The sequence below is a fragment of the Mammaliicoccus sp. O-M54 genome (genome assembly GCF_022386035.1).
Taxonomy (GTDB): Bacteria; Bacillota; Bacilli; order Staphylococcales; family Staphylococcaceae; genus Mammaliicoccus; species Mammaliicoccus sciuri_A.
The window spans coordinates 57,672-173,014 of record NZ_JAJNJE010000006.1 but is presented as its reverse complement, the minus strand read 5'-3'; the positions used below and the strand labels follow the sequence as shown (position 1 = coordinate 173,014).

The 115,343-nt window shown below is 31.8% G+C and carries 143 protein-coding genes (1 of these 143 only partly in view); 102 read left to right on the top strand and 41 right to left on the bottom strand.

Annotated elements, in window-relative coordinates; all coding sequences use genetic code 11:
* A protein-coding gene (locus tag LQ673_RS11590; RefSeq protein ID WP_037589607.1) for a VOC family protein crosses the window boundary here: on the top strand, window positions 1-276 show its 3' portion. 153 nt of this gene lie to the left of the window's left edge; 276 of the gene's 429 nt are visible here — the last part of the coding sequence; the start codon falls outside the window, past its left edge; its stop codon occupies window positions 274-276.
* A gap of 35 nt (window positions 277-311) precedes the next feature.
* On the opposite strand, the gene LQ673_RS11585 is transcribed toward LQ673_RS11590, so the two are convergent.
* Together LQ673_RS11585 and LQ673_RS11580 are read right to left on the bottom strand one after the other, a co-directional pair.
* Window positions 312-455: a hypothetical protein gene (locus LQ673_RS11585; protein WP_164961626.1), complete on the bottom strand. Its 144-nt coding sequence runs from the start codon at window positions 453-455 to the stop codon at window positions 312-314.
* Window positions 456-774: 319 nt separating this feature from the next.
* Window positions 775-1,956 carry a tyrosine-type recombinase/integrase gene (locus tag LQ673_RS11580; RefSeq protein WP_239705733.1) on the bottom strand — a complete coding sequence of 394 codons (1,182 nt, stop codon included), beginning with the start codon at window positions 1,954-1,956 and terminating at the stop codon, window positions 775-777.
* Between the two features lie 204 nt (window positions 1,957-2,160).
* Here LQ673_RS11580 and LQ673_RS11575 point away from each other — a divergent pair, with 204 nt between their 5' ends.
* On the top strand, window positions 2,161-2,742 hold the full coding sequence (locus LQ673_RS11575) for a hypothetical protein (protein ID WP_239722863.1): 582 nt from the start codon (window positions 2,161-2,163) through the stop codon (window positions 2,740-2,742).
* Here LQ673_RS11575 and LQ673_RS11570 read toward each other — a convergent pair.
* Genes LQ673_RS11570 through LQ673_RS11550 form a run of 5 tightly spaced genes read right to left on the bottom strand, consistent with a single transcriptional unit; the run spans window position 2,739 to window position 4,596 of the window.
* A complete protein-coding gene (locus tag LQ673_RS11570) occupies window positions 2,739-2,933 on the bottom strand; it encodes a hypothetical protein (RefSeq protein ID WP_239705735.1) in 195 nt (64 codons plus the stop codon). The genes LQ673_RS11575 and LQ673_RS11570 overlap by 4 nt on opposite strands.
* Window positions 2,934-2,964: 31 nt before the next feature.
* Window positions 2,965-3,135, bottom strand: coding sequence for a hypothetical protein (locus tag LQ673_RS11565; RefSeq protein WP_239705736.1), 171 nt, complete (start codon window positions 3,133-3,135; stop codon window positions 2,965-2,967).
* Window positions 3,136-3,182: 47 nt separating this feature from the next.
* A complete protein-coding gene (locus tag LQ673_RS11560) occupies window positions 3,183-3,767 on the bottom strand; it encodes a DUF4352 domain-containing protein (protein WP_239705737.1) in 585 nt (194 codons plus the stop codon).
* A 14-nt stretch (window positions 3,768-3,781) separates the two neighbouring features.
* Window positions 3,782-4,246 (bottom strand): ImmA/IrrE family metallo-endopeptidase, encoded by a 465-nt coding sequence (locus tag LQ673_RS11555; RefSeq protein ID WP_239705738.1) that lies wholly within the window; start codon window positions 4,244-4,246, stop codon window positions 3,782-3,784.
* A gap of 11 nt (window positions 4,247-4,257) precedes the next feature.
* Entirely contained in the window at window positions 4,258-4,596 is a 339-nt protein-coding gene (locus LQ673_RS11550; RefSeq protein WP_107610873.1) for a helix-turn-helix domain-containing protein, read from the bottom strand.
* Between the two features lie 193 nt (window positions 4,597-4,789).
* Here LQ673_RS11550 and LQ673_RS11545 point away from each other — a divergent pair, with 193 nt between their 5' ends.
* Genes LQ673_RS11545 through LQ673_RS11535 form a run of 3 tightly spaced genes read left to right on the top strand, consistent with a single transcriptional unit; the run spans window position 4,790 to window position 6,027 of the window.
* Window positions 4,790-5,041, top strand: a complete 252-nt coding sequence (locus tag LQ673_RS11545; RefSeq protein WP_239705739.1) for a helix-turn-helix domain-containing protein — start codon at window positions 4,790-4,792, stop codon at window positions 5,039-5,041.
* Complete coding sequence (locus tag LQ673_RS11540) at window positions 5,038-5,814, top strand: phage antirepressor (RefSeq protein WP_239705740.1); 777 nt, start codon at window positions 5,038-5,040, stop codon at window positions 5,812-5,814. The genes LQ673_RS11545 and LQ673_RS11540 overlap by 4 nt, the downstream gene beginning before the upstream one ends.
* 12 nt (window positions 5,815-5,826) lie before the next feature.
* The gene (locus LQ673_RS11535; protein WP_239705741.1) at window positions 5,827-6,027 is read left to right on the top strand and encodes a hypothetical protein; all 201 of its coding nucleotides are present in this window, start codon (window positions 5,827-5,829) and stop codon (window positions 6,025-6,027) included.
* Here LQ673_RS11535 and LQ673_RS11530 read toward each other — a convergent pair.
* Window positions 6,024-6,398 (bottom strand): hypothetical protein, encoded by a 375-nt coding sequence (locus LQ673_RS11530; protein ID WP_239705742.1) that lies wholly within the window; start codon window positions 6,396-6,398, stop codon window positions 6,024-6,026. The genes LQ673_RS11535 and LQ673_RS11530 overlap by 4 nt on opposite strands.
* 72 nt (window positions 6,399-6,470) lie before the next feature.
* On the opposite strand from LQ673_RS11530, the gene LQ673_RS11525 reads away from it, so the two are divergent.
* From LQ673_RS11525 to LQ673_RS11505, 5 genes are all read left to right on the top strand, one after another.
* A complete protein-coding gene (locus LQ673_RS11525) occupies window positions 6,471-6,671 on the top strand; it encodes a hypothetical protein (RefSeq protein ID WP_070369236.1) in 201 nt (66 codons plus the stop codon).
* A 47-nt stretch (window positions 6,672-6,718) separates the two neighbouring features.
* Window positions 6,719-6,898: a hypothetical protein gene (locus tag LQ673_RS11520; RefSeq protein ID WP_239705743.1), complete on the top strand. Its 180-nt coding sequence runs from the start codon at window positions 6,719-6,721 to the stop codon at window positions 6,896-6,898.
* A complete protein-coding gene (locus LQ673_RS11515) occupies window positions 6,899-7,204 on the top strand; it encodes a DUF1108 family protein (RefSeq protein ID WP_239705744.1) in 306 nt (101 codons plus the stop codon).
* An 87-nt stretch (window positions 7,205-7,291) separates the two neighbouring features.
* Window positions 7,292-9,244 (top strand): AAA family ATPase, encoded by a 1,953-nt coding sequence (locus LQ673_RS11510; RefSeq protein WP_239705745.1) that lies wholly within the window; start codon window positions 7,292-7,294, stop codon window positions 9,242-9,244.
* Window positions 9,241-9,576 (top strand): hypothetical protein, encoded by a 336-nt coding sequence (locus LQ673_RS11505; RefSeq protein ID WP_239705746.1) that lies wholly within the window; start codon window positions 9,241-9,243, stop codon window positions 9,574-9,576. Before LQ673_RS11510 ends, LQ673_RS11505 begins: the two co-directional genes overlap by 4 nt.
* A gap of 67 nt (window positions 9,577-9,643) precedes the next feature.
* Here LQ673_RS11505 and LQ673_RS11500 read toward each other — a convergent pair whose 3' ends face one another.
* Window positions 9,644-9,871 (bottom strand): hypothetical protein, encoded by a 228-nt coding sequence (locus tag LQ673_RS11500; RefSeq protein ID WP_239705747.1) that lies wholly within the window; start codon window positions 9,869-9,871, stop codon window positions 9,644-9,646.
* Window positions 9,872-9,933: 62 nt separating this feature from the next.
* Here LQ673_RS11500 and LQ673_RS11495 point away from each other — a divergent pair, with 62 nt between their 5' ends.
* The 46 genes from LQ673_RS11495 to LQ673_RS11270 all read left to right on the top strand — a co-directional run bounded on the left by LQ673_RS11495 (window position 9,934) and on the right by LQ673_RS11270 (window position 42,553).
* Entirely contained in the window at window positions 9,934-10,842 is a 909-nt protein-coding gene (locus tag LQ673_RS11495; RefSeq protein WP_239705748.1) for a recombinase RecT, read from the top strand.
* 95 nt (window positions 10,843-10,937) lie between these two features.
* Window positions 10,938-11,540 carry an MBL fold metallo-hydrolase gene (locus LQ673_RS11490; protein WP_481817031.1) on the top strand — a complete coding sequence of 201 codons (603 nt, stop codon included), beginning with the start codon at window positions 10,938-10,940 and terminating at the stop codon, window positions 11,538-11,540.
* Window positions 11,541-12,023 carry a single-stranded DNA-binding protein gene (gene ssb, locus LQ673_RS11485; RefSeq protein WP_239705749.1) on the top strand — a complete coding sequence of 161 codons (483 nt, stop codon included), beginning with the start codon at window positions 11,541-11,543 and terminating at the stop codon, window positions 12,021-12,023. It begins immediately after the preceding gene.
* A gap of 32 nt (window positions 12,024-12,055) precedes the next feature.
* On the top strand, window positions 12,056-12,976 hold the full coding sequence (locus tag LQ673_RS11480; RefSeq protein WP_239705750.1) for a DnaD domain-containing protein: 921 nt from the start codon (window positions 12,056-12,058) through the stop codon (window positions 12,974-12,976).
* Entirely contained in the window at window positions 12,960-13,667 is a 708-nt protein-coding gene (locus LQ673_RS11475; RefSeq protein WP_239705751.1) for a hypothetical protein, read from the top strand. Before LQ673_RS11480 ends, LQ673_RS11475 begins: the two co-directional genes overlap by 17 nt.
* The gene (locus tag LQ673_RS11470; protein ID WP_239705752.1) at window positions 13,664-14,086 is read left to right on the top strand and encodes a RusA family crossover junction endodeoxyribonuclease; all 423 of its coding nucleotides are present in this window, start codon (window positions 13,664-13,666) and stop codon (window positions 14,084-14,086) included. Before LQ673_RS11475 ends, LQ673_RS11470 begins: the two co-directional genes overlap by 4 nt.
* Complete coding sequence (locus tag LQ673_RS11465) at window positions 14,086-14,502, top strand: hypothetical protein (RefSeq protein ID WP_239705753.1); 417 nt, start codon at window positions 14,086-14,088, stop codon at window positions 14,500-14,502. Before LQ673_RS11470 ends, LQ673_RS11465 begins: the two co-directional genes overlap by 1 nt.
* A gap of 73 nt (window positions 14,503-14,575) precedes the next feature.
* Complete coding sequence (locus LQ673_RS11460) at window positions 14,576-14,776, top strand: hypothetical protein (protein WP_239705754.1); 201 nt, start codon at window positions 14,576-14,578, stop codon at window positions 14,774-14,776.
* A gap of 21 nt (window positions 14,777-14,797) precedes the next feature.
* Complete coding sequence (locus LQ673_RS11455; protein WP_239705755.1) at window positions 14,798-15,235, top strand: YopX family protein; 438 nt, start codon at window positions 14,798-14,800, stop codon at window positions 15,233-15,235.
* 3 nt (window positions 15,236-15,238) lie between these two features.
* Window positions 15,239-15,445 (top strand): hypothetical protein, encoded by a 207-nt coding sequence (locus LQ673_RS11450; RefSeq protein ID WP_239705756.1) that lies wholly within the window; start codon window positions 15,239-15,241, stop codon window positions 15,443-15,445.
* Between the two features lie 12 nt (window positions 15,446-15,457).
* Window positions 15,458-15,685 (top strand): hypothetical protein, encoded by a 228-nt coding sequence (locus LQ673_RS11445; protein ID WP_239705757.1) that lies wholly within the window; start codon window positions 15,458-15,460, stop codon window positions 15,683-15,685.
* Window positions 15,682-15,837, top strand: coding sequence for a hypothetical protein (locus LQ673_RS11440; RefSeq protein WP_239705758.1), 156 nt, complete (start codon window positions 15,682-15,684; stop codon window positions 15,835-15,837). The genes LQ673_RS11445 and LQ673_RS11440 overlap by 4 nt, the downstream gene beginning before the upstream one ends.
* A complete protein-coding gene (locus LQ673_RS11435; RefSeq protein WP_239705759.1) occupies window positions 15,834-16,073 on the top strand; it encodes a hypothetical protein in 240 nt (79 codons plus the stop codon). The genes LQ673_RS11440 and LQ673_RS11435 overlap by 4 nt, the downstream gene beginning before the upstream one ends.
* Window positions 16,074-16,143: 70 nt before the next feature.
* Window positions 16,144-16,344: a hypothetical protein gene (locus tag LQ673_RS11430; RefSeq protein ID WP_239705760.1), complete on the top strand. Its 201-nt coding sequence runs from the start codon at window positions 16,144-16,146 to the stop codon at window positions 16,342-16,344.
* 45 nt (window positions 16,345-16,389) lie between these two features.
* On the top strand, window positions 16,390-16,572 hold the full coding sequence (locus LQ673_RS11425; protein WP_239705761.1) for a hypothetical protein: 183 nt from the start codon (window positions 16,390-16,392) through the stop codon (window positions 16,570-16,572).
* A gap of 5 nt (window positions 16,573-16,577) precedes the next feature.
* Window positions 16,578-16,736, top strand: a complete 159-nt coding sequence (locus tag LQ673_RS11420; RefSeq protein ID WP_239705762.1) for a hypothetical protein — start codon at window positions 16,578-16,580, stop codon at window positions 16,734-16,736.
* Window positions 16,737-17,378, top strand: a complete 642-nt coding sequence (locus LQ673_RS11415) for a hypothetical protein (protein WP_239705763.1) — start codon at window positions 16,737-16,739, stop codon at window positions 17,376-17,378.
* 5 nt (window positions 17,379-17,383) lie between these two features.
* Window positions 17,384-17,842, top strand: a complete 459-nt coding sequence (locus LQ673_RS11410) for a nucleoside triphosphate pyrophosphohydrolase family protein (protein ID WP_239705764.1) — start codon at window positions 17,384-17,386, stop codon at window positions 17,840-17,842.
* Between the two features lie 226 nt (window positions 17,843-18,068).
* Window positions 18,069-18,278, top strand: coding sequence for a sigma factor-like helix-turn-helix DNA-binding protein (locus tag LQ673_RS11405; protein WP_229412506.1), 210 nt, complete (start codon window positions 18,069-18,071; stop codon window positions 18,276-18,278).
* 132 nt (window positions 18,279-18,410) lie between these two features.
* Entirely contained in the window at window positions 18,411-18,770 is a 360-nt protein-coding gene (locus tag LQ673_RS11400) for an HNH endonuclease (RefSeq protein ID WP_239745058.1), read from the top strand.
* Window positions 18,771-18,938: 168 nt separating this feature from the next.
* Window positions 18,939-19,421 carry a phage terminase small subunit P27 family gene (locus LQ673_RS11395; RefSeq protein ID WP_239705765.1) on the top strand — a complete coding sequence of 161 codons (483 nt, stop codon included), beginning with the start codon at window positions 18,939-18,941 and terminating at the stop codon, window positions 19,419-19,421.
* Window positions 19,405-21,132, top strand: a complete 1,728-nt coding sequence (locus tag LQ673_RS11390; RefSeq protein WP_239705766.1) for a terminase large subunit — start codon at window positions 19,405-19,407, stop codon at window positions 21,130-21,132. Before LQ673_RS11395 ends, LQ673_RS11390 begins: the two co-directional genes overlap by 17 nt.
* 11 nt (window positions 21,133-21,143) lie before the next feature.
* The gene (locus tag LQ673_RS11385; RefSeq protein WP_239705767.1) at window positions 21,144-21,344 is read left to right on the top strand and encodes a hypothetical protein; all 201 of its coding nucleotides are present in this window, start codon (window positions 21,144-21,146) and stop codon (window positions 21,342-21,344) included.
* Window positions 21,345-21,349: 5 nt separating this feature from the next.
* Window positions 21,350-22,591 (top strand): phage portal protein, encoded by a 1,242-nt coding sequence (locus LQ673_RS11380; RefSeq protein WP_239705768.1) that lies wholly within the window; start codon window positions 21,350-21,352, stop codon window positions 22,589-22,591.
* A gap of 5 nt (window positions 22,592-22,596) precedes the next feature.
* Window positions 22,597-23,166: an HK97 family phage prohead protease gene (locus LQ673_RS11375; RefSeq protein WP_239705769.1), complete on the top strand. Its 570-nt coding sequence runs from the start codon at window positions 22,597-22,599 to the stop codon at window positions 23,164-23,166.
* A 101-nt stretch (window positions 23,167-23,267) separates the two neighbouring features.
* Window positions 23,268-24,512 (top strand): phage major capsid protein, encoded by a 1,245-nt coding sequence (locus LQ673_RS11370; RefSeq protein ID WP_239705770.1) that lies wholly within the window; start codon window positions 23,268-23,270, stop codon window positions 24,510-24,512.
* Between the two features lie 38 nt (window positions 24,513-24,550).
* Window positions 24,551-24,712 carry a hypothetical protein gene (locus tag LQ673_RS11365; protein WP_239705771.1) on the top strand — a complete coding sequence of 54 codons (162 nt, stop codon included), beginning with the start codon at window positions 24,551-24,553 and terminating at the stop codon, window positions 24,710-24,712.
* A 13-nt stretch (window positions 24,713-24,725) separates the two neighbouring features.
* Entirely contained in the window at window positions 24,726-25,064 is a 339-nt protein-coding gene (locus LQ673_RS11360; RefSeq protein ID WP_239705772.1) for a head-tail connector protein, read from the top strand.
* Window positions 25,048-25,380, top strand: coding sequence for a phage head completion protein (locus LQ673_RS11355; protein ID WP_239705773.1), 333 nt, complete (start codon window positions 25,048-25,050; stop codon window positions 25,378-25,380). Before LQ673_RS11360 ends, LQ673_RS11355 begins: the two co-directional genes overlap by 17 nt.
* Complete coding sequence (locus LQ673_RS11350; RefSeq protein WP_239705774.1) at window positions 25,380-25,760, top strand: HK97-gp10 family putative phage morphogenesis protein; 381 nt, start codon at window positions 25,380-25,382, stop codon at window positions 25,758-25,760. Before LQ673_RS11355 ends, LQ673_RS11350 begins: the two co-directional genes overlap by 1 nt.
* Complete coding sequence (locus LQ673_RS11345) at window positions 25,757-26,131, top strand: DUF806 family protein (RefSeq protein WP_239705775.1); 375 nt, start codon at window positions 25,757-25,759, stop codon at window positions 26,129-26,131. Before LQ673_RS11350 ends, LQ673_RS11345 begins: the two co-directional genes overlap by 4 nt.
* Window positions 26,132-26,142: 11 nt before the next feature.
* Window positions 26,143-26,904 carry a major tail protein gene (locus LQ673_RS11340; protein ID WP_481817032.1) on the top strand — a complete coding sequence of 254 codons (762 nt, stop codon included), beginning with the start codon at window positions 26,143-26,145 and terminating at the stop codon, window positions 26,902-26,904.
* A 70-nt stretch (window positions 26,905-26,974) separates the two neighbouring features.
* The gene (gpG, locus tag LQ673_RS11335) at window positions 26,975-27,424 is read left to right on the top strand and encodes a phage tail assembly chaperone G (RefSeq protein ID WP_239705776.1); all 450 of its coding nucleotides are present in this window, start codon (window positions 26,975-26,977) and stop codon (window positions 27,422-27,424) included.
* Between the two features lie 41 nt (window positions 27,425-27,465).
* Window positions 27,466-27,606 carry a hypothetical protein gene (locus tag LQ673_RS11330; RefSeq protein WP_239705777.1) on the top strand — a complete coding sequence of 47 codons (141 nt, stop codon included), beginning with the start codon at window positions 27,466-27,468 and terminating at the stop codon, window positions 27,604-27,606.
* Between the two features lie 56 nt (window positions 27,607-27,662).
* Complete coding sequence (locus tag LQ673_RS11325) at window positions 27,663-32,660, top strand: phage tail tape measure protein (protein WP_239745056.1); 4,998 nt, start codon at window positions 27,663-27,665, stop codon at window positions 32,658-32,660.
* Window positions 32,661-32,674: 14 nt separating this feature from the next.
* On the top strand, window positions 32,675-34,162 hold the full coding sequence (locus LQ673_RS11320) for a phage distal tail protein (RefSeq protein ID WP_239745054.1): 1,488 nt from the start codon (window positions 32,675-32,677) through the stop codon (window positions 34,160-34,162).
* A 21-nt stretch (window positions 34,163-34,183) separates the two neighbouring features.
* Window positions 34,184-38,374 carry a phage tail spike protein gene (locus tag LQ673_RS11315; protein ID WP_239745053.1) on the top strand — a complete coding sequence of 1,397 codons (4,191 nt, stop codon included), beginning with the start codon at window positions 34,184-34,186 and terminating at the stop codon, window positions 38,372-38,374.
* Entirely contained in the window at window positions 38,371-38,544 is a 174-nt protein-coding gene (locus LQ673_RS11310) for a hypothetical protein (RefSeq protein ID WP_239705781.1), read from the top strand. The genes LQ673_RS11315 and LQ673_RS11310 overlap by 4 nt, the downstream gene beginning before the upstream one ends.
* 41 nt (window positions 38,545-38,585) lie before the next feature.
* Window positions 38,586-38,879, top strand: coding sequence for a hypothetical protein (locus tag LQ673_RS11305; RefSeq protein ID WP_191836046.1), 294 nt, complete (start codon window positions 38,586-38,588; stop codon window positions 38,877-38,879).
* A gap of 40 nt (window positions 38,880-38,919) precedes the next feature.
* Entirely contained in the window at window positions 38,920-39,366 is a 447-nt protein-coding gene (locus LQ673_RS11300) for a hypothetical protein (protein ID WP_239705782.1), read from the top strand.
* Between the two features lie 14 nt (window positions 39,367-39,380).
* Window positions 39,381-39,767, top strand: a complete 387-nt coding sequence (locus LQ673_RS11295) for a hypothetical protein (protein ID WP_239705783.1) — start codon at window positions 39,381-39,383, stop codon at window positions 39,765-39,767.
* A gap of 12 nt (window positions 39,768-39,779) precedes the next feature.
* Complete coding sequence (locus LQ673_RS11290) at window positions 39,780-40,028, top strand: phage holin (protein ID WP_239705784.1); 249 nt, start codon at window positions 39,780-39,782, stop codon at window positions 40,026-40,028.
* A 90-nt stretch (window positions 40,029-40,118) separates the two neighbouring features.
* A complete protein-coding gene (locus tag LQ673_RS11285) occupies window positions 40,119-40,988 on the top strand; it encodes a peptidoglycan recognition protein family protein (protein WP_239705785.1) in 870 nt (289 codons plus the stop codon).
* 179 nt (window positions 40,989-41,167) lie between these two features.
* Entirely contained in the window at window positions 41,168-41,344 is a 177-nt protein-coding gene (locus LQ673_RS11280; RefSeq protein ID WP_155403652.1) for a hypothetical protein, read from the top strand.
* A 530-nt stretch (window positions 41,345-41,874) separates the two neighbouring features.
* Window positions 41,875-42,174 (top strand): DUF3467 domain-containing protein, encoded by a 300-nt coding sequence (locus LQ673_RS11275; protein WP_239705786.1) that lies wholly within the window; start codon window positions 41,875-41,877, stop codon window positions 42,172-42,174.
* 130 nt (window positions 42,175-42,304) lie between these two features.
* On the top strand, window positions 42,305-42,553 hold the full coding sequence (locus LQ673_RS11270; protein WP_239705787.1) for a hypothetical protein: 249 nt from the start codon (window positions 42,305-42,307) through the stop codon (window positions 42,551-42,553).
* Window positions 42,554-42,582: 29 nt separating this feature from the next.
* Here the strand turns inward: LQ673_RS11270 and LQ673_RS11265 are convergent, their stop codons facing one another.
* Window positions 42,583-43,050, bottom strand: coding sequence for a hypothetical protein (locus LQ673_RS11265; RefSeq protein ID WP_239705788.1), 468 nt, complete (start codon window positions 43,048-43,050; stop codon window positions 42,583-42,585).
* Between the two features lie 755 nt (window positions 43,051-43,805).
* Entirely contained in the window at window positions 43,806-45,728 is a 1,923-nt protein-coding gene (gene abc-f, locus LQ673_RS11260) for a ribosomal protection-like ABC-F family protein (protein WP_126477689.1), read from the bottom strand.
* A gap of 161 nt (window positions 45,729-45,889) precedes the next feature.
* Between abc-f and LQ673_RS11255 the strand changes: the two genes are divergently transcribed.
* The 8 genes from LQ673_RS11255 (at window position 45,890) to LQ673_RS11220 (ending at window position 53,000) form a co-directional block, all read left to right on the top strand.
* On the top strand, window positions 45,890-46,522 hold the full coding sequence (locus LQ673_RS11255; protein ID WP_239705789.1) for a redox-sensing transcriptional repressor Rex: 633 nt from the start codon (window positions 45,890-45,892) through the stop codon (window positions 46,520-46,522).
* 11 nt (window positions 46,523-46,533) lie between these two features.
* The gene (tatA, locus tag LQ673_RS11250) at window positions 46,534-46,758 is read left to right on the top strand and encodes a twin-arginine translocase TatA/TatE family subunit (RefSeq protein WP_025905058.1); all 225 of its coding nucleotides are present in this window, start codon (window positions 46,534-46,536) and stop codon (window positions 46,756-46,758) included.
* 71 nt (window positions 46,759-46,829) lie between these two features.
* Complete coding sequence (gene tatC / locus LQ673_RS11245) at window positions 46,830-47,612, top strand: twin-arginine translocase subunit TatC (protein ID WP_126477688.1); 783 nt, start codon at window positions 46,830-46,832, stop codon at window positions 47,610-47,612.
* Window positions 47,613-47,737: 125 nt separating this feature from the next.
* Window positions 47,738-48,805 carry a YeeE/YedE family protein gene (locus tag LQ673_RS11240; RefSeq protein WP_196307913.1) on the top strand — a complete coding sequence of 356 codons (1,068 nt, stop codon included), beginning with the start codon at window positions 47,738-47,740 and terminating at the stop codon, window positions 48,803-48,805.
* An 18-nt stretch (window positions 48,806-48,823) separates the two neighbouring features.
* Entirely contained in the window at window positions 48,824-49,048 is a 225-nt protein-coding gene (locus tag LQ673_RS11235) for a sulfurtransferase TusA family protein (protein ID WP_025905061.1), read from the top strand.
* A 126-nt stretch (window positions 49,049-49,174) separates the two neighbouring features.
* Window positions 49,175-50,128, top strand: a complete 954-nt coding sequence (locus LQ673_RS11230) for a LacI family DNA-binding transcriptional regulator (RefSeq protein ID WP_126477687.1) — start codon at window positions 49,175-49,177, stop codon at window positions 50,126-50,128.
* Between the two features lie 67 nt (window positions 50,129-50,195).
* Entirely contained in the window at window positions 50,196-51,677 is a 1,482-nt protein-coding gene (locus LQ673_RS11225; protein ID WP_191836633.1) for a glycoside hydrolase family 32 protein, read from the top strand.
* Window positions 51,678-51,866: 189 nt separating this feature from the next.
* The gene (locus LQ673_RS11220; RefSeq protein ID WP_159315392.1) at window positions 51,867-53,000 is read left to right on the top strand and encodes an SdrH family protein; all 1,134 of its coding nucleotides are present in this window, start codon (window positions 51,867-51,869) and stop codon (window positions 52,998-53,000) included.
* Window positions 53,001-53,839: 839 nt separating this feature from the next.
* Here the strand turns inward: LQ673_RS11220 and LQ673_RS11215 are convergent.
* Entirely contained in the window at window positions 53,840-55,540 is a 1,701-nt protein-coding gene (locus LQ673_RS11215) for a M3 family oligoendopeptidase (protein WP_159315391.1), read from the bottom strand.
* Between the two features lie 113 nt (window positions 55,541-55,653).
* Here LQ673_RS11215 and LQ673_RS11210 point away from each other — a divergent pair, with 113 nt between their 5' ends.
* Window positions 55,654-57,081 (top strand): phosphate--AMP phosphotransferase, encoded by a 1,428-nt coding sequence (locus LQ673_RS11210; RefSeq protein ID WP_239705790.1) that lies wholly within the window; start codon window positions 55,654-55,656, stop codon window positions 57,079-57,081.
* A 396-nt stretch (window positions 57,082-57,477) separates the two neighbouring features.
* Here LQ673_RS11210 and mroQ read toward each other — a convergent pair whose 3' ends face one another.
* Entirely contained in the window at window positions 57,478-58,248 is a 771-nt protein-coding gene (gene mroQ, locus LQ673_RS11205) for an intramembrane glutamic endopeptidase MroQ (RefSeq protein ID WP_025905067.1), read from the bottom strand.
* Between the two features lie 173 nt (window positions 58,249-58,421).
* Between mroQ and groES the strand changes: the two genes are divergently transcribed.
* From groES to LQ673_RS11190, 3 genes are all read left to right on the top strand, one after another.
* A complete protein-coding gene (groES, locus tag LQ673_RS11200; protein ID WP_025905068.1) occupies window positions 58,422-58,706 on the top strand; it encodes a co-chaperone GroES in 285 nt (94 codons plus the stop codon).
* A 43-nt stretch (window positions 58,707-58,749) separates the two neighbouring features.
* On the top strand, window positions 58,750-60,375 hold the full coding sequence (gene groL / locus LQ673_RS11195) for a chaperonin GroEL (RefSeq protein WP_191836630.1): 1,626 nt from the start codon (window positions 58,750-58,752) through the stop codon (window positions 60,373-60,375).
* A 129-nt stretch (window positions 60,376-60,504) separates the two neighbouring features.
* Window positions 60,505-61,068, top strand: a complete 564-nt coding sequence (locus LQ673_RS11190) for a GNAT family N-acetyltransferase (RefSeq protein ID WP_191836629.1) — start codon at window positions 60,505-60,507, stop codon at window positions 61,066-61,068.
* Between the two features lie 31 nt (window positions 61,069-61,099).
* Here the strand turns inward: LQ673_RS11190 and LQ673_RS11185 are convergent, their stop codons facing one another.
* Window positions 61,100-61,618 (bottom strand): methylated-DNA--[protein]-cysteine S-methyltransferase, encoded by a 519-nt coding sequence (locus tag LQ673_RS11185; protein ID WP_107577514.1) that lies wholly within the window; start codon window positions 61,616-61,618, stop codon window positions 61,100-61,102.
* A gap of 194 nt (window positions 61,619-61,812) precedes the next feature.
* Here LQ673_RS11185 and rsgA point away from each other — a divergent pair, with 194 nt between their 5' ends.
* Both rsgA and LQ673_RS11175 read left to right on the top strand, forming a co-directional pair.
* Complete coding sequence (rsgA, locus tag LQ673_RS11180; protein ID WP_191836628.1) at window positions 61,813-62,856, top strand: ribosome small subunit-dependent GTPase A; 1,044 nt, start codon at window positions 61,813-61,815, stop codon at window positions 62,854-62,856.
* A gap of 225 nt (window positions 62,857-63,081) precedes the next feature.
* Complete coding sequence (locus LQ673_RS11175) at window positions 63,082-63,894, top strand: MetQ/NlpA family ABC transporter substrate-binding protein (RefSeq protein WP_107577452.1); 813 nt, start codon at window positions 63,082-63,084, stop codon at window positions 63,892-63,894.
* Between the two features lie 50 nt (window positions 63,895-63,944).
* On the opposite strand, the gene LQ673_RS11170 is transcribed toward LQ673_RS11175, so the two are convergent.
* Window positions 63,945-64,121, bottom strand: coding sequence for a hypothetical protein (locus LQ673_RS11170; protein ID WP_037589573.1), 177 nt, complete (start codon window positions 64,119-64,121; stop codon window positions 63,945-63,947).
* 164 nt (window positions 64,122-64,285) lie between these two features.
* Between LQ673_RS11170 and LQ673_RS11165 the strand changes: the two genes are divergently transcribed.
* From LQ673_RS11165 to LQ673_RS11110, 12 genes are all read left to right on the top strand, one after another.
* On the top strand, window positions 64,286-65,569 hold the full coding sequence (locus tag LQ673_RS11165) for an aminotransferase class I/II-fold pyridoxal phosphate-dependent enzyme (RefSeq protein ID WP_191836627.1): 1,284 nt from the start codon (window positions 64,286-64,288) through the stop codon (window positions 65,567-65,569).
* A 156-nt stretch (window positions 65,570-65,725) separates the two neighbouring features.
* Entirely contained in the window at window positions 65,726-66,103 is a 378-nt protein-coding gene (gene pmtR, locus LQ673_RS11160; protein WP_025905075.1) for a PSM export ABC transporter transcriptional regulator PmtR, read from the top strand.
* Window position 66,104: 1 nt separating this feature from the next.
* Window positions 66,105-66,980, top strand: a complete 876-nt coding sequence (gene pmtA / locus LQ673_RS11155) for a phenol-soluble modulin export ABC transporter ATP-binding protein PmtA (RefSeq protein WP_239705791.1) — start codon at window positions 66,105-66,107, stop codon at window positions 66,978-66,980.
* Entirely contained in the window at window positions 66,981-67,637 is a 657-nt protein-coding gene (locus LQ673_RS11150) for an ABC-2 transporter permease (protein WP_191836625.1), read from the top strand.
* Complete coding sequence (pmtB, locus tag LQ673_RS11145; RefSeq protein WP_191836624.1) at window positions 67,634-68,299, top strand: phenol-soluble modulin export ABC transporter permease subunit PmtB; 666 nt, start codon at window positions 67,634-67,636, stop codon at window positions 68,297-68,299. The genes LQ673_RS11150 and pmtB overlap by 4 nt, the downstream gene beginning before the upstream one ends.
* A 17-nt stretch (window positions 68,300-68,316) precedes the next feature.
* A complete protein-coding gene (gene pmtC / locus LQ673_RS11140; protein ID WP_191836623.1) occupies window positions 68,317-69,189 on the top strand; it encodes a phenol-soluble modulin export ABC transporter ATP-binding protein PmtC in 873 nt (290 codons plus the stop codon).
* Window positions 69,186-69,914, top strand: a complete 729-nt coding sequence (locus LQ673_RS11135) for an ABC transporter permease subunit (RefSeq protein WP_191836622.1) — start codon at window positions 69,186-69,188, stop codon at window positions 69,912-69,914. Before pmtC ends, LQ673_RS11135 begins: the two co-directional genes overlap by 4 nt.
* A 61-nt stretch (window positions 69,915-69,975) precedes the next feature.
* Entirely contained in the window at window positions 69,976-70,179 is a 204-nt protein-coding gene (locus tag LQ673_RS11130; RefSeq protein WP_037589565.1) for a hypothetical protein, read from the top strand.
* A gap of 50 nt (window positions 70,180-70,229) precedes the next feature.
* Window positions 70,230-71,420, top strand: a complete 1,191-nt coding sequence (locus LQ673_RS11125) for an amidohydrolase (RefSeq protein ID WP_191836621.1) — start codon at window positions 70,230-70,232, stop codon at window positions 71,418-71,420.
* Between the two features lie 143 nt (window positions 71,421-71,563).
* Window positions 71,564-72,271: a GntR family transcriptional regulator gene (locus LQ673_RS11120; protein WP_037589561.1), complete on the top strand. Its 708-nt coding sequence runs from the start codon at window positions 71,564-71,566 to the stop codon at window positions 72,269-72,271.
* Between the two features lie 9 nt (window positions 72,272-72,280).
* Window positions 72,281-73,816, top strand: coding sequence for a gluconokinase (gene gntK / locus LQ673_RS11115; protein ID WP_191836620.1), 1,536 nt, complete (start codon window positions 72,281-72,283; stop codon window positions 73,814-73,816).
* A 12-nt stretch (window positions 73,817-73,828) separates the two neighbouring features.
* The gene (locus tag LQ673_RS11110; protein WP_191836619.1) at window positions 73,829-75,187 is read left to right on the top strand and encodes a gluconate:H+ symporter; all 1,359 of its coding nucleotides are present in this window, start codon (window positions 73,829-73,831) and stop codon (window positions 75,185-75,187) included.
* Between the two features lie 82 nt (window positions 75,188-75,269).
* On the opposite strand, the gene LQ673_RS11105 is transcribed toward LQ673_RS11110, so the two are convergent.
* The 3 genes from LQ673_RS11105 to LQ673_RS11095 all read right to left on the bottom strand — a co-directional run bounded on the left by LQ673_RS11105 (window position 75,270) and on the right by LQ673_RS11095 (window position 78,855).
* Window positions 75,270-76,508, bottom strand: a complete 1,239-nt coding sequence (locus LQ673_RS11105) for an L-lactate MFS transporter (RefSeq protein ID WP_126477670.1) — start codon at window positions 76,506-76,508, stop codon at window positions 75,270-75,272.
* 676 nt (window positions 76,509-77,184) lie between these two features.
* Window positions 77,185-77,736: a thioredoxin family protein gene (locus tag LQ673_RS11100; protein WP_025905087.1), complete on the bottom strand. Its 552-nt coding sequence runs from the start codon at window positions 77,734-77,736 to the stop codon at window positions 77,185-77,187.
* 81 nt (window positions 77,737-77,817) lie between these two features.
* Complete coding sequence (locus tag LQ673_RS11095; protein ID WP_037589554.1) at window positions 77,818-78,855, bottom strand: S66 family peptidase; 1,038 nt, start codon at window positions 78,853-78,855, stop codon at window positions 77,818-77,820.
* A gap of 154 nt (window positions 78,856-79,009) precedes the next feature.
* Here LQ673_RS11095 and LQ673_RS11090 point away from each other — a divergent pair, with 154 nt between their 5' ends.
* Window positions 79,010-79,558 (top strand): HAAS signaling domain-containing protein, encoded by a 549-nt coding sequence (locus LQ673_RS11090; RefSeq protein ID WP_159315373.1) that lies wholly within the window; start codon window positions 79,010-79,012, stop codon window positions 79,556-79,558.
* Entirely contained in the window at window positions 79,555-80,394 is an 840-nt protein-coding gene (locus tag LQ673_RS11085; protein ID WP_159315372.1) for a DUF4097 family beta strand repeat-containing protein, read from the top strand. Before LQ673_RS11090 ends, LQ673_RS11085 begins: the two co-directional genes overlap by 4 nt.
* Window positions 80,395-80,437: 43 nt before the next feature.
* Here LQ673_RS11085 and LQ673_RS11080 read toward each other — a convergent pair whose 3' ends face one another.
* Together LQ673_RS11080 and LQ673_RS11075 are read right to left on the bottom strand one after the other, a co-directional pair.
* Window positions 80,438-81,475: a C45 family autoproteolytic acyltransferase/hydrolase gene (locus tag LQ673_RS11080; RefSeq protein WP_037589549.1), complete on the bottom strand. Its 1,038-nt coding sequence runs from the start codon at window positions 81,473-81,475 to the stop codon at window positions 80,438-80,440.
* 333 nt (window positions 81,476-81,808) lie between these two features.
* On the bottom strand, window positions 81,809-82,780 hold the full coding sequence (locus tag LQ673_RS11075; protein ID WP_191836618.1) for a bile acid:sodium symporter family protein: 972 nt from the start codon (window positions 82,778-82,780) through the stop codon (window positions 81,809-81,811).
* A 224-nt stretch (window positions 82,781-83,004) separates the two neighbouring features.
* On the opposite strand from LQ673_RS11075, the gene LQ673_RS11070 reads away from it, so the two are divergent.
* Entirely contained in the window at window positions 83,005-83,193 is a 189-nt protein-coding gene (locus LQ673_RS11070; protein WP_204171219.1) for a hypothetical protein, read from the top strand.
* A gap of 71 nt (window positions 83,194-83,264) precedes the next feature.
* Window positions 83,265-83,837 (top strand): hypothetical protein, encoded by a 573-nt coding sequence (locus LQ673_RS11065; protein ID WP_191836616.1) that lies wholly within the window; start codon window positions 83,265-83,267, stop codon window positions 83,835-83,837.
* Here LQ673_RS11065 and LQ673_RS11060 read toward each other — a convergent pair.
* Window positions 83,827-84,762, bottom strand: coding sequence for an LPXTG cell wall anchor domain-containing protein (locus LQ673_RS11060; protein ID WP_191836615.1), 936 nt, complete (start codon window positions 84,760-84,762; stop codon window positions 83,827-83,829). The two genes, LQ673_RS11065 and LQ673_RS11060, sit on opposite strands and share 11 nt — an antisense overlap.
* A gap of 242 nt (window positions 84,763-85,004) precedes the next feature.
* Here LQ673_RS11060 and LQ673_RS11055 point away from each other — a divergent pair, with 242 nt between their 5' ends.
* A complete protein-coding gene (locus LQ673_RS11055) occupies window positions 85,005-85,223 on the top strand; it encodes a hypothetical protein (RefSeq protein WP_025905095.1) in 219 nt (72 codons plus the stop codon).
* A 61-nt stretch (window positions 85,224-85,284) separates the two neighbouring features.
* On the opposite strand, the gene agrA is transcribed toward LQ673_RS11055, so the two are convergent.
* The 4 genes from agrA to LQ673_RS11035 are packed head-to-tail and all read right to left on the bottom strand — an operon-like array spanning window position 85,285 to window position 88,056.
* Entirely contained in the window at window positions 85,285-86,001 is a 717-nt protein-coding gene (agrA, locus tag LQ673_RS11050; RefSeq protein WP_103360855.1) for a quorum-sensing response regulator AgrA, read from the bottom strand.
* Window positions 85,998-87,314 carry a quorum-sensing sensor histidine kinase AgrC gene (gene agrC / locus LQ673_RS14880; protein WP_107596810.1) on the bottom strand — a complete coding sequence of 439 codons (1,317 nt, stop codon included), beginning with the start codon at window positions 87,312-87,314 and terminating at the stop codon, window positions 85,998-86,000. Before agrC ends, agrA begins: the two co-directional genes overlap by 4 nt.
* 29 nt (window positions 87,315-87,343) lie before the next feature.
* Window positions 87,344-87,484 carry a cyclic lactone autoinducer peptide AgrD gene (gene agrD, locus LQ673_RS11040; protein WP_107565491.1) on the bottom strand — a complete coding sequence of 47 codons (141 nt, stop codon included), beginning with the start codon at window positions 87,482-87,484 and terminating at the stop codon, window positions 87,344-87,346.
* A complete protein-coding gene (locus tag LQ673_RS11035) occupies window positions 87,481-88,056 on the bottom strand; it encodes an accessory gene regulator AgrB (RefSeq protein WP_048540629.1) in 576 nt (191 codons plus the stop codon). The genes agrD and LQ673_RS11035 overlap by 4 nt, the downstream gene beginning before the upstream one ends.
* Before the next feature lie 475 nt (window positions 88,057-88,531).
* Here LQ673_RS11035 and pglS point away from each other — a divergent pair, with 475 nt between their 5' ends.
* From pglS to LQ673_RS11015, 4 genes are all read left to right on the top strand, one after another.
* The gene (gene pglS / locus LQ673_RS11030; RefSeq protein WP_037589539.1) at window positions 88,532-89,566 is read left to right on the top strand and encodes a 6-phosphogluconolactonase; all 1,035 of its coding nucleotides are present in this window, start codon (window positions 88,532-88,534) and stop codon (window positions 89,564-89,566) included.
* Window positions 89,567-89,582: 16 nt separating this feature from the next.
* Window positions 89,583-90,359, top strand: coding sequence for a carbon-nitrogen family hydrolase (locus LQ673_RS11025; protein WP_037589538.1), 777 nt, complete (start codon window positions 89,583-89,585; stop codon window positions 90,357-90,359).
* A 138-nt stretch (window positions 90,360-90,497) separates the two neighbouring features.
* Window positions 90,498-91,223, top strand: a complete 726-nt coding sequence (locus LQ673_RS11020) for an ABC transporter ATP-binding protein (RefSeq protein WP_191836613.1) — start codon at window positions 90,498-90,500, stop codon at window positions 91,221-91,223.
* Window positions 91,220-91,978, top strand: coding sequence for an ABC transporter permease (locus tag LQ673_RS11015; RefSeq protein ID WP_037589536.1), 759 nt, complete (start codon window positions 91,220-91,222; stop codon window positions 91,976-91,978). The genes LQ673_RS11020 and LQ673_RS11015 overlap by 4 nt, the downstream gene beginning before the upstream one ends.
* 97 nt (window positions 91,979-92,075) lie before the next feature.
* Here LQ673_RS11015 and LQ673_RS11010 read toward each other — a convergent pair whose 3' ends face one another.
* Complete coding sequence (locus LQ673_RS11010) at window positions 92,076-93,455, bottom strand: aldehyde dehydrogenase (RefSeq protein WP_025905103.1); 1,380 nt, start codon at window positions 93,453-93,455, stop codon at window positions 92,076-92,078.
* Between the two features lie 114 nt (window positions 93,456-93,569).
* Between LQ673_RS11010 and LQ673_RS11005 the strand changes: the two genes are divergently transcribed.
* Together LQ673_RS11005 and LQ673_RS11000 are read left to right on the top strand one after the other, a co-directional pair.
* Window positions 93,570-94,544, top strand: a complete 975-nt coding sequence (locus LQ673_RS11005; protein WP_191836612.1) for a Gfo/Idh/MocA family protein — start codon at window positions 93,570-93,572, stop codon at window positions 94,542-94,544.
* The gene (locus tag LQ673_RS11000) at window positions 94,537-94,839 is read left to right on the top strand and encodes a hypothetical protein (RefSeq protein ID WP_126477122.1); all 303 of its coding nucleotides are present in this window, start codon (window positions 94,537-94,539) and stop codon (window positions 94,837-94,839) included. Before LQ673_RS11005 ends, LQ673_RS11000 begins: the two co-directional genes overlap by 8 nt.
* A gap of 42 nt (window positions 94,840-94,881) precedes the next feature.
* On the opposite strand, the gene LQ673_RS10995 is transcribed toward LQ673_RS11000, so the two are convergent.
* Genes LQ673_RS10995 through LQ673_RS10985 form a run of 3 tightly spaced genes read right to left on the bottom strand, consistent with a single transcriptional unit; the run spans window position 94,882 to window position 96,713 of the window.
* On the bottom strand, window positions 94,882-95,157 hold the full coding sequence (locus LQ673_RS10995; RefSeq protein ID WP_025905106.1) for a GNAT family N-acetyltransferase: 276 nt from the start codon (window positions 95,155-95,157) through the stop codon (window positions 94,882-94,884).
* Between the two features lie 21 nt (window positions 95,158-95,178).
* Window positions 95,179-96,105, bottom strand: a complete 927-nt coding sequence (locus tag LQ673_RS10990) for a manganese-dependent inorganic pyrophosphatase (protein WP_191836611.1) — start codon at window positions 96,103-96,105, stop codon at window positions 95,179-95,181.
* Window positions 96,106-96,164: 59 nt separating this feature from the next.
* Entirely contained in the window at window positions 96,165-96,713 is a 549-nt protein-coding gene (locus LQ673_RS10985) for a cysteine hydrolase family protein (protein WP_191836610.1), read from the bottom strand.
* Window positions 96,714-96,801: 88 nt separating this feature from the next.
* Here LQ673_RS10985 and LQ673_RS10980 point away from each other — a divergent pair, with 88 nt between their 5' ends.
* Both LQ673_RS10980 and LQ673_RS10975 read left to right on the top strand, forming a co-directional pair.
* A complete protein-coding gene (locus tag LQ673_RS10980; RefSeq protein WP_191836609.1) occupies window positions 96,802-97,908 on the top strand; it encodes a glycosyl hydrolase family 28-related protein in 1,107 nt (368 codons plus the stop codon).
* Window positions 97,909-97,925: 17 nt separating this feature from the next.
* Window positions 97,926-98,375, top strand: a complete 450-nt coding sequence (locus LQ673_RS10975) for an iron chaperone (protein ID WP_204171218.1) — start codon at window positions 97,926-97,928, stop codon at window positions 98,373-98,375.
* A 255-nt stretch (window positions 98,376-98,630) separates the two neighbouring features.
* Here the strand turns inward: LQ673_RS10975 and LQ673_RS10970 are convergent, their stop codons facing one another.
* From LQ673_RS10970 to LQ673_RS10915, 12 genes are all read right to left on the bottom strand, one after another.
* Window positions 98,631-99,443 carry a prephenate dehydratase gene (locus tag LQ673_RS10970; RefSeq protein ID WP_191836607.1) on the bottom strand — a complete coding sequence of 271 codons (813 nt, stop codon included), beginning with the start codon at window positions 99,441-99,443 and terminating at the stop codon, window positions 98,631-98,633.
* A gap of 14 nt (window positions 99,444-99,457) precedes the next feature.
* Entirely contained in the window at window positions 99,458-100,516 is a 1,059-nt protein-coding gene (locus LQ673_RS10965) for a nitric oxide synthase oxygenase (protein WP_196308094.1), read from the bottom strand.
* 65 nt (window positions 100,517-100,581) lie between these two features.
* Window positions 100,582-101,214: a bifunctional phosphoribosyl-AMP cyclohydrolase/phosphoribosyl-ATP diphosphatase HisIE gene (gene hisIE, locus LQ673_RS10960; RefSeq protein WP_191836605.1), complete on the bottom strand. Its 633-nt coding sequence runs from the start codon at window positions 101,212-101,214 to the stop codon at window positions 100,582-100,584.
* Window positions 101,211-101,969 (bottom strand): imidazole glycerol phosphate synthase subunit HisF, encoded by a 759-nt coding sequence (gene hisF, locus LQ673_RS10955; RefSeq protein ID WP_191836604.1) that lies wholly within the window; start codon window positions 101,967-101,969, stop codon window positions 101,211-101,213. The genes hisIE and hisF overlap by 4 nt, the downstream gene beginning before the upstream one ends.
* Window positions 101,966-102,670, bottom strand: a complete 705-nt coding sequence (gene hisA, locus LQ673_RS10950; RefSeq protein ID WP_191836603.1) for a 1-(5-phosphoribosyl)-5-((5-phosphoribosylamino)methylideneamino)imidazole-4-carboxamide isomerase — start codon at window positions 102,668-102,670, stop codon at window positions 101,966-101,968. Before hisA ends, hisF begins: the two co-directional genes overlap by 4 nt.
* Window positions 102,663-103,244 carry an imidazole glycerol phosphate synthase subunit HisH gene (gene hisH / locus LQ673_RS10945; RefSeq protein ID WP_126477114.1) on the bottom strand — a complete coding sequence of 194 codons (582 nt, stop codon included), beginning with the start codon at window positions 103,242-103,244 and terminating at the stop codon, window positions 102,663-102,665. The genes hisA and hisH overlap by 8 nt, the downstream gene beginning before the upstream one ends.
* Window positions 103,244-103,822: an imidazoleglycerol-phosphate dehydratase HisB gene (hisB, locus tag LQ673_RS10940; protein ID WP_037589517.1), complete on the bottom strand. Its 579-nt coding sequence runs from the start codon at window positions 103,820-103,822 to the stop codon at window positions 103,244-103,246. Before hisB ends, hisH begins: the two co-directional genes overlap by 1 nt.
* A complete protein-coding gene (locus LQ673_RS10935) occupies window positions 103,794-104,804 on the bottom strand; it encodes a pyridoxal phosphate-dependent aminotransferase (protein ID WP_191836602.1) in 1,011 nt (336 codons plus the stop codon). Before LQ673_RS10935 ends, hisB begins: the two co-directional genes overlap by 29 nt.
* Window positions 104,805-104,807: 3 nt before the next feature.
* On the bottom strand, window positions 104,808-106,064 hold the full coding sequence (hisD, locus tag LQ673_RS10930; RefSeq protein ID WP_191836601.1) for a histidinol dehydrogenase: 1,257 nt from the start codon (window positions 106,062-106,064) through the stop codon (window positions 104,808-104,810).
* Window positions 106,054-106,671 (bottom strand): ATP phosphoribosyltransferase, encoded by a 618-nt coding sequence (gene hisG, locus LQ673_RS10925; RefSeq protein ID WP_025905120.1) that lies wholly within the window; start codon window positions 106,669-106,671, stop codon window positions 106,054-106,056. The genes hisD and hisG overlap by 11 nt, the downstream gene beginning before the upstream one ends.
* A 9-nt stretch (window positions 106,672-106,680) precedes the next feature.
* The gene (locus tag LQ673_RS10920; RefSeq protein WP_037589512.1) at window positions 106,681-107,511 is read right to left on the bottom strand and encodes an ATP phosphoribosyltransferase regulatory subunit; all 831 of its coding nucleotides are present in this window, start codon (window positions 107,509-107,511) and stop codon (window positions 106,681-106,683) included.
* A gap of 221 nt (window positions 107,512-107,732) precedes the next feature.
* Window positions 107,733-108,902 (bottom strand): MFS transporter, encoded by a 1,170-nt coding sequence (locus LQ673_RS10915; RefSeq protein WP_191836600.1) that lies wholly within the window; start codon window positions 108,900-108,902, stop codon window positions 107,733-107,735.
* Window positions 108,903-109,046: 144 nt separating this feature from the next.
* Here LQ673_RS10915 and LQ673_RS10910 point away from each other — a divergent pair, with 144 nt between their 5' ends.
* The 7 genes from LQ673_RS10910 to LQ673_RS10880 all read left to right on the top strand — a co-directional run bounded on the left by LQ673_RS10910 (window position 109,047) and on the right by LQ673_RS10880 (window position 114,950).
* Window positions 109,047-110,522: a nicotinate phosphoribosyltransferase gene (locus LQ673_RS10910; RefSeq protein WP_037589510.1), complete on the top strand. Its 1,476-nt coding sequence runs from the start codon at window positions 109,047-109,049 to the stop codon at window positions 110,520-110,522.
* The gene (gene nadE / locus LQ673_RS10905) at window positions 110,519-111,340 is read left to right on the top strand and encodes an ammonia-dependent NAD(+) synthetase (protein ID WP_037589509.1); all 822 of its coding nucleotides are present in this window, start codon (window positions 110,519-110,521) and stop codon (window positions 111,338-111,340) included. Before LQ673_RS10910 ends, nadE begins: the two co-directional genes overlap by 4 nt.
* A 64-nt stretch (window positions 111,341-111,404) precedes the next feature.
* Window positions 111,405-111,974 carry a DUF2179 domain-containing protein gene (locus tag LQ673_RS10900; RefSeq protein WP_025905125.1) on the top strand — a complete coding sequence of 190 codons (570 nt, stop codon included), beginning with the start codon at window positions 111,405-111,407 and terminating at the stop codon, window positions 111,972-111,974.
* Window positions 111,964-112,140 carry an NETI motif-containing protein gene (locus tag LQ673_RS10895; RefSeq protein WP_049320405.1) on the top strand — a complete coding sequence of 59 codons (177 nt, stop codon included), beginning with the start codon at window positions 111,964-111,966 and terminating at the stop codon, window positions 112,138-112,140. Before LQ673_RS10900 ends, LQ673_RS10895 begins: the two co-directional genes overlap by 11 nt.
* 200 nt (window positions 112,141-112,340) lie before the next feature.
* On the top strand, window positions 112,341-113,636 hold the full coding sequence (purB, locus tag LQ673_RS10890) for an adenylosuccinate lyase (protein WP_239745051.1): 1,296 nt from the start codon (window positions 112,341-112,343) through the stop codon (window positions 113,634-113,636).
* Window positions 113,637-113,714: 78 nt separating this feature from the next.
* On the top strand, window positions 113,715-114,017 hold the full coding sequence (locus tag LQ673_RS10885) for a YerC/YecD family TrpR-related protein (protein WP_025905127.1): 303 nt from the start codon (window positions 113,715-113,717) through the stop codon (window positions 114,015-114,017).
* 234 nt (window positions 114,018-114,251) lie between these two features.
* On the top strand, window positions 114,252-114,950 hold the full coding sequence (locus tag LQ673_RS10880) for a M15 family metallopeptidase (RefSeq protein ID WP_191836599.1): 699 nt from the start codon (window positions 114,252-114,254) through the stop codon (window positions 114,948-114,950).
* The last annotated feature ends 393 nt before the right edge of the window (window positions 114,951-115,343 follow it).

The following is a 115,343-nucleotide window of genomic DNA, read 5'->3' as shown; positions in this document are numbered from 1 at the left end:
ACAATGAACGCGAGCTTTAACTTATTAGGGAAGACATTTTTATGTAGTGACACTTGGCAAAATAAAGATATTAATAACGAAGGCGCTCAAGCATGTTTTCAGTTTAATTATAACGATGAGCAGGATAGAGAAGCTGTCATCGAATTGTTTAAGAAAGCTGAAGAAGCGGGTTGTAAAATTGATATGCCTTTAAACGAGGTAGAGTGGTCACCACTCTTTGGTTCATTCCAAGATCCATTTGGTGTAACTTGGATGGTAAATGCATATACAGAATAATATAAGAGGACGTTCAAAATTTTGAACGTCCTTTTTTATTTGCGTGCGTATTTGCCTTCACTATTCGTATAGTCAGTATAATCTTTTATACGTTGATCATATTCTTCTTTAGTTATAATTTTATGTTTCAATAGTTCCTTAGCTTTCGTTGTATAATTTTCAATGTTAGATTGTTTCATAAATCATCATCCCTTCTGTAGCATACACAAGACCAATTAATCAATGAAATTTAACTCTAAGCACATCATTAACTTCAAAATAAAAGTAGAATTTATAACTAAAGTCTATAAACAAGAAAATTGGTTACATAAATTATAAGTCTTAATTGATATTAAATCTAGCCTAATTGATAAATATATTAATATTTTAGTCATTTCAACATTTAGAATTTAAAATATTTACAAAAAATACATGAAGGTCACGTATTCATCATAAAGTCAATACAGAACATTTGTACTTGTGCACAAAGTCAAGCATGTTCGCCCAAACCCCTTGGTATCAAAGGGATTGAGCGTCGAATGAAATGACTTCCGACACTTCTTCCGACAGTATTTTTGAAAAAGCATCTGAAACGTCACGTTTGGCACTATCTATAATATGGCCATAAGTAGACTCAATCATCTTAGGTGTATTACCTAAACGTTCAGCAACATAGAATATAGACTGATTACCTTTTAATAGTAATGTAGCATGAGAATGCCTAAAAGCATGTGCATGGATTTTTATATTTAAATCCTCAGACATCTGATTGAATGCTTGATAAATGATTGTTCTAGAAATAGGCTTTAATCCATAATTACCAACAAAAATTGCTGAATGGATATCGATAGGTGTATTGCGATAAAAAGATTTATTCTCGATGTATTTTTGATATTCTTTCAACATTTTTATCAATTCAGGATCTACGTGAATAGTTCTTTTTGAACGTTTCGTTTTTGTTTTTGTAAAATTGTCATGGTCATTTCTAGATTCTCTAATACTGATCGTATTATTTTTGAAATCAATATCTGTCCATCTCAAAGCTTGTAATTCACCGATTCTCATACCAGTATAGGTAAGTGTATAAACAATGGTTTTATAAACAGGCTCCATACTATCAGCATAATGTAATATGCATTTTAAGGTACTTTGATTATAAAAAATTGGTTGGGTATCTTCTTCTTTAAAATGCATTTTTCCTGATATTTTATTTCGTTTTAATTTTTCGTTATCGACCATGAAATCCAGTATGGCAATAAAAGTACAATAGATGTTATAAGTTGTCCTATAATTCACTCTATCTTGAAGCGGATTGATTAGACTAGTTTGTACCTCATATGGTGTTAATCTGGATAAATAGGTTTTACCTATTAAAGGGATAATGTGATTATTAATATAGTTTTTGTTATTTCTTAACGTTGAGTTTGCCCAGCTGGGGCTTTTAAACTCGAAATACATTTCAGCCGCCTGTTTAACAGTAATCTTGTCTGCTTCTATAACTGAATAATCTTGTTCTTCTATATCTGTTTTTAATAACAAAACTTCTCTATATGCAGCTTTTTCAGTTAAGAATCCACTTTTTTGTTTCTCTTTTCGTTTACCATCCAAATAGTATTTGAGCCTATAGCAATAACGTTTATCACCATTTGTGGTCTTATAACTATATACATTTTCATATTTTTTCGACTTAATATATTTCATAGAAACTACCTCCAGTTAAGTTTGGAGACTTGGGGAGGTCGTTAAGTCTTAGGTTATCACCGCCTTTCAATGTATAAAACTACATTTATTTTTATAAGTAAAAATCACCTGTTATATGATTTATGTATAACTTTTACTTATGAACAAATAATTAATCTATTATTTGTTCTTATGTTATAATAGGGTAAAAAGTAGGTGATTGTATTGGAAATTATCTTGTTATTATCAAGTTCAGGTGTAGCCGGACTTCTAACTTATATTTATTTAGATTATTTGTCATTTTTTGATACAGAAAAAAATGAAATAAAGAAAATGATTTCTATTATGTTTTCGCTTGTTAACGTATCTATTTTCTTTCTAGTTCAAAATTGTATAAACGTACTCGAATGGGGAACATTAACTAAATATCTGGTTACCATATTATTAGCAATATTTATAATTATATTATTAAATATCTATGTTTATCCTAAAATGTTTAAGATGTTTAGGAAATATATGAATAAGCAAAGAATAGCTGAAGGCTATGCACCTTTTGTTAAGTCATCTGCAATAGATAGTATTTTACAAAAAAATGCTAAGTTTTATATAGAGCGGTATAATAACATAAAAGATGATCCTATTTATCAAGGAATATTGAATAAGCATGAATTAACAGAAAATCTTGATTCAATATTCATTATTGAACCGACTCCTAAATTAAAAGATAAATCGCATATATCTATTTCTTATATTTATCAACCAAACAATTCTGATTATTATTTTAAAATTTATCAAATTAACGATTAATCTTTGTTTTTATAATCATCACCAAATAAAGATTCCATTGTGGATTCTGAAGGACGTTGAAAATCAGAAGTTCTATTTCTATAATTTTTTCTTACATTGTCATTGTTTCTTTTTTCTCCATTACTTGGACCACTACCTAAATGACCAGGCTTTTTGTTATTACTATTTTGGTTATTATTTCCTTTACGCACACATAACACCACCTTTCAACGTCTAACATAGTTAGACGTTTTTATTTTCGTCTTTCATCATTTTGTCATAATCAGATGCAACCATCTCTAACCATTTATTTGTTTCTTTTTTATTTTTATGGCCAGGATTTATTATCTTTAGTTGATGACCATCATTAGTCAAAATGTAAATGTGTGTATCTGTAAATTTTAATATTTTCATTGATATCCCCCTTATAAGAAAACCTCACGTAGTGTGAGGTTAGTTGGTTATTGAATATCTTCTTTTTTAATTTCCCATTTTGCTTTAATGTTTTTAAGTCCAGGAGTAGCGTCCATCTCAATCATATATTCGTCAGATTCAGGTACATCATAGTATACATATCCACTTGCAGTATTACCTTTATTTATTTGATGACTAAAATCAGCGTTAGTATCATCAGTACCAAACCATTCAGAATATGTTTCTCCACCAACATTTATAGTAAAATCAGCTGAGTCCATTAAAATTTGATCGTCATTATTATTTTTGAACTTATAATTAACTTTTAATGCTTTACCATTTTCAGGAGGTGTTCCTATTTCTCCAGTTTCTCCAGCTTCTTCTACACTTACCAACGTTACTTCTACTCCATCAGCTTTCACAGTGTCCCCAACTTTGTGAGTTTTACTTGCAGTGTTAGCTATTTCGTCTTTTTCTTCTTTGGTTCCATTCAATTCTTCGTCAACACTATTAAAGAATAAAGATACTATAACTATAATAGCGACTATGACGATTACTATACCACCTAAACATCCTAATAAGCCCCAAAGTAAACCTTTCTTTTTCTTAGGTTTTTGATTCATTTCTTCCATTACACATTTCTCCTTTATTCAAATTCTATATGTTTAAACACCTGCAAAGGGTCAAATTTAATGACATACCCCTTGTGATAGGTGGACAAACCGTACTTAGCTTTATAATGTCTTAATGTGTATTTTATATATTCTTCCGTAACTTCAAAGTACTCTGCCATTTCATAAAGATTATGTACTCCATGAAGATAAGCAGAAATAATTCCATCTAAAGAGATAATTAATTCCATGGAGTAACGTCTAGCATAATTTTCAAATTTTCTATTATTAAAAATTCCTTGATCAGTTATATCACCGGCGGTTAATTTGTGATGAGCAAGCTCTTCAGCTAATACTTCAAGTTTTCTTGCATTAGAAAGTGTCTTATCAATCAAAATAACACCATTGTCATATATACCGTCAAATTTACCGTCTAATACAAAAGAGTCGCCAATGGGCAGATGTTTATTTTCTATAAGTAATTCTTCATAACGTCCCATCAAATCTCTCCTTACATATTACGGTGTGCTTTTCTTACCATTTCTGCATATTCTCTTATCTTTGCTAATTCTTCTTCTGTGAAGTCTCCATCGAGGTGTGCTGCTAGGTTGTCTTGTTTAGTTTCTTGAGACTGCTCATTTTTCTCGAAACCTAATAAATATTCTGTACTTATATGTAATGCTTTAGCGAAGTCTTCCGCTCGATTTAATGGAAATTCTCTAGTTAAATTTAAATAGCGCGATACTGCAGATTTTGCCATATTCACTCTACGAGCAAGTTCACTAATTGACATTTGTTGCTTATCTAAATTGTTTTTAATAATTTTAACTATCTCTTCATTTGTTCTCATAATTAGAATCTCCTGAAATTTTATAGTGTTCTTTTTTGTGAACAATTAGATTATAACACCGTTCCCGAATGAATACAATATGTATGAAGAAAAAAACTTTTTGAATATTTTTGCGTTAAAAACGTTGACTAATGAGAACGCACTGTGATAAATTATAAACAGTTCTCAAACGAGAACGAATGGAGGTGACAACATGATACTAAATCTCAAGAGATTGAGAGCAGAAAGAATAGCTTGTGGTATAACACAAGATGAAATGGCTCATAAAATGGGGTGGAAAACAAGAACACCTTATGCCAAAAGGGAAAATGGATTTGTGGACATTGGAGCAAACGAATTTATCAAAATGGCTAAAATATTAGGATATGAAACCAATAATTTAGATATTTTTTTTACAAATAACGTTCCCGAAAGAGAACGACTTTTAAAGGAGGAAAGCAAATGAACGAATTACAAATTTTTAATTTTGATTCAAACGAAGTAAGGACAGTAGTTGTAAACGAAGAACCATATTTTGTAGGTAACGATGTCGCTCAGATTTTAGGATATGAAGATTATCGAGGAGCAATCAATAAGAAAGTAGATGAAGAAGATAAGCTGCGTAGCCAAATTGACCACGCAGGTCAGAAGAGAACTGTAACACTCATTAACGAATCAGGTTTATACAGTTTAATCTTTTCATCAAAGTTAGATTCAGCTAAACGATTTAAACGTTGGGTAACATCTGAAGTATTACCAGCAATACGCAGGCATGGGATATATGCAACAGATAGTGTGATTGAACAAACAATACAAAACCCAGATTACATTATTCATGTATTGACAGAATTTAAGAAAGAAAAAGAACAACGTATGCTGCTACAACAACAAATAGGTGAGTTGAAGCCAAAAGCAGATTATTATGATCAAATCTTAAAGAGTAAAAAGCTTATAACTGTAAATGCTATTGCTAAAGATTATGGCATGACAGCACAAGCACTAAACAAAGTTTTACATGAATTAAAAGTTCAATTTAAGCAGTCTGGACAGTGGTTATTATATGCGAAATATCACAATAAAGGATACACGCATTCAGAACCGCATAAGTATATAAGGAAAGATGGTACAGAGGATTTTAGTTTGCATACAAAATGGACGCAAAAGGGTCGTATCTTTTTATATAACTTGTTAAAAGAAAACGGTATTTTACCAATGATTGAAAAGAAAGTTGAAGTATAAGGAGGAAACACAATGAATGAATTAAAGCTTAATTTGGAAGAAAGTGCAGTAGAACGTAAGATTTATCAATTAATTCACGAATACGGATTATCATATGAGCAATTTAAAAAAGTATTTTTGTTGGTTGATAGACGTATAGTACATCACATTCAAAACACCGAGATATCAAAAGAAAAAAGACCTCTTGATTTAACAAGAGGTCATGAAGGTTAGTTATTTAGCTCTAGGTCAAGATTAGAATCAACATAGCCCAAAACTGGATGTAGCTTTTCTTTAAATTGATCGAAGTTAATCAAAGTATGTTGATGTGAATGATTGTCTCGAACACAATCTAGCGCCTCTTCATAGACTTCTGTAAAAGCTTTTACAACTTGAGTAAATTCGTAACGATATAAGTCTTCCTTACTTCTAACATAAGATTCTAAAGTTACAAAGTAAGAATTAGCTTTTGATAAATAATGAAGTGCCAATAATTCATTGTCATTATCAACAATTTGTTCAATGGCTTCCTTTGTATCGTAATATCCAGCAACCACTAACTTTCTTAAATATTCTTTTTCTTCTGAGAAATCAAATATGCTCATGGTAAACACCTCCCTTCACATAGGGATAACTAAATTATACCAAAAGAAAAATAAAAGAGGATGTGATCTTTCATGCCGAAAGGAGACTGGCTAGTTGATGCAGAAGAAATTAAAGAACGAATGTGCATTGGAGAGAAATTCTTTAGAAATCACATCGTGAAAGATAGTCGGATGAAAGCAATTGAGATTAAAAAAACAAACAGAAAATCCTGGTGGCCATCTGACAAAGCAAAAGATATATGTATACAAATAATGTACGAGTATGATGCTTAAACAAATTGGAGACTTGGGGAGCATACTCGGATAGGAGAGGAAAACAAATGAATATAGCATGGAACATCATGAAGTACCCAGCTTTAACGTTAGCAATAGTAATTGAATTTTTTATTATATCGTCGTTTAGTACAACACCTATTGAGCATTCGTTTCTATTTTGGATAGTGACGGTAGCAGGATTTGAAATGGCTGATCAAATATTTTTAGAACAGGAGGAAATGTAATTGTCATATTTTAAAACAGGATCACAAATTATTAGAACTGAGTATCACTATGGATTCAAATTTTTGCATCGTTATGAGGTCATTAACGAAGAAATCATATTAGTTAGAGTTTTTAGTTTAAATCATGAAGAAGTATATGCAACAGAAATATATATTGAGGATTCTGTTGAAGCTGCTTTTGAAGAATTGAATGATTCAATTTTAAGTTGGATTGACGACAACACAAGCGAAGTAGACGCACTAATGGTCGAAATACTAAAGGGCAGTAACAAACCCTATGATTTTAAAATTAAGGCACGATATTAAAAAAAGCCTAATCCAACGGCAATTGGAAAAGGCACAATTTCAAATAAAAATACACGTACAGAATAACACGGAGGAGGACATTAAGCAATGCAATTAAAATTAAACAAATTAGTAATGGAGAATTTTGCAGGCTTTGAAAATCAAACTTTTGAATTTAATGGCCAAGATGCAGATATTTATGGCCAAAATGGTACAGGTAAAACAACAACGGCTACAGCATTACAATGGTTGCTATTTGATAAAGGATTAGATGGTTCAACAAAATCATTTAACCCAGTACCAGAAAATGAAAAAGGCGAAGAACAGTATGAGTTAATCCCTACAGTTATAGCTGAATTTGAGATTGATGATGGATTACTAACACTTAAGAAGGAATCACACCCTAAGTATTCAACGAACCAGAAAACAAATCGTAAAGAATACAACCGAAGTAGAACGAAGTATCAATATATAAATGATGAAAAAGTAAAGGTTACTGATTTTAAAAACAGGGTTGCTGAGATTATAGATGAAGATGTGTTCAAGCTTATTACAAACCCTGGTGCTTTCAATCAATTAGATTGGAAAGTACGTCGTAATTTATTATTCGAAATTGCTGATGATATTTCAGATGAAGATGTTATTTCAAGTGATCCAGAACTAGAAGGATTAAAAGAGTTACTAACTGAACACGATATCGAAACTAAGAAGAAAATCATTGCAGATAAGATTAAGCAAATTAATCAACAAATTAAAGATATACCAACACGTATCAATGAAGCATCACATTCATTGGTTGAAGTAGAACAATTGAACGAATCTGATTACAAGCAGCTTGAAGAGAATATTCAATCATTAGTAAATAAGAGATATGAATTACAAAATGGAAGTGCTGAAATTGAATTACGCAATCGAGTTAAAGATAAACAATCAGAATTAGAACGTATCAAAAGAGACCACTCATCTAATACTGAATCAAGAATACATTCACTGATGAATGAGTTTAACGCAGAAGAAAGTACTATTTTGAATTACAAATCAAAAATGAAGAATAACCAAACTCAGATTCATTATGAAGAAGGTAAAAGAAAAGAACTTTTAGCAGAGCATAAAAGATTAAAGTCTGATTTAGAAATGGCCAAAAATCACAAGTTTGAATATGTAGATGAAAAAGTTTGTTCATGTTGTGGTCAAGAGTTGCCAACAGAAAAAGTGGAAGAGGCAAGAGAAAATGCACTTAAAAAATTCAACAAAGAAAAATCACATGAACAAGAAGTTATTACAGAGTCAATTGAACGAGTATTGGCAGACGGTAAGAAGATTAAACCAATCATTGATGCACTAGACGAAGAAAATAATAAACATCAAAAAATAATAGATGAAGCTACAGAGAAGTCTAAAAGAATCAAAAGCAAAATCGATAGCCTGAAATCACAAATCACTGACGTTACAAAATCAAAAGAGTATCAGTTAGTTGAAAGCGATATTGAGGAACTCAATAAAAAACGTATGAACATTCAAGAAGAAGTAGATGATCAACTTGATGAATTAGATTCACAGTTAAATGAATTGAATGCGGAAAAAGAACATTTAGATAAATTGAAGTCTATTGCTGCATCTAATGAGAATATCGAAAAGCGTATTGAAGAATTAAGGAATAAAGAAGATGAGTTATTAGACGAGAAAGAAATTTATTCTGGCCAACTTTACAAATTGAATAAATTCACGATTACAAAAATCAATAAGTTAACAGATAACATCAATCGCAAGTTTAAATATGTGACCTTCAAATTGTTCTATACACAAGTAGACGGAGAAGTTAAAGAAACGTGTGAAACTACTGTAAACGGCATTGAGTATCACAGGGGATTAAATAGTGCTAAAAAGCTTAATGCAGGACTAGACATCATTAATACGTTGTGTGATCACTACAAAATTAACGCACCTATCTTTATTGATAATGCTGAATCTGTAATTGATATCTTACCGACAAAATTACAACAAATTAGATTAGTTGTAAGCAAAGAAGATGAAATATTGAGAATGGAGGCAGCTAAATGAAATATGAGTTAGGTGATTATGTACAGATTAACAAACGTTGGAAGAAGACGAATAGTTATCCTCTTATATCAGAAGTTAATGACGATAACGAACAATATGTTGTTGTTAGAAAGAAAGTTGACTGTGTTGATAAGGGATTTATTGCAGGTTATCGATATAAATTAAAACAATCAGCCGCATATGAACTTAACAAGAATGACTATATTAAAGAAATGGTTGAAATAGAAACAAATTCAATTGATGTATACCTGGTAGCAACAAGAATGAATTGCATATATGAAGTAAGCAAAGAAGATATTCAATTAATTAAAGACGTTTCTGAGATTTATTGAAACAGTATAAAAAACAAACACTCTTAACCATATTATTAGCTACTGACTAAGAGTGTTATACCAAGTGCTATTCATCCACTAGTATAGCTTTAAAAAGTTCTTGGATAAGCAAACGTGTTGTAACGTCCCTAGCTTTCATCTGAGTCATGATTCGCAGCTCATTATCAGTTAAATTTGGAAAGTTAGAAACAGTACTCTCATAGAGAGTATTAAGGAATTCATCATCATTAAAAACTAAATCATCTACAAAATCAGATTTTGCATCGTATAAATTTTGAAATTGTTCTTCAGTCATGTTGTCACCACACTTTCATATGAAATTAATTTAATTATACACAATAAAAGGAGTTAGTATATATGACAAATAAAAATGAATTATTAGTAAAAAATCAAAAAATGGGAGATAGCGTATTAGCACGTGTTAAAAGTTTAGAAACACAGGGTGATTTAAAGTTTCCAAAAAATTATTCACCCGAAAATGCAATGAAATCAGCAATGTTAACATTACAAGATTTAAAAGGATCTAAGAAAGACGGTTATAAACCAGCATTAGAATTTGCTAATCCAAACAGCATAGCCAATGCGTTAATGGATATGGTCGTGCAAGGGCTAAATCCAGCTAAGAATCAGGGATATTTCATCATGTACGGTGATAAAGTCCAATTCCAACGCTCATATCTTGGAACAATGGCAGTAACAAGACGTGTTACTGGCGCCAAAGAAATAAATGCAGAGGTTATCTTTGAGGGTGATGAAGTTAAATATAAAACTAAAAACGGTAAAATCATCGATTTAGAACATTCTCAATCATTCGGAAACAGAGATAGTAAAAAAATCATTGGTGCATATGCCACTGTAGTATTTGACGATGAAAGCAAAAACTATACAGAGATAATGAACTTCGAAGAAATTGAAGAAGCATGGAAACAATCTCAGATGGTGTACGACGGCAAGTTCAAAGAAGACGGGACGCATAGAAGATTCCCACAAGAAATGGCCAAAAAAACTGTAATCAACAGAGCATGTAAGAAATTATTAAACAGTTCTGATGATAGCAGTCTATTATCTAGTGAAGTGAAAAATAGAGATAACAGACAACGTAAAGAGATTTTAGATGCTGAGGAAGAAGTTAATGCTAATAAAGAATTATTAGAATTCGAAGAAGTGGCAAATCGAGATGTAACAGATGTCACTGATTTTGAAGAAGTTGAAGATATAAAAGAAGAACCTGCACATCAAACCGCAGAGGATGAAGAACCATTTTAATAGATGTTATTGCAACTGGTTCAAGTGGTAACTGCTATCGTATTACAGATGGCAGAACCACTCTGTTATTAGAAGCGGGCGTAAAGTTTGAAAAAGTGCAAAAAGCACTTCAATACAGAACTAGAGACATTGCAGGTTGTCTTATCACACATGAACATGGTGATCATGCTAAATATACAGACCAGTATTTAAAAAATGGAATCAATTGTTATATGACCAGGGGCACAAAGAAAGCAAAGAAAATACAAAGTCATAGACTAAATATATTAAAAGCTAAACGTTCAATAACAATCGGTACATGGTCTATATTACCTTTTGAAATTGAACATGATGCAGCAGAACCAGTCGGCTTTTTACTAAAAAGTTCTGAGGGTTATAAGGTCTTATACCTTACTGACACAAAATATTGCAAATATAGATTTAAAGGACTAACGCACATGATGTTAGAAGTGAATTATATTTATGAAAAAATGCAAGAAAACGTTCAACACGGACGCGTTCATCAAGGGTTGGCCAACAGAATAATGGAGTCGCATTTTAGTTTGGAATATGCATTAAGACTACTTAAGATTAATGGTTTATCTCAGCTTCAACAGATTCACTTGATACATCTAAGTAGTACTAATTCTGATGCGCAATTAATCAAACAGCAGGTGCAAGAAGTTAGTGGTGTGCCTGTCTATATCGGAGGTTTATAAATGGATAATAATGATTGTAAGTTTATTGGCCGAATCACAAAAGACTTAGAGATAAGGGTGTCTGCAAATGGAACAATGATTTTACCATTTGATATTGCAGTTCAAAGAAAGTTTAAAAATAATCAAGATGAATATGAGAGTGACTTTATTAGTTGTATCGCATTCAATAAAACGGCCGAATTTATAAACAACTACGCCAAGAAAGGTTACTTGATAGGCGTTGAAGGTGAGTTGCAAAATAATAACTTTGAACGTCAAGATGGCACCATGAATTACGGAATGCAATTAAAAGTAACCAAAGTTAATTCACAAATTCTATTTTTAAATAAAGAGAAATCTACTAACAGTGCTAGTCAAGAAGGTAGCGCACAGCGTGGCCAAAATACAACAACTAATCAAAATGTTAGTCAAACTAATAGAAATAATCCATTTACAAACGCTAATGGCCCAATTGAAATAAACGATGATGATTTGCCATTTTAATTTAACCAGTTTTGAAAGTGAGGTGTGGAGTTATGGGTGGTTGGATTAGCTTGCATAGATCGATTGAGAATCATTGGTTGTATGAAGAAGAAAGAAAGTTCTCTAAATTCGAAGCATGGATTGATTTACTTCTAATGGTTAACCATAAAGATAATAAAACAGTTATGGACGGTAAGTTAATCACTGTGAAAAGAGGTCAACGTATTACTTCACTCCGAAAACTAGGTGATAGATGGAAATGGTCATTAACTAAAGTTGATTCGTTTTTAAGGCTATTAGAAGAAGACAAAATGATAGTCGTAAAAAAAGACACCAAAAAAACGCTTGTAACCATTGTCAATTATGACGTTTACCAAAATGTGAATTTAGAAAAAAGACACAGAAAAGACAGTGAAAAGACAGAGAAAGAACACAGAAAAGACAGAGAAAAGACACAGAAAAAAACAAACAATAATGATAATAAGGAGAATAATGAAAATAATGATAATAAGGAGAATAAGAAGACGCCGAGCGTCTACGACTTTTATCAAGAATCAGGATTCGGAATTATTAATCAATACACTGCACAAGATATCACTTATTACTTAGAAAGCTTTGAGAACGATTCAGATGAAATAGTAACTGCAGCATTAAAGTTAGCACTTGATAGAAATAAAGTTAATTGGGGATATGCTAAAGCCATTTTAAAAGATTGGTTAAAGTCTAATCTCAAATCTATAAGTGAAATACGGGCATATGAACAACAAAAGTTGGCCAACTTCAAAAGTAGAAGTGGACAGAATAATAACCTTCAATCAAAAGAGAAAACACCTGAATGGTTATTAAGGCAAAAACAAAATAATCAAGATAGTCAAAATGAAGTAAATATAAATGAACCAGAATTTGAAGAAAAGAAAAAACAAATGGAAAAAGAAATAATGGAATGGAGTGAAGAATTTGGGCGTACTACTTAAAGGTAAAACTATAGGAGAAGTATTTGATTTACTACAAGAATTAAAATCAGTTAAAGCTGTTGCTGAAGAAATTGGTGTAACACCTGGAGCAGTTTATAGTTTTAGATCAGAACATCATAAAGCATTTAAAAAATTAAAAGAAGAGTCGGAAGTTAAAGAAAATGAAAATAAAACAACTAATACTAAATTAACTACAAAAACTATAGAACCAGAGAAGATAGTAAATGATCAACAAAATGATGAGTCAACAACAAAGGTTGCTATTGCTAGAAAAATGGTTTTAGAGAAAGAAAATAAGTCACTTAATAAAAAAATAAATCAGCTAACATCTGAAAAGAATCAATTACATGGTCGTATTAATTTGCTTGAAGACGAAATTAAAGTGATTAGTGATGAAAAGACGGAACTGAGAAATGAGTATGAAAAGCTGTCACGTGATTATCAGAAGATTAACGAAGACAAAGTGTCATACAAAAAGCAGTTAGAGGAATTAGTTAAGGAATCTAATAATATTTTGGCAGAAGCCAAGAAATATCGTGAGGCAATCAAAGAATATCAAAATAAAATGGCGATGCTTAGTGAAAGAGACACAAGACAATCAGAAGTGAATATAGATCAAATACAAAAGGAACTAGCGTTTTATAAAGCACATGCGTTGCTATATTACCAGAAAGTAAATGAAGTATCATGACGGTTCATTCATTTACAATACTGTTCAAAAAAGATGTAAAACACTTAGATAAACCTATGGCATCTCCTAGACCAAGATTTAGGAACGTTGGAAAGTTTATTCAAACATACATGCCAACTAATTACGTAAAACACAAACAATTTATAAAAGAACAAATGCCAGAACTAAATATCGATGATGCAATCAAGTTAACTTTACTGTTTGAATTTCCAATGAACAAGTCATGGTCAAAATCATTAATTAAAAGAATGATACATGCATTTAAAAAGAATAAACCTGACATCGATAATTTGGTTAAAACATTTATGGATGCAGCAAATGAAAAGATATGGACTGATGATGCATTAGTCGTTGAATTACATTGTGCTAAAAGATACGCAGAAGTACCAAAAATAAAAGTGAAAGTGGAGGAATTATAATGAGAAATATTCAATTTGCAGATGAACTAATTAAAAAGACTTTTGGAGAAAATGAACAAGATGGAGTAGTAAGAAAACAATTTAACGCTACTGACAAACATGTGACTTGGTCAATAGAGTTTTTCGCATACGAAGCAACAATTGTATGTACAGCAAGTAAAGCAGGTACTAAATTTAAAGTTTCTGGAGATAATGTTCCAAATGGTTTTATTACTCAACAATATCAAAGAGTTGAGTACATAAGACAAGAACTATTTAAGGATGAAGCGGAAAATCCAGATCAATTAACATTAGAAGATGTTGATAAAGAAGAAGAACAAGAACAGCAAGAAGAACAAGAGCAAGCAGAAAATGAAACATTATTTGATGGAGCAGATGACAAAGTTGAAGAATTATCAAACGAAGAAATCGATTAATAAAAAGGGTGGCGAAAGTCAGCCAGATATTGTAGATAAGGTACGAGAAATACTGAATAGGAAGTGAATAGGTATGGAAGATTATTATACTAAGAATTTTAAAAGAATTCATGAACATGTAGCTAATGCTAGGGCTTATGTACAGGATAAACTTGAACATGCTAAATATGACGAAGCAGATATAAGTTTCATAAAACAATTAGAGGCTGAATATTACGCATTAGAAGTAATATGGGTCAATATGAATCAGATTGAAACAAATAGACCGAGATAAGGTAAAGGAAGTGTTGGGAAGATGAATAGACCAAAGTTTAGAGTATGGGATATAGAAGAACAAAAATGGTATAAACCAACTTTCAAAGCTTACAAAAAAGAGTTGCATGATATACAAATCGAGTTAAACGGAGACTTATCAATAAGGACATTTGATGAAGAAGGCAAATTCGTGACTATACACGAAAGTATGTTTAGAGGACGTTATGAAGTAATAGAGTTTACTGGACTATTCGACAAGAACTGTAAGGAAATTTATGAGGGGGATATTGTTACAGCTATGTCGGAGGGATATAAAGCAATTGGCGTTGTGAAAAGACGTATTGATGGATATTGGCTAATGTATCCTGCATGGCAAAATGGTCAAAGTTGGAAACTAGTCGTTAATGAACAAGGGAATACTGATGTCGAAATCATTGGCAACAAATTTGAACACCCACACTTACTAGGGGAGGACTAACATATGGTTAATAGCAAATGGGCTACAACTAGACAAGTAAACTACGCATTAGGGTTACAAAAGAAAATTGATAGTCCTGATTATACTAAACAAGAACTAGAAAACATGACTAAAAGACAAATTAATGTAGTCATAGAGGAACTCATTCAATACATTACAGAAGATGATTTATACAACGAATGTATGAGTTATGGCTTACCTAACCAATAAGGAGGACACACAATGAAATATTTAACTGTGATAGCAATAACTGATGAAGGTCAAGAACAAATGGGAATACCAATGAATTTAGTCGAGGAATTGAATGATGAGTTAGAGAATTATCCAGACGGTATACCCGTAACATTACAAAGTGGGAAAGTTGTTAAAGCACCAGCGTTTCTTATACCAACAAAGGCTTTTACTAAAACTAACACAATTTTTGTAAGTGAAACGGAGGACACAAAATGAAACTATACCTAATCACATTAACAATATCGCTTATAGCACTATACACATTTATCAAACGATCATATAAGTATGCGAGCGTGCAAGATAGTATAGACGTCGAAAGTTACGCAAGTGATATGTCAGCACCTTTAGATTATGAGGTGTATAAATGACTAAATACGTATTGATTTTTAACAATGACCCAATAGCAGTGGGAGATAAATGGCATGTGGAAGATATGAAACAATGGGAAATCTATTATGGTGCTACGAGTGATATGTTTGAAATTAAAAAGTTTGATGATTACTACAAGCATTATGATAAAAATTATGTGGCACCAATCTATTATGAAGACACACAAGCATATAAAGATAATGAGCCGTGGTTCACAGGAGTTGGTAGACATTGACATTCGGATTAATACTATTCGCAGTTGTAGTCATTGCGTTAGTGATAAATGCAGTTAAGGAGTGAATGATATGGATGAAAGAATTAAATCCAGAATATTCATAGATGGCTTAGTGTTGAAAGATATTAATCAAGTGTTTCAAAGGCTATTTAATATAAACGATCAGTATGGTGATGACTTAAATAAAGACGATTGGAATTTAATTTTTGAGCATACAAAACAAGCAAGTATGTTAATACCATCTATGAATGAACAAGATGAAACAATATAAGCATAGTTTTATAGTTAGAAAAGTAATGAATTTGGAGGTTAAAAGATGCCGTCAGTAGAAGAACAAATGAAGCATATTAAAAATAAAGATGAACTTATTAAATGGCTGATCAATGAATATTTCATTTTATCTAACAAAGCATATGGCCAAAACTTTGAGGATGTAATAGATAAAGAATTAAATGTTATTAAGTCTAAAGCTGAATTATTAATGAGGGATAAGAGGTGATCATAGTGAAGTTCCTTTTAGATGTATTATTGTTTATAATTTCGTTAATGATTGGTTTTATTATTTTAAATGTTAATGACACATTACTATTTGCATTTGCTGCATTTGGTGCTTATAAAATGATAGACTCATTTGTTAGAAATTTAATTAGAGGTGAAGCTTGAATGGAAAACAATATTTGGTACGCATTATCTACAGGAGTTTTTTTATACACAGTTAAAGAAATAGTAAGGCTTGGTATAGATACCAGAATTAATGTAATTAATTTTAATTTAGAGAAACTCTACCCTATTTATTCGGATGCTTTTGGAAAAGTGAAGTTTATGATTGGGCATCATAGAACACCTTTTTCGCAGAAAGACACCTTTCAGAATATTTATGATGATGTATTAAATAATATAGACAAAAAACAAAGAAATTTATACATTAACAATGATAATTATAGAAAAGTAATGAATTTATATAGACATATAGAAAAAATGGAGAATGCAAAATATGAATTCAATAACTTTTTTAGTGCCAATCAAGTCTTTTTTGAATATGAATTTGTAGTCGAAACAATTGTAATGGTAAATGAATTTGAGAGTGACATTTCATATTTAAGGTCCATGGTTAATAATTATATGAATAATTATGAAAATTTAATATGGAGCAATATCATAACTGACGCATATAAACATAAGGTTACACAATATGAAATTTATCTTGATAAATTTGAAGAAGAGTTTAGAAAGAAATTCAAAATTAAAAGAGAAAGTAGAATCAAAAAGTTTAGAAGAAATATTAAAAATAGGTTTAAGAGGTGACAATAATGGAGCTTAATAAGTATCAAGAGATAGCGTTAAGAACACATAACACTGATTCTAATTTGGCTGAGTCATTAACTAATTATACTTTAGGCCTAGCAGGCGAATCAGGAGAAGTAGCTGACATAGTAAAGAAACATATATTCCATGGCCATGAGTTAAACAAAGACGAAATGGTTAAAGAACTCGGCGATGTTCTTTGGTACTTATCTTCACTCGCTAGTATGTGTGACGTAACACTTGATGAAGTGGCAGGTCATAATTTAAATAAATTATCTAATAGATATCCAGGTGGATTTAATCAAAAGCATAGTATTAATCGAATAGAGAACATTTCACCAGGAGATAAAGTTTTATTTAGTAATAACCAATATATTGTGGATGATGTAATTGGAAATACATTATTGATTAGTAACGATAATGATGATCAGCAAGTTAATGTATATGATGTAAAGAAACTGTAAATGGTTTCTTCTTAAATAAAGGTGGTGAGATGTATTGTTCGAGTGGCTAGAGTTATACCAGAACTTGGATATGCAACAGCAGGCATTAGAGATAAAGAAAGATATATGCATTGAAGAAATGGAGAGGTGGCACTCAATAAGTTATGCACGAGCAGACTTAGGAAAGAAGCATGACTTTCATTCTCGCTTACAACAGGTCAGCCGTATTGAGGAGGAGTTAGAGGAATTGAATGAGAGGATAAAAAAGTTAGAAGAACAGAAGGAAAGAGTATTAAGTTTGTTGGACCGTTTCCAAGGTATAGAACACAAGATACTTAGAAAGAAATATGTAGATGGTATGACATTACAAGAGATTGCATATGACTTAGGTTACAGTGAACAATACATTAGAAAGAAACATGCTGAGTGTATTAAGAGAATCAAGTTCATTAGTTAGTAGTCAACGTTGTCAACAATCATGCTACACAAACTATTGATTAATCGTGATATTGTAATAACATAGAAAAATTATACGAAGGACTGACACATTGTGTTGGTCCTTTTATTATGCAACGAAGGAGTGATTGGTATTGGTATCATGAGACGTTGTAATCATCCAACATGCAACAAACTTATATCACACAATCAAACATACTGTGATGATCATAAGCAATACACTAACAAAGCATACAATGATGCAAGGCAAAGGAATAATCCTGAATACTTAAATTTTTATAAACGCAAAGAATGGTTAGATAAAAGAGAAATAGTATTAATCAAGAATGATTATATTTGTGCATCTTGTGGTGCAGTAGCTGAAGTAGTAGACCATATAATCCCAACAAAAGTAAATTGGTCGAAACGATTAGATGAAAAGAATCTACAGCCATTGTGCAATCAATGCCATAACAAAAAAACAAAAGAAGATTTAAAAAAGTACGGAATGTGAAAAAGATAAAAATAAAAATATGTAAAAAAATAAAAATAAAATACAAAAATTTTAAAAGTCCCCCACCAATTTTGACGGGGCATTGTCGAAATCTCTACGGAACGGGGCAGACCTTTCTTTCGGACTTTTTCCCTTTTTTAAACCGATTTTACAAAGGAGGTGGTTTGGTTGGCTGGAAGAAGACGTGTTGCGACTGATGTCACAAAAAAGAACTTAACAAAAGATGAAATCAGACAACGTAAGCAAGAAGAAGAACTTTTAAATGTCTTTGAGGGAGTACCCGAACGGCCACCGACTTGGTTGAGCAAATTGGCCAAAAAAGAATATAAGCGTATTGTTCCCTTAATGAAAAATTTGCCAATAGCAAACCTAGATTTACAGATTATATGTCATTATTGCGAACAAGTTTCAAGCTATTTAGAACTAACTAAAGACATACAAGAAAATGGATATAATATATTCATCAAAAATGATGAAGGGGAAATTATTAACGTTAAAATTAATCCTTCAGTATCTAAAAGACTAGAAGTGGCGAGAGAAATGAGAGCAGCAGCTAGTATGATTGGTATAAGTTTAGACAGCAGAATTAAAATTGTCGCACCAAAGAAAAACGAAGTTGTAGAGGACCCAATGGATGACTTCTTTAACTGACAATAAATTGATTGATCCAGTTACTTTTTATGCAAAAAAAGTGCTAAAAGGCGACATTTTAGCATCTAGGATGGTCAAAAAAGCGTGCAAACGTCACTTAAATGATTTAAAACGTGATGATTTAGCCTATAATTGGCAACCCAACAAAGCACTACATGTTATCAATTTCATTGAAAAGCTACCAGATATTAAAACAGGTGAACGTCATCCTTTAGCATTATTTCAAAAGTTTATAGTTGGTAGTATTTATGGTTGGCAGAATGATGAAGGACATAGACGATTTAAACGTGCTTATATTAGTATGGCCAGAAAAAACGGTAAGTCTATAATCGTTGCCGGTATTAACCTTTATGAATTGCTTTTTGGGGAAAATCCTAAATTAGGTAGACAGATATATTGTACGGCCAATGCAAAAGACCAAGCTAAGGTCGTATGGGAAATGTGCATGAAACAATTGAATTCATTACGAGAAGAATCGGCCAAAGTATACAACATTACTAAAATTACTGAATCTAAAAACCTGTTGGCAAATAAACGTGACGGTTCAATCTTAAAACCATTATCAAAAGATACAAAAAAACTAGATGGTTTTGATCCATACATTGGTATTCTCGATGAATATCACGAAGCTAAAGATGATTCAATGTTTGAAGTCCTACGTTCTGGTATGATTCAACAAGTTAATCGTTTAATAGCAATTATTAGTACTGCTGGGTTTAATTTGAATGGGCCGATGTATAAAGAATATGTATATTGCAAAGGTTTGATGAACGGAAAGTTTGAAAATGATAACTATTTTGTATATTGTGCAGAAATGGATAGCGACGAAGAAATAGACGATGAAAAGAACTGGATTAAAGCAAATCCTTTATTAGAAGTGGAATCATTTTATGATGTTGCATTACAAACTATTAAAGATGATATGCAAGAACAAATTGATAAAGGTGAAACACACAAAATTAAAACAAAGAACTTTAATATTTGGCAATCCAATAGTGAATCATCACTAGTTAATATAAAAGATTGGGAAAAAATAAGCGTTGATAGTGCACCTGATATTAAAAATCGGGATGTATATATTGGCGTCGATTTATCAAGATTAAACGATTTAACAGGTATAGGTTTTATTTATCCTATAGATAAAAAGTATTATGTTGATTCTCACGTTTTTGTTGGTACTAGAGGTGGCATAGAAGCAAAAATAAAACGCGACAAAATAGATTATTTGGAAATGGTCAACAGTGGCACTGCGACTTTAACACGTTCTGTTTATGGGATTATAGATTATGAACAAGTGATTGAATACTTAATAAATTATGTTGTCGAAAATAATTTGAATGTTTTAGGTCTTTGTTACGATCCTTGGCACTCAGAAACGTTTTTGACTGCTATAGAAAATCGGAAAGATATTAAATGGCCATTGATAGAAGTAGGACAATCATTCAAAGTAATGTCTCAACCTATTAAAGACTTTCAACTTGATGTAATTCAAGAAAAGATAATACATGCTAACAACCCAGCGTTGGATGTAGGGGTTAATAATGCAGTTCTTATTTTCGACAAAGAAGGTAACTGCAAAGTTGATAAATCTATGTATAGGGAAAAGATAGATAGTATTGTCTCAGTTCTTATTGCATGGACAGAAGCGAGAATGCATGAGTTCCAAGAAAATTGGGATGAAATTTATGCAAGTGATGAATTTGGATTTTAGGAGGTGCATCGATGAATTTAAGTAAAATTAAAGACTTCTTTTTGTTAATGGTTGCCAATTTAACAGGCATCCTTTTTTTATTAGGTTTAACCTTGGTTAATATTGCTATGTATTTAAGGTTTAATGAAACAATTGGACTTGTAGTGACAGGCTTAACATTAATTTTAATTGCATTGATTATTGACCATGAATCTAGACCAGAAAGGAGGTAAGATGATTGGGGATTTTTATTGGTAATAGAAATAGATCAATTGATATGGAACAAATAGATATAGTAAAAGCAACAAAGATATTTCCAGGAATTGAAGATGCTCCAGTACTAAATGAATATGACGGGGTAGATGCTATAAAAAATACAGACATTTTTACTGCTGTAAGTATGTTAGCAGGCGACTTAGCAAGAATGGATATTCAAATATGGAAGCAAGGTGTTCATGAAGAAAATAATTATTTGGAAAAGTTGATTAATGTACGACCAAATGACTATTACAATGGATATCTTTTCAAATTTATTGTTTTTGCTAATGCTATGTTAACAGGCCATGGATATTTCAGAATCATTAGGGATACAAAGTTTAATCCTAAAAAATTGGTATTCATGAAAACGTCAAAAGTAAATTTAAAAGTAGATGATAATGATACGCTCTACTTTGAATATAAACCAAATCATAAGGATGTTATAAAGTTAGATTACTATGATGTTGTTGATATTAAATTTCATTCATTAGATGGGTTTAAAGGTATCTCACTTTTAGAGTCCTTATTAAAGACTTTAGAAACAGATCATTACGGTAGACAATTTCTAGGTAATTTCTTAAAGAATGGTACACATGCAGGTGGAATTTTAAAAATGAAAGGTGTACTTAATAATAAAGCAGCAAGAGATAGAGCCAGAAAATCATTTCATGAACAATATAGCGGGACAAAACAAGCCGGAAAAGTCGTTGTTATGGATGAGTCGATGTCGTTCGATCAGTTAGAAGTCGATACAGAAATACTAAAGCTTATACGTGACAATAAATCATCAACACGAGAAATTGCAGGAGTTTTTGGAATCCCACTTCATAAGTTCGGTATTGAACCAACAAATATTAGTATTACAGATGCAAATTTAGAATACTTATCAACATTAGCACCATATATGAAAGCTAGTTGTTCAGCCTTAGAATTTTACTTTAATTCAGATTTAGATGATTTGGTCAAACGTTTTAGGTTTGATACTTCTGATTTGAGAGTAGTTGACTCAGAAACGCAGGCAAAAATAGATAAAATAGATCTTGAAGATGGCGTCAAGAACCTCGATGAAGTAAGAAAGACAAGGGGTTTGCCACCTATAGAAGGTGGATTTGGAGCAAAGCATAGAGTTGATTTGAATCATGTGAATATCGAAAAAGTTGATGAGTATCAAATGAATAAATCAATTGATAAGAAGCATAAAACTAATTTCGAAGGGGGGTGAGAAAGATGAAGGATGAAGAAAAAAGAACGATGAACAACATTGAAGTGCGAGCTAAACAAGATAATGAGAAGATGATTATTGGGGGCTATGCACTTAAATTCGATACCTGGTCTGAAGATTTAGGTGGTTTCAAAGAAACTATTTCTTCTAGTGCATTAAATAATACTAATCTAAATGATGTAAGATGTTTAGTTGATCATGAACCGAGTCAAATACTTGGTAGAAGTTCTTCTGGAACATTAAAGTTAGATATCGACGATATTGGTTTGAAGTTTGAATGTACATTACCAAATACTACATTAGCAAGAGATATATATGAAAATATTAAACTTGGTAATGTTAACCAATGCTCATTTGGATTTATGTTAGAAGATGACGGTGATGAGTGGATATTTGATGATGAGATACGTTCATATAAGCGTACTTTAACAAAATTTAAAGAATTAACTGATGTATCTGTCGTTACTTATCCAGCATATAGAGATACAGATGTAGCGCCAGCTTTAAGAAGTATTAAAAAAATGAATTTTAATTTCGAACAAGAAAAATTAAAAACTGAACTTGAATTATTATAAATCGGTGAAGGTTAACACCGTAAAAAATAGATCCAAAAGCTTGCTAAATATAGTGAAGCTTGTTTTTTATGCAATCAAAAATAAAATGAGGAGGTTCATTTATGAACAAGAAACAATTACTAGAAGCAATAAAAAAATTGAAGTCTCAACGTGATGAAAAGAGGAAAGAAGCATTAAAGTATGTAGAGTCTGACTTAAAAAAAGCAAAAGAACTTCGTGATGAAGTGAAGTCGTTTGATAAAAAAATAGCTGAGAAAGAAGAAGAATTAGCTATTATTGAAGATTTAGAAAATAAAAACTCTGACGAAGAATCTTCAAATAATGAGGAATCTAGTGATAAAAGTGCAGACGGTGGTGAAAAATCATCAGAAAATGATGAGAAATCAAGTGAACATCGTTCTATTAAACGCAATAATCCCAAAGCAACTAAGGATAAAGAAATTAGAAAACAAAAGGAATCTGAAGCGGTAATTAATTTCCGTAATTACCTTCTTACTCAAAATACACGTTCGGTAAAAACAACAGATGAAGGTGTTTTAGTACCTGAAGAAATTTCAAATAAAATAGAAGATTTTACAGATGAATTAGAAGCATTAGATAAGTTAGTAGATGTTAGAAACGTTAAAACACCAATTGGAAAATTCCCAGTCAGAACTGATGAAACGAAGAAAGCGGGATTACCTACTGTTCAAGAATTAGAAGAATCTCCTGAGTTAGGTTTAAGAAAGTTAGGAGAACAAAAATATGAAATCAATACTCACCGTGGACTTTTAAAAGTGTCTTGGGAAGCACTTGATGACGGCGTAGAAGTTGAAAATATTATTGTTGAAGAATTAGCTGAAGAAATTACCGCAACAAAAAACGTTAAAATTTTAGAAGCCTTAAAAGGGTTAACTCCTAAGTCAGTTACAACTATTGGGGAAGTTAAAACAATACTAAACGTTGAGTTGAAAAAACGTTATGCTAAAGAATTTGTTGTTTCATCTGATGTATATGATCAATTAGACCAAATGAAAGATAAAAATGGACGTTATTTATTACAAGAATCTATTACTTCAGCAACAGGATATAAAATGTTTGGTAAAGATATTAGAGTGCTTGATAAAGAAGTGATTGGTGAAAATACTATGTTTATTGGATCATTAAAAGATGCAGTAGTTTTATTCTTAAGAAAGCAATTATTAGTGAATTATGAAATTTGGAATCAATACGGAAAAGTATTCTCTCCAATTTTAAGATTAGATGCTCGATTAAAAAATGACAAAGCTGTTATCAAAGTAGACTTTAATGTTGATGGAGATAATCCACATGGTAATAGTGCAGCAGATGTTATTCCAGAGGCTTAATATTAAGCCTCTAATTTTAATAATTAGGAGTGGTTTAAATGGTTAAATTTAAAGCATTAGTAAAGTATAAAGATTTGGAAATGGATAAAGTAGTAGAAGTTGATGATGAATTAGAAATGACGGTAAAACGTGCAAATGAAATTAATAAAAAATTAAAAGAGCATGGGAAAGTACTTGAACGAGTTGAAGAATCGAAATAATGAGGTGATTTGAATGAAAATTACTGATCAAGATTTTGACTTGTTAAGAAAACATTGTAAGGTTGATCATCATTCTGAAGATGATTTGTTAAAAGCTTATTATGAATGGGCTTTTGATGATATAGCAAGTGCAGTTACTGATGATTATAAAAATCATATAGATTGGTTTGCTAATCAAACATTATTTAAAAGGGCGGTATTTCCTTTAGCTGCTTATTATTTTGAAAATAGAATTGCATATATTGAACGTAGTTTGAGTTATGCGCCTCATATGGTGTTAAGTACAGTGCATAAATTACGTGACATGTATGTGGTTGATATGGAGTTAGATAAAGATGAAAATAAGCATTAGGGATTTAAACGAAAGGGTTACTTTTAACGAAGATATCAGTAAATCAATCAATGGTTTACCTCAACGGCCAAAACGACGTGAATTATATAGTTGTTATGCGTGTATTCAAGATGCTAAAGAATCTGATACTCAAACTAGTATTAATAACAATAGTAAATTCATAAAAACGATTATTATACGTGACCCAAGAGGCGACTATAAACCTAGTAATAAGCACTATATTATACACGATGGTGTAAGTTACGATGTTAAGTATTATAAGCCTGATTATCGCGATAAGTCTTTCTTAAGAATATATTGTGAGGTGGTAATCTAATGGGTGCTAAAATCGAGAAAAACACAATGGAATCTGGATTAAGAAAGAAAATCCAAGAATTCCCTAGAATTCAAAACCGTGTTCTAAAAGCAGGGGCGTCGTCATTGATTCCAATTTTGGTAAAAAATACACCTAAAAGTGATAGAAGTAAGCATGCGAAAGAGCATGTAGCGATGTCTAATATTAGAACAGACAAAGGCACGTATGAAAAGTATGTGACGATTGGTTATGAAAAAGGTTATAGTCACAGGATGCACACCACTGAATTCGGAACTATGTACCAACGCCCACAATTATTTATCACTAAAAGTGAAAAAGAAGGAAGAAGTATTGTTAATAAGGCAATGGTAACAGCTATGAGAAGAGGCATGAGAAAATGAAAAACATTACAGATGAACTTTATCAACTAATTGTTAATAATGGAGATATTACAGTAAGTGATAATATTTTTAAATATGTTGTTCCACAAAATTTTCATGAAACAACTAATAAGCCCATCGTTAGGATTACACCTTTGCCATATACACCTCAAGATTATGCAGATGATCAGCAACTTTCAAGAGAATATGATTACCAGATTGATATTTGGTGGTCAGAGGATGAACCATTTGAACAAGCGGAAATGCTTGTTTTTTTATTGGAAAAAATGAATTTTCAAGCTTATTATCGTGAGCCTTTATATGAAGTAGAGACTTTTACATTTAGAGAGATTATTCGAGCTAAAGCAACGATAATTACATTAAAAACATAGGAGGCATTACAATGTTAAAAAACTTAAAAGAATCTGAAAGACTATTGAAATTAAATTTACAACACTTTGCAAGCACAGGTGTATCAGGTATCGCAATTGGGGTTTCAAACTTCTATTCGGCACCAATTGAGCAAGATGATGATAAAGGTATTAAATATGGCCCGGGTATGCGTACACGATTCCTTCAAGAAATTGAAGTTGATAGACCACAAGAATCAGAAGACGCATACGGCGATGATATTGTAGCAGCTACTGCTGTATCTAATGGTAAATTAGAGGTAAAAACGACATTTGTTACTGTTCCATCTGACCAAAAAGCATTCTTATCAGGTGCTAAAAAAGGTAAAGGTGGTTACAAATATAGTGCTGCGGATATTCCACCTGACGTAGGTGTAGTATTTGAACGTCGTAATCATGATGGTTCAAGCGAGTGGGTAGGATTATTCAAAGGTAAATTCACACGACCAGGAATTAAAGGACAAACAAAGCAAGATAAAGTCGAGTTCCAAAATGACGAAGTTGAAGGTAGCTTCATTGATCGCATTTTTGATGAAGCATCACATGTAACTGGATATGATGCAAAAGGTAAAACTGAAGGTCGCGATTATGTATTTATGGAAACATTCGGTAAAACGTATGAAGAGTTTATGAAAACTGTTGGAGAACCACAAGTAGAAGAAGCGAAGAACGCAATTGAAGCGTCTGGAGATGTATCAGAAGGAAGTACTGAGGAAGAAGGAAATACTGAAGGGGAAGGAATTCCTGAAGCATAAAAATAGGGGACGAAAGTCCTCTATTTATTTTTATTTTGGCCAAATTAAAAATTAGAAAGTAGGAAATCAAATGAAACGTACATCAATTGAATTAATTACAGGATTTACAAAAGCAGGGAAACCACAATATAAAAAGTATTTAGCAAAACCAATCCTTACATTGTTTGAAACAATTCAAGGCTCTAAATTATCTATGAAAATGCAAAAAGTATTTAAGGAGCCAGACTTCGATGAACTAACAGAGGAACAATACGAAGGATTATCTGAAACAGAGAAACGAGAATACGATAAGTTACGAGAAGAATATACAGAACAAGTAATGTCGCAAATGGACGTTCTAGATGAAGTGTTTGAATTCATAACTGAAGCATTTGATGAACAATTTACAACAGTTGAGTTACAAAAAGGTTTACCTAGTGGTCAAGAAGGTTTTGAATATTTAGGTTCTATATTGCGAAATATAACAAGTGGCGGAGAACCAAGTGAAACAAAAAAGTTTTTGAACGAGCAGAAGAAATAAATCCTGAAGATTTGACTGTTGAGGGTGCATATAAAAATTATATGAAACTTGCAAAGACGTTAATAGATGAAGGCATGGATCCTCAAAAAGTTGCTAATATGCCTATCCATTTCTTCTTAGAAGTAGTCGAATCACGTATTGAGACAAAACAAAAAGCTACAAGTTTTAAAGACATATTCTAGTCACTCAAAATGAGTGACTTTTTTATTTGCAATTTTTTAAAGAAAGGAGGAATTTTATGCCAAGTCCTATCGGGAATATGGTCATACGAGTTGATTTAGATGGTTCTGGATTTAATAAGGGCGCGACTGGATTACAGAGGCAGTTAAGAATGGTTAGTAAAGAAATGTCAGCTAATTTATCTAAATTCAGTCGTTACGATAACAGCTTAGAAAAATCAAAAGTAAAAGTTGATGGATTATCTAAGCGACAAAGGGTACAAAAAGAGCTCGTAAAAGAATTAAAGCAAAATTACGATAAATTAAGCGCAGAAACAGGAGAAAACAGTGCAAAAACACAAGATGCAGCATCTAAATATAATGAAGCAGCAGCTAAATTAAATCAATATGATCGCGAACTAGAAGATGCTACAAAGCACATGAAGGACCTACAGGCTCACCAAAATGCATTAAATACAACTTTGGGCAAGTTAGGGCATAGTTTTTCAAAGATTGGCCCACACCTTAAAAATGTAGGAGATGGAATGAAAAATGTCGGTCGTTCCATGGGAATGTATGTTACTGCACCAATTGTAGCAGGATTTGGTGCAGCAGTTAAAGCATCGATTGATTATGAGAGTGCTTTTGCAGGCGTTAGAAAAACTGTTAACGGCAGTGAAAAAGATTATAAAAAATTATCTAATGGCATTATCAACATGTCTAAAAATCTTCCTGTTGCAGCAACAGATATCGCAGAAGTTGGAGAAATGGCTGGTCAACTAGGTATTAAGAAAAGTAACATATTAGACTTTTCTAAAACAATTATTGATTTGGGTGAGTCAACAAACTTAACAAGAGAACAAGCTGCAACAGAATTTGCTAGGTTTGCCAATATCGTTGATATGCCACAAAAGTCATTCAGTAGATTAGGTTCAAGTATTGTTGCTTTAGGTAACAATATGGCTACAACTGAATCTGAAATCATGAGCATGTCTATGAGAATAGCTGCTCAAGGTAAACTAGTCGGGATGACTGAATCAGATATAACTGGTCTTGCTGCTACAATGTCTTCTTTAGGAATTGAAGCTGAAGCAGGTGGTACTGCTATGACAACTGTGCTTAAGAAGATTGATAAAGCAGTTGGTGCAGGCGGCAAAGAATTAAAAGCATTTGCTGATGCTAGTGGAGTTTCCTTAGCTGAGTTCAAGAAACAATGGGAGAAAGATCCGGTAAAAGCATTAGATACATTTATTGGTGGATTGGCCAAATCTAAAAAAGAAGGAGCCAATCTTACTGAGATGTTAGCTGATTTAGGTATCAAAGGTATTAGAGAATCAGATACCATTTTAAGAATGGCCAATAACCATAAATTATTAGGAAAAGCAGTAAAAATTTCCGGCAAAGGTTGGAAAGAAAATAAAGCACTATCAAACGAAGCCAATCAAAGATACAAAACAATGGCATCTCAATTAAAAATATTGAAAAACAATGTCGTTGCTTTTGGTATTTCGCTAGGCGATGCTATCGCGCCAATCGTTGTAAAGTTAGCTAAGGGATTAACAGGCGTTCTAAAAAGTATGTCTAACATGTCAAATGGTATGAAGATAACAATAGCTGTTGTTGGTTCGTTAGTTGCTGCAATTGGACCGGTGGTGTTTATATTTGGTTCGTTTATTAGTGTCGTTGGTAGTGCGATGACAACATTAGGACCTCTATTAATTGGTATTTCAAAAGCAGGAGGACTAATGGCGTTTTTATCTGGGAAAGTCGCTACAGCAGTTAGACTATTTCCTGCTTTAGGAACAGCGATAAGTTTCGCAGGCGGTCCATTATTGTGGATTGTTGGTGGATTAACTGCTTTAGGTATTGGATTTACAATTGCTTATAAAAAATCTGAGACTTTCAGAAATATTGTCAATAAAGCCGTCTCAGGTGTTATGAACACATTTAAAGCAGCTAAGATTGCACTGCAAGGATTTTTCCAGTTATTCAAAGGCAATGGCCAAGATGGTGTCATTACCCTATCTAAGATATTTCCACCTAATGTAGTAGTTGGAATTACAAACTTTGCAGATAAAATTAAGCGTACCTTTATGCAAGTAGTAAATGCGATAAAAGGATTTGCTAATCAAGTTGGTAGTCAATTATCCACTTTTTGGAGTCAAAATGGTGCCCAAATTACAGAGGCAGTCCAAAATATAGCGAATGTTATATCGACTGTTTTCAAGTTTATTTGGAGTAACATAATACGTCCAATCATGACATTGATATGGAATCTCATGAAATTCATTTGGCCAGCTATTAAATGGCTAATAAAATCAGTTTGGGAAAATATCAAAGGCGTTATTAGTGGTGCTTTAAATGTCATCATGGGTACGATTAAAATATTTTCAGGTTTATTTACTGGCGATTTCAGAAAAATGTGGGAAGGTATTAAACAAATTTTTAAAGGTGCACTTCAATTAATCTGGAACGGCGTACAACTTATGCTCGTCGGTAAGATTTTAGGTGCTGGTAAAGTTTTTGTTCAACTGTTTAAAGGTGTAATCAGTGGTGGTTGGAAATTTATAGTTAATGTTTTCAGAAATGCATTAGGAACTATATACCGTGTAGTAACAGGTAGTTTTACGAAAACTTATAACTTCACCAAAACAATATTTTCTCTTATGAGAACAGCTGTAAATAAAATATTAGAATCTATGAGAAATGGAATTAAAAGAATAGTCCAATCTATATATACAAATATTAAAAATGCCTTCACAAGATCATATAATTCTTCTAAAAATATTTTTGGAAAACTTAAAGATTTCGCCGTTAATTTGTGGAGAAAATTACGCGACTCTGTATCTAATCAAGCAAATAGAATATATATAAATGTAAAAAATAGTTTTACAAGATTGTATGACAAATCGGCTAACTTATTCAGAAGGTTACGTAAATTTTTATCTGATTTATGGGACTCAATTAGAAGAAGAACAGTGGATAAAGCAGTTGCATTATACAGAGGAGTAAAAAGCCAATTCGAAAGATTATTCTCTAATAGTAAAACTATCAATCAGAGAATCAGAAGTTTTATGAGTAGTATATGGCAAGGTATAAGAAGCAAAACTACTGGTATAGCAACTAATATTAAAAATTCTGTTTTAAAAAGTTTTACTGTAATGAGAGATAGATTAAAAGGAATTATTGGTAAAATAAAAGGCCATATTGGTGGAATGGTCAAAGGTGTAAAAAGTGGTTTAAACAAATTAATTGATGGTGTCAATGCAGTAGCGACTAAAATCGGTATGGATAAATTCAAACACATTAAACTATCAACAGGTACTGTTCGACATAACCATGCTCTATCTGATAGCAAAGGAAGATTAAAACAGACAACTAGAGCAATTGTAGGTGATAAAGGACCAGGTAATGGACCAGGTGGATATAGGCATGAAATGATTGAGTATCCGAATGGACGCCTAGCAATGACACCTAAAACAGATACAGAGGTTATTTTGCCAAAAGGCTCAAAAGTTCATAACGGAACAGCAACTTATAATTATTTGAATACGCCACAGTTTAGCAGGGGTACATTACCAAGGTTTAGTCTAGGTAGTTGGCTTGATGACAAGAAAAAAGATGTAGGTAAATATGCTGGTAAGAAAATGGCTCAAGCAAATAATGCAGGTAAGCAAATTATTAATGGTACCAAAGACACTGCTAAAGCTTTGAAAAAAGGATTTGATAAAGCTATAGGTGATGTCTGGGACTTTGCATCCAATCCAGGAAAACTAGTAGATAAGGTCATGTCTCATTTTGGTGTAGATTTCGGTAGTCTACCTGAATTACCAAGAAAAATGATGGCAGGAATGTATAAAAAACTAAAAGAAGGCGTAAAAGATTTATTTGGCGGATGGCTTGAAGATAGTGGTGGTGGAGATGGTAGTTCATTCACGAAGTACGCTATTACAACACCATATAGTCCTAATAAAGCGGTAGCTGGATATGGATTTAACGGTGGACGTCATTATGGAATTGATTATGCAACACCAGTCGGTACAACACTGACAGCGCCAACTAGCGGTACTATTTCAAAATTAAGTAACTACGGTGGTGGTACAGTTGCTAAATTATTAAGTGGTAAGTTCACACAGTTCTTTATGCACTTAAAAGATATATTCAAGACAGGTAAGGTTAAACAAGGCGAAAAATTCGCACACACAGGTAACAGTGGTCATTGGACTAGAGGACCTCACTTACATTATCAAGTAGAGAAAGGTCATTCAGCAGATATTACTAACAGAAATACAGTGGATCCTGCTAAATTCTTATCTGGAAAAAGTGGAGGTAAACAAGCACCTTCACAATGGCGTTCTACTATTCAAAGAGCAGCTAAAAGAATGAAAGTAAATCCAACCGCTGCTCAAATTAACGGTATTATTGCTCAGATTGAACGTGAATCTGGTGGGGATGCAGGCATTACCCAGGGTAATATCGGTGACATTAATAACATTCTAGGAACACCTGCCAAAGGTCTACTCCAATATGTACCTAGTACATTTAAAGCTTACGCTGTAAAAGGCCATGGTAATATTTGGTCTGGATATGATCAATTATTAGCGTTCTTTAATAACTCAAATTGGAAAAACGATATACAGTATGGTCGTTCAGGTTGGGGACCAAGAGGACATAGAAGGTTTGCTACTGGTGGCAAGGTATGGAACGGACTATATCATTTAGGTGAAGAAGGTTATCCAGAATGGATAGTTCCAACAGACCCAAGCAGAAGTAATGATGCCTGGAAAATACTAGCTTTAGCTGCAAAAGATTTAGAAAAAACATCACCTAGAAACAAACGGCCGAACAATCTTCCTAATCCTTTAAATCAATCAGGAACAGGAAATTCTAGCCTCGAACAAAAATTTGATGCATTAATAGGACTAGTGGCTAAATTAGTAGAAAGTAATAATGATATAGCAAATAAAGATTATGAGCCTGTAATAGATAAATATAGTTTGGAGAATGAAGTGTTTAAGTTGATTGATAAATATGAAAGAACAAAGCAAAGACGTAGCAGATATAATCCTGCAACGTAACAGGAGGTGTATAAATGCTTGATACAATTATTGTGAACAAGAAAAAACTTGATTGGTTGGTTGTAGAGAGAGGGTTTAATATACCCTCTTTTAATTTTATAACTGAACGAGAAAAAGTTAATGGTAGGGCAGGAAGCGTAAGAAAATCTAGAAATATTGAAGAATTAGAATTTGAGTTACCACTAATCGTGAGAAACGATTATTTATCGCCCGGAGGCAAGAAAAGTCATGATGAAATATTAAAGAAACTAGTCGATTTTTTTAAATATGATGAAGCGGTTGAATTAAGATTTAAATCACAATCTTGGTTTTGGAAAGCTTATTTTGATGGACCAATAGAATTACCTAAAAATCCAAGAGAATTTATTAAATTCACAATCAAAGTAGTACTTTTAGATCCGTTCAAATATTCAACTAATGAATATGAAAACACAGCTATATCAGATGAAGTGGTCATAGTTAATAAAGGAACTGCTGATACACCTGTGACTATCGAGGCAAGAGCGCTTAAAAATGCGTCGTATTACATGATAACTAAAAATGATGAGGATTATTTTAAAGTTGGAGTAGACGATGTGAATGAGGTTGCTAAAGATTATTCACCTAACATATTAAGTGACGAATTTAGAACCACAACTGGTTGGACGAAAACTACAAGTGGCAATATACCCGACACACTTTTCGGAGGTATTGTTGGTGGAACATACAAAATAGAAAAAAACGGAGAAGGGTTCGATGTATCAACTTTTCCTTCTGAAAGTGGATGGATTGGCTCGCAATATAAAAAAGCTTTCTCTAGACAAGCACAAGATTTCAAAGTGACTGTAAAAGCAATTATTTATCAATCAAACAGAGGCGCAGGTAAAGTAGCTTATCATTTGTATGACACAGATAACAGAATACTTGCATCACTAGGTTATATAAATACATCACCTGGTAATCCAAACGGTAAATTTGTGATTACCTTATTTAATCAGAGTGGCGGTGAATCAAAAGTACTTGAAGCAAGAAATGTGCCATTTGTTAACAAAATGAAAACTTTAATTATTTATATGAGCATTGAAAGAGTTGGCCAATTAATAAAATTAAAGACTTGGTTATTTGATCATAATAAAGACCCTAACAGAATAAAACCACTTCAAATTGTAAATAAGAGCGTAACGGATTCGGGTAATTTTTATCAACGTCCTGTATCGTCAATTGGTGTTTATCAAGCTAAGAGTACAACTATAAATAACTACATGAAAATGCATGCATTAGGCGCTTATGTGTCAGAAAAGTTACCAAAAAAGACTGGTGTAAAAGAACTGTTTATCAAACAAGGTGATTTAATTCAAATAGATACTGACTCTAAAGTCGTAATGTTGAATGAAGAACCTATTCTTGATAAAAAAACATTTGGTAGCGATTATTTTAATGTTGATAGTGGCAAATCTGAATTAATCATTTTCCCACAAGGGGTATTTGATACAACTGTAAAATGGCATGACAGATTTTTATAAGAAGAGAGAGGAGGTATATAGATGATTCATGTTATGAACTTTGATGGGGAAATAATTGATTTTATTTCAAGAAGTGATAATGCTTTAGTAAAAGCCCAGCATGTAAGAGATATAATAACCAGAGTAGAAACATTTGATTTTACTATACTTTCATCTCGCACTGAAAAAATGCAAGAAAAGAACAGAATTATCATTCAAGATAAGAACGGTCACTATCGTGAGTTTATTATTGAACGTATATCATCCGATATAGACGGATATACTGAAATTGAGACAGCCGCATCATATTTAAATGATATTTCTAAAGCTAAACCATATGGACCCGGTAAATTAGAAAAGATGACTACAGCACAAGCTTTGTCAGATGTGTTAAAAGACACTGGATGGAAAGTGTCTGACGATACAGAATACGGAGGAATAAGAACAACATCGTGGACTTCATATCAAACTAGATATGAAGTTCTTTTACAATTATGTACTACTTTTAACATGGTATTAGACTTTCATATCGATATAGGTGAGACTACTGTAAAAAATAGATATGTAACGTTAAAAAAGGCGAATCCGATATTTAATGGTAAGGAAATCACTTATGGTAAAGATTTAATAGGTTTAAATAGAAATGTTGATTTTTCAGAAATTAAAACAGCATTATTATGTATTGGTCCTGAAAAGGATGATGGTTCTAGGTTAGAACTAGTTGTAAAAGATGATATGGCTCAATCTTTATATGGATTACCTGGTCGATATAATTGGGGGATATATGAACCTGAATCAGACGACCAAGATATGACTGAAAGTCGATTGCGCACACTCGGTACTACAGAATTAAATAAAAGAAAATCCGAAGTTATTAGTTATGAAGTCACATCGATTGATATTGAAAAAGAGTTCGAGCATGAAGTAATTAATCTAGGTGATTTAGTACGAATTAAAAATACAGATTTCACACCTCCATTATATGTAGAGGCAGAAGTGACATCAGAAGATTATGATTTGATCAGCAGAGACGTTACTTATAGTTTCGGAGAATATGTTGAATATAAAGAAGCAGATCTTCGAAATGAATTTATAAAGAAATTAAACGATATCTGTGAGAAATTGAACAATAATATAAGTAACTCAAATATGATTATTACTAACAGAATAGAAGAAGAGATAGAAAGATTACAAAAGAGCATTCATCGAGGTTCGACGCCACCTATAAATCCAGAAGAAGGAGATTTTTGGTACGATACAACGAATCCTAAAGTTGCAGTATTGCGTGAGTTTGTGGACGGAGAATGGCGCAATGCATCGGCTCATGATGTTGAACAAATTGGTGGAATGACAAAAGAATCTATTATTTTCAATGAAATAAATGGTACATTCATTTCTCTATCTGTACAACATGCTAACTTAACTAATGAAGTATACGAGACATTAAATAGTGAATACTTAGTTGATGAAGATATTAGAATATTGTTAAGCGATGAATTGGACGGTTTAAATAACATATTTGAAAGTATCAGCTCTTCAGTTAATAGTATGACATCTGAAACAGCAACGATAGGCAAATTGATGGATACACAATCTTTGATAGTTCAGTATCGCGAAAAAATATATACTCTTAATAACGCATTGCTAAATGCAAGAAAGGCAATTGAAGAACGTTTTAAATTACTACAATCACAATACACAGAACAAAAATACAACGAGGCAATGCAAAAAGTTGCAGATGTTATTGGGGGTACTTATAACGAAGAAACAGGACAATTAATTGCAGATATACCTAATAAAGAAATGCTTGAAGAAATGCGTGTGACAATCGAAAGTGCAATGGATGAAATGTCACAAGCCAATGAAGCGAAGTTACAGGAATTACAGAATGGTATTACTCAAACAAATCAACGTATAACCAACACAAACGAAGAATTAAGTGCTGGTATTTCTTCAGTTACCAGAAAAATTGAAGGTCTTAAAACAGATGGAAATAACTTAATTAGGTCATTTTTAAGTGACAGTCCAATGTTCGATAGAACAAGAGGCGCAATTTTTGAAAGTGAAACTAAAGCTATACTAAACAATGGTAAGAGATTAGATATTATGTTTTACGATGATTTTGAGAATGAGCTATTGCCTAACACAGATTACACTTTAAAAGTTGAAGAAAGTTCAAACGATATAGAAATGGGTGTGTTTTACAACAAAGGTGGAAATATTGTTGTGGGTTACGCTAACGTCAGAGAAATACAATTTAACACGAAAGACAAGAAAAATATTCTAATTGTTATTAGATCAAAAGCATCTAATCAATTTGTAAATAAAATTTCGTTATATAGAGGTTTAGTTGATTTAAGTTGGACACCTTCAAGTGATGATGTTGAGGAACAGATGAAAGAAATAAAAACATCAATAAAAGAGCAAAGTGCTGACATAAATATACTGAAAGACGGCATCAAATTAAAAGCAGATAGTAGCGAAGTAACGAAAATATACAATGAATATCTAGCACCAATTCAACATCAAGTAAATCAAAATAAAGCAGCGTTAGATATATGGCCAGATCAGATTAACTCGAAAGTATCTCGTGAAGAATATGTTACAAATTTCATGAACGTTGTAGAGATGTTGAATACCGCAAATTCAGAACGAACTCAACTAAGCAATCAGATTAAAGATAGAGTGACATTAAAAGATTATAAAGCAACGGAAGAAAAGCTAGAAACAATGGAAACTTCTATCGAACAAAATGGTCAGGAAATCAATTTAAAAGCAAGTAGTGAAGAACTAAACAAAAGCAATAAAACAATGTCACGTTTATTAGCTGATCTAACCATTAATACAACTACAGGATTATCTTTAGTTTTTGATGAAAACGGGACTATACAAAGTCATACAGTCGGTCCAAATGGAGTTAAAATTGATACTACCAAATTTGTAATTAATGATGGTGACGTAATTGTTCAAAATGGTAGAACTACAATTAAAGATGCTTATATTGATAAATTATTTAGTAAACAAGCCACAATAAATTATTTGAAAGCAATGGATGTTGATTTAAATAGAGCAACTGTTAGTGGTTCTCGTAATGGTGAATCAACAGTTTTAAGTGGTGGAAAAATTCGGTCGACTGGTTCGTTCGCACGAACATTTCCTCAAGGTAGTGTTACTTATGAGGCATTTACAGAATCATGGAATGGTGTTTACCGGTCTGGGTTGATATCGAAGCAGTTTGGGAATCGGAAATTAACTGATATTGAACGCTGGCTTGCTTTAACAGATAAAGGTATAACAACTCAAAGAGAAATTCATAGTCTGTCGCCTGACAAAAATGGCGCACGTTTTATAGATTTCTTTTCTGATGAAAGCTATAACAGTGACGTATACGGTCAAGGTATGCACATTTATTCAGGACAACAACTAACTATTGAATCTGAATATGGTTTGTATCTAAATGCTAACAAACGTTTTTATATTAGGACTGTTGACAGCGGGTTAGAAATAAATAGAGACGGTCAAAATCTAGTATTAAAAAGAACATCACCGTACACATCAGAAATCGGTTCTGGTGGTAGTTATATGGCGATTCAATCGTCTGACGGTGTAGAACAAGGTCATGTTGGTATCTTATCGAACAACCGTAATTTAAGTTTGTCATCTAGTTATGGAGAGGTTTTACTTAAAGGAAGCAAAGTTTTTGCGTTAGATAGTAACGGGAATAATCGAGTGCCTATGTATGCCCAATATTTTAGTGGCGAGAAAGTAATTGGTAACATTGAAGCTGCAGATACAAATATATACGCGATGTGCCATAGTGAATTAAGGGTGGTTAGTAAGGCAGGTTACAATGGTGGAGACATAACATATAAAAATATTCGTTTCAATTCATGGAACGCAATGTCTCATGAAAAATATAAATATGATATTGAAGAATGGAAGTACAACGTTTTAGATATTTATAAGAATGAACTTAAACTACATTCATATAAAGTCAACTCAGAAGCAGGCACTGAATATAATCGAATTCACCACGGAATTATCTTAAGAGAAAATAGTAAATTAGATACATTCCCAGTCGAATGGCGTAATTTAGATGGTTTTGATGGTAATGAAGTTATATGGTGGAATACAAAGGCAATTCAAGAACTTGCATTTGAAAACGAAGAACTGAAGAAACAAATTACAGATATGCAAGTGAAAATTGATGCAATATTGGAGATGATAAAATGATGAAAAAACTAGAAGAATTAACTAAGGAAGAACTTATCAAAGAAGTTCAGTACTTAAATGAATTAATACAAACCATGGTAAATAAAAACGCGCGACTTACATTAGAGGTTGCGAATTATGAAACACAAGAAAGAATGGCCGAACATAATAATCAAACGTCTAACAAATAAGTTAGGCGTTTTTTTATAAAATTAAAAAAGGAGTGTTTTAAATGGAACAATTCAAAGAATTTTATTTAGTTGAAGTAAATAAGAATGGTGAAGAAAGTGCATTAATGCAGAATTATTCAAACAGCTTTGTTAGAGGTGCTAATCCTAATACAGCATATAAATTTAAGGATGAGGCACAAGTCCAACAAGTATGTAAAATGCAAAACATGTTAGCTAGCATATTTCAAAATGGGACAAAAACTTATTATGTTGAACAAGATATAACACGAAACAAAAAACAAGAAGATGGACAAGAATACGTTGAGGATAAAGAAAAAACAGAAGAAACAGAATAATTTATAAGACACTTACCTTTTGGTAGGTGTCTTGTTATTTGTGAAAGTAGGTGCTTTAATGATGGGCAGAAAAGGATTAAACTTTTTTCATTTTTACGCAATCGCGTGGAATTTCGCTTTTGGAATATGTTGTATTGTTCGAGGTAGTTATTGGATTCTTTTTGCTGAGAAAGCACAATACGAAAGTGAACTCTACACAGCTATGCATAAGGTGATGCCTTTAACGATTTGGGGCATTCCATTTGTACTTGCTGGAATATTAATTATTCTTGCAGGAATCAAACTACCATATCATCAAACAAGTATTAGTTTTTATAGATTGACTGCATGGGGATATGCAATAGCATGTCCCTTTTATTATATTTTCTCAACGGCTGGTTTTGACAGTGGCTTAAATTTAGTCACACCAATTATGAATCTTTCCTTTTCTATCTTTGGCGGTGCAACTGCACTATTAGCTTACAAAAACGTTTCTGAAATGAAGTAAGAAAAGAGTAAGTAATGAACTATCTAACAACTGAGAAATATTATGAAGACGAACTACGCCGTGAGAAAGATAAAGGTAAATTACATGCAAGAATAAACGAAGTAGAAGATAAACACGATCAGAACTTTAATGCTTTGAATTTAACAATACGAACATTTATAGAAGGACAAAAACCAATTAATGAAAATATGAAAGGTATTCGTGATGATTTAAAAGAGGTTAATAACGTATTAATAGATTACGTAAAGAAAACAGACAGTATTGAAACTGAATTAAAACGAGTCCAAGAAAGCCAACAAGCAGGTGTTGTAGATAGAAACAAGTTTCTCATAACAATAATTACAGCTGGACTTGGGGCAGGTGGATTTGTGCCAGTTTTAATACAAGTCTTATTTAAATAAGGAGGCAATAGCATGAAAATTAACTGGAAAGTTCGTATTAAACAAAAATCATTCTGGATAGCCATTATATCGGCTATCCTTTTATTTGCTCAGCAAGTGTCGGGTGCATTCGATTATGACATCACAGTGTATACAGACCAAATAACGAATATCGTGAACAGTGTGTTAGGTGTGCTGGTGCTACTAGGTGTAGTGCAAGACCCTACAACAAAAGGGATAAATGACTCAACGCAAGCACAACAGTATAACGAACCAAAGTAATGTCGGCTAAATAGTCGGCTTTTAATTCTGCCTTGGTTATGACAGTGCAGTTATAACCAAGAAAAACTAAAACTTAAGGAGAGATTTATAATGAAAGATATTTTTTCAAAACACATTCAAGGTAGTAGATTAACAGGTAAAAAAGCTAGTATAGCTGGTATTGTCATTCACAATGATTATGGTTCAATGACACCTAATCAGTATTTACCGTGGTTATACACGAGAGAACAAAACGGAACGCATGTTAATGGATGGGCTTCAGTTTACGTAAACAAAGATGAGACGCTTTGGTATCACCCAACAGATTATGTAGAATGGCATTGTGGTAATAACTGGGCTAATAGTAATCTGATCGGATTCGAAGTTTGTCAATCACACCCAGCAGCAGGTTTAACAGATGCCCAATTCAAATTAAATGAAGAGGCAACATTTAAAGTAGCAGCAGCTGTCATGAAGTCTTATGGTTTGCCAGTCAATCGCACGACAGTTAATCTTCATAGACAGTATTTTGGCACATCTTGTCCTCATCGTTCTTGGGATATGCATGTAGGAAAAAACGCACCAGATACGTTAGCTAATCGTAATAAGTTAAAAGATTACTTTATTTCTCGTATTAAACATTATTACAACGGTGACACAACAACTAAACCACCTAAAACAACTTGGAAATGGTCTGGTAAAGCGACAGCTAAGAAAGGTGTATCTCCAATCGCAGCTAAAAAGAAACCAGGTTTAAACGAACCGGCATTAGCACCACCAAATAACATCTTAGCTGGTCAATATATTAACTTCTTCTCGGTTACTAAAAAGGATAAATATTGGTGGGCAGAGTTTGAATATCCAACTAACCCTAAAGCTGGACGATTCTATTGTGCATTGGGGCCTATTACACACAAAGATGAGAAGTTAGAAAAAGAAACCAAATTATGGTTTGACTTGAAGATTACAAGTAAAAAGTAGTATTATATGTTTACCCTATTTAGTTTAACCGCTAGGTAGTTCATACACGCAAACCCCACTTCTTATTTGTAGAGTGGGGTTATTTTTTTATTATTTAATTTGTTTTGCAAGATAATTAATCGGGTATTTGTATCTTGTATCTATTATTAATACAAGATTAATTGAAGGGAATAAGTTTTATGAAAGAAATTAACTATCAAGATTTAAGCGATGATTTATTGTATGTTTCTATATTGTTAAATGAAAAATTAAATGGAGACTTCAACAATGATGTAGAAATAGCGATATTAGAAGAATGTATTACTAAATTAAAAAGTACTACCATACAAAGTCCTGATTTTAAAACAGAAGTGTGATTAAGTATGTTAAGATAACTTTAGACATATTAAACACAACTATACGGCGAGCCTGCTCATATAATTGAGTAGGTTATTATTTTGACTAGATTATCCATAGTGATATAATTAAATTAGTTTAAACCTATTATCTCCGTTTTAGTTTTAAACTCATATTTGGTAATACCTTTTTGCACCTCGCTAATAAGTGGGGTGTTATTTATTTGATTTAATACCTAAAGTGTAGTATTACTATATATAAGCACTTATATAGTGCTGGATTTTCATATATAAATAACCATTAACTTGCCCTGTCACTTTTTTGTGATGGGGTTTTTATTATGTTACAATGATTATAGGTTTGTTTCTCTTCCAAATATAAACAAATCTAATTAAGTTATCCTATGCCCTATCACAATAGTGGTAGGGTTTTATTTTTCAAAATACATTTTAGTTTTATAACAAAAAATTGTTCGATACATGTTCCGCCTTTTGTCCGATTTAATTTTAGTGTAATATGTATTTAATTAGACTAAAAAGGGGTAAAGAATATGGAAGAAAAAAATATTGAAATGAGTTTTACTAAAGAAGACGATTATATTCATGGTGAAAACTTTTCTATGTTTTATGCTAATTCGTTAGATGTACAAACTAGTATTACTGATTTTATTGTAAATTTTAAGCAAAGCACACCAAATGGCTTTCTTGATAATCAAAAAATAATTATGAATCCAAGTCTCGCTAAACAACTTAAAAATGCTCTTGAGCTAGGATTAAGAAGACATGAAGAAATACATGGAGAGGTAAAAGATATAGACACCCTTCAAGTTGAAATGAGTAATTTCTATTAAGAAGAATGATAATATTTATGTTATAAATAATCATCCTAAGTATAAGAAATATGGGGATAATTCTACAAGAACGTATACTTTAAATAAACAGACTGGTACTTTAGGCTTTCAAGAAGTGGAGGTAGATAGTATGAGTACAGATTATATAACTAGACCAGAATTCGAAGAACATAAAAAGCATATGGATACTAGATTTGATGGTATCGATCAAAAAATAAATTCTACAAAAGAAGTAATATCTAGAGATATAAAAAATGCAGTATCTGATTTAAAAATTGAAATAAATGATAAAAAAGTTACATCAAAGCGTTTTTGGATAGGTATTAGTGTACCAGCAATAATTAGTATTGTTGGTGTGGTATTACAATTTTTTACTTAAGTATAACTAAACCCACCTTAATTGGTGGGTTATTTATATGGATTGTTTTTAATATATTCTTGAGCCTTTTCTTGATTACCACCTGCAGCATTTATTGCTTCATATTGTTCAACTATTTTGTAATCAAAGTCTTTACCTAAACCATTTGCAATGTTTGTACGTGCAGTTTGTATAGTGCCATCATATTCTTTTTGTTCTCTACTTCCCTCAGGTAATGCATCTCTATTTAGTGTCATAAGTCTGAATGCATAATTTTTATCAGATAAGTGAGGTAAGTATTCGGGCTTTTCTTCTGACACTTCGTTGTTATCCTCTGCTATTTGTTCACTATTCATACTAGTATCGTTTTCGACAGTTTGATGTTGTTCATTAACACTGGTTGATACTTCATCCTTTTTTGTTATTGTGTTCTCATACACCATAAACGCAGCAAAAGATAATCCTATCATCAAAATAGCTATAACTAATAAAGACATTATAACTTTTAAAATGTTCATTCTACCATTCCCTTCATTTGTTTGAACTTCCATTATTATAATTTTACTCTATCTCCACAATACAATCCATATTTAATAACACTTTCTCACCATTCTCTAGTACCTCTAACTTGCTATGCTCACTATCAAACTTATTAATTTCACACTCATTAAACACCTCATATAGAATTAATAGTCACACTATAAGAACAAGTATTATTTTGATAGAATTTGATTCCTAATAGCAGCCTCATTTTTAACAAATCCCCAAGTCTCCGACATATTTTTTAAAATCTCATATTTAGCAAGCTCTTTTAATTCTAAGTGTGATGGTACTTATCAACAAACCCTATCTTACTTGTCCAAGTGACAATTGTGAATAAGTTTAGCTTCCGACAGTTGTTCCGACAGTTTAGGTATAAATAGGGGGTAAATAGGGATAAAATAAACATTTTGTTCGTATAAAAACGAACGCTTAAAAATCAATATAAAGACCGTTGTTATAAGGTTTTTAACGTATTCATCATAAAGTCAATACAGAACATTTGTACTTGTGCACAAGTTAACCACATTTTGTGGATAACATTAGTATAAGTTTTTAAATATTTGTGGATAAAATAGTTGATTCAGATCGATATTTTACATTTTACTTGTGGATAACTAGGATAACTTTGTGGATTACTTGAAAAATAAGACTTTTTGATGTGTATAAAGATGTGCTTAATTATTTCAGAAAAAAACGACTGAGGTGTAAAATTTACCTCAGCCGTTTTTCGTTAATTTAACTTACTTTCAAGTTCTTCCCATTTTTCCATATTTTCTTCGAGCAAACGTTCTGTTTCTATTCGTAACTTATTAATTTCATTGCTTTTTTCAATATCATTAAATATCTCTGGTAATGTCAGTTGATGTTCATAGTCAGAGATTTGTTCTTCATATGTCGAAATATTATTTTCAATTTCTTCTAACTGTCTTTCAAGTTTACGCTTTTCTTTTTTTAGTTGCTTTTGATTTGCGTAATATTGATCGTCTTTAGCCGTTTCAGTAGATTGGATGTCTTCTTGTTCATAACGACTAATAGCCTCACGTTGTTCTAGCTTTTCTAAATAATATTGGTAATCGCCTCTAAATAATTCATTTCCACTTTGTGTGATGTGGAAAATATTATTTGCTAGTTCGTTAATAAAATAACGGTCATGTGATACAAAGAGTAATGTACCTTCAAAATTTTGCAAAGCTTGTTCCAACATTTCTTTAGAATCGATATCTAAGTGGTTGGTAGGTTCATCTAGAATGAGTACATTGTTTTTTTCTAACATGAGTAAAGCGAGTTGAAGTCTAGCTTTTTCTCCACCAGATAAATCATTGATGACTTTTTTTACTTCTTCTTGAGTAAATAAAAATCTACCTAAAATCGTTCTTATATCTTTCTCGGGCATATGTGCATACTGATTCCAAACATAGTCTAAAATTGTCATATTAGAAGTGAATTCTGCTTGTTTTTGGTCGTAATAACCGATTTGAATATTAGAACCATAAACAATATTCCCGCCTAAAGCAGGTATTTTTTGTGCAATTGTTTTAATCAACGTAGATTTCCCAATACCATTTGGACCAATTATCGCAATACGATCATGTCGCTTCACTTCTAAGTTGATAGGTGGTGTAATGCTTTTAGAATAACCGATATCTAAATTTTGAACTTTAAGGACATCTTCACCTGTAGCTCTAGTTATTTCAAAATTTATTTGTGCACTTTTAGCATCAAGTCTCGGCTTTTCGATTCTTTCCATTCTTTCTAGTACTTTACGACGACTTTTTGCCATACCACTTGTTGAAGCACGTGTAATATTTTTTTCGACAAATGTTTCTAACTTTTTAATTTCATTTTGTTGTCTTTCATATTCAGCCATGACTTTTTCGTAATGTGCATCTCGTTCTTTTAAGAATTTACTGTAATTACCGACATACTTTTTAACAGAACCTAAAGCGACATCATATACTTGATTGACTATTTTATCTAAGAAGTATCTGTCGTGACTGATAATAACAATTGCACCTTTAAAGTGTGTTAAATAATTTTCTAACCATTCAGTTGTTTCCATATCTAAATGGTTTGTAGGTTCATCGAGTAACAGTAAATCAGGTTCACTTAATAACATTTGAGCCATAGATAATCTTGTTTTTTGGCCGCCGCTAAATGATTGAATTTGTCTATCAAAGTCAGATTCTTTAAAGTCTAAACCTGTTAATACGGTCTTAATTTTGCTTTCGTAATTATAGCCATCCATTAATTCATATTGATTAGATAACGCTTCGTATTGTGACAATTTTTCTTTATATATGTCTTGGTCATACTCATCAGCATGAATACTTAACCAATCTGTTAAAGTTTTCATTTTATCTTCAATATTGATTACGTCTTTAAATGGTTTTTTCATTTCATTCATAACAGTGTCATTAGAATCTAATGTCATTTGTTGAGTAAGGTATCCCATCGTAACTTGTTTACCTTTAGAAATATTTCCTTCATCATATGATTCAACACCAGCGATGATTTTCATTAATGTTGTTTTTCCCGCGCCATTTCTACCGACAATAGCGATTCTTTCACCGGTTTTTACTTCGAAATCTACATCAGAGAATATAACTTCTCCATCATAAGATTTCTCTAATTTATTTATTTGTAAAAGTATCATGTTTACACCTCTCTATTAGTTATTATTTTACATGAAAACGAGTGATAATTGTATGAAATCACATACAATATTTATATAGTTATTTTACGTGAAGTTTGTTATAATTAAGCCATTAGATGTGAACGCAATCACATTATTTTATATTGGAAAAGGTGAGGATTTTGGCAAAGAATGATGTGAAGATCCCTAAAGCAACTTTGAAACGTTTGCCTCTTTATTATAGATTTGTTAACACATTGCATAATTCTGGCGTAGATCGTGTTTCATCGAAAGAATTAAGTGAAGGACTTAAAATTGATTCAGCTACTATTCGTCGAGATTTTTCGTATTTTGGTGAATTAGGTAAAAAGGGTTATGGTTACAATATTAGTTATTTACTTAAATTTTTTAGAACAACGCTTGAACAAGATGATATGACTAAAGTCGCAATCGTTGGTGTTGGTAATTTAGGTACTGCACTTGTGAATTATAACTTTACTGTTAATGATAGAATGCAAATTGTAGCTGCTTTTGATCAATCAGAAGATATCATTGGTAGTATGGTTGGTAAATTAACTGTAGATAGTATGGATGATTTTGAAAAGGTAGTTGAAGAAGTAGGTATACAAGTTGTAATATTAACAGTACCACAACAAGCAGCTCAAAAAGTTGCGGATCGTATAACATCTTCGGGTATTACTGGTATTTTGAATTTTACACCTCAAAGAATTAATGTACCTGAGAAAGTGCAGGTTCATCATATAGATTTAGGAATTGAATTACAATCTTTAATCTTCTTTATGAAGAATCAATAGGAGGGTATCAAATGGAAGCTTTAATGTTTATTAACACACTTGGTATTTCAGGACCAGTCAGTTTATTATTTATAGGGGTAGTTGCATTAATTATATTTGGACCAAAGAAATTACCACAATTCGGTAGAGCAATGGGTTCAACTTTGAAAGAATTTAAAGATGCGACTGATGGCATGACAAACTTTGATGAGAAGAAAAGCACTCCAGAAGATGGCAAAGATAAAGAAGTTAAATAGAATTTTATTTAACAGATGTTCCCAAGAATGTGGCGGGTTTCCTGCCACATCTTTTTTAGATTGGAGGTAAGATGGTGGATAAAGACAATTTAACATTTGTCGAACACTTAGAAGAACTTCGTGGACGTATTATGATTATTGCATATTTCCTTGTTGGTGGTCTCATTGTTGGCTTTTTCGTAGCTAAACCCGTTATTTTTTATATAACAAATGATGATTTTACACAAACATTAGAACTCAATGCATTTAGAATAACGGATCCATTAACGATATACATAACAATGATAATTGTGATTGCATTTATCATTGTATCGCCTGTCATTTTATATGAATTATGGGCATTTATATCTCCAGGTTTACATCCGAAAGAACAAAAAGTGACATTAAGTTATATACCATTTAGTTTAATTTTATTTGTAGGTGGTTTATTATTCTCATACTTTGTGATTTTTCCGTATTTAATTTCGTTCACAATGGGATTAGCTGATGATATGGGAATTAAGCAAACAATCGGGATTAAAGAGTACTTTAGTGAAATGTTTAAATTTACCATACCATTCGGATTTGTCTTTCAATTACCAATTTTATTACTGTTTTTAACGAGATTAGGTATCGTTACACCGATGTTTTTAAAGAAAAATAGAAAATATGCGTATTTTATTTTACTTGTTGTGGCTGCGTTAATCGCACCACCTGACTTTATGACACATATGTTGTTTACATTACCGATGATTTTACTTTATGAAATCAGCATTGTTATTTCAAAAATAGGCTATAAAAAATATTTAAAAGCAGAGCAAAAATTAATGGAAGAAGAACTTGGGATGGATGAAGAAGATAAGGAGCAGCTGTAGCTTATTGCTATAGCTGTTTTTTTATTGAATTGTCTGATATTTGTAATCAAATGTTAACTTGAATATGTGTTGTATATGATATATTATTATTCCTATCATTGTAATAGGAATAAGGAGTTGTTTATATGGTTTGGATGATTATAAGTGGACTTATAGTCGGAATATTACTTGGCTTTGTTATGCAAAGAACACGTTTTTGTTTAACAGGCGGGTTTAGAGATATGTATGTACAGAAAAATAATAAAATGTTTTATGCATTATTAATTGCAATCTCTATTCAAAGTATTGGATTATTTACACTAGTTGGATTAGGTGTATTTAAGCTAGAAGCAGAAACATTTCCATTAGTAGGTACGATATTCGGATCTTTTGTATTTGGTATCGGAATTATCTTAGCTGGTGGATGTGCGACTGGGACTTGGTATAGAGCAGGCGAGGGATTAATTGGAAGCTGGATAGCCTTAGTATTATATGGTGTAACAGCAGCAATTATGAAATCTGGACCATTAAATCCTGTTCAAGAAAAAATTAATTCATATAGTGTTGTTAACTCTAATATGGCAGAAACACTTAATGTACCTGTATGGGTATTGATTGCTATTTTAGTGATTGTTACAGTTTATTTTGTGACAAAGACTCTCAAAAAACCAAAAGTAGCAATTCCTCAATTAAAACAAAAATATACTGGCATTCGTCATATCTTATTTGAAAAAAGATATCACCCATTTGCAGCTGCAATTGCAGTAGGGATAATAGCTTTAATTGCTTGGCCAATGAGTGCTTCAACAGGAAGAATTGCTGGCCTTGGTATTACAACACCTTCAGCAAATATCGTACAATACTTAGTTACAGGTGATGCTTCATTAATAAACTGGGGCGTATTTTTAGTACTTGGTATATTTATCGGTTCATATATTGCTGCAAAAGGTTCAAGAGAATTTAAATGGAGAATGCCAGATACTAAAACTATAAGAAACAGTGTTATCGGTGGTGCTTGCATGGGTGTTGGTGCATCATTAGCAGGTGGCTGTTCAATTGGTAATGGTTTAGTTTCAACAGCTGCTATGAGTTGGCAAGGTTGGGTTGCTTTACCATCAATGATTTTTGGTGCATGGTTTATGAGTTATTTCATCTTTGTTAAACCTAGAAAAGCAAGACAAACTAAGACACAAGTTAGCACACAAAGTATTTAATAAAAGGAGTCAATATATATGGTACATGAATTAGGTACAGTAGGAATGGTATGTCCGTTCCCATTAATAGAAGCACAAAATAAAATGGATGAATTACAAGTAGGCGAACAATTGAAAATTGATTTTGATTGCACGCAAGCGACAGAAGCTCTTCCAAATTGGGCAGCAGAAAATGGCTATCCAGTTACAAATTATGAACAACTTGGAGATGCTTCATGGACAATAACGGTTGAAAAACAATAAATTATATTTAACCTAGAAACAAAGACATTTGGCTTTGTTTCTAGGTTTTTTTGTTTAAAATAGCATTTTATTTATAAAGAATTGGAAACGGTTTTATGATAAAATAAATGACTGAGAGGTGTATACATGAAGACGATTAAAGATATTGCTAATATGGCAGGTGTTTCTAAAAGTACAGTTTCTAGATATTTAAATGGCGGCTCCATTAGTAAAAGTACAAAAGAAAAAATACATAAAGTAGTAGAAGAAACAGGATATAAACCGAATCAATTTGCTCAAAGTTTAAAGGCTAAGAGAACAGGTCTGATCGGTGCAATTGTACCTAGGCTAGATTCTTATGCAACAACTGAAACGTTAAAAGGTATTGAAACAACTTTACTTAAACAAAATGTTCAAACAATGATTGTGAATACAGATTTATCAAAAGATAGAGAAATTGATTCTATTTATATGTTAGCTAAGCGTAAAGTGGACGGCATTATTTTGATGGCAACGAATATTTCTGAAGAACATATGAAAGCAATTGAGTCAGTTGAATGCCCGATTGTTATTGTTGGTCAATCTCATGAATCACTTTTATCGATTGTTCACGATGATTTCCAAGCAGGTAATCAAGTTGCAGAATGGTTATTGAAACATCAAAAGCACAATATTACATATATCGGTGTTTCTGAACATGACATTGCAGTCGGTAAAACGAGAAAAGAAGGTCTGTTTATTCCACTAAAGGAACAAGGCATCGAACCAACATTTATTGAAAGTAGTTTCAGTATTAAAGATGCACAAATATTAGGTAATGACATTAAGTTGAGAGAAGACGAAGTTATTGTCGCAGCTACGGATAATATAGCTTTAGGTATATACCATACACTTTTAAAAAGAGAAGTTGATATGCCAACGATTATTGGATTTGGCGGAAATAAGATGACAGAAATTGTGGCACCTCATATTGGGACAGTAAAGTTTAACTATTATTTAGCTGGTGAAACAGCTGTTCATGTATTAAATAAAAGTATTAATCACGAAACGGTAGAAAAATTAAATATTATTGAAACACAATTTGAATGGTTAAAAAATTAAGCCTTTCAAGTATGCTAAAATATATATATTATGGAACCGGTCTAAATCGGATGTAAGGAGAATGATAATGGTAAATTGGACACGAGAAGAAAGATATAAAAAATTATCAGACATATCTGATGAAGCATACAATGAATTAATAGATAAAGTTAATGCGTCAAAATGGCGTCAAACTTTTCATATTCAACCAAAAACAGGATTGTTAAATGACCCAAATGGTTTGGTTTATCATAATGGCGTTTATCATATATTTCATCAATGGTTTCCGCTTGGTGCAGTACATGGTTTGAAGTATTGGTATCATTATACAAGCAAAGATTTATTAGAATTTAAAGATGAGGGAATCGCTTTAGCGCCTGATACAGAATATGATAGTCACGGTGTATATTCTGGTAGTGCCTTTGATTATAATGGCAAGTTATATTTAATGTATACGGGAAATGTGCGTAATGAAAATTGGGAGCGTAAATCTGTTCAAATGATTGCTGAACAATTAGAGGATGGTACTTTTAAAAAGTTTGATCAACCAGCTATTCCAAACAAGCCAGAAGGATATACTGAACATTTTAGAGACCCTAAAGTATGGTTTGAGAACGGAAAGTACTATGCAATATTTGGGATTCAAAGAGAGAATGAAACAGGTACGGCTGTTATATATGAATCTGAAAATATTCAAGATTGGAACTTTAAAGGGGAGATTGAAACACAACTGCAAAACTTTGGTTATATGTGGGAATGTCCAGATTTATTTAAGTTAAATGATAAAGATGTATTTATCTTTTCACCTCAAGGTATTGAAGCGGAAAATAACCAATTCGAGAACATCTATCAATCTGGTTATTTAATTGGTGATTTTGATATAGATACCTTGAAGTTTGACCACCAAGACTTTGTTGAATTAGACCAAGGATTTGACTTTTATGCACCACAAACATTCTTAGATGAACATGGTGACAGAATTTTAATTGGTTGGATGGGACTTCCTGAAATAGATTATGCTACAGATGAAGAAGGTTGGGCACATTGTTTAACAATTCCAAGAGTGTTAACAATTGAAGAAGGCAAACTGAAACAAAGACCTATAAAAGCACTTGAAAAATTAAGAACAAATAAAGAAACTGCTGAAGGTTATGCTAATAAACATTCAGTTAAACTTCACCCATATGAAGGTAAACAATTTGAATTAATGATTGAGATTCTAGAGAATGAAGCTAGCGAAATATACTTTGATTTAAGAGTTTCTAAAAAATGTTCAACACAAATTATTTATAATACACGTTCTAAACAACTTACTTTAGATCGATTTGAAAGTGGTATTGTGAGTGAAGCGGTTGAGAAGACAACTCGTACAACAACGTTAGATAACGACTTAAAAGAACTGAGAATTTATAGCGATACATCTAGTTTAGAAATTTTCGTTAACGATGGTGAAAAAGTATTAACAACGAGAATATTCCCTGATAAAGATGCTGTTAATTTCAGAACTTCTACAGAGTCTGGCCAAGTTTACTTGAAATTTACGAAATATGACTTACAACTAAATAATTAACCGAATAATAAACACTTGTTGTTCTGATACAGCAAGTGTTTATTTTAATATCAGTAAATTGTAAGAAATATGAATAAGTTATTACAAAATATTAATTCTGTGTAACATATGGCGTTCAAGCATAGAAAACAAAGAAACATTCCTTTATACTTTAACTATTAATTAATGTAGAGGAGGGGAAGAATTTTTATGAAGATATTTAAAAATGCTATGATTTCAACATTACTATTATCTTCTATGGCATTTGGAGTAGCACACGGGAATAATACAGATGCAATAGAAAGCAATGAATCTAGTACAAAAGATACTTCTCCGAACACAACTCAAGAACAATCGAATCAAAATATAGAAGCACAGCAATCCAAAGAAACTGATTCAAATAGCGTACAAAATAGTAAAACTGAGGAAACAACTACTGAACCGAAGTCAGAAGAAGATTCAAGTACTGAGGAACAGTCATCAGAAGAACCTACTAGAGATAAGAAGTCTGAACAAAAATCAGATGAAAAGCCTAGTAAAGAAGAACCAACAACAGAAGAACCAAGTACAGAGCCGAAATCAGATCAGAAACCAAGTACAGAAGAGCCGAAGACTGATGAAAAGCCAAGTACAGAGGAGCCAACAACAGAAGAACCAAGCACGGAAGAACCAAAAACAGATGATAAACCAACATCAGAAGAACCAAGTACAGAAGAGCCAAAGACAGATGATAAGCCAACTTCAGAGGAACCAACAACTGAAGAGCCAAGTACTGAACCAAAGTCTGGTGAAAAACCGAGCACTGAAGAACCTTCAAGTAATGATAACAATCATCAAGTACCACCACCGAACCAATCCAATAGTGGAAAACCATCTTCTGAAGAACCTAAAACTAATGAACCAAATTCAAATACCAATAACGAACAAAATGTAAATCAATACAAACAAACAATGCCAGCATATCCAAATACAAATGAAGTAGGGGATGGATATTACAATCCGCAATACACTGATGAAAAGGCGCCTAAATTTATACCTGGTCATTCAGAAGCGTATTATAGTAAATTGGATGAAGATGTGCTAGCGCTTGTAACAAGTAAAGTTGGTAGTAGACCTGATTTAGCACAACCAAAATTTAAAAAGACTAATAAAACGACGGAAACAACTTCTGTAGATGATGATGATACTAAAACAGAAACAACTCAAACAACGACAGAAAGTTTTGAAACAGCTTCTGACGACAAAGGTATTTCTAAACCATTCATCATTGGTATTTCAATCGCAATTGTACTAGCATTAGGAGCCATCATATTATTCATAATGCGAAGATTTTCAAAATCATAAATATAATAAAAGTATAAGTGAGTCTGGGACAGAAATGTTCTAGACTCTTTTTCATATTTTTAGAAATAGGGAGGCTGAACATTGCAAGTGAGGCGTGACAAGCAATGTTGGAGGTCTGAATATTGCAAGTGGAGCGTGACAAGCAATGTTGGAGGTCTGAATATTGCAAGTGGGGCGTGACAAGCAATGTTGAGAGGCTGAATATTGCAAGTGAGGTGTGACAAGCAATGTTGGAGGTCCTTGTATTTATCAAGACAGGCGAAACAAGATAAATATGGACTTTGTATTTATCAAGACTAGTGAAACAAGATAAATATGGCCTTTGTATTTATCAAGACTGCCCAAACAAGATAAATAGCCGCTTTCTATTTATCAAGACTGGTAAAACAAGATAAATAGGGGCATTGTATTTATCAAGACTGCCCAAACAAGATAAATAGCCACTTTGTATTTATCAAGACTGGTAAAACAAGATAAATAGGGGCATTGTATTTATCAAGACTACCCAAACAAGATAAATAGGAGCGTTGTATTTATCAAGACATACCAAACTAGCAACATAGAGATCCTGTATGTTGCAAGACACATCAAACAAGCAACATAGAAGCCCCGTATATTGCAAGACTGACCAAACTAGCAACATAGAAGCCCCGTATGTTGCAAGACACATCAAACAAGCAACATAGAGCTCCCGTATGTTGCAAGACTCCCTAAACAAGCAACATAGAACCTCACGCTTACATTGATTTTTCCAAATAAAAGAGACTGGCACATAATGTAATGTCTCAGTCTCTTCTATTATCTTGGAAGTAGACTTCTGTCCCGCTCCCACCTTTTTATTAAAATTCACTTTGATCAATATTCTGTGTTGCTTTGTATAATGTTTCTATAATGGATTTTACAGTACCTTCTTCAAATGGAGATTGTAACTGAACAGATGCCATAATATCAATAAATGATTGTGAACCACCGATTTGACATATTTTTAAGTAATCAGACCATGCTTGTTCTGGATCAGCTTCTTGTTTAATGAAAAATTGCATTGCACAAATTGTCGCTAATGTATAATCAATATAATAAAATGGTGATGCAAAAATATGACCTTGTCTATGCCAGAATGCACCATTTTCAAGATGTTGAATATTGTCATAGTCTACACTTGGGAAGTATTTATTTTCTAAATCTGACCAAGCTTTTCTACGTTCTTCAGAAGAAATGTCTGGATTCTCATAAACAAAGTGTTGGAATTCATCCACTGCTACACCATACGGTAAGAATTTAATATTATCTTCTAAGTGTGCTAATTTAAATTTATCCGTATCTTGTTTGAAAAATAATGACATCCATGGATAAGTTAAATATTCCATACTCATTGAATGAATTTCACATGCCTCTGAAGTAGGGAAGTAATATTCTGGTACAGAATACTTCAAACTTTCATATACTTGGAAAGCATGTCCAGCTTCATGTGTCATAACTTCGATATCACCTTGTGTGCCATTAAAGTTTGCGAAAATGAATGGTGATTTAAAATCATTTATGATAGTACAATATCCACCACTTTCTTTTCCTTTTTTAGCTTCTAAATCAAATAATTGTTTATCAATCATAAAATCTATAAAATGACCAGTTTCTTTAGAACGTTCATGGTACATTTTTTTAGCATTTTTCACGATTTCCTCTGTTGATATTTGTGGTTTAGGCGATCCAGTTTTAAAAGTGAAATTATTATCGTAAGCTTTTAAACTGTCAACACCAATACGTTTTGCATGCTGTGATTTGATTTCTTCAGTAATAGGTACGACATGTTCTTTAACTTGCTCTCTAAAAATTTTTACATCATTTGCGTCGTAACCAATTCTTTGCATTCTATCATAGCCTAGTTGAACAAAGTTCTCGTATCCTAATTTTAAAGCTATTTCATGTCTTGTTTTTACAAGATCATCATAAATACGATCTAAATCCTCTAGATGATCTGCAAAAAACTGTTCTCTCGCTTTAAAAGCATCTTTTCTAATTTCTCTATCTTCATTGATTAAGTACTTACTGAATTGTGATAAGTTCAAATGTTCGCCGTTATATTCAATATCTGCTGACGCAATTAATTTATCATATTCGCTTACTAATTTATTTTCTTTAACAAGTAAGTCATTAATAGAAGGATTATATGTATTGAGAGCAACTTCTGCTAAAGAAAATAGCTGTTGTCCAAAATGCGTAATTAAATCATTTTTAAATTTAGATTTTAATAAAGATTGATAGAATAAGTGGTCTAAATGTTGTATTTTAGGCATTGTTTCATCAAAGAAATCTCTTTCTTTATTATAATATTCATCATTTGTATCGATAGATGCTCTTATGTAAGCTAGGTTATAATGCGTATCTGTATGGTTTCTAATCTTATTAATTTCATTAATCGCCTCAATTGCTTGATCGACCGTTTCTGCATTATCGAATTCATTTAATAATGATTTGGTTTGTTTTTCTTTTTCTTCAATATTGATTTGTTCATATTGATAATCTTTAAAAGTTAACGTCATGTTAAAACCTCCCTTAATAAACTTATTATAACATTTCTTTGTTGTAATTTTATTGAAAATTGCGAAAATAAAGGTAAAAGCATATAATATGAAATGAAAAGAGGTGTATATAAATGACTAAAAATAATGAGCAATTATCTTTAGAAGTAGCAGCATTAACGAGGAAGACAAAAGAACTTGGAATTCCTATCATGATTGTATTTGAAGGTGTTCCCGCATCAGGTAAGACGAGACTATCAAATGAACTTCTTTTAACACTTGATGCTAAATACACACACTTTGTACCGATGAAATCACCTTCAGAAGATGATCTAAGATATCAATTTTTACAGAAGTATTGGAACAGTTTACCTTCAAAAGGTGATATCAATATTTATTTTAGAAGTTGGTATGCATATTATATAGAATATCAAGCAAATAAAATAAAGCATTCTATATACAATAAATATCATGCTTTACGCAGACAAATCAAAGACTTTGAAGCTATGGTCCAAGATGATGGCTACGAAATTATTAAGTTTTATATTGAGATTAGCGATAAAAAGAGAAAAGAACATTTAAAAGAAATGAAAGAAAATCCATTAACAAGTTGGAAAGCACAAGAATATGAAAGTGCCATTAATGATGATGTATATCATAAAGAAATGCATAAAATACTTAAAGCATCACCTGATGAATGGGAAATCATTGATTATACTGAAAGAGAAGAAGCTATCAATTTGATGTATAAACATATCATCGATCGATTGAACAACGCGATTAGACTACATAAAAAGAAAGACAAAGTAATTGATGGCGATTTTAAGGAAGAGTTTAAAACAGACCTATTTGATCAATCTATAGATAAAGTAAGTAAAAAGACATATAAATCACTTATTGGTGACTTACAAGATAGACTGAAAGAATTGCAATTTGCATTATACGAAAGAAAAATTCCGTTAATATTAGTGTACGAAGGTATGGATGCAGCCGGTAAAGGTGGCAATATTAAAAGAGTTAGAGAAAAATTAGATCCAACCGGTTATGAAGTAAATGCAATAAGTGCCCCAACAGACGTTGAGTTGAATCATCATTACTTATGGAGATTTGCTAAAGATATGCCTAGAAGCGGACATATTGAAATATTCGATAGAAGCTGGTATGGAAGAGTATTGGTAGAAAGAGTAGAAGGATTTGCTACTAAAAAAGAATGGAAACGTGCCTATGAAGAAATCAATCAATTTGAGAAAATGTGGACAGACGAAGGTGCAATTATTTTAAAATTCTTCTTAACTTTAGATAAAGATGAACAATTAAGAAGATTTAAAGAAAGAGAAGAAACACCAGAAAAACAATGGAAAATTACAGACGAAGATTGGCGAAATAGAGAAAAATGGGATCAATATATCGAAGCAAGTCATGATATGATTAAATTCACAAATACAGATCATGCACCATGGCTTGTCGTACCAGCTGACAATAAAAAATCAGCTAGAATCGAAGTTATCAAATACATTATTAAAAAATGTGAAGAAGTATTATGGGGCGTTAAACAATATTAGAATATGTTAGGGACAGAATTCCGAGAAATGTCTCTAAGAGAGCGCCCACCTAACTACCAGAATTCAAAATAATGGTAGTTACAGCATTCTAATTACCAGAATTCGAAATAATGGAAGTTAGCGGATTCTAATTACCAGAATTCGGAATAGTGGTAGTTACAGCATTCTAATTACCAGAATTCGAAATAATGGAAGTTAGCGGATTCTAATTACCAGAATTCGGAATAGTGGTAGTTACAGAGTTCTAATTACCAGAATTCAGAAAAATGGAAGTTACTGCATTCTAACAACCACAATTCAGAATAATGGAAGTTAGCCGCCCTCCAAATACAAAAAAATAAGCATATCACTTAAGACTGAGTTCTTCAGTTCGGTGATATGCTTATTTATTTACACTTAGCTATACATGCTCAAGATTGTATGATAAATCAGTTGTGAAATTTGAGATTGTTTCTCTAATTGTTCGTTTACTTGATCTTTAAATACAATTTGTCCTAAAACAACTATTCCGTTCATTCCCATATGTGCAACCATTGGTACGATGATACGTTTCGTTAATACATAAAGGCCGCTAAATACAGTTCCCATTACAACATATATTAATGTATGTTCTGGATCTGAATGTGCTAATGAGAAAATAAAAGAACTGACTAATACTGCTACGATAAAGCTTAACCACTTAGGTGCTTTAATCATATTGTATATCTCTCCGAAAATTAATTTACGGAATATTAATTCTTCTAATATTGGACCTGCTAATACGATATAAACGATTAATATATGTGATTGTTGTGCAATCTTCATGAGATTTTGAGTATTACCACTTTCTACTGGTTGATTAAATATATATGTATTAATCAAAGCGGCGATGATTTGTCCAAGCATGGCCATTATAATACCTGCAACACACCAGAAAATCACGTATACCCATGGTTCTTTCTTCTGTTGTTCTAATCGAGTTGGATTTTTAATATTTGAGTTCATATACCATAATAATAAAACAGTAATGATAGCTGTTGTTGCCATCCAAGTTAAGCTGATTTCTAATCTTGTGACTTTAGATAATCCTGAATCAGCGTATAAACTATTTGGAATAATTGCGATTGTTTGTACAACACCAAATAGTAACAGGGTAGCAATATTAACAGTTAATCGATTAAATTGCATTTTCAATTCCTCCAAAAATAAACATGTAAACATTGTACCTTATTTAGCAGAAAAAGAGAAAAATTTAAGTTATATTGCTTGTAATTTTGACCAAATTTGATTATTATAAAAATGTAGTTAGCACTTAAGTATAAAGAGTGCTAACATTATTAGCGCCAAGGAGGATTTTATAAATGTTAAAACCATTGGGAGATAGAATTATTATTGAGAAAACAGAAACAGAACAAACTACAGCTAGCGGGATTGTATTGACAGATTCAGCTAAAGAATCGTCTAACGAAGGAAAAGTTGTTGCTGTTGGACCAGGTAAGCGTCTAGAAGATGGTACAAGACTTACTGTAGATGTTGCTGTAGGTGATCAAGTTGTATATCAACAATACGCAGGAACAGAAGTTAAACGTGATAAAGAAACATATATTATCCTTTCAGAAGATGACATTTTAGCAGTTATTGAATAATTTAGATAATATTTTTGAAGATATTTTATGGAGGTTTTTATAAATGGCTAAAGAACTAAAATTTTCAGAAGACGCTAGACGTTCTATGCTTGCTGGTGTTGATAAATTAGCAAATGCAGTTAAAGTAACTTTAGGACCAAAAGGACGTAACGTCGTTTTAGATAAAAAATTTACTTCACCATTAATCACAAATGATGGTGTTACAATCGCTAAAGAAATTGAATTACAAGATCCATATGAGAATATGGGTGCTAAATTAGTTGCAGAAGTTGCGAACCAAACAAATGATGTTGCAGGTGACGGTACAACTACAGCAACTGTCTTAGCTCAAGCGATGATTCAAGAAGGTTTAAAAAACGTAACAAGTGGTGCAAATCCAGTTGGTATTCGTGAAGGTATTGATAAAGCAGTTAAAGTAGCTTTAGAAGAATTACACAATATCTCACAACCAGTTGAGAAAAAAGAAGAAATAGCACAAGTTGGTTCTATTTCTGCTGCTGATGAGGAAATTGGTAAATTTATTTCTGAAGCAATGGAAAAAGTAGGTAATGACGGTGTTATTACAATTGAAGAATCTAAAGGATTCAGCACAGAATTAGAAGTTGTTGAAGGTATGCAATTTGATAGAGGATATACTTCTCCATACATGGTGACAGATTCAGACAAAATGACGGCTGAATTAGAAAATCCTTACATCTTAATTACAGACAAAAAGATTTCTTCTTTCCAAGATATTTTACCTATCTTAGAAAAAATCTTACAAACAAATAGACCAATTTTAATTGTTGCTGACGATGTTGATGGAGATGCATTAACAAACTTAGTATTAAACAGATTACGTGGTACATTCACAGCAGTAGCAGTTAAAGCGCCTGGATTTGGTGACCGTCGTAAAGCAATGTTAGATGACTTAGCAATTTTAACTGGTGGTCAAGTGATTACTGATGACTTAGGTTTAGACTTAAAAGAAACAACTTTAGATATGCTTGGTGAAGCAGGTAAAGTTCAAGTTACTAAAGACGACACTACAATTGTTGAAGGTCAAGGTGACTCAGTAAACATCGACGCTCGTGTTGGTCAAATTAAAGCTCAAATTGTAGAAACAACTTCAGACTTTGATCGTACGAAATTACAAGAACGCTTAGCTAAATTAGCAGGTGGCGTTGCAGTTATCAAAGTAGGTGCTGCAACTGAAACAGAATTAAAAGAACGTAAATTAAGAATTGAAGATGCTTTAAACTCTACTCGCGCTGCAGTTGAAGAAGGTATTGTAGCAGGTGGTGGTACAGCATTAGTATCTATTTATAATAAAGTAGCTGAAGTTGAAGCAAAAGGCGATGTACAAACTGGTGTGAACATTGTGTTGAAAGCTCTTGAAGCACCATTACGTCAAATCGTTGAAAATGCTGGCTTAGAAGGCTCAATTATAGTTGAAAAACTTAAAAACGCTGACGAAGGTATTGGTTACAATGCAGCAACAGACGAATGGGTAAATATGTTAGACGCAGGTATTGTCGATCCAACAAAAGTTACACGTTCAGCACTACAAAATGCAGCATCTGTAGCTGCAATGTTCTTAACTACTGAAGCAGTAGTAGCAGACATTCCAGAAGAAGAACCAGCAGCACCAGATATGGGCGGCATGGGCGGAATGCCAGGTATGATGTAATTCGGTGAATATAACCGACATTACAAACTAAGAGATATGTATAATCCCCTTTCTAAATGGTATTAAACCATATGGAAAGGGGATTTTTATGTTAAAATGAATCTAATTTGTATTAAAGGAGTAGAAAATATGATTAGACCTGCTGTTAAAGAAGATGCAAAAAAATTAAGTGAGTTAATGTTTATGATTTGGCATGATATGGAGCTACCTTTAGTTGTTCAAAATGATAAAGAAACTGTTTTAAGATTACTTGAACAAGCGAGTGTTGAAAGTGAATATAGAAACCATTATAAACATAGTCAAGTATATGAAGTCGATGGAGAAGTAGCAGGCTTTCTTAATTGCTATAGTGGCAGTGACGAAAAACAACTTGAAGAAAATTGGCACAATATTGCATTTAAAGATTCATTTAAATTAGAAGGAACGCCGTTACCTGAACAAGAAGCGGATAATGGTGATTTATATATTGATTCAGTTGCGGTCTTTTCAGAATATAGAGGTAGAGGTATTGCCTCTAAACTTATAGAAGATGCTTTTGTACGAGCTAAAGAAAGAGAGTTTAAGCAAGTATCATTAAATTGTGAATTTGATAATGAAGGTGCAATGAAATTATATGAAAAACTTGGTTTTAAACCATCATATGATCGAAAACTAAGCGGACATGACTACAAATATATGATTAAACATTTATAACAAATTAAAAAAGTAACATCGGTTGAAAATATTAGCCGATGTTACTTTTATTTTTCTCAATATCAAGCAAGATTTCTTTACGCTCTATGCCACTAGAATATCCACCAATTGATCCATCAGCAGCTATCACACGGTGACAAGGTACAAGAATCGTAATAAAGTTCTTACCATTTGCATTAGCGACAGCACGAAAAGCAGTAGGTTTACCGATATTTTCAGCTAACTGCTTATAAGATATCGTCTCGCCAAACGGAATATCACATAAAGCACGCCACACTTTTTGTTGAAAAGGTGTGCCAAAGTTAAAATATATAGGTGTTGTAAAAGTAGAAAGATTACCTTCAAAATAAAGAGCTAATTCTTCCTCAAGTTTATCTAAAACATGATTACTTTCATCATTAATTTCTGAATTAAGTTGTTTACGTACAATATGTAATTCATCTTCTAACGAAGGTTTATTCGTAAAATGTAACATTAATAAATACTCATTATTAGCAATTGCTAACATTTCACCAGCATTCGTTTGAATTAACTTTTGATATAAAGCCATAATCATCACTCCTAATGAGAGTTTAACATATAGACAACTCATACTTTATGAATTTGAATAAAAATATATGTTCATATACAATTATGGTAATAAGTTTGAAAGGGTGATGTATTATGATGGATTTAAATCAATTGTTTCTTGTTAACTTAAGTATGGGTGGCCATAATTCCTAATTTATATAAATGGGGAGTTAAATGAAAATAGAACAATTAGGTATTAAAGAAGAACAATTATCATATTATAAGAATAATTTTAGTGATGAATTTAAAATTGGAAGAATATCTTTCGTCTCTAAAAATCATTTTAAAGTCATAACAACCACAAGTCAGTATAAAGCAGAAATTACACAAAAATTAGTTAATCAAAATTTGATACCTGCTATAGGAGACTGGGTTGTCGTTAATGAACTAGATGATTTTAAATTGATAATTGATATATTACCAAGAACTAGTGAGCTAAAACGGCAATCTAAAAAACATGAATCACTTGACCAATATATAGCAACGAATATTGATGAAGTGTTTATTGTAATGGGACTAGATGGCGACTTTAATTTAAACAGGTTAGAAAGATACGTGATTCAAATTAAAGAAAGTGGTGCATTACCTGTTATCATTTTGAATAAGATGGACACTGCTCACGATTATAAAGAAAAAGTTCAATTAGTTAGTAGAAGATTAAGTAATGTCCCAATTATCACAACTAGTGTGCTTGAAAATATTAATATGGATCAAATTACGAAAAGGTTCTATAAAGGTATGACAGCAACACTAGTAGGTTCGTCGGGTGTCGGAAAATCGAGTATAGCGAACTATTTAGTTGGCAAAGATATTTTAAAAACTCATTCAACAAGAGAAGACGACCAAAAAGGGAGACATACAACAACTCATAGAGGTTTGTATTTGATTCAGCCTAACGGTGTAATAATTGATACACCTGGAATGAGAAGCTTAGGTCTTTCAGTGGACCAAGATAATATAATAGACAGTTTTGAAGAAATTAAATTACTCTCACAAAACTGTAAGTTTAGTGATTGTACACATGAAACTGAACCTGGATGTAAAGTTCAAGAAGCTTTAAAAAATGGTGATTTAGATATAAGTCAATATAACAACTATTTAAAACTTAAAAAAGAAATTGCTTATAACAATTCGAAAGTATCTAAAAAAGCGGCTTCTGAAAAGAAAAATCAATGGAAATCATTAACTAAAATGAATAGAAATAAACCAAAATATTAAACGAACTAATAAACAGAATTCTTCAATAGAGGATTTCTGTTTTTTTATTATGTTATAGGTACAGTCATTTCACCAGCATTCGTTTGAATTAACTTTTGATATAAAGCCATAATCATCACTCCTAATGAGAGTTTAACATATAAAAATTTGATTGACTTTAGAATAGTAAATGATAATATAATAATTAAACAGATTAGTTTAGTCGGAATTAAGGGAGATGTTTTTATGAAGAGATACATATTTTTAGCTTTGACACTTATTTTATCAGTTGTGGTAGCAGCTTGTGGAAATAATGATGACAAAGAAAAGAAGGAAATTACTATTGCTACATCACCGGGACCTTATAGTGAATTATTCATAAAAGGTATTAAGCCTGAGTTAGAGAAGAAAGGTTATACTGTTAAAGATAAAGACTTCACAGAATTACTTCAAGCTGATGTTGCTTTGCAAGAAGGTAGTGTGGATGTTAACGTTGATCAACATAAAGCGTATATGGATACGTTTAATAAAGAAAGAGATGCTGATTTAACGAATATTACTAAAATACCAACTGTGCCTGCACAAATATTCTCTAATAAAAATAAAAATCTTAAAGGTATTAAAAAGGGAGATACAATAGCTATACCACAAGATCCATCAAATGCAGCTAGAGCGTATCGTTTATTAGAAAAAGCAGGATGGATTAAATTAAATGCAGATAAAAATGATATTAAAATCACGAAGAAAAATATTTCTGATAATCCAATGAATCTTAATATTAAAACGATGGATTCTGCAAATATTCCTAGAATTTTAGACGAAGTTGATTATGCAGTTATACCAGGTTCAATTGTTTACGCTTCGAAAGTTGATCCAGCTAAAGGACTTCTAAAAGAAGATTTAGTAGAAGATTTATATTTACAAGTTGTTGTAGATAGTAAAAATAAAGATGCTAAATGGGTTAAAGATATAAAAGAGGCATATCAATCAAAAGGATTTAAGAAAGTATTAGATAAAGAAAATAAAGATGATTATTGGAAAATACCAAAGCAATCATAATATAAATATAGAGACTAGGACATTACCTTATGTTCCAGTCTCTATATTTTTTACTTCTTTCTATTAGCTTTTTTGCGGTCGCCATTTCTACTTATAAATGCGGCTATTAAAAATAATATTGAAGCGAATGTAAATTGAATGCCTGAGTTGCCGCTTATTTGAATGCCTATTCCAATAATTAAGCAGATTATAGCTAAACCGACAAGAACTTTTGTAATTGTAGACATATGATTTGCTCCTTTGCTTCATTTATTATATCAATTATTTCTTTGTTATCCAAAAAGGGATGATTTTCTAAAATTAAATGATGAAATTTAGTGAACACACTTTTAATTTTCATAATTCTCGTCTAGTATAGAAGTATCATAACAATGAAAGAGGATGACTTTCTATGAACCCACTAGCATTAGAATTAAATGAACAACTGAAAAAAGAATATCCTGTTGTATTAGATATGCTTTCCGATTTAGGTAAATCTATTTATTATCCAAAGGGTATTTTATCACAATCTGGAGAAGCAAAAGGTACAAAGTATAATGCAACGATCGGTATGGCAACTACTGATGAAGGTATTATGTACACAGATGCTTTATATAATCAATTTGGTGACCAAGATCCAAGTGATATATTCCCATATGCACCGCCACAAGGTGATGAACGTTTACGTACATTATGGCAACAGAAAATTTTAAAAGACAACCCTGATTTAAGTGTCGATGATATTTCTAAACCAGTCGTAACAAATGCGTTAACACATGGTTTATCTTTAGCTGGAGATTTATTTGTAGATGCACAAGATACAATTTTATTACCTGAACATAACTGGGGTAACTATAAATTAGCTTTTGGTGTAAGACATAGTGCGAACATTGAAACTTATAAAGCTTTTGAAGAAGATGGTAGTTACACTTTAGAATATTTCAAACATGCTTTAGAACAATATAATAAAGAAAAAGTTGTTCTCGTGTTAAACTTCCCAAATAACCCAACTGGTTATACACCAGTAGTTGAAGAAGTTAAAGAAATGGTTGAAGCTATTAAACAATTAGCTGACAAAGGTACGCAAGTGATTACATTAGTTGATGATGCTTATTATGGATTGTTCTTTGAAGATGTTTATAAACAATCTGTCTTTACAGCATTAACAGCGTTAAATCATGAAAATATTATGCCGGTTAAAATTGATGGCGCAACTAAAGAATACTTCTCATGGGGCTTCCGTGTTGGTTTCTTAACATTTGGTAGTCAAAATGATGTTGTTAAAGATGTATTAGTTGCTAAATTAAAAGGTTTAATTAGAAGTAACTTATCAAGTTGTTCTTTACCTAGCCAAACTGCAATAATTCATGCAATGGAAGATCCTTCTTTCCAAGATCAAGTTGATCATAACGTGAATATTCTAAAAGAAAGATATGAAGTAACGAAAGAAGTCGCATATCGCGATGAATATAAATCATTATGGACGCCATATGCATTTAATTCAGGTTACTTTATGGCACTTAAAGTGTTAGATGTAGATCCTGAACAATTGAGATTACATTTAATTGATAAGTATAGTATTGGTATTATTGCTTTAAATAAAACTGATATTCGTATTGCATTTAGTTGTATTGAAAAATCTGATATAGAACATGTATTTGAATCTATTGCTAAAGGAATCAATGACTTAAAATAATAAAATCAAACAGAGTGTGTATATACAATTCATATACACACTCTGTTTTTTTATGTCTTAAAATATTGATTTATAAGCTTTTTAGTAAATGAGTTTGACAAATATGTATATAGTGTATATACTGTTTATACACAGTTAAAGAGAGGGAGGTTAAACATGAAGATTCTACTTCAAAATAATAGTAATCAGCCAATTTATGAACAGATTAAAGAACAAATCAAAGCACAAATATTACAAGGTAAAGTAGAACCGGGTGCTTCATTACCTTCTATGAGAGAGTTAGCAAGTGATTTAGGCGTCAGTTTAATAACAACTAAACGTGCTTATGTTGATTTAGAACAAGAGCAATTTGTCACGACGATAAGAGGGAAAGGTACTTTTGTAAAATCACAAGATCCCTCAATCATGAAAGAAAAACAATTTATTGTCATAGAGGATTTAGCAAGAGATTTAACTAAACAAGCAAAGTTAATCGGAATGGATGTTAAAGAACTCAATGAAATCGTTAATTTGATTTATGAGGAAGGTGAATAAAATGGACAATGCGATAGACGTTAAAAATCTAAATTTTAGTCATAAAAATCTTAAATTATCAGATGTTAACTTTGAAGTACGTAAAGGTTATGTAACAGGATTTATTGGTGCGAATGGTGCAGGTAAAACAACGATTATTCGTATTATTATGGGTCTACTTAAAGAACAAAGTGGAGATTTAAAAATACTTGGAGAATATTTAAGTGAGAACCCAGTTGATATTAAAAATAAAATCGGCTTTGTCTATTCTGAATTATATATGTATGAAAAATGGAATATTAAAACAATCGAGAAAGTCATCAGTAAATATTATAAACAATGGTCTCACGAAATATTTGAAGGTTATATTAAAGAATTCAAATTACCTTATAAACAAAAGATTAAGCAATTTTCAACAGGTATGAAAATGAAATTGTCATTAGCAATCGCATTAAGTCACCATGCTGAACTCTACATTCTAGATGAACCAACTGCAGGACTTGATCCAGTCGTACGTAACGAAGTGCTTGAAATTTTACAAAGAGAATTAATAGATGAAGAAAAAACAATCTTTTTCTCTACACATATTATTTCAGATTTAGAGAAAATTGCTGATTATATCGTTTATTTAAAAAATGGATCCATTGTTATTAATGAAAGTGTAGAAGATTTAACAGATGGTTATCGAATTATTAAAGGAGACCAATCTATACTTGATGATGAATTAAGGTCGTTATTAATCAGTGTGAAAGAAACGAATACAGGTTTCTCAGGATTAACTAGACAAAGTTCAGTATTTGTTGAGTTATTTGGAAATGAAGTAGTCGTTGAAACGCCATCAATAGAGGATATCATGGTAAGAATTGAGAAAGATCAATTCGATAAGGAAGTGGTATAAATGAAAGCTGTTTTCTACCGAAACTTTCAATATGAGAAAGGGTATTACTTACTTTATTTAATTTGTTTCGGATTAGTATTGTTAACGAAATTTACTGTGTCTTTTCAAAGTATAGAACTCATGAATGTATTAGCGGTATATTTTGTCGCAGTCGTTTCAGTTCACAGTATTAATCACGCAATATTTTTAAATAAACAAAGTAGTCAAATCTTTTATATGAGTTTACCAATTTCTAAAGTTGATATTGTAAGAGGGCATTATTTATATAACTTATTAGTAACAGGTATTTCATTTATCATGATTATGTTCTTAGCATTCGTAAAACAAGACACAATATTTATTCAAGCTGGGTTATTTATTGTAGCAACGAACTTATTTACTTTAAGCATCGTTTATCCAACATTTGCACATTTGAATATTAATCAATTCGGTGCTTGGATATTAGTTGCTATGTATGGGATATTTACAATGTTTTACTTTGGTATATATTCGAATCGAACTCGCCAATTTGCTGAAGTTTTAGGTTGGAAAATATTTTTATACTATACACCAGCAATCATATTGTTAATCGTTGCAATCATATGGTCGATTCAGTTTAGCAGAGCTATCAAACAAGCGAAACAAGATCAAATTACGGTTTATGGAGGTATAAAATGAAGGCAATCTTATATAGAAACTTAATTTTATCAAAATCATACCTATATTTAATGTTAGTTACAGCATTGTTATTACCATTAATAGTCGTATTACCTCTTAATGGCTTTATTAAAATAGGTATATTAGGAATAATCGTTGTTATGATCCATATTGTGTTCTTAGTACCAATGTATTTTCTATTTAATAAAATCAATAAAAATCATTCTGAATATACATTTTTAAGTTTACCTGTTAAGCAATCAACAGTAATTAATGCTCATTATTTAACAGGATTAATATTTATTTTATTCACACAATTACTACTTGGTTTATGTACGATTGTAGCATTTTTAATACAAGAACCAGGCATGAAAATTTCATATGATCTTTCAGGCATGTGTTTAAGCATTGCAGGGAATTTGTTGACGATTAGTTTAATCTTGCCATTTGCTGAGTATAAAAGATTAATCAAAATCCCTATTATATTTTGGATGATTATAGTCGGTGCAATTGTACCAAATTCAATTCAGTTTATAGATTATGTGCTTAAATTCTTCTCAGTACAATCGCATATATTCAAGACACACGACATGTCTATATTCTTAGGCTGTTCCATCATTTTATTTATCGTGAGTTATATCATTTCAATTATTAAAGCACGAAAGCATGCAATTACAATTTAAAGGAGAGGTGAATAATCGTGAAATTAAATAATATACAAAAGTATTATGGTAAGCAACATATCCTTAAAAATATTGACTTTGATTTTGGGGATAGCCAAATTGTCGGATTAATAGGTAAAAATGGTGTAGGTAAAACAACATTAATGAAAATTATGAACCAGAATATTATGAAGTATGAAGGGAATTTTAACAAAGAAAATAGTGACAAAGTGGGTTATTTAATAGAAAATCCTAAATTATATTTAAATAAAACTGGCTATTATAATTTAAACTTCTTTAGAAATGTATTGGGGACTAATGTTGATGATGATTATATCAATATGTTAATCGAGTCATTTGGCATTAAGCCTTATATCAACAAAAAAGTAAAAAAATATTCAATGGGTATGAAACAGAAGTTATCTATTGCAGTTGCACTTATGAATAAACCACAATATTTGATTTTAGATGAACCGACAAACGGGATGGATCCAGACGGTTCGATTGATGTCTTAAAAACATTAGAAAAAGTAAGTAAAGATTTGAATATTAAAGTACTCATTTCAAGTCATAAGTTAGAAGATATTGAATTAATATGCGATAGAACAGTATTTATGAAAGATGGTGCAATCGTTGAAGATTACGATATGAAAGCCCAATCTAAAGACGTGACCAAATTTATTTTTGACCATTCAAACTATAATGAAGCACTTAATCTTCTTACGATGAATTACAAAGTAGTAACAAGTAATAAACAAGAATCGATTATTTCAGTAGAAGCGCTAGAAAATTATCAAGACGTGTTAAAAGCGTTAAGCGCTAAAAATATTTATCCTAAGTTTATTCAAAATAATAAAACGACTTTAAGAGATCAATACTTTAATATTAACAAAGGAGTTGAAGTATCATGAATATCGCCCAACATGTAAAATATGATTTAACGAGAATATTTAAAAGTCCATTAGGCTATTTAGGATTTCTTATTTCATTGTTTCCAGGAATAGCCATCATGATTTCTGTTAAAACATTAGATGGACCATTTGATGCACAAGTTGTATTGGCTATGTTCTTTGTATTTGGAGGACTCGTATTATTAATGTTCTCTATTAGAACGATAGTACGTGATATGCAGTATGGTACGATTCAGTTGTTTTTAAATTCTAAAACAAATAGAGTGAAGTATTTATATGGCAAGTTACTATCTATCATTGGCATTGTTATTATATTTACGATTTTAGGTACGCTATTTACATTATTAGCATCAACTATAATTGATGCAGGCGAATTAAGTGTTTCGGACTATTTCAAAATGTTTGGTGAATTTCTACTTATCATGCTATTTTACGGAACATTATTAAATATCCTTAATTTATTAACTGGTAAATCAGCAGTTGTTTATACTACTGCCATCATATTAATATTATTTTTACCTAACATCTTTGATGCATTGATTTTTATTCCTGAAATAGGGGAAGATTTATCAAAAATGATGAAATATAATCCTTTAGACTTTTTACCTAAAATATTGAATCAAGGTTTACTAACAATGAAAGTTTCACAAATATGGATAACTGTAGCATGTATTGCTGTATTCACAGGTATCAATCATTACATGATAAGAAATAAGAATATTTAATGGTTTATCCCTCATTTCTATGTTAAATTTAAATTATTAGACATAAGAATGAGGGATATTTTTGGGTAAAAAATTTATTAAACATTATATCATTATTGGTATAATATGTATTGTTGCAAGTTTCTTTTTCCACGGCACACCAAGCTCATTAATGATTGGAGCTGGACTAGGATTTTTCCTAACAGCCGTATTAGCGAAATTTGAAAAAGAAGATAAAGTTGATGAACATCCAGATAAATTAAAAAATAAAAATGAAAAAAAGTAGCTACTACATCTTGTGGTAGTTACTTTTTATGAAATTAAGGGGGTGAATCTATGTTACGTAGTTTACTATTCAAAAAGCTCGAACAAAAAGAACAAGATATGATTAAGCATTATCAATATTTACATCAATATCCTGAACCGTCATTTAATGAAGTGAAGACATCACAATATATAGAAGCATTTTATGAAAATAAAGACGTTGTAATACATAATCGTATTGGTGGTAATTACGGACTGATTGTAGAGATTGAAGGCAGTTTACCGGGAAGAACAATTGCATTACGAGCAGACTTTGATGCTTTAAATATTACTGAAGATACGGGATTACCATTTAGTTCTAAAAATAAAGGTTGGATGCATGCTTGCGGGCATGATGCACATACTGCATATTTGTTAATACTTGCGGAATGTTTGATTGAACTTAAAGCGCATTTACCAGGTAAGATTATGATTATCCATCAACATGCAGAAGAGTTAGCACCAGGTGGCGCAATTGACATGATGCAGTCTGGATATTTAAATGGTGTGGATGAAATCTATGGTATTCATTTATTCCCAGATTATACACCTGATGTTATTTCATATAGGAAAGGTCCTACAATGGGTGGTCGATCATTATTTCACCTTAAAGTTAAAGGAAAAGGTGGTCATGGATCAAGTCCACACCTTGCGAATGATGCAATTATGGCAGCAAGTACTTTCGTAACGAATGTTCAAACCGTTGTATCGAGAAGGTTGAATCCATTTGATATGGGTGTTGTTACGATTAGTTCATTCAATGGTTTAGGATCATTAAATGTTATCCAAGATAGTGTTGAATTAGCTGGTGATGTAAGATATATGGAAAGTCGTATAGGTCATCAAATCCATGTTGAAATCGAGCAGTTAATTAAAGGATTAGAAGATACTTTTAATATTCAATGTGAGTTTAAATATGAATTAGATTGTATTCCACTAGTCAATCACTATAAACAAACAGATTATTTAATAGATATTTTGGCAACGAGTCAAGGTGATTATTTTGAATCCTTAAAAGAACATGAACAATTAACGAGTTCTGAAGACTTTGCGATATATCTTGAAAAAATACCAGGTACATTTTTCTTTGTCGGATGTAAACCATATGGAATTGAAAAAGCGCACTTTAACCATAGTCCGAAATTTGTGGTAAATGAAGATGCTTTATTAACGGCGAGTAAAGCATTAGGGGAAGTTGTATTAAACAGATTATCAATAGAATAGCGTTATATTTATGAGAGTTTAGGATAAAAAAATATCCTGAACTCTTTTTTTGTATTTTAAAAAATAAGCAGTAACCGTTTACAAATAATTCGAAAACGTTTACAATAACTTGTATACAAGTATACGAAGTTTGGAGGTATTTTATGAAACATCATTATCATTATCCAAGCGAATGGTTGAAGCATCGTTCAACGGGAGAGCAAGTAGCGAGTGAACTTAGGCTAGCAATTATAAGTAAGATTATAGAAGAAGGCGATAAGTTAAGTGAAAATAAAATTGCTCAACAATTTGAAGTGAGTCGATCACCAGTAAGAGATGCACTTAAACTCCTGCAACAAGATGGTCTAATATCATTAGAACGTATGGGAGCAGTTGTTATGGGGTTATCTAAAGCAAACCAAAAAGAAATATATGACATTAGGTTGATGTTAGAGTCATTTGTATTTGAAAGATTACTAGTTGAAAATAATGAAGAAGTGATTAAACAGCTGAATAAAATATTAAAAATGATGACTGTAGCTGTTGAATTTGAAGATGCAGATGAATTCACGAGATTGGATTTACTATTTCATGAATCAATGATCACTGCTATTCACCATCAATACATTGAAATGATATGGCACAATTTAACGCCAGTTATGGAATGTTTAGTTTTAATTTCGATGAGAAAAAGAATGCAAAATGAACCAGAAGATTTTAAAAGAGTGATACACAACCATAAAGTATATATTGAAGCGATTGAAAATAAAGATAGAAATAAAATGAAAGAAGCATTTCATTTAAATTTCGATGACGTTGATGAACAAATTGATGTCTTGTGGAATTCTCAAACTAATATAGATAGAAAGTAGGATTTTGTAATGAAATATATGATTGGTGTAGATATTGGTACAACGAGTACTAAAGCTGTTATTTATGATAGCGAAGGGAACTTTTTGAAAAAACATAATATAGAATATCCAATGACGACCCATGAAATCGGCGTTGCAGAAGAAAGTCCTGCAGAAATATTCGACGCTGTACTATTTACAGTAAAAAAAGTGATTAGAGAAGTTGGCGCTAAGCCAGAAGAAATCAAATTATTAAGTTTCAGTAGTGCGATGCACAGCTTGATAGCAATGGATAAAAATAATCAGCCATTAACGGAATGTATTACTTGGGCAGATAATAGAGCAAGTGAATACGCAGATAAGATAAATAATGAACATAACGGATTAGAAATATATAAAAGAACGGGTACACCCATTCATCCAATGTCTCCATTATCAAAAATTTATTGGTTAAAACATGAACATGCCGATATATTCAAGAACACTGAGAAATGGATAGATATTAAGACTTATGTATTCTATCAATTATTTGAAACATACGTTATGGATCACTCAATTGGTTCAGCGACAGGTATGATGAATTTGAATACATTAAATTGGGATAAAGATGTCTTGAACTTGCTTGAAATTAGTGAAGCGCAATTACCAGAATTAGTGTCAACAACACATATTATGAAGCAAGTTAAAAAGAATTATGCTGATATTATGGGTATCAATGAAGATACACCGATTGTAATCGGCGCTTCAGATGGCGTATTGTCCAATTTAGGTGTTAATAGTTATCGTGAAGGAGAAGTAGCCGTAACGATTGGAACGAGCGGTGCTATTAGAACAATTATTGATAAACCAAAGACTGATGATAAAGGAAGAATATTCTGTTACGTATTAACAGAAGATCATTATTGTATCGGTGGACCAGTGAATAACGGTGGTGTTGTTCTAAGATGGTTAAGAGATGAATTGTTAGCAAGTGAAGTTGAAACAGCTAAAAGACTCGGCGTTGATTCATATGATGTTTTAACTAAGATTGCAAGTAGAGTAAAACCTGGGGCAAATGGTTTGTTATTCCATCCATATTTAGCCGGTGAAAGGGCACCGCTTTGGAATGCAAATGCAAGAGGTAGTTACTTTGGTTTGACACTGTCTCATAAAAAAGAACATATGATACGTGCTGCGTTAGAAGGCGTTCTACTTAATTTATATACAGTATATCTTGCTTTAATAGAAGTGATGGATAAAGCGCCTGAACAAATTAAAGCAACAGGTGGATTTGCTAAGAGTGAAGTATGGCGCCAAATGATGGCAGATATATTTGATACTTCTGTTGAGGTACCAGAAAGTTACGAAAGTTCATGTTTAGGTGCTTGCATATTAGGATTAAAAGCTATTGGGGAAATAGAGGATTTTGAAGTTTTAAACAAAATGGTCGGTAAAACATATCAACATGAACCTAATCAAGAGAATGTCGATATTTACCAATCGTTAATTCCGATATATATCAATTTAAGTCGTAAATTAAATGAAGAATACGATTTAATTTCAGAATTTCAATCAACACATTCATAAGGAGATGTTTATATGTTTTCAGATATTGCACCATTATTAATTGTAGCACTTGCAATTGTTATATTATTAGGTTTAATTATGTGGTTAAAACTTAACACATTTGTATCTCTGATTATCACAGCTATGTTAACAGGTATTATGCTCGGTATGCCACTAAGCAAAGTCATCGGTACAATTGAAACAGGTATGGGATCTACACTCGGTCACATTGCTTTAATATTTGGTCTCGGTGCTATGTTAGGTAAGTTATTAGCAGACGGGGGCGGTGCAACTAGAATTGCACATACATTGATTGATAAATTTGGTCAAAAACGTATTCAATGGGCAGTTGTAACAGCATCATTTATTATTGGTATAGCTTTATTCTTCGAAGTAGGGTTAGTATTATTAATTCCGATTGTCTTTACAATTGCTAAAGAGTCTAAAGTTTCAACATTATACTTAGGTATTCCAATGACAGCTGCATTATCTGTTACACATGGATTTTTACCACCTCATCCAGGTCCAGTCATGATCGCTAAAGAATTTGGTGCAGATATTGGTCAAGTATTACTATTCGGCTTTATTGTTGCAATACCAGTAACAATTATTGCAGGTCCTATTTTTACAAGATTTGCGAAAAAAGCAATTCCAGAAGCATTTACTAAGTCAGGTGACTTAGCTTCATTAGGTAAACAAAAAACATTCAATATTGATGAAACACCTAGCTTCGGAATTTCTGCTTTAACAGCTTTATTACCAGTATTCATAATGCTTATTTCTACTATTGTAGATTTATTAACAGGTTCACCAGAAAACCCACAAGGTATTTTAGGATTTATTAGTTTTATTGGTGAAGCGGGTACTGCAATGTTAATTTCAGTATTATTCGCTATTTATTCAATGGGTCTTAAACGAGGATATAAAGTTACAGAAGTGATGGATACCTTAACAAATGCCATTTATCCAATTGGTATGATGCTCTTAATCATCGGTGGCGGTGGTGCATTTAAGCAAATATTAATTGATGGCGGCGTAGGTAAAACAGTTGAGTCACTATTTACAGATACTGCAATGTCTCCAATATTATTAGCTTGGATCGTTGCAGCAGTACTAAGACTAGCATTAGGTTCTGCAACAGTTGCTGCGATATCAACAGTTGGTATTGTTATGCCATTATTAGAATCATCAGATGCTAATTTAGCATTAGTTGTATTAGCAACTGGTGCTGGTAGTGTAATCGCGTCACACGTGAATGATGCAGGTTTCTGGATGTTTAAAGAATATTTCGGTTTAACGATGAAAGAAACATTCTTATCATGGACGCTTCTTGAAACAGTTATCTCAGTTTCAGGTATTATCTTTATACTATTTATAAGTCTATTTGTATAATTTATTTAAATATGAATATAAAAACCTCCAAATCTGTAAATAATCAGATTTGGAGGTTTTGTTATGTGTTTTTATTTGATGTTTACTGTGCTTGCATTTCTTTAATTCTTTTAATATCTACTCTGATTAAGAATGAAATCGCTAAAGCTACTACAAAGAATGCTGCGAAAATATATAATGTTGCCATGTAACTTTGTGTAACTTCTCTGACAGTTGCTGATATAAAAGGTCCAACTAATCCAGCTGCTGCCCACGCAGTTAATATATAGCCATGTATGGCACCGAGTTGTTTCGTACCAAATATATCACCGATATAAGCGGGGATAGAAGAGAAACCACCGCCATAACAAGAGATAATGATGAACAGAATAATTTGAAATAGCATTGGATTATCAACGATTGGTAACCATAAGAATAATGCGATTTGTATGACAAAGAAAATTGTATAGACATTTGTTCTGCCAATAAAATCAGATATACTTGCCCAAATGAGGCGACCAAGACCATTAAACACTCCTATAATTCCAACCATTGTGGCAGCTTGAGCAGGTGTTAAGTTTACAATTTCTTGTGCCATTGGACTTGCGACAGATAAAATCGCTATACCACAAGTAACATTAATAAAGAGCATTAACCATAAATAATAAAACCTTTTAGTTCTAACGGCCTCATTAGCAGACATTTGAACTAAGTCTGGTTTTTTCTTTTTATCTTTTTGAGGATTAAAACTATTAGGTCTATAATATTCCGGTGGTCTTTCTAAATATAAACTAGAGATCAGCATGATAATACAATACACGACTGCTAAAATGATAAAAGTGGAGACAAGATTAAAATGTGTAATGAGAAATTCTATAACTGGACTGGCGATCATTGATGCGAATCCAAATCCCATAATGGCTAATCCTGTAGCCATACCACGCTTATCGGGGAACCATTTTACTAATGTAGATACAGGTGCAATATAACCAATACCAAGTCCAATACCTGATAATACACCATATCCTAAGTAAAGTAAGGGTAAGCTCTCAACGGAAATCGCATAACTAGAAAGTAACAATCCTGAGATGAAAAATATCGTAGAAACAAGTCCAGATAAACGTGGACCAAATTTCTCAACGAAATGCCCCATAAAAGCTGCAGAAAGTCCTAAAAACAATATTGCAATACTAAATATTCTAGATACTTCACTTAAAGTAAAGCCTAAATCATTTTGAATATGTTTCGTGAAAACACTCCATGAATAAACAGATCCTATTGAAATATGTATTCCAACAGCTGCAACAGCAATGAGCCACCTGTTTTTGATTTTCTTGTTCATCATATTCCCCCTATAGTAATTGTGTCCAATTGATGTCATTATAGCTAAATTCAGAATATTCAGCAATCAAAATTTTGAAAAAAGTGACATTATTGAATAGTTAGGCAGCATGAATGCATGTTGATTTCATCGCCTTTTTAACAGTTAGGCATTCCTAACTGTTAAAAAAATAGTTGTAAAATACACTTAAGAAATGAAATATTTGAGTTAAGAATGAATCAACAAAAATTCCTATCTCACTGATATACTTTAGTCATAGATAACACAACACGAAGCACAATCCATTCAATTCCTCAAAACTATTTCGTATATGTTTTTTTCATGATTGTAAATGACTTTGTGTAGAACGTGTTTTGATAGTTATCTGTAATTGTAACGTTGAAATGGATCATAAAATGATTCAAGATATTTTTATAAAGTTTCCCGGCTTTATAAAAATACATGTTTCCTTAATTAATAACCCTTCCCCGAAAAGCGCTCGTTAATTCCCGGACGAGCGCTTTTCACTTGCCAATTTTTATATGTTAACTTTAATAACATGAATTTTCAGTTTTTATTGATTTGAAGTATAGTTATATTAGTAGCCATGGGGATGGCGAGAAATTCTCCTAAGTGAATAGGGGCATTCATACATAAATAAGGCTCGGACTAAATGTCCGAGCCTTTATACGTTTAATTATGAAATTGAACTAACGATTGATTCGTATACGTCATCCCAAAATTCTGTTTTATTTTGATAAGTTTCATGGATGCTATGATGTACTTCTTTTTCTTTTTCAGCATATGTTGGATCGTCTTTACTTGGTAAATCTTTGCGAATATTTTCTACAAATTTTTGGACGCTGATTGCTCTTGGTCCCCAAACATGTTCTTGTTCATGTTTGTCATTTAAAAATACAAAAATAGGTATAGAGCGAGCAGTACCATTTGTTAAGTATTGATCAATTAAATTTGTATCTTCATCACGATGGAAAGCTTTCACTTCTATATTAGCGTAATCAGCAATGTTTAATAGAACAGGTATGTTCATCATTGCATCTCCACACCAATCTTCAGTAATCACAAGTACTTTATAATTTTTATCTTTAATTTTATCTAATCGTTCATCATTTTTAGGTAATTGGAAAGATTGATAAATATCGAGTAATTGCTCTTTATTTGTTGTCATCTCATTAACATATTCTTTAATGGGTTGTGCCTGTTCATAGTATGTAGCTAACTTTGTCATTGTAAAAATCCCCCTTTGATATACTTAATATTATAACAATTCTGAAATATTTCGCAAAGTACAATACTTTAAAATGAATAATTAATCTACAGCATTATCGATTATTGTAAATGTCTTATTATCGACATCTAATTCAGCTTGTGCACCGTATGGAATAATGCATTTTGGTTCATTATGTCCAAAACTAGCATTATAGAAAACAGGCATATCTTCTTGATGCCACTCTTTTAACATTTTAACCCAGACTTCTTTATATTCTTCATAATATACATCGTCTTGTGGTCTTCCGATAATAACGCCATTAATTCTATCAAAAATACCCATAGAACCAAATGCACGAACATAATCTTCCATTAACCAAGGTGGGGCATGAACTTCAGCAGTCTCAATGAAAAGAATAGCACCATCAAAGACGTCTTTATTAGGGAACACGTCAGTAGCTTTTAAGGAATGGAATAATTCCATACAACCGCCAATAAGATGTCCAGTAGCTTTGCCAGAACCATTTAGAATTTCATATCCGTTATTGTCAAAAGATTCCCGGTTAATATTTTTATTCTTTTCATCCCACTGTAAACCGTATTTTCTAATTTGTGGTGAAGTAGGTACATTACCGACAATTCCATTTTGGAACCACGTTTGATTGATCGATTGAACAGTGTAGTCATCCATCTGAACATTTTCTGCAAAATCAGTTAATAACAATGGTCCGTAAAAGCTAGAAACACCTGCTTGATAAAACATGAAATGAAGTGCAGTCGTGTCTGAATAACCACTGAAAATTTTAGGGTTATCCTTAATAATATTTAAATCTATGTATGGCCACAATCGAACAGAATCGTCTCCGCCTAATGTACAGATAATAGCTTTAACTTCTGGGTCTTGAAGTGCTTGATGTAAATCTTCTACTCGTTTTTCTGGATGGTTATACGTGAAGTCAGCTCCTTTTAATGCGTGTGGCATGACTTTGACATTTAATCCGAACTCATCCTTTAATCTTTGTATACCAACTTCAGTTCTCCATAATATGTCTTTTTCGCCAGCTAATCCTGAAGAAGGCGAGACAATTGCTACAGTATCGCCTTTAGAAAGCTTACTCGGTTTTATTAATTCTTTCACATCATTACCCCCTTATTTGTATATTGAAATTAGTATAGCATACGGGTATAACTTGAAATCAAATAATTCAAATGATAATATAAGTTTGTTTGTAAAAAGAATGGTAAAATAATGAATAATGTAAGGTTAACTTCAGAATATAAGGGGTATTTCTATGGATAAAATAACCTTCCTTAATTACCTTGAGGATGAATTATCTCGACTGCCTAAAGTAGAACGAGATAAAATAATGTACGAATATGAAACGAAATTTTTTGAATCAGAAGATGAACAAAGTTTAATACAAGAACTTGGTGAACCTAAAGCAATCGCCAAGAAAATATATGCAACAAGTGCCATTCATGATGCAGAGTTATCACCCAATTTTAAGAATGTATTTCAAGCAATTTTGGCCACATTAGGATTGAGCTTTTTTAATATAATTTTTATAATTATTCCATTTCTTATCATTGCCTTTGTACTACTCATCGTAGTTGTAATTGGCGCTTTAATGATGTTAGGTCCTATCGTTAGTGTGATTAATGTATTTGTTCATGGTTTTTATTGGGTTGATATTACAAATATCATTTTTTCAATCTCTTTCTTAGGATTAGGACTGATGTTGTTAATAGCAGGGCTTAAATTAATAGAAGTGAGTTATAAAGGCATCTTAAAATATTTAAGATGGTGTGTGAAACTCGTTAAGGGGCGTGCTGAATCATGAAGAAGTTATTTTTATCTGGTCTAGGCATCTTCTTAATTTTTGGCATTTTAGGAACGATACTTTGGTTTACGGTTAATAATAAATATGAAAAGCAAGAAACGTATGAAAAAGTATATAAAAACAATCAAATAGAACAAGTTATCGTGAACGGGCAAAATACAAATGTTGAAGTTAAGAAAGGGAAATATTTAAGTATTAAATATAATGGTAATCAAGACGTAAATGCGAGCATAGAAAATAATTTATTGCATTTTACGGAGAGAAAAAATAAATACAAATTTAATGCTAATTTTATTCCATTTAGAAAGACGGTCAATCACTTAGTGATCACATTACCACCTAAAAATTATGAATCATTTAACATTACAACGAATACTGGAAACATTTCAGTTCGTGATGCTAAAAGCAACAATAGTAATATGATTACGGATACAGGTGACATAGTTTATCATAATGTGAACTTAAAACATGCTAAAGCGATGACTGATTTAGGTAGTGTTAAAGTTAAACATTCAGATTTAACGGAATTCACAGGCGAAATTAAAACGGGTAATATATCTGTAGATAAAAGTAGTCTCGTTAATAGTGAAATGATTACATCATTAGGTAATATTAATATTAGACAACTGAAAAATGAATGCGATATTAAATCTTCAACAGAAGATGGGGATATTTCAATTTCTTATATGAATCCACCTAAGAATACTTTATTACAACTTCAATCTGAATCTGGCAATACAAAAATTGAAAATAAAGCATTTAATGGTGAAAAAGTAGGCAAAGGTAAACACGTTATTGAAAGTTATACAGATAACGGAGATATTTATATAAAATAATATGAAAATAGGCTGAGACTTCTAAGTCTCAGCCTATTTTCATTCACTCACTAGCAAATAGAATGTCTGAATCAATCTGACCTGTTATTGTAGGGAGGGTAATGGATTTACCATCTAACCATTCTTTGAAATCAAATGTATGTATGGTGCCATTTTCACCAAGAGCAATTTTCATTTTTAATTGGCTAGGTATATATGCTGATGTATGTATCGTACCTGACCAACTTTTGAATAACTTGCTGTAAATTTCATATTGAGGATCATTAAAATATCGAAAAGCATCTTCTAAAGACATTTGGTCATTTGTGATTTGGTCAATTCGATTATATCTTTCGACAGACTCTTTAATATAATTTCGATTCTCATGACTTAATATTTCAAAATGATTAGTACATAAATTGTTTTGTTTAGTCACAACTTCTCTTGGTGTCGCTTCTACAGTAATTCTCTTGTTTGTTTTATCCATTAAAATATAGCTAAATGAACTGCGATGAGGAATTTCATTTAATAGTCTAACAGCATCATCGACATCTTTACATGTTTCTAAGATCAGTCTTCCAATCATATAGCATACAAATCCATCGCCAGGTTTTTTACGATGCATAAAATTATAGCCCATCGCTAAACCATGTTCATTCATGCCATCCATTCTGCCAGTTACTCTGGAAGTAGGGCCGATTTGTGCATATCCACCATCTGTAGGTTGAAATAGACTAAATCTACCATCATATGTAGCTGGACTATAATCATAGTTTCTAACCATATAATCTTCTCCTAAGAAAATAGAACAACCACTATCTTTAGCATAAACTCTATAATGACCATAGTTTAACAAGATTGTTTCTAACGGGAATTTTAATGTATCTTGAATACCCATCAGTTCGTCCCAAATTTTTGGTGCGAATTTTTGATATATATTTTTTGTTTCATCTATATTAATATCGAAGCGGGGTCTTCTAATTCGCCATTCTTTTTCTCTATTTTGCAACATTTTAGTAGACTTTAACCATTCTGCTTGGGCAACACCATAATCATAATGGTTACCTCTAAACTCTAATGTTTGCATCTTAACATTTTGCACATTATCACTCCTCTTATATTTATTTTGATTGAACTTATGAACTTTGTCACGTAAATCCTCTCATATAATTGGAAATATGATGTTAAAGAGATTGTAATAATCGCTTAACCTATGTAATTTATTACCATGTTATATTTGAATTACCAATTATCTCACAGATTATGTGAGAAGGGGGTATGTAAAATGTGGAATCAAGGATATATTTACGTAAAGAAAATATGGCAAGAATGGTATAGAAGATAATCTATTAAATGACGCTTATAGAACAGCTAGAATATATATTTTTGAAATAAAGGAGCAAGAGACGATATAATGTCTCTTGCTCCTAAATTTTTATATTTGATCTGTTGATGTTCTATAAGATTGCGCTTTATTAGTCTTTTTAGTTTGATTAGACCATATAATAGCAATTGTAGGTCCGGTGATTAAGTGGATAAAGCTGAATATTGCACCTGGAACAGCGGATAGGGGATTGAAATGTGCTGTTGCGAGTGACACAGCTAGTCCGGAATTTTGCATACCAACCTCTATAGAAATTGCTCGTTTATCTGGTCTGTTAAGTTTGAATAATTTAGCTAATAAGTATCCGATTGTTAAACCACTGACATTATGCAATAAGACAACGCCGAACATAATAAGACCAGTTTCAATGATTTGTGTTTTATTACCTGCGACTACGCTTGCAAGAATAAGTGAAATAGATACTACTGAAATAATCGGTAATATATCAATAGATTTTTCAGCTACTGGTTTAAAGAATCTTTGGACGATGAAACCTAAAATAATTGGAATCAATACAACTTGAACAACTGAAATAAACATTGAAGCAAATGATACTTGTAACCATTCTCTTGCAAATAAATATATTAAACTAGGTGTTACTATAGGTGCTAATAGTGTAGAAACAGTTGTGATAGAAACGGATAACGCAGTATTTGCTTTAGCTAAATAGCTAATAACATTTGATGCAGTTCCACCAGGACAACAACCTACTAAAATAACGCCTAATGCTACGTCAGGACTTAAATTAAGCCCTTTAGCGATTAAATATGCAGTGACAGGCATTACGGTATATTGAAGAATAACACCAATTAATACGCTTTTGGGTGATTTAAATACTTCTTTAAAATCATTTGTAGAGATAGTCATGCCCATTCCAAACATTACAATTCCTAATAAATAAGGAATGTAAGGTGCTATTTGAGCAATAGCATTTGGAAAGCTAAAGCCTAATATTGCTGCCAAAAGCATCCAAAATACAAATGTTTTATTGATAAACTGACTGAACTTCTTAATATTACTCATATATACACCTTCCAATTAAATAATAATCAGAATATTAACAATAATACAAAAATTTTTCAATACTTTATTTGAATTAATTATTCATTTCACTTATTAATGATGAAATGATACATATATTAAGTGAAATTATACTAAAATATCTATATATCGATAATATCTCGCTTGGAAAAGGATAATATCTTTTATGTATTTTAAATATTATGTTATGATGAAAGAGGTAGAAAATGATGAATGAGGTGACTTCAATGGATTGTATTAAAGGGATATTCAAATTCTTTTTCATCTTAATTGCTATAACAACAGTTGCTGTTGGGGCAGTTATTGCTGTCTTAGCATTTGTGTTTAAAAAAGACTTTGAAGAATTAGAACAAAAAACAAAAGAAATTGTATCTGAAATCGAATCTAATAATTAAAATAAAGGAGCAATCACAATATTTCTGTGATTGCTCCCTTTTTTATATTTAAAAATTAGGAGGGTTTATATTTGCGATATGAGCGTAATGTTTTAATATCCCCAAGACTAGAAAATGACAAATGTCATCAATTAAAAGCTTTATCTCATAATCTCAAAGTACCAAGCGAAGATGAATTATATGCCATACTTGAAAGCATTGAATATGACCAACCATTTTTAAAATCGATTACAATTGGAACGAGTAATGAAAAAGAGATGATAAATACAGCATTTCATTTAAAAGCAATCATAGAGTATTTGTGGTACGAACGAAAAAAATCTGAAGTATATGTTAATATCGTCATTTGGAAGAATCATGTTGGTTCTTCTAAAAAATATGTTGATAAATTTATGAAGTATGAACCAGATGCGTGGATAATATTAGGATCTCATATAGGTTTCTGCAATTTGTTAAAAAGATTATATAGATTTGAAAATTGGGATGCTAATCGAACATATTGTTCAAATGCGTTATTGTCCCAAACGATGTTTCAAATAGTAGGTGAAAAGTATTTCGAACATATTAAAAGTATCAATCATCTCGGTAAACCAATTATAATCGAAGATGGTAAAATCATTTCAAAATTCAACGCTATTGTTTAGACCGCTTCTTTTTGAATATAAAAAATAGAATTGATGAAATACATATGAGTAATGCACTTATTAAATAATTCAAAAAATGTTTTGAACTTTGACCAGTTTCAGGAAGCTTTGATGTTTCTGATTTGGTCTTTTTTTCTTTATGAGTGTGATCGTTAGTAAGTTTATTAGGGTTTGGAATTAAAGAGTCTTTAATGACTGAGATTTGGTATGTCTGATTTTGACTTGGCGTATGATTAGAATTCGGATTATCAGTAATTTGACTTTGACTTTGTTGTCCTTGATCTATTTGAGTAGGTTGATTTGTATTTTGTTCAAAAGTTGAAGTAGTCTTGTCGTCAGAATTAAATGTATAATATTTATCCTCTCCTAGTGAAATCGTTGAGTGGCTATCTACGCCGTTAATCTTCACATTAAATTTAGTAGACTTAGTAAATGTATTGGGTATATTGATAGTAGTAGTACCGTTCTGATCTGTTACGCCAGATAGTTCTTGATTATCTGCAATGAGTTTAACTTCGACATTATTTAAAGGGTGATAGGTCTTTGAAAGTACATTAATTGAAATGGATTGATTATTTGTATTTGTTATATTGCGTTGGATATTGCTAGAAGAAGTTAATCTATATAACTTATTAGGTTCAACAGTAAAAGTTTGATTATTTGAAGTGGTTAAAGTGTAATGAGGCTTAATATTCTTATTAGGAATTTCTATAAATGCTAAACCGTCAGATTTAGTTGTTAATGATTTAACTTCTTGATCTAACTGTAATTGAAAAGTTTCATTAGATATCGGGGTATTATCAGAAGCATAAAATTGAAAGCCAATAGGTGTCATATCAGTATTAGCGTGTGCAATTCGTGACGTATTGAATGAAGTAGCGACCATACATACAATACTAAATAAAAAGATTGGGAAAGGTTTCATATTGACCTCCTTTCATCTTATTAATGGTTAGATGATCATCTGATATCATTATGCCATAAACTCAAGTGATATGCTACTATTATTTTATACTTTTTATATAAAATTTTTAATACAACTAAAATCTTCCTATATATATGTCATTCAAAATTTTTGTGAATGGACGTTTGAATCTTTTTGCAAGTGATAAAATAAAAGAGTAAAATATAATCAGAACGAGCATAATCTAAAAGGGGATGTCTTATATGAAATGTGCAAGTTGTAATCAAGAAATGGTAGATGATCTTCGTACGAATGTTCCAGGCACTCTAGTTGATGTTAGATTAATAAAAGAAGAAGAAAATGAAGATATTTTAAACAAAGCAATTGCAATACCGAAAGCAGCAGTATGTTTACAATGCGGCGAAGTGAAATATTACATAGAAGATATTGAATCATTTAGAAATGCTATTAACCATGAATAAAAAAGAAAATCATTAATAAAAAACAGCGTACATTTGAAAAAAATCATGTACGCTGTTTTGTTTATATTTTTTTAATATTTCGTACAGATGCATAGCAATGCTCACCATTACTAAAATATACTGCACGATCTTTTGTGTTAATAGTATCAACATTATTACGATTAATGACATAACTGTTATGACATCTGAAGAAGCGGTCATCTAAATTAGATAAATCTTTTAAACTGCCATAGAACTCAATTTGTCTATTGTCTAGATGAGCAATTAGTCTATGTGATTTTGATGATGACTCAAAGAACATAACGTCATCATATTGAACATATACAGAATTGCTACCTCTCGTTAATTCTATCTTTTCAACGTTTGTATTTTTTGAAAGCATACCTAACCTTATGTATGCAGTGTCTAAACAATCTAACACTCTTGTCTTCAATTGATCAGGATCATCTTTAAAAATAAAATCCATCGCAGCAACTTTATAAACAAATGTTAAATAAGTCAGTTCACTGTGACTCGTGACAAAAACAATATTACCAATAGGGTCATACTTACGTATTTCACTTGCTAATGTAATACCATTAATATCAGCATCTAATTGAATATCTAAAAAATAACAGCCTATATCATTTGAAGATTTAACGTGCTCCAACAATTCATACGGATCACGAGTTGCAAGTTCAATAGTCATTTCTTTTTCTTCAATCATAATATAATTATTGATAATCGTCTGCATGCGCTCTAATTGTTTCGGGTCATCTTCACAAATGATGATTTTCATTGAATCACTTCCTCATTGCTATCATTTAAAATTTCAAGCTTTTGAATAAAGTATTGATTATTAATAAAAGTATCTAAGAAAACATGGTCTGTCTTCTCAGTGATTTCTTTCAACGTAGTTAACCCTATACCACGCTTACGACCTTTAGTAGAATAATGATTTTCAAATAGTTTATGTACCTTAGGCGTATCTTTAGAACATTTATTCATGAATACAAGTAAAATCGATTCCTCATTTTTAATAAATGCAATTTGAATCGTTGGATTATCAACAAACTCAGAAGCCTCAATTGCATTATCCATAATGATGCCAATACATCTACTTAATTCAACAATGTTCATATTTATATGATCAATCTGTTCAGTAATCTCAACACTAATATTGATATTCTGTTCTTGAGATTGAATAATTTTCGTCGTTAATAAACCCTTAATTTCTCTAACATGTAAATTTTGAAGACCATTAATTTTTATCGCATTTAATTTCATATCATCATGAAGATGTGCAATATTTTGGTCAAAGTAAGTTCTCAAACCATCCATATCATCTTCTCTAATATATTCAGATAACGTCGCTAAAATATTTACATAATCATGACGAAACTTACGCATCTCATTATTAATCTGCTCAATCTGCAACGTATACTTATAATACTGATTGATTTCTTTCTTCGTACGCTGCAAAGCCATCTCTCTAATAACCGTGAAAGAAATTAAAATAATAAAAATAGCCGCAACACATACATAAATCACATAAAATAAAGTTTGGAATTCAAATTCTTTTTCAGTATTGTAAGACTTTGGCATGTACACATAGAACACCGTAAAAGAAAGACCTAAAAATGCTGCTAGCAATAGTAGGTAGATACGGTTGTTATATAAATAGCTTAACTTAAGCCTATTCATTAATTGTCTTATTATAATCGCTATTGATACTGAGATTATAAAATGAAAGACAAAATAAAATACATGTGTTGATATTGCAGAAGGTTCTATATTAAAGATGAGTCTAATTAATAAGGATGATAAATAATCTGAAACTACTGAAATGATTATGACCAGTAATGTATTTATAATCCCAAATATTCTAAATTTAAAGTAGAAAAAGACTCCCAAAAAAGTTATAACAAATATTATAGATGCTACACCAACTATAAAATATAAAGCAAGAGAAGGGATCATGTACCCTAATAATAGGATGACATAATCCCTTTTTGAATATCGATAGTTTTGAGTTAGTGCTAATAAAACTACAAATAATGATGTTTGAAACAAACCATATATAATAGTCTCTGTAATTGATAATTGTGCCATATACTTACACTTCCCAAATTATATATTACTTATTGTTTTTCGTTTAATAATTCTTGTGGTACTTCTGTTTCATCTAAGAATACGTTACAACCTCTAATTACCGCTTTTTCACCGATTGCTGAAAGGATATTTGATACTGATTTTGAAAATAGGCTAGATAATAAATTCATGATAATGTTTCCTCCTCTTTGTAAAATATAGGTAATAGTGATACTGCTTCAAAGATTAATCCTAAACATATTAATTGTTGATAGGGTTCTTTAAGGAATAAAGTTAATACTATCAAAATTGTTGCTGCTAGGATTGATCTTAGTTTAAGTCCTTTTTTCCATTTGCCTAATATTGGGTGTTTCTTTGTTTGCATTGGTGCGTACTTTATAATGATAAGATAACCGACTAACGCTATGGCTAAGAATGGCCAATAGGGTATGTTGGTATTTATAATTATAAGTGGTGCAACGACAAACATAATTAGGCTTTGTATCGTACATAGAAATGTGGACTTAGCGTGCGCGCCAAACGCGAAATATCGAATGGCAAAATAACTAAGATGTACAATAAGTGTGTATAAAAATATATGGCATAGAAGGGCAGCGCCGTATATAACTATGGTCTTCATCATATTCCCTACAAATACTTCTAGCCCATACTTTACCTTTAAATAACTAACATGATCTAGATTATTTGAATTTTGAAGACTTGCAGCAATTTTATCTATTTGTGTTTGGACAGGTTGATACATAGCGCCCCTCCTTCATTATGATTATAGAACATATTGATTTACATTTTACTTCTTTTGCCTAACTGTATTATTTCAATGCCTAACTGTTTGAATTTATAATATATTTGTATTTTAACATAATTTTAATGCAGTTAAGAACTTAAATTAACGACTTAGGGAAAATATAAAATTCTATTATTGAAATACTATAATATATTTAGTGAATATTTAATTTTTTATGATAAATTAAAAAGTTTAAATATAAAGGAGGATCCTTTATGGCAGGCGATATCGTCAATGCTATTTGTAGTATTTTTAATTGGTTAGTGGAACTTTTTTATGGGTTGTTTACTTAAATATCTGCTGTGTTTGATACGTGGTTATTCATATAATAAATATTTTAACGTGTACCATTTGGTATGCGTTTTTATTATAGTTATTGAGCGTTTTCATGTAGAATGATAATAAAGAACAAATTAGGGAGGAATTTAATTTTATGAAAACGAAAGGTTATATTGGAAGTTATACGAAGAAAGAAGGAAAAGGGATTTATCGTTTTGATGTTGATGAGAATGATCAAACAATCGAGAAGGTTGAAGTTGGTTATGAAGTTGAAGCATCTACATATTTAACGCAACATGGTCAATTTTTATATGCTATTAAAAGAGATGGCGATGATTGCGGTGTTGCAAGTTTTAATATTAATGAAGATGGTAGTTTAACATATATAAATGATTGCTTAGCTTCACAAGAAGGAACGGGTTGTCATATTTCAGTTTCTGAAGACGGTCAATATTTATTTGAAGCTGTTTATGGTAGTGGTTATGTAAGACTTTATAAATTAAACGCTGAAAATGGCGAAATTATTGAATTAATAGATGTGTATAAAGGTGAAGGTCATGGACCAAATGAAGCAAGACAAGAAGGTAGCCATATACACTTTGCAGAACAGACACCAGATTTAGATTATATCGTTACAGTTGATTTAGGTGCAGATGTGATCAGAACATTTAAATTCTCTGATGAAGGATTGGAATTATATGAAACATTAGAAGTTCAAGCTGGAAGCGGTCCAAGACATATTGCGTTCCATCCAAGTGGTGTTTACGCATACTTAGTGAATGAACTGAGCAATACGATTCAAGTGTTGTCATATAAAAATGGAGTGTTTGCGACAATCAGTCCAGCAATATTAACGATTCCTGAAGACTTTGATTTAAATTCACAAGTTGCTGCTGTTAGATTAAGTCATGATGGACAATTTATTTATGTTTCTAATAGAGGACATAATAGTATAGCTGTTTATAAAATATTAGGTGATGGTGCAAATGTTGAATTAGTTGAAATTGTAACGAGTGGTGGAACTTGGCCAAGAGATTTAAATATCACACCAAGTGATTCGTTTATAGTTGTTGCACATGAACATTCATATAATTTAGTATTATTTAGTCGAAATAAAGAGACTGGTAAGCTGACAGAAATAGAGAACGAACAAAAAGCTGCAGAAGGCGTTTGTGTTCAATTTATATAATGGTAGGTGATGAACGTTGAAAATAGCACTATATCAGATGCATGTAATACCTGGAGAGCCTGAAAAAAATATTGAAAAAATTAATCAATGGTTAGATGAGTTAGATGATGAAATTGACATAGCAGTGTTACCTGAAATGTGGAACACTTCTTATCGATTAAATGAGTTAACCGAACTTGCTGATGAAGACGGTCAAAGAATTTTACCTTTCTTAGAGCAAAAAGCAAAAGAAATCCACAAACATATTGTTGCTGGTTCAATTGCATATAAAAAAGGAACTGAAATTTATAATCGAACAATTGTCGTCAATAACGAAGGAAAGTGCATTAATACTTACGACAAAGCACATCTTGTACCAATGTTTAATGAACATCATTTCTTAACTTCAGGTAGTAAGAAATCAACTGTATATGAGTTAGATGAAATAGAGATGGGAACGATTATTTGTTATGATTTAAGATTCCCAGAATTAACACGTTCATTAGCTTTAGAAGATGCAAAAGTAATTTTTGTTCCGGCACAATGGCCGAAATCAAGAATTGATCATTGGAAAGTATTATTACGTGCTAGAGCAATTGAGAACCAAGTGTACATTATTGCTTGTAATAGTGTGGGGACTTGTGATGATAACGAATTTGGTGGGCATAGTTTAGCATATGCACCAGATGGTACATTAATTGATAGTTTATACTATGATGAAGATACATTAATCGTAGATATAGACTTTGATTCGCAAGAAAAAATTCGTGAAGCCATTCCTATTTTCAATAGTTTAAGAACAGATTTATATTAGGTAGATGTAGTTAGAGACTGGGATATTATATGATATTCCAGTCTCTTATTATCTTACAAATGTCATATTGAACATTTGTAGAAAAAGTATAAAATCAATTATAAGACAGAAAATAGTTAAGGCATGGAGATGATTTATTTGGAAAGTAGTGTAGCAGTCCAATTTAAAAATGTAGAATATGAAATAGAACGGTCACTAATTTTAAAAGGTGTTACAGGTGATATTTATAAAGGTAAACTTACTTCTATAATCGGGCCATCAGGTGCAGGAAAATCAACACTGCTCTCTTTAATTAATTTATTAAAGTCTAGTACAAGTGGCGAAATATTCATTGATCAACAATCTATTGAAACATATAATCCAATGGAACTTAGAAGAAAAGTACAGTTAGTTTCTCAAGAAGCAACGATGATTAAAGGAACTGTAAAAGATAATTTAGAACTGCCATTAATACTTCAAAATAAAAAAATGACAGATGAAGAAGCTAAATATTATTTGAAGATAGTCGATTTGCCAGAAACTTTCTTGAATAAAAATAGTAAAGAATTATCAGGTGGAGAAAAACAAAAGTTATCATTAGCACGATCACTCGTTAATAAACCTAAAGTGATATTGCTAGATGAAGTGACATCGGCATTAGATAGAAACTCAAAGCGTGCAATTGAACAGCTTTTACAAAAAATTATTAAAGAACACGAAGTTACGATGATATGGATTACACATGATATTAATCAAGCCTTTAGAATGAGCGATTACATATGGGTTATGATCAATGGAGAAGTTGCACAAGCTGATACAGCTGAAAATGTTAAAAATTCAGAACAACCAAACGTCAGAAGCTTTATAGGAGAAAAATTAATATGAGTATTACATCAATCGTGTTAATGTTTATTTTTATTATTATTCCGATCGTTATTTCGAAAAGTTTTAATTTAGGATTAGGGAAAGATACATTAATTGCAGCTATTCGATCATTTGTTCAACTGTTAATTGTAGGGTATATATTACAATTTATATTTGATCAAGAAAGCCATATTTTTATCATTTTAATGGTCATGCTCATAATAGGTGCTGCAACACAAAATGCACGAAAAAAAGGTTTGGAAATACCAGGCATCACTTGGAAATTATTACTCGCTTTTGTAGCAATAGAAGTTATTACACAAGGTATCTTATTAGGATTTAAAATAACACCACCAACAGCACAATACATCATACCAATAAGTGGCATGATTGTTGGTAATGCAATGGTATTAAGTATATTGTTCTTAAATAGATTTATGTCAGAAGTTAAACAAAATGAAAATGTGATAGAGCTTGTTCTATGTTTGGGAGGAACTCCTAAACAGGCTATACATAAGCAACTGATCACTTCTATACAGTCTAGTGTTATACCAACTATAGAACAACAAAAGACAATTGGTCTTGTTCAATTACCCGGGATGATGAGTGGTCAAATTATAGGTGGGGCAGATCCAATTGAAGCGGTACTCTTTCAAATATTAATCGTATTTATGTTATTAACAAGTGCTACAATGACGAGTGTAATATTAGGTTTCTTATCATATCCAACTTTATTTAATAAAAAGCAGCAACTCATTGAAAGTCAATATAAATAAAAATAAGCATATGGTTAAGACGTTAAAGAATGTCTATACCATATGCTTATTTTATATGCTTAAATTTAATTTTGTCGCTATAAGTAACAATTCAGAATTACTTTTTAAACATGGCTCTCACGTATTTAGCTTTTCCTTTATAAGGTGGGAAAAGGACACCAGTTTCTAGTTTAGTTGTTTTAAACATGATGCTCTTTTCATTGCTAAAGAGTTCAAATGAAGCTTTGCCATGATATTTACCAATTCCTGAATGACCGACACCACCAAATGGTAAGTTATGGTTACCTAAATGTAAAAGTGTATCATTGATACAACCGCCACCGAATGATATTCTTCTTACGACTTCATCAGTATGATTTTCGTCTTCACTAAATAAATATAGTGATAGTGGCTTTGGTTTATTTTTGATAAATTGAATGGCATCGCCAAATGCTTCATACGTCATAATAGGTAATATTGGACCAAAGATTTCATCTTCCATTAGAATATCATCAAATTTAACATTATCGACAATAGTCGGTTCTATATAGCGATTCTCTCTGTCCGAGCTACCACCGTAAACGATGTCACCATTAGTTTGATTAAGTAAATTCACTAATCGATCTGTATGACGTTCATTTACGATTCGGCCATAATCTTCACTATTTTGTGCTGATGACGTATAAAATTCTCGAATAGTTGTTTGAATTGCTTTAATAAATTGTTGTTTAATCGATGCGTCGATGATGACATAATCTGGTGCTACACATGTTTGACCGGCATTAATGAATTTACCAAATGCGATTCTTTCTGCTGCTACTTTAATATTTGCAGTCTTATCTACAATTGCTGGACTCTTTCCACCTAATTCAAGTGCTACTGGAATCAGTTGTTTACTAGCTTGTTCGTAAACGATTTGTCCAACTTTAGTAGAACCCGTAAAGAATATAAAGTCGAATGGGTAAGTTAACAGTTCTTCAGTTACGGTTTGATCACCAGTTATACAAGATACATATGAAGGATTAAATGCTTCTTGTATAATTTTTTCTATAACAACACTAACATTTGGTGTAAGTTCTGAAGGCTTGATAACTGCACAATTTCCAGCAGCAATGGCACCAATTAAAGGTTCGATAACAAGTTGAAACGGATAATTGAACGGACCGATGATTAAGACTGTGCCATATGGTTCGTTAATTGTGTAACTTTTACCTGGAAATAAAAATACAGGTGTGTTCACGTTTCTTTTACTTGCTAAACTCTTGACTTCTTTTAGCATGAAAGAGATACTTTTGTAAATGTAACCTATTTCAGTAGCATAAGATTCAACAGAATTTTTACCTAAATCTTGTTGCAATGCTGAAATTAAGGCACTTTCATTTGATTTAATGGATTTTCTCAGTGCTCTTAACTGTTTTTTTCTAAATTTAATATCTTTTGTTACATCACTATCAAAAAGTGATTGTAAGTTTTCGAATTGAGTCGCGATAGTCAATATGGATGTCTCCTTTATACTTCTATTGTTTATATTTTAACAATAGTTATAATTAAAAGCGAAGTGTTTATTTATGAAATTTTTATTTTTAAAAAAATAACGAAAAGGTGAAATAATATGAGATTTGGATTTATAGGTACCAATTGGATAAGTGATAAATTTATAGAGAATGGTTTAGAAGTTGAAGCGTTTGAACCTTATGCTGTCTATTCACGTACTGAAGAAAGAGCAGACTATTATAAGGAGAAACATCAACTTACTGAAACATTCACAGATTTAGAGTTATTTTGTCAATCACCTAATTTTGAAGCGGTATACATAGCATCACCAAATGCGTTTCATTTTGAACAAGCAGAAATAGCGATTAAAAATAAAAAACATGTCTTAATCGAAAAGCCAGCGACAATTGTTCAAGAGCAATTTGAAGCATTATCTAAACTTGCTTATGAATATAATGTTACTGTTATGGAAGCTATGAAATCAACATTATTACCACCATTTGTAGAATTTACAAATGATCAAATTGATATTGGTGAAATTAGATATGCTGATTTTCATTATCACCAATATTCTTCAAGATATGATAACTATAAAAAAGGCATCATAGAAAATGCTTTTAAACCTGAGTTAGGGAACGGCGCTTTAATGGACTTAGGTGTATATGCAGTAGCACCAATGATACATTTGTTTGGTATGCCACAAAGTATTAAAGCAAATGGCTTTAAATTAGATACTGGAGCAGATGGACAAGGTAATGCGATATTGGATTATCCTACTTTCCAAGCAACAATTAGTTATTCAAAAATATGTGACCGCCCCAGCCCTTCAGAAATAGTAGGGGAAAATGGTTATGTATTAATTGATAAGATAAGTGCACCGTCAAATATTAAAGTATTTAATAGAGAAGGTGTATTACAGAAAGAATATAATAATGATTCACCGTTAACAATGAAAGATGAAATAATTGAATTTATTAAGTGTGTACAGAATCATAAGGTAGAGTCATCTATTAATACACATCAAAGATCATTAGAAACGATTAAAGTATTAGATGAAATTAGACAGCAAATTGGAGTTCAATTTAATGTCTAAAAAGTACTTCATCATTACATCTGTGATTATTATCGTTTTACTTTTAGTCGTGGCATTTGTGCCATTCAAACAAAATCCTTCTTCGACATCAAGAGTGGTCGTTGATCACTTTAACCATAAGTATGCATTTCCGAGTTGTTATGACTACGAAAAAGCATCAAATTATATCGATGAAGTAACATATAAAGATGCTCAAGATTTAAAATATCCACCTATGAATACGTGCACAGAAGAAAAGGCAAAGCCTCAATATAAATCATTGCTTAAACGGTTATTAGAAAGTACAGAAATATAAAAAATCCTGACGAAATGATATCATTTCGTCAGGATTTTTTGATTATTTCTTTAATACATCGTGTGTGCTTTCATCTTTAGTCATAACATCTTTAACGTACGGACAAACTGGATCAATTACTTTCTCTTCAGATCTTGCTTTTTCAATAACAACATCAACCAATTTTCTAGCAATACCTTGTCCTCGTAGTGAAGGATCTACAAATGTATGATCGACCACAAGTGTCTTACCATCTAAGTCTTGATACGTGATTTCTGCTTCAAAATCATTCTCAGAATTGCCTACATAAAATTTGTTTGTACCTTGTTTGATTTCCATTTAAAGCACACTCCTTATAAATTATTTACCTAATAATTCATCAATAGGTGGAACGACTTGTTTCTTACGAGAAACAACGCCAGGTAATACAGCGACATTTCCATTTAATTCAGTGTTGAATGCTTTTGTTACGACTTGTTGTTCTTTACCTAAAGCAATAGCAGTTGAGTCACTGTTTAAGATATCTGTAATAACAAATACAAATAAGTCATATTGTTCTTTAGCAATAATTGCGTTGATTTCATTTTCAACGTCTTCTTGAATTTCAAGAACTTCGTTTACATCAACAGTATTAACTTGTGCAATACGTACGACTTTATCACCCATGTTGAATGATTTAGCATCCATATTTAAAAGGAATTCAGGTGATTTACCTTTTACTGAAGCACCAGCTTTTAACATTTCTAAACCATATTCATTTAAATCAACATTGGCAATTTTAGCTAATGCTTCACAAGCTTGTTTATCTTGTTCTGTGCATGTTGGTGATTTAAATAGTAATGTATCAGAGATAATAGCTGAAATCATAAGACCAGCAATTTCAGGTTTAATTTCAACACCATTTTCTTCATACATTTTTTTAAGGATTGTAGTCGTACAACCAACTGGTTCAGCTCTGTAATATAATGGAGCTGCTGTTTCAAAATTGCTGATACGGTGGTGATCAACAACCATTGTAATTGTAGCATCTGAAATGTCATCTGCACTTTGTTGGAATTCATTGTGATCGACTAAAATAACGTCTTTATCTTTTAAAGGTGTTTCTAACAATGCAGGTGCTTGAACTTTGAAATAATCCAATGCAAATTGTGTTTCGTCTGAAACGTCTCCAAGTCTTGCAGCTTGAACGTCATTTCCAAGTTCTTTTTGTAAATCTTCCATTACTAATGCTGAAGCAATTGTATCTGTGTCAGGATTCTTATGTCCAAATATAAATGTGTTTACCAATGTAATTTCTCCTTTTGCTTTGAATATTCTGTCACTTTATTTTAACATGAACACCTTGTCTATTCTACAACTGCGCCTATACTATTTTCAAAATGTGTAAGTGCCCAATCGTGCCCAGCTTGATTAAAAGAAGCGACACAATTCTTCGGAATAATAATTTGATAATTTAAATTGTAAGCATCGACAGCAGTATGTAACACACAAATATCTGTACAAACGCCGACAATTTCAACAGTATCAATATGTCTTTCTCTTAATAAACTATCAAGATTTGTACTGAAAAATGCACTATATCTTGTCTTATCTATCCAAAATACATGATTAGAATGTTTGATTGAATCGTATTGAGGCTTTAATGAGTTATATAAATTTCGACCTTCTGTACCTACAATATTATGAGGTGGAAATAATTTTGTTTCAGGATGATATGGATCATTCTCATGGTGATAGTCCATTAAATAAAAAATTAAATCTTCATTCGAATTGTATGTTTCAATTTTGTGGTGAATATTTTGTTCAATTTCTTGACCAGGTTCTCCGCATGTTAACTTACCATCTGTCGCAACGAAATCATTTGAATAATCAACGATAATGAGTGCTTTCTTCAATTATATTCCCCCTAATTGTTTATAAAATGTTTTCAGTGTAATATAAATATACATGCAAGTATACGCTATATTAAGGTGGTTATGAAGTATGAAGCATATTGTTAATGTAAATCGTTATGGTGCTAAAGGTGGTTGTGGATTAACAGATACAATTGGTATTCAATTAGCTTTGTTACAAGCTAAGAAAGGACCAGTAACTGTTTATATACCTAAAGGTGTTTATCATATTATTTATGAATTAGTGATATATGAAAATACAACGCTTATTTTACATGATGAAGCAGTGTTAATCAGAAAATCACCTACAGCTATGCTGAAAAACGGACATAGATTGAAAAAATACTATGGCTATGAAGGTCATGGTAATATCAATATTATCGGTGGGACATTTGATGCATATGGACATACAAATAATACAAATAACACGATCATGTCTATTGGTCATGCACGAAATATTCAAATACATAATGTGACATTTAAGAATGTTGTTGGTGGGCATGCGATTGATGCATGTGGCTTAGATGGCTTTTATGTAAATGAATGTAAGTTCCTTGGATTCCGTGACGATAGTGGAACAAGGTTATTTAGTGAAGCTGTTCAAATAGATATTCAAACTGAAGGGGCATTTCCTAAATTTGGGGCGACAGATGGTACGATAACTAAAAATGCACTGATCGAAAACTGTTATTTCGGAAATTCGGGTGATCCGAACATGTTACCTTGGAATAGAGCAGTCGGATCTCATGCAAGTATGTATGATGTGTTTTATGAGAATATAAATATTCAACATAATACTTTTGAAGGGTTAGGGGATTTCGCAGTTACTTTATTAAAAGCGAAAGATTCAACTGTTACAAATAATCAATTTATAAATTGTGAGGGTGGCATACGCTATTTAGCAGTACCAACAGGTAAATATTCTGTAGATATCCATAAATTAAATAGAGGCGGACAAGCAGGGTCAACTATTTTGATAGGTGATAATACATTTAAAGATATTAAAAGTAAACCAAGTATTTTAATTAAAAGTTATGAAGACGTTATGAATAAAGATATTTATATTTATAATAATCATTTTGAAGGAGCATCTTCAAATAATATTAAATTCATTAAGACGACAGATATTTATTTATACAATAACCGTAATTTAAGCAATATCAAACAAGATCAAGTTGAGAATCTTATTCATATTTAATTAAAATGGAGGACATGATGAATAGCATAGACCGTTATATTGAACAAATAGATGAAAAGAAAAAAGAAACATATATTCATTTGCTAGATACAATCAAAACACATCTACCACCAGGATATGAACTAGTCATGCAATACGGTATGCCGACATTTGTAGTACCTTTAGATAAATATCCAAAAGGTTATTTAAATAGAGCAGACGAACCACTTCCGTTCATTAGTCTTGCTGCTCAAAAAAATCATATTGCCTTATATCATATGGGTTTATATGGGATGAATGAATTGAAAGAATGGTTTGAAGATAGATACAAAGAACAAGTACCAACTAAATTAAATATGGGGAAAAGTTGTATTAGATTCACAAACAATAAAAATATACCCTTTACTTTAATAGGTGAATTGAGTGAAAAAGTCACTGTAGATGAATGGATACAAAAATATGAATCAGGACATAGAAATCAAAAATAATAGTTTTAGTGATGATTACTTGAATTATACGAGAATGCTTTATTTTATGCATAAAATTGGAGATTTGTATCGATTTTGTAAAGTGCTGACGCCTGAGGGAATAGTATGAGCGAGAGACTACAGGCTCGAGCCATACCCTAGGCAAGCATGCACGAACAAAATCGTAGATTATAAAATAACACCCTATTTACTGAATAAATCAGTAAATAAGGTGTTTTTTAATTTGAGTTAGGAATTATATCTCAAACTATTTATTTATGTAATTCGCTTATCAAAATTACCTAGCACTTTTACATTAAAGTCTAATGTTTTTAGGATTGTGATGACTTTTTTCATTTCTATATCTTCAGCGCTACAATCTGCTTGAACAAAGAAATGATACATGCCGAGTTGCGTTTTGAGTGGTCGTGACTCAATCCATGATAGGTTGATATTAAACAAAGCAAATGTATTTAATATACTTGCTAATAAGCCTGGTTTATCTTGGTCAGGAGTAATTAATAAAATACTATCTGTTGCTTTTTCAACATGTTTTTCTTCAGCTGATAAAATTAAAAATCTTGTTGTATTATGTGGGTAGTCTTCGATGTGTTCATGTAATGCTTCAACATCGTCATTAGATTTTTCTAAACCAATTGGTGCAATTGCGCCAGTATGTGCATCTATTTCATCTAAACTTTGAACGGTACTATCAGAATATCTGTATGCAAAGTTATGATTTTTAATAAATTTAGATGTTTGATTGATTGCTGGGGCGATAGAAACAACTTCTTTAATATCTTCTAATTTTACGCCTTTTTGAACATAAAGAGAAAATGATATATCTAGATGTAATTCGTCTATAACATGGATTTTCTGTTCAGTTAATGAATCAGCAATGATGTTGATTGTACCTTCGATAGAATTTTCAATTGGGGCAATTGCGATGTTTTGTGGGTCAGCTTCAATTGCTTTAACCACTTCGTATAAATTTGACTTAGGAATATATTCATTAATTTCATCTGGCTTATATTTAAGTGCTGCCATATGTGAAAATGTACCTAATGGTCCTAAATAATATAACTTCATAAATGACTTCCTTTCTAATGCATTGGACAACCTTGTTGATTTTGTCTATATAAAAAGTTTGGACTTCTCATCTCATTATCATAGCCTTTATGATAATTATGTACAAGTGAAGGTGAAAGAGGAGGTGCAAGCCAACTCCATTTTCCGGTCACTTTTCTATTAGCTTTACATTCATTTTCTTCAAATTTCTTAAATTGTTTAGAGGCATTATAATGATCAACAATTGCAACACCCGCTTCTTTATACGAATGATAAATAGCATAATTAAACTCTACTAAAGCTCTATCTCTCCAGTAACTTGATGTTGTCGTCGTATCAAAATCAAATGCTTCTGCAATATCTTTTAATTTATTATAACGATATTCGTCTGTAAAATTTCTAACGCCTATTTCAGTTTCCATGTACCACCCGTTGAATGGGGCAGTATGATAATATATACCACCAATTTCTAAATCCATATTTGAAATGATAGGTACTGCATACCATTTCAGTTGTAGTGATGTTAACTTAGGATACTGTTTATGGGTAATGTTAATTTCTTTAATGAGTTCTTGTGGATATTGATGAATTTTAGGGCGTTGTTGATTAATTCGATACATTAATGGAAGCACATCAAAATCAGTTTGAGGACTTTGCCAATTTAAATGGCGTGCTAATTTCGTCATTTCGATAGATTTAGGGTCGCCTTTATCTTCGTATCCTGCATATCTAATCAATTGTTCATTCATAATTTCTATTTGATTGTTATATATGCTGATCATGGGTTTGATTTTTCCATCATTTGTAGCGTCTTTAATGTGATCTTCAATTGAAGTAATAAATGCTTGTTCATCTTGAATATGTCTTAAATCTCGAACCGTCAATTTATCCCAAAAAAGTCTACCAATACATCTATTTGAATTTCTCCAAGCTACTTTCGCACCATATTCTAACTCCTCTGTAGTGTGAGTATAAGTACCACTTTGTGAAATTTCATGTTCTATTTCTTGTATTCTTTTATTCATTTGTAATTCTGATATTTCTAATTCTTTATACATATCGTTAATAAAAGCAGTCGCTTTATCTCGTAACATAAATACACCTCTATGTACTAGTATAAGCGACTGCTAATTTTTGACAATATATGAATTATGACAATTTACCAATTATTAATGTCTTGTCGTTCACCTTTAAAGTTACCTGACTTTTTATGACGTTCTTTCAATACTGATATGACATCTTCAAATTTAACACCTCTATCATGTAGTAATACGAATAAATGATAAAGTACATCAGCGACTTCATTTGTGAGTTCTAATTTATCATCTTTCATAGCTGCAATAACGACTTCAAATGATTCTTCTCCATATTTTTTAGAAATTTTATCTATACCTTTATTAAGTAAATAATTTGTATATGATTTAGGATTATTAGAATCGACACTTTCTTGAATAGTCGTTTCTAATGATTCAAGCGTGTAAGGTTCTTCAGTATTAAAGCAACTAACAGATCCAGTATGGCAAGTAGGGCCATCAGGATTGACTTGTAACAAAATTGTATCTTGGTCACAATCTAATTGTATATCGATAACGTGCTGGATATGATTGGACGATTCGCCTTTTTTCCAAAGACGTTCTTTACTTCTTGAATAAAACCAACAGACTTTATCTTGAATGGTTAAGTTATAAGCTTCTTCATTCATATAACCTAACATTAATACTTGTCCAGTTTGGTAATGTTGTAAAATTGCTGGTACAAGACCTTTAGAAAAATCAGGTGCTAATTCACTCATCGTACATTCACTCCTTCATTAGATAAATGTGTTTTGACTGCTTGTATCGTTGTTTCTTTATCGTGAAAAATACTTGCAGCGAGACCTGCAGATACATCTGTTTGTTTAAATAAATCAACAAAATGCTGACTATTACCGCCACCACCTGATGCAATAACAGGTAAAGAAACCCGTTGATTAATTTCGGTTAATAAACGATGATCAAATCCTTGTTTAACACCATCGTAATCCATACTGGTAATTAATAATTCACCAGCGCCGAGATTTTCAACTTCTTGAACCCAATCTAACACACGTTTATCTGTTCTCTGTTTACCACCATGAGTATAACAATACCAATCTTGATGTTCTTCTTCCCATTTAGCATCAACTGCGATACAGATACATTGTTTTCCGAACTTATCACTCGCTTCACGAATAAATGCTGGATTACGCAAAGCACTTGAGTTTAATGAAATTTTATCAGCACCATGATTAAGTAATACCGAAATATCTTCAAGTGTACTAATACCACCACCAATAGTAAGTGGTATGAATAATTTTGAAGCTGTTTCTGATATGATATCTAACATCATTTGATGTCCATTTTCTGTCTTAGAAATATCTAAGAACACAAGCTCATCTGCCGCTTCTTGATTATAATATTCAGCTAATTCAACTGGATGTCCAATATCTCTCAAACCTTTAAATTTTATGCCTTTAACGACACGTCCATCTTTAACATCTAAGCATGGGATGATTCTTTTTTTGATCATTCAATACCCTCCCAAAATGCATCCGTATTTGCTGCTTTTCCAACAATTGCAGCGTGTACATTTAATGCATCCAGTTGATCTATGTCATCTTTATTTCTTATACCACCAGATGCAATGACAGGAATAGATGTAGATTGTACTAATTTACCTGTTAATGCAAAGTTTGGTCCAGACATTTTTCCGTCTTTTGAAATATCTGTATAGATAATTCCGCCGAGAGGGAATGTGTTGATTTTTTCAATAAAATCAAATAGGTCTATACCGGCATCATCGAGCCAACCGTTTAGTTTGATTTTTTCAACATACGCATCGACAGATAAATATATTTTGTTAGGGAACTTATTAGTCACTTCTTTTAACCAGTCTAAGTCTTGTATGCCTTTAGTGCCGACGATAATGTACTCAACGCCTTTATTTAAATATGATTCAATTGTTTCAACACTTCGAATACCGCCACCAACTTCAATTGGTAAATGAGTTAAACTGACGAGTTGTTCTATGTAATCTGCTTCTGTTGGTTGTTGATTTTTAGCGCCGATTAAATCGATAACATGAATTCTAGAAACTTGTTTAAATTTTGAATAGAAAGCAATTGCTTCTTCAGCAGTTCTAGGCATAGATTCTTTAGAATCATATTTACCTTCAGTTAATCTCACGCTTGTGGAGTCTATTAAATCTATTGCTGGCCAAATTTCAATCATTTAAAAAACCTTCTTTCAATGCTTGGTCTAGTATTTTGAGTCCATAATCACCACTTTTTTCTGGGTGGAATTGTATACCGATAATATTTTCTTGTTGCACGATAGCAGTAATTGGTTGTCCATAATCTGCTGTAGCAACTATAGGTAGATCAGTAGAGACATGATAAGAATGTATAAAGTAAACATCACCATCAAGAAGTGGATGTTCACTTTGTAAATTGTTCCATCCTAAATGAGGAACAGGGTAGGGACTCTCTATAGGTATAACGTTCCCTTGCAATAAATTTAATCCTTTTGTTGAACCTTCCGCACTGTATTCAAATAACACTTGCATACCTAAACAAATGCCAATGATTTTATGCGTATCTTTAATATCTTTAATCACTTTGTCTAGACCACTTGATGTTAATTGTGTCATAGCATCTTTGAAGTGCCCGACACCAGGAAGAATGACATGTGTACTATTTTTTATAGTTTCTTCATCTGAAGTTAATATGGCATCATATCCTAAATGTAAGAGGGCACGTTCAATATTTTTAATATTGCCAAGTCCATAATCAATGATTGCAATCATTATTCAATCACACCCTTAGAAGAAGGGATACCTGCATAATCATCTTGTGTTAATGCGATTTTTAAACTTCTAGCAAATGCTTTAAAAATCGCTTCGATTTCATGGTGCGTATTGCCACCTCTAATTAAATCGATATGTGTTGTTAACCTTGCATTAATCACAAGTGCTCTAAAGAATTCCTCAACAAGTTCTGTATCAAATGTGCCAACTTTTTCACGAGAAAATGTCGCATTAAATGATAAATATGGTCTGCCACTAATATCCGTTACAACACGTGCTAAAGTTTCGTCCATTGGTATATAGAATGAACCATATCTCGTAAATGATTTTTTATCCTTAACGACTTCAAGCAGTAATTGACCTATTACAATGCCAATATCTTCAACAGTATGATGGTCATCTACATGTGTATCTCCATCAACTTCTATATTTAAGGCAATACCACTATGAAAACTAAACAACGTCAACATATGGTCTAAAAAACCAACACCTGTATTAATGTGTGAATCTTCTCCATCTAATCGTAGTTGAATTTTGATATCTGTTTCTTTAGTTGATCTTTCTTTTTGATAAGTCATATTCTTGTCTCCATTCTTTAACGATTTTTTCAAGTTCATTTAATTCAGATTCTGTAGCAATAGAGTATCTAACAGTTTGTTGCATGTTTGGTTCATCATAAAATCTTGGTAAATAGCCATGGTCATAAATATACTGACCTAATGATTCTGCTAAATCTCCATAAGTTAATACGAAATTTGTTTTTGAAGGTATGACATGGATAACATCGCTCACATGTTGTTCAAAAATATTTCTTAATTGAATACTCAATTGTCTTTGTTGTGTTAATAATGAATGTACAAGTTCTTTGTTACTGAAAATTTCAGTCGCAATATTTAAAGTTAATGTGTTTAAAGGATACGGATGTGCGATACGATTTAAAGTTTGAATGGTCTTCTCAGTTGAAATGACGATGCCGACTCTTAAACCAGCTATTGCAAATGCCTTACTTAACGTACGCATTTGAATGATATGGTCTTGCAATTCAATATCATATGCATCTCCAAAATCTAAATAAGCTTCATCAATAATAAAATAACCACCAATTGCCTTCATTTCATTCGCAATTTCTTCTAAAAATGATTTAGGATATTGAATGCCTGATGGATTATGAGGCACACTCATAATGAAAAATGCTGGCTTTAATTCTTGGATTGATTGCTTAATTTTATCTAATGAGAATGTATAGTCATCTTCTGCATCAACATAATGAATAGGGCGATTAATCTGATGTGCATATGCTGTATACATGAAGAAATCTGGATTAAGCGTTAGGACAGGTCCATCGGGTAATGCAATCATGCATTTTTGAATCCACTCATCTGAACCATTCGCTGCAGAAACTTGGTTAGGTGATAATTGATAGTAGTCTGCATAAGACTTGATAAAGGCATCATATTCCTCATCAGGATAAAAATTAAAATTTGAATTGGCGATAATATTTTTTAAAGTTGCATTATCTAATGCAGGAATAGGGCTTTCATTCTTGTTTATTCTAATCATGTTTCACGACTCCTCGTTGTTTGTTAATCTCACTTCTAAAGATTGTTTATGTTGATATAAACCTTCTTGTTCAGCTAAAGCTATAGCACTAGGTGCAATACTTTGATAAGTGTGTTCATCTAAATGAATAACAGAATGACTCGTTAAGAAATCATTGACTGTTAAGCCATTCGAGAATCTTGCTGTTTTATCAGTCGGTAATACATGACTTGGTCCAGCAGCATAGTCACCAATTGCTTCTGGTGAGTATTGACCTAAGAACATTGCTCCGACGTATTTAATTTTACCAATATATTTACTTGGATCAGTCGTTTGAATGGATAAATGTTCTGGCGCAATATAATTAATGACATCTATCGTTTCGTTAATATCACGCGTTAAAATTGGATAATGATAATTTTTGATACTTTGTTCGATGATCTGTTTTCTTGGTGCTTGATCTATAGCTTGTTGTAGTTTCTGTTGAACTTTTGTTAAGAATGAAGAATCTGTTGAAACTAGAAATGTTCTAGCCTGTTCATCATGTTCTGCTTGCGCTAATATATCTTGAATGATGTAATCTACATTTGAATTTTCATCAGCAATAAGTGCGATTTCACTTGGTCCAGCTATTTGATCAATACCAACTACACCGTATAATAACTGTTTACTTAATGAAACAAATTGGTTACCAGGTCCAACAATTTTATCTACTTTCGGAATTGTTTCCGTACCGAAAGCTAGTGCAGCGATACTTTGAGCGCCACCTACTTGGAATACACGATCAACACCCGTAATATGGCATGCAGCAAGTATAGCTGGGTCGATACCATCTTTTTGAGGTGGGGTAACAACAATAATTTCTTGAACATTTGCTACTTTAGCAAGGGTAGCTGTCATCAGAACTGTTGATGGGTAACTTGCTTTTCCACCTGGTACATAGATACCGACTTTTTCAATAGGGTGATAAAGTTGGTAAGTTTGACCTGTAGTTACATTTTCATGTTTAATTTTTTGTTGGAAATTTTTAATTTGTTCAAAGCTTGTTTCAAGTGCTGATCTTAAAGTATCTGATATAAGGTTGATACTGTTTTTTATATCATATTGTGGGACTTCAAGTTGTTCTAAATCAACATTGTCAAATTTCTTGTTATAACGAAATAAAGCTTGGTCTTGATGTTCTTTTACATCTTGGATAATTTTTTTAACATCTTCAGTATTACTTTCGTCTGTTAATCTATCTTGTTCAAATTTATTTATGAATTCTGTTTTAGATAGCATTCATCGACACCCCGATTTCTTCTATAAATGATTCAATCATATTTGATTTACTAAAAAATGCATGTTTATTTGTAATCAATTTAGCATTGATGTCACCGATGGATTCTTTTTCAACGAGTCCATTAGATTTTAATGTCGTACCTGTTTGGACGATATCAACGATTGCATCAACCATGTTCACTACTGCTGCTAATTCTACAGATCCTGATAATGGAATAATTGAGACATCTTGTCCTTTATTTTTAAAATATGCTTTCGTCGTTTTAACATAAGTCGTCGCAATTTTTTTATATTCTGTTACTTCAGGTTTACTTGCAACAGCAAAGTGACAATAACCAAAAGGTAAATCAACTAAGTTGTTTACATTGAGTTTATCTTTTTCATCAAGAATATCACTGCCTGTAATACCTATATCAGCAATGCCTTCTTCAACATAAGTTGATACATCATTTCCTTTAACAAGAATAAATCTAACGTTCGCAACTTCAATTTGAAGTTTACGTTCTCTATTATTTAAGGCGTCTGCCCATTTTGGGTTACCATTTTCATCAATAAATTTTATGAAATCTTTTAATAAACGTCCTTTACTTAATGCAACTGTTAACATAATGACCTCCTATGATAGTTGAATACCAAATCCAAAACCTTCTAACGTACCGTTATAATGTCCGCCTGATGCGATTGGATTTCGATTGTTATTTTCATAAAGCTGAATGAAGCTCCCAACATAATATGATTTTGGGGGCATTGTTGTTATATCTAAATGTATATGGTTAATACCTGATGCTTCTAATGTCGCTTTCCAATATTGTAAAGATTTATAAGTTGGATGGTCAGTATCAGCAAAAGTTGTTAAAAAGTCTAATTGTTGATGAGTAGGTGTTTTAAGTAATTGTACGAGTGAATGATTTTGTGAAAGTAGTTTAGAAATTTTTGAAATATTTCTTTCACTAATAGCCGTAAATAATTCTTCGTTTTGTTCTTCTTTAGAAAGTAAAAGATCAAATAATTGATAATGTCCAATAACAGCAAAATCAACATTTAAATCAAGTTCATTTTGGATAAAGTCATGTATATATTCATAACATTGCAACATGTCATTCCTTTTAGGATTAAAGATTTCAACACCTAAATTTGTATATATATGTTCATTAATTGCGATAGGGCCAGCATATGTTACGGAACGTGCATCAAGGTTATATTCACGACTATAATGTTGGATTTGATCCGTCCAATCATTTCTTAAACTATAAAATGCATCGCCATTTTTCCAAATGCTTCTAGTATCTAAACTATTCAAATCATCTTGTGTTAATTGTTTCCAATGAAGCTTTTCTATAAAACTCATATCTATCACTTCGAAATCTCGAGCACTAAAATATTTTAGAAATTTAAGTTCTTTTTCTTTCTTTTGAATAACGTCATCTCTGTATTTTACATAATCCATATTATAAACCTCGCTTTTACTCTCTACCAAGTTAAAGTATTTATTTAATTATAAATGATACTATAACATGCATAACGAAACATATCAATTGAAAGTTCTGAATATTTAAAATATCAAAAAAATATATAAAAAATAAACCCATAGACATTTGAATTAGTCAAAGTCTATGGGTTTAAATTATATTATAGTGATGCGATTTTAATTTTTATGAATAGCTTAAATTACGCTTCAACTTTTGTAGGTGTTCTATGAATAAGTAATAGAATAAACACGATAAATACAAATGCAGCAATCATCGTAAAGAATATTGTGCCGTTTGATAATTGTATAATCGTTCCTCCAAGCATTGGGCCAATGATACTACCAACACTAAATGACATGGCTATCATTAAATTACCAGCTGGTAGATTATGCTTTGGTGTTAAATCTGTCATAAAGCTTACACCTAAGCCATAAAATGAACCTGTGAATAATCCGGCGATTAAGAATAATCCCATCATAATAAATGTACTCGTTGGTAAAAAGTCTCCTAACATAAACACGATGCTGCCGATTAATGTTAATCCAGTTAATACTTTCTTTCTACCATGAATATCACTAAACATACCTAATGGAACTTGGAAAAGAATAGCACCAAGACTAAATGCAGGTAAGATTAATGTAATACTTGTGACATCAAGTCCATTTCTTAAACCATAAACAGGGAAGTTACTATGTAATCCTGCTTCAAATAATCCATATAATAATGGAAACATAAACGCTATCCATGATGTTCTTATAACATCTCCAAAGTTTTTTAACGTATTTAATATACTGACTGGTCTAACATTAGATGAAGGGAATTCATTGTGTATTAAAAGGACTAATGAAATTGTTATTAATGAAAGTATTGCTGAAAGGATAAATGGTAAAGCTTCCGAAACGTCTACAAGTTTAGCTAATAGGGGTCCTAACATAAAACCTGCTGAGAAACTGAAACCATAAACAGAAATCGTTCTTCCTAATTTTTCTTTAGGTGTAATATGTGTTAACCAAGTTTGCGTGCTAAAGTGTAACATATTATCACCAATTCCAATTAATAGTCTTAAAATAAACCAAATAGATAATGTCTTTAAAGTTGGAAATAACAATAAAGATAAAGCAACTATGGCTCCACCAACTAATATCATATATTTAAACCCAGACTTTCTAACAAGCCCTTCGATAAAGAATGATGACAAGAATACACCTATATATAATGAAGTTGCATGTAAACCATTCAATGAACTTGAAATACCATTACGTTCAAAGATGACCGATATAAGTGGTAAGAGCATTCCTTGTGAAAAACCAGAGACAGCTACAGTAATTGAAAGTATAATAAATAATTTTTTGAATGAAGAATTTTTCATTTGTATGCCTCCTTGTAAATTTTACATCTTTAGTATTTTATCACAGAGGTAAATGACTTGATATATTTAAGTTACTTTTTAATTTTTAATTTAAAAAGTATGATAAAATAATATAAAATTAGATAACCTGAGGAGTATTGAATAATGTATAAATATGAAGACGATAGTTTGATGTTACACACGGATTTATATCAAATCAATATGGGTGAAACTTATTGGAATGATGGTATTCATGAGCGTACTGCTATTTTTGATTTGTATTTTAGAAGCATGCCATTTAATAGCGGCTATGCTATTTTTAGTGGATTAGAAAGAATTGTGCAATTTATTGAGCATTTTAAATTTACAGAGTCAGATATTGAATATTTAAGAGAAGTTGGATATCAAGATGATTATTTAGATTATTTAAAGTCATTGCGATTTACAGGGAATATTAGAGCAATGAAAGAAGGGGAACTTTGTTTCAATAATGAACCACTCATTAGAGTAGAAGCGCCACTTATTCAAGCACAGCTCATTGAAACTGCACTTTTAAATATCGTGAATTTCCAAACGTTAATTGCGACTAAGGCAAGTAGAATTAAACAAGTTGTTCGTGATGAAATTGTAATGGAATTTGGTACTAGAAGAGCGCAAGAAATGGATGCTGCGATTTGGGGTGCTAGAGCTGCGATGATTGGTGGATTTGATTCTACAAGTAATGTCAGAGCTGGTAAATTATTTGGTATTCCGATTTCAGGAACACATGCGCATTCAATGGTTCAAACATACGATGATGAATATACAGCGTTTAAAAAATATGCTGAAAGACATAAAAATTGCGTGTTTCTAGTAGATACTTTCCATACTTTAAAATCAGGTGTGCCGAATGCGATTAAAGTAGCGAAAGAATTAGGAGATAAAATTAATTTTATCGGTATTCGACTAGACTCAGGAGACATCGCTTATTTATCTAAAGAAGCAAGAAGAATGTTAGATGAAGCTGGCTTTACAGAAGCAAAAATCTTCGCTTCAAATGATTTAGATGAACAAACAATTACAAGTTTAAAAGCACAAGGTGCAAAAGTAACGGCATGGGGTGTCGGTACGAAACTGATTACAGCATATGATCAACCTGCATTAGGTGCTGTATATAAACTTGTAGCAATCGAAGAAGAAAATGGTGAATTATCAGATCGCATCAAAATTTCTAACAATGCTGAAAAAGTTACAACACCAGGTAAGAAAAATGTTTATAGAATTATCAATACTAAAACGAATAAATCTGAAGGCGATTATATTACATTAGAAGATGAAGAGCCGAATAAAGAAGAACGTCTAAAAATGTTCCATCCTGTTCACACTTATAAAATGAAATATATCAAACATTTTAAAGCTGTCGATTTACATCATGACATTTTTAAAGATGGTAAACGTGTGTATACACTTCCAGAAATTAAAGAAATTAGGGAATTTGCTTTTAACAATTTAGATATATTATGGGAAGAAAATAAACGTTATTTAAATCCTGAAGAATATCCAGTAGATTTGAGTAAAGCATGTTGGGATAATAAAAATAAAAAGATATTCGATGTAGCTGAAAGAGTAGCAGAAGCGATAAAGGATGTGGAAGAGTCATGAGAGATTTACAATCAATCATTGTCAAAGAAATGAATGTTAAAAAATCAATCGATCCCAAAAAGGAATATGAAGAAATTAAGCAGTTCTTAAAATCTTACGTTAAAGCACATAGTTTTGTTAAATCTTTAGTGTTAGGTATTTCTGGCGGGCAAGATTCAACATTATTAGGTAAAATCGCGCAATTAACTGTAGATGAATTAAATGCTGAAGAAAATCATCAATATGAATTTATCGCAGTAAGGTTACCTTATGGTGAACAATTTGATGAACAAGATACACAAGATGCATTAGATTTTATCAATCCAAGTAAACGTGTAACAGTCAATATTAAACCGGCAGTGGACGCGAGTATTCAATCTTTAAAAGAAGCGGGCGTTGAATTAACTGATTTTCAAAAAGGTAATGAAAAAGCGAGAGAACGAATGAAAGTTCAATATTCAATTGCTTCAGCTAATAGCGGACTTGTACTTGGTACGGATCATTCTGCTGAAAATATTACAGGTTTCTATACGAAATTTGGAGATGGTGCTTGTGATGTTGCACCGTTATTCGGACTTAATAAACGCCAAGGCAAAGCCATTTTAAAATATTTAGGTGGTCCAGATCATTTAATCAATAAAGTACCAACTGCTGATTTAGAAGAAGATAAACCTGCTTTACCTGATGAAGAAGCGTTAGGCGTAACTTATGATGCAATTGATGACTTCTTAGAAGGTAAAAAAATCAGTGAGAAAGATCAAGAAATTATTCAAAATCACTATGTAAGAAATGCACATAAAAGAGAAATGCCTTATAACCGTTACACATGGCCAAAATAATGCGTGACTTTCATAAGTTTGCTTGATAAAATGATTCCAGTATTTTGATTTATGGAGGGTTTAAATGTCAGCTATATTAGATAATCCATGGTTAATGGTGCTATCTATATTTGTCATTAATATAGTATATGTATCCTGTTTAACAATGAGAACAATTTTAACATTAAAAGGATATCGATATGTGGCCGCTGCTGTTAGTGTACTTGAAGTAGTTGTTTATGTTATCGGGTTAGGTTTAGTAATCAATAGTCTTGACCAAATTCAGAATATATTAGCTTATGCGCTTGGATTTGCTGCAGGCATCATTGTCGGCATGAAGATAGAAGAGAAAATTGCATTAGGATATATCGTTGTGAATGTTACAACAGCTGAATATGAAACAGATTTACCAAGAACGTTAAGAGATTTAGGTTACGGTGTTACACATTACGTTGCTAAAGGACGAGATGGTGATCGCTTAGTGATGCAAATTTTAACACCACGTAGATTCGAATTAAAATTAATGGATACAATTAAACAATTGGATTCTAAAGCCTTTGTAATCGCTTATGAACCTAAGAATATACACGGTGGATTCTGGGTTAAAGGTGTACGAAGCAAAAAATTAAAGGCGTATGATACGGATGAAGTTTAGAGTAGAAGACAATGAAACGATTGAAATGTGTCTCAAAAGAATGAAAGCTCAAGGTTATACACCTGTAAAAAGATTTGAAAAACCTGTATTTATTGAGAAAGAAAATGGTGACATTGAAGTTCTTAAACAAGAAATACAATTCGTAGGTAAGAAAATCAAAGAATGATTATAAATCTGGGACATGAGAATGTGGCCCAGATTTTTTTCTACTTTTAGTTTATTCTCCTAGTGTTACAATATATAATGAAAGATATTAGGAATAAAATTATAAATCACGAACAATTTTGTATTTTTTATAAACAATGTACGTGTTCGTAGAAGTCTGTTATACTATAAATGACTAAAATATGTTAGGAGAATTTATCAATGATTGAACGTTATTCAAGAGAAGAAATGGCTAATATTTGGATAGAACAAAATCGTTTTGAAGCTTGGTTAGAAGTTGAAATACTAGCTTGTGAAGCATGGAGTAAATTAGGACACATTCCTGCAGAAGATGTAAAGCTTATAAGACAAAATGCTAAGGTCGACGTTGATAGAGCTAAAGAAATTGAACAAGAAACACGTCACGATGTTGTGGCATTCACAAGACAAGTTTCTGAAACTTTAGGTGAAGAACGTAAATGGGTACATTACGGTTTAACTTCAACAGATGTTGTTGACACAGCGTTAAGTTATGTCATTAAACAAGCAAATGAAATCATTGAAAAAGACTTAGAAAGATTTTTAGAAGTATTAAAAAATAAAGCAATCGAACATAAAACGACTTTAATGATGGGTAGAACACATGGTGTACATGCTGAACCAACAACATTTGGTATTAAAATGGCACTATGGTATACAGAAATGAAACGTAACTTAGAAAGATTTAAACGAGTTCGTGAAGAAATTGAAGTTGGAAAAATGAGTGGTGCTGTTGGTACATTTGCAAACATTCCACCAGAAATTGAAGAGCATGTATGTACAGAATTAGGATTAGGTTGTGCGCCAGTTTCTACGCAAACACTTCAACGTGATCGCCATGCTTATTACATTGCGACATTAGGATTAATCGCAACATCTATCGAAAAATTTGCAGTAGAAGTTCGTGGTTTACAAAAAACTGAAACACGTGAAGTTGAAGAAGCTTTTGCTAAAGGTCAAAAAGGTTCTTCAGCAATGCCTCATAAACGTAATCCAATTGGTTCTGAAAATGTGACAGGTTTAGCACGTGTGATTAGAGGATATATTACGACTGCTTATGAAAATGTACCATTATGGCACGAAAGAGATATTTCACATTCATCTGCAGAAAGAATTATGTTACCAGACGTAACAATCGCATTGGATTATGCATTAAACAGATTTACGAATATCATCGATCGTTTAACAGTATATCCAGAAAACATGAAACGTAATATCGATAAAACATTTGGTTTAATTTATTCACAACGTGTTATGTTAACGTTAATTAATAAAGGTATGGTAAGAGAAGAAGCATATGATATCGTTCAACCAAAAGCAATGGAATCATGGGAAACTCAAACACCATTTAGAACATTAGTAGAACAAGATGAAAAAATTACAAACTTGTTAAGTACTGAAGAATTAGACGAATGCTTCAATGAGAAACATCATTTAAATCAAGTCGATACAATATTCAGAAGAGCGGGTATAGAATAAGACACATTTTACTGTACTTTAATAGGTTAGTGCGTTAAAATGCAATTAATGAACTTATATTAAACAGGGGTTGATTTTTTGCAAATTGAAAAATTAAGAGGAAAAGCATTAGATGAACTATTTGATGCAGTTCTTACACTAGAAACTCGAGAAGAATGTTATCAATTTTTTGATGATTTATGTACAGTAAATGAATTACAGTCATTGTCACAAAGATTACAAGTGGCTAAAATGATTAAACAAGGATACACTTATGCTCATATAGAAAAAGAATCAGGTGCTTCAACTGCAACAATTTCAAGAGTTAAACGCTCATTGCAATGGGGTAATGATGCATATACGATGATTCTTGAAAGAATGAATATTGACTTCGAAAAATAATCATAAATATGTATGAGGGGGAGCGAGACAGAAATCTAATTTGTGAAAAAGATTTCGTAGTCTCGCCCCGGCAAAGATGGCTAAAGTTGAAAAAGTTTGAAACAAGCGCATTTCAATTCAGTCATCTACTGCCAAATGACTAAGAGAGACTGAGACATTTTATTATGTCTCAGTCTCTTAATTGGTTAAAATAGTATAATAATAGTAAATTTTATGAAATAAGGAGCTTTACGCATGAAGAAATTATTTTTAATAATTGGCATATCTACTTTAGTATTAAGCGCATGTAGTGATGATCAGAATACAGATAATCAATCAACTAAAGAAGAACATACTCAAAAAGATAAAAAAGAGACAGCACAAAAATCTAAAAAGCAAGAACAAAAGAAACATAAAGTGACAAAGAAAGATGGCATCACATATGTTGACGGGCATGTTTTTGTAAATAAAAAAGTAGGCTTACCTCATGATTATGCCCCAGGTGAAAATAGTACTGCAAGAAATCAATTAAATAAACTAATACAAGATGGAACGAATGAAGGTTTAGACTTAGTATTTAGAAGCGGATATCGTTCTTATGAAAATCAAAAACAACTATATAATGATTATGTAGCAAGAGATGGTGAAGAAGCGGCCAACCAATATAGTGCTAAACCAGGACAATCAGAACATCAGACAGGATTAGCATTTGATGTAGGTTCAAACTCAGCAACTGATGATTTTAGAAAGTCATTCGGTAATACAAACGAAGGAAAATGGATTAAAACACACGCACATCAATATGGATTTATCATTAGATATCCATTAGGCAAAGAAAAAATAACAGGATACCAATATGAACCATGGCATTTAAGATATGTCGGTAAAGAATTAGCAGAAAAAATTTATAAGCAAGACACAACATTAGAAGAATACTTTGATTACGGTAAATAGAAGTTGTGAGAGAGATTGAATAGTCATAAGATCGTCAGAGTCGTGGCTTAAGTGGTGAATAAAGCCAAGAGATAGCTGAAGTCGTGGCTTAAGTGGTGAATAAAGCCAAGAGATCGACTAAGTCGTGGCTTAAGTGGTGAATAAAGCCAAGAGATAGCCCAAGTCATGGCTTAAGTGGTGAATAAAGCCAAGAGATAGCCCAAGTCATGGCTTAATGTGTGAATAAAGCCAAGAGATAGCCCAAGTCATGGCTTAAGTCCTGAGTAAAGCCAAGAGATTGTCTAAGTCATGGCTTAAGTCCTGAATAAAGCCAAGAAATCGTCCAAGTCGTGGCTTAAGTGGTGAATAAAGCCAAGAGATAGCCCAAGTCGTGGCTTAAGTCCTAAGTAAAGC

Coding starts and splice junctions, on each gene's coding strand:
- LQ673_RS11585 (WP_164961626.1), bottom strand. CDS start 455: ATGAAACAATCTAACATTGAAAATTATACAACGAAAGCTAAGGAACTA.
- LQ673_RS11580 (WP_239705733.1), bottom strand. CDS start 1,956: ATGAAATATATTAAGTCGAAAAAATATGAAAATGTATATAGTTATAAG.
- LQ673_RS11565 (WP_239705736.1), bottom strand. CDS start 3,135: ATGAAAATATTAAAATTTACAGATACACACATTTACATTTTGACTAAT.
- LQ673_RS11560 (WP_239705737.1), bottom strand. CDS start 3,767: ATGGAAGAAATGAATCAAAAACCTAAGAAAAAGAAAGGTTTACTTTGG.
- LQ673_RS11555 (WP_239705738.1), bottom strand. CDS start 4,246: ATGGGACGTTATGAAGAATTACTTATAGAAAATAAACATCTGCCCATT.
- LQ673_RS11550 (WP_107610873.1), bottom strand. CDS start 4,596: ATGAGAACAAATGAAGAGATAGTTAAAATTATTAAAAACAATTTAGAT.
- LQ673_RS11545 (WP_239705739.1), top strand. CDS start 4,790: ATGATACTAAATCTCAAGAGATTGAGAGCAGAAAGAATAGCTTGTGGT.
- LQ673_RS11540 (WP_239705740.1), top strand. CDS start 5,038: ATGAACGAATTACAAATTTTTAATTTTGATTCAAACGAAGTAAGGACA.
- LQ673_RS11535 (WP_239705741.1), top strand. CDS start 5,827: ATGAATGAATTAAAGCTTAATTTGGAAGAAAGTGCAGTAGAACGTAAG.
- LQ673_RS11530 (WP_239705742.1), bottom strand. CDS start 6,398: ATGAGCATATTTGATTTCTCAGAAGAAAAAGAATATTTAAGAAAGTTA.
- LQ673_RS11525 (WP_070369236.1), top strand. CDS start 6,471: ATGCCGAAAGGAGACTGGCTAGTTGATGCAGAAGAAATTAAAGAACGA.
- LQ673_RS11520 (WP_239705743.1), top strand. CDS start 6,719: ATGAATATAGCATGGAACATCATGAAGTACCCAGCTTTAACGTTAGCA.
- LQ673_RS11510 (WP_239705745.1), top strand. CDS start 7,292: ATGCAATTAAAATTAAACAAATTAGTAATGGAGAATTTTGCAGGCTTT.
- LQ673_RS11505 (WP_239705746.1), top strand. CDS start 9,241: ATGAAATATGAGTTAGGTGATTATGTACAGATTAACAAACGTTGGAAG.
- LQ673_RS11500 (WP_239705747.1), bottom strand. CDS start 9,871: ATGACTGAAGAACAATTTCAAAATTTATACGATGCAAAATCTGATTTT.
- LQ673_RS11495 (WP_239705748.1), top strand. CDS start 9,934: ATGACAAATAAAAATGAATTATTAGTAAAAAATCAAAAAATGGGAGAT.
- ssb (WP_239705749.1), top strand. CDS start 11,541: ATGGATAATAATGATTGTAAGTTTATTGGCCGAATCACAAAAGACTTA.
- LQ673_RS11480 (WP_239705750.1), top strand. CDS start 12,056: ATGGGTGGTTGGATTAGCTTGCATAGATCGATTGAGAATCATTGGTTG.
- LQ673_RS11470 (WP_239705752.1), top strand. CDS start 13,664: ATGACGGTTCATTCATTTACAATACTGTTCAAAAAAGATGTAAAACAC.
- LQ673_RS11465 (WP_239705753.1), top strand. CDS start 14,086: ATGAGAAATATTCAATTTGCAGATGAACTAATTAAAAAGACTTTTGGA.
- LQ673_RS11460 (WP_239705754.1), top strand. CDS start 14,576: ATGGAAGATTATTATACTAAGAATTTTAAAAGAATTCATGAACATGTA.
- LQ673_RS11455 (WP_239705755.1), top strand. CDS start 14,798: ATGAATAGACCAAAGTTTAGAGTATGGGATATAGAAGAACAAAAATGG.
- LQ673_RS11450 (WP_239705756.1), top strand. CDS start 15,239: ATGGTTAATAGCAAATGGGCTACAACTAGACAAGTAAACTACGCATTA.
- LQ673_RS11445 (WP_239705757.1), top strand. CDS start 15,458: ATGAAATATTTAACTGTGATAGCAATAACTGATGAAGGTCAAGAACAA.
- LQ673_RS11440 (WP_239705758.1), top strand. CDS start 15,682: ATGAAACTATACCTAATCACATTAACAATATCGCTTATAGCACTATAC.
- LQ673_RS11435 (WP_239705759.1), top strand. CDS start 15,834: ATGACTAAATACGTATTGATTTTTAACAATGACCCAATAGCAGTGGGA.
- LQ673_RS11430 (WP_239705760.1), top strand. CDS start 16,144: ATGGATGAAAGAATTAAATCCAGAATATTCATAGATGGCTTAGTGTTG.
- LQ673_RS11425 (WP_239705761.1), top strand. CDS start 16,390: ATGCCGTCAGTAGAAGAACAAATGAAGCATATTAAAAATAAAGATGAA.
- LQ673_RS11415 (WP_239705763.1), top strand. CDS start 16,737: ATGGAAAACAATATTTGGTACGCATTATCTACAGGAGTTTTTTTATAC.
- LQ673_RS11410 (WP_239705764.1), top strand. CDS start 17,384: ATGGAGCTTAATAAGTATCAAGAGATAGCGTTAAGAACACATAACACT.
- LQ673_RS11390 (WP_239705766.1), top strand. CDS start 19,405: ATGACTTCTTTAACTGACAATAAATTGATTGATCCAGTTACTTTTTAT.
- LQ673_RS11385 (WP_239705767.1), top strand. CDS start 21,144: ATGAATTTAAGTAAAATTAAAGACTTCTTTTTGTTAATGGTTGCCAAT.
- LQ673_RS11375 (WP_239705769.1), top strand. CDS start 22,597: ATGAAGGATGAAGAAAAAAGAACGATGAACAACATTGAAGTGCGAGCT.
- LQ673_RS11370 (WP_239705770.1), top strand. CDS start 23,268: ATGAACAAGAAACAATTACTAGAAGCAATAAAAAAATTGAAGTCTCAA.
- LQ673_RS11365 (WP_239705771.1), top strand. CDS start 24,551: ATGGTTAAATTTAAAGCATTAGTAAAGTATAAAGATTTGGAAATGGAT.
- LQ673_RS11360 (WP_239705772.1), top strand. CDS start 24,726: ATGAAAATTACTGATCAAGATTTTGACTTGTTAAGAAAACATTGTAAG.
- LQ673_RS11355 (WP_239705773.1), top strand. CDS start 25,048: ATGAAAATAAGCATTAGGGATTTAAACGAAAGGGTTACTTTTAACGAA.
- LQ673_RS11350 (WP_239705774.1), top strand. CDS start 25,380: ATGGGTGCTAAAATCGAGAAAAACACAATGGAATCTGGATTAAGAAAG.
- LQ673_RS11345 (WP_239705775.1), top strand. CDS start 25,757: ATGAAAAACATTACAGATGAACTTTATCAACTAATTGTTAATAATGGA.
- LQ673_RS11340 (WP_481817032.1), top strand. CDS start 26,143: ATGTTAAAAAACTTAAAAGAATCTGAAAGACTATTGAAATTAAATTTA.
- gpG (WP_239705776.1), top strand. CDS start 26,975: ATGAAACGTACATCAATTGAATTAATTACAGGATTTACAAAAGCAGGG.
- LQ673_RS11330 (WP_239705777.1), top strand. CDS start 27,466: ATGAAACTTGCAAAGACGTTAATAGATGAAGGCATGGATCCTCAAAAA.
- LQ673_RS11325 (WP_239745056.1), top strand. CDS start 27,663: ATGCCAAGTCCTATCGGGAATATGGTCATACGAGTTGATTTAGATGGT.
- LQ673_RS11320 (WP_239745054.1), top strand. CDS start 32,675: ATGCTTGATACAATTATTGTGAACAAGAAAAAACTTGATTGGTTGGTT.
- LQ673_RS11315 (WP_239745053.1), top strand. CDS start 34,184: ATGATTCATGTTATGAACTTTGATGGGGAAATAATTGATTTTATTTCA.
- LQ673_RS11310 (WP_239705781.1), top strand. CDS start 38,371: ATGATGAAAAAACTAGAAGAATTAACTAAGGAAGAACTTATCAAAGAA.
- LQ673_RS11305 (WP_191836046.1), top strand. CDS start 38,586: ATGGAACAATTCAAAGAATTTTATTTAGTTGAAGTAAATAAGAATGGT.
- LQ673_RS11295 (WP_239705783.1), top strand. CDS start 39,381: ATGAACTATCTAACAACTGAGAAATATTATGAAGACGAACTACGCCGT.
- LQ673_RS11290 (WP_239705784.1), top strand. CDS start 39,780: ATGAAAATTAACTGGAAAGTTCGTATTAAACAAAAATCATTCTGGATA.
- LQ673_RS11285 (WP_239705785.1), top strand. CDS start 40,119: ATGAAAGATATTTTTTCAAAACACATTCAAGGTAGTAGATTAACAGGT.
- LQ673_RS11280 (WP_155403652.1), top strand. CDS start 41,168: ATGAAAGAAATTAACTATCAAGATTTAAGCGATGATTTATTGTATGTT.
- LQ673_RS11275 (WP_239705786.1), top strand. CDS start 41,875: ATGGAAGAAAAAAATATTGAAATGAGTTTTACTAAAGAAGACGATTAT.
- LQ673_RS11270 (WP_239705787.1), top strand. CDS start 42,305: ATGAGTACAGATTATATAACTAGACCAGAATTCGAAGAACATAAAAAG.
- LQ673_RS11265 (WP_239705788.1), bottom strand. CDS start 43,050: ATGAACATTTTAAAAGTTATAATGTCTTTATTAGTTATAGCTATTTTG.
- abc-f (WP_126477689.1), bottom strand. CDS start 45,728: ATGATACTTTTACAAATAAATAAATTAGAGAAATCTTATGATGGAGAA.
- tatA (WP_025905058.1), top strand. CDS start 46,534: ATGGAAGCTTTAATGTTTATTAACACACTTGGTATTTCAGGACCAGTC.
- tatC (WP_126477688.1), top strand. CDS start 46,830: ATGGTGGATAAAGACAATTTAACATTTGTCGAACACTTAGAAGAACTT.
- LQ673_RS11240 (WP_196307913.1), top strand. CDS start 47,738: ATGGTTTGGATGATTATAAGTGGACTTATAGTCGGAATATTACTTGGC.
- LQ673_RS11235 (WP_025905061.1), top strand. CDS start 48,824: ATGGTACATGAATTAGGTACAGTAGGAATGGTATGTCCGTTCCCATTA.
- LQ673_RS11230 (WP_126477687.1), top strand. CDS start 49,175: ATGAAGACGATTAAAGATATTGCTAATATGGCAGGTGTTTCTAAAAGT.
- LQ673_RS11225 (WP_191836633.1), top strand. CDS start 50,196: ATGGTAAATTGGACACGAGAAGAAAGATATAAAAAATTATCAGACATA.
- LQ673_RS11220 (WP_159315392.1), top strand. CDS start 51,867: ATGAAGATATTTAAAAATGCTATGATTTCAACATTACTATTATCTTCT.
- LQ673_RS11215 (WP_159315391.1), bottom strand. CDS start 55,540: ATGACGTTAACTTTTAAAGATTATCAATATGAACAAATCAATATTGAA.
- LQ673_RS11210 (WP_239705790.1), top strand. CDS start 55,654: ATGACTAAAAATAATGAGCAATTATCTTTAGAAGTAGCAGCATTAACG.
- mroQ (WP_025905067.1), bottom strand. CDS start 58,248: ATGCAATTTAATCGATTAACTGTTAATATTGCTACCCTGTTACTATTT.
- groES (WP_025905068.1), top strand. CDS start 58,422: ATGTTAAAACCATTGGGAGATAGAATTATTATTGAGAAAACAGAAACA.
- groL (WP_191836630.1), top strand. CDS start 58,750: ATGGCTAAAGAACTAAAATTTTCAGAAGACGCTAGACGTTCTATGCTT.
- LQ673_RS11190 (WP_191836629.1), top strand. CDS start 60,505: ATGATTAGACCTGCTGTTAAAGAAGATGCAAAAAAATTAAGTGAGTTA.
- LQ673_RS11185 (WP_107577514.1), bottom strand. CDS start 61,618: ATGGCTTTATATCAAAAGTTAATTCAAACGAATGCTGGTGAAATGTTA.
- rsgA (WP_191836628.1), top strand. CDS start 61,813: ATGAAAATAGAACAATTAGGTATTAAAGAAGAACAATTATCATATTAT.
- LQ673_RS11175 (WP_107577452.1), top strand. CDS start 63,082: ATGAAGAGATACATATTTTTAGCTTTGACACTTATTTTATCAGTTGTG.
- LQ673_RS11170 (WP_037589573.1), bottom strand. CDS start 64,121: ATGTCTACAATTACAAAAGTTCTTGTCGGTTTAGCTATAATCTGCTTA.
- LQ673_RS11165 (WP_191836627.1), top strand. CDS start 64,286: ATGAACCCACTAGCATTAGAATTAAATGAACAACTGAAAAAAGAATAT.
- pmtR (WP_025905075.1), top strand. CDS start 65,726: ATGAAGATTCTACTTCAAAATAATAGTAATCAGCCAATTTATGAACAG.
- pmtA (WP_239705791.1), top strand. CDS start 66,105: ATGGACAATGCGATAGACGTTAAAAATCTAAATTTTAGTCATAAAAAT.
- LQ673_RS11150 (WP_191836625.1), top strand. CDS start 66,981: ATGAAAGCTGTTTTCTACCGAAACTTTCAATATGAGAAAGGGTATTAC.
- pmtB (WP_191836624.1), top strand. CDS start 67,634: ATGAAGGCAATCTTATATAGAAACTTAATTTTATCAAAATCATACCTA.
- LQ673_RS11135 (WP_191836622.1), top strand. CDS start 69,186: ATGAATATCGCCCAACATGTAAAATATGATTTAACGAGAATATTTAAA.
- LQ673_RS11125 (WP_191836621.1), top strand. CDS start 70,230: ATGTTACGTAGTTTACTATTCAAAAAGCTCGAACAAAAAGAACAAGAT.
- LQ673_RS11120 (WP_037589561.1), top strand. CDS start 71,564: ATGAAACATCATTATCATTATCCAAGCGAATGGTTGAAGCATCGTTCA.
- gntK (WP_191836620.1), top strand. CDS start 72,281: ATGAAATATATGATTGGTGTAGATATTGGTACAACGAGTACTAAAGCT.
- LQ673_RS11110 (WP_191836619.1), top strand. CDS start 73,829: ATGTTTTCAGATATTGCACCATTATTAATTGTAGCACTTGCAATTGTT.
- LQ673_RS11105 (WP_126477670.1), bottom strand. CDS start 76,508: ATGAACAAGAAAATCAAAAACAGGTGGCTCATTGCTGTTGCAGCTGTT.
- LQ673_RS11100 (WP_025905087.1), bottom strand. CDS start 77,736: ATGACAAAGTTAGCTACATACTATGAACAGGCACAACCCATTAAAGAA.
- LQ673_RS11090 (WP_159315373.1), top strand. CDS start 79,010: ATGGATAAAATAACCTTCCTTAATTACCTTGAGGATGAATTATCTCGA.
- LQ673_RS11085 (WP_159315372.1), top strand. CDS start 79,555: ATGAAGAAGTTATTTTTATCTGGTCTAGGCATCTTCTTAATTTTTGGC.
- LQ673_RS11075 (WP_191836618.1), bottom strand. CDS start 82,780: ATGAGTAATATTAAGAAGTTCAGTCAGTTTATCAATAAAACATTTGTA.
- LQ673_RS11070 (WP_204171219.1), top strand. CDS start 83,005: ATGATGAATGAGGTGACTTCAATGGATTGTATTAAAGGGATATTCAAA.
- LQ673_RS11060 (WP_191836615.1), bottom strand. CDS start 84,762: ATGAAACCTTTCCCAATCTTTTTATTTAGTATTGTATGTATGGTCGCT.
- LQ673_RS11055 (WP_025905095.1), top strand. CDS start 85,005: ATGAAATGTGCAAGTTGTAATCAAGAAATGGTAGATGATCTTCGTACG.
- agrA (WP_103360855.1), bottom strand. CDS start 86,001: ATGAAAATCATCATTTGTGAAGATGACCCGAAACAATTAGAGCGCATG.
- agrC (WP_107596810.1), bottom strand. CDS start 87,314: ATGGCACAATTATCAATTACAGAGACTATTATATATGGTTTGTTTCAA.
- agrD (WP_107565491.1), bottom strand. CDS start 87,484: ATGAATTTATTATCTAGCCTATTTTCAAAATCAGTATCAAATATCCTT.
- LQ673_RS11035 (WP_048540629.1), bottom strand. CDS start 88,056: ATGTATCAACCTGTCCAAACACAAATAGATAAAATTGCTGCAAGTCTT.
- pglS (WP_037589539.1), top strand. CDS start 88,532: ATGAAAACGAAAGGTTATATTGGAAGTTATACGAAGAAAGAAGGAAAA.
- LQ673_RS11015 (WP_037589536.1), top strand. CDS start 91,220: ATGAGTATTACATCAATCGTGTTAATGTTTATTTTTATTATTATTCCG.
- LQ673_RS11005 (WP_191836612.1), top strand. CDS start 93,570: ATGAGATTTGGATTTATAGGTACCAATTGGATAAGTGATAAATTTATA.
- LQ673_RS11000 (WP_126477122.1), top strand. CDS start 94,537: ATGTCTAAAAAGTACTTCATCATTACATCTGTGATTATTATCGTTTTA.
- LQ673_RS10995 (WP_025905106.1), bottom strand. CDS start 95,157: ATGGAAATCAAACAAGGTACAAACAAATTTTATGTAGGCAATTCTGAG.
- LQ673_RS10980 (WP_191836609.1), top strand. CDS start 96,802: ATGAAGCATATTGTTAATGTAAATCGTTATGGTGCTAAAGGTGGTTGT.
- LQ673_RS10975 (WP_204171218.1), top strand. CDS start 97,926: ATGAATAGCATAGACCGTTATATTGAACAAATAGATGAAAAGAAAAAA.
- LQ673_RS10970 (WP_191836607.1), bottom strand. CDS start 99,443: ATGAAGTTATATTATTTAGGACCATTAGGTACATTTTCACATATGGCA.
- LQ673_RS10965 (WP_196308094.1), bottom strand. CDS start 100,516: ATGTTACGAGATAAAGCGACTGCTTTTATTAACGATATGTATAAAGAA.
- hisIE (WP_191836605.1), bottom strand. CDS start 101,214: ATGAGTGAATTAGCACCTGATTTTTCTAAAGGTCTTGTACCAGCAATT.
- hisF (WP_191836604.1), bottom strand. CDS start 101,969: ATGATCAAAAAAAGAATCATCCCATGCTTAGATGTTAAAGATGGACGT.
- hisA (WP_191836603.1), bottom strand. CDS start 102,670: ATGATTGAAATTTGGCCAGCAATAGATTTAATAGACTCCACAAGCGTG.
- hisH (WP_126477114.1), bottom strand. CDS start 103,244: ATGATTGCAATCATTGATTATGGACTTGGCAATATTAAAAATATTGAA.
- hisB (WP_037589517.1), bottom strand. CDS start 103,822: ATGACTTATCAAAAAGAAAGATCAACTAAAGAAACAGATATCAAAATT.
- LQ673_RS10935 (WP_191836602.1), bottom strand. CDS start 104,804: ATGATTAGAATAAACAAGAATGAAAGCCCTATTCCTGCATTAGATAAT.
- hisD (WP_191836601.1), bottom strand. CDS start 106,064: ATGCTATCTAAAACAGAATTCATAAATAAATTTGAACAAGATAGATTA.
- hisG (WP_025905120.1), bottom strand. CDS start 106,671: ATGTTAACAGTTGCATTAAGTAAAGGACGTTTATTAAAAGATTTCATA.
- LQ673_RS10920 (WP_037589512.1), bottom strand. CDS start 107,511: ATGGATTATGTAAAATACAGAGATGACGTTATTCAAAAGAAAGAAAAA.
- LQ673_RS10915 (WP_191836600.1), bottom strand. CDS start 108,902: ATGAAAAATTCTTCATTCAAAAAATTATTTATTATACTTTCAATTACT.
- LQ673_RS10910 (WP_037589510.1), top strand. CDS start 109,047: ATGTATAAATATGAAGACGATAGTTTGATGTTACACACGGATTTATAT.
- nadE (WP_037589509.1), top strand. CDS start 110,519: ATGAGAGATTTACAATCAATCATTGTCAAAGAAATGAATGTTAAAAAA.
- LQ673_RS10900 (WP_025905125.1), top strand. CDS start 111,405: ATGTCAGCTATATTAGATAATCCATGGTTAATGGTGCTATCTATATTT.
- LQ673_RS10895 (WP_049320405.1), top strand. CDS start 111,964: ATGAAGTTTAGAGTAGAAGACAATGAAACGATTGAAATGTGTCTCAAA.
- purB (WP_239745051.1), top strand. CDS start 112,341: ATGATTGAACGTTATTCAAGAGAAGAAATGGCTAATATTTGGATAGAA.
- LQ673_RS10880 (WP_191836599.1), top strand. CDS start 114,252: ATGAAGAAATTATTTTTAATAATTGGCATATCTACTTTAGTATTAAGC.